This window comes from Streptomyces sp. NPDC040410 (genome assembly GCF_055595715.1).
On the sequence record NZ_JBVIVK010000015.1, the window covers coordinates 127,981 to 212,356 of the forward strand.

76 protein-coding genes and 1 pseudogene are annotated in these 84,376 nt (G+C 70.3%); 29 read left to right on the plus strand and 48 right to left on the minus strand.

Going from position 1 to position 84,376, the window contains the following annotated elements; all coding sequences use genetic code 11:
• Positions 1-306: 306 nt before the first annotated feature.
• The 11 genes from dapD to ACZ562_RS27510 form a co-directional block, all read right to left on the minus strand.
• Positions 307-1,296, minus strand: coding sequence for a 2,3,4,5-tetrahydropyridine-2,6-dicarboxylate N-succinyltransferase (gene dapD / locus ACZ562_RS27460; RefSeq protein ID WP_471184225.1), 990 nt, complete (start codon positions 1,294-1,296; stop codon positions 307-309).
• A 340-nt stretch (positions 1,297-1,636) separates the two neighbouring features.
• A complete protein-coding gene (locus ACZ562_RS27465; protein WP_471184228.1) occupies positions 1,637-2,182 on the minus strand; it encodes a TetR/AcrR family transcriptional regulator in 546 nt (181 codons plus the stop codon).
• Positions 2,182-2,502: a DMT family transporter gene (locus ACZ562_RS27470; protein ID WP_471184231.1), complete on the minus strand. Its 321-nt coding sequence runs from the start codon at positions 2,500-2,502 to the stop codon at positions 2,182-2,184. Before ACZ562_RS27470 ends, ACZ562_RS27465 begins: the two co-directional genes overlap by 1 nt.
• 199 nt (positions 2,503-2,701) lie before the next feature.
• Positions 2,702-3,034, minus strand: coding sequence for a metal-sulfur cluster assembly factor (locus tag ACZ562_RS27475; protein ID WP_131569140.1), 333 nt, complete (start codon positions 3,032-3,034; stop codon positions 2,702-2,704).
• On the minus strand, positions 3,031-3,498 hold the full coding sequence (gene sufU / locus ACZ562_RS27480; RefSeq protein WP_471184234.1) for a Fe-S cluster assembly sulfur transfer protein SufU: 468 nt from the start codon (positions 3,496-3,498) through the stop codon (positions 3,031-3,033). Before sufU ends, ACZ562_RS27475 begins: the two co-directional genes overlap by 4 nt.
• A gap of 19 nt (positions 3,499-3,517) precedes the next feature.
• Positions 3,518-4,774, minus strand: a complete 1,257-nt coding sequence (locus tag ACZ562_RS27485; RefSeq protein WP_471184237.1) for a cysteine desulfurase — start codon at positions 4,772-4,774, stop codon at positions 3,518-3,520.
• Positions 4,771-5,535, minus strand: coding sequence for a Fe-S cluster assembly ATPase SufC (sufC, locus tag ACZ562_RS27490; protein WP_471184239.1), 765 nt, complete (start codon positions 5,533-5,535; stop codon positions 4,771-4,773). Before sufC ends, ACZ562_RS27485 begins: the two co-directional genes overlap by 4 nt.
• Before the next feature lie 7 nt (positions 5,536-5,542).
• Complete coding sequence (locus ACZ562_RS27495; protein WP_471184241.1) at positions 5,543-5,872, minus strand: non-heme iron oxygenase ferredoxin subunit; 330 nt, start codon at positions 5,870-5,872, stop codon at positions 5,543-5,545.
• Positions 5,869-7,053 carry a Fe-S cluster assembly protein SufD gene (gene sufD / locus ACZ562_RS27500; RefSeq protein WP_471184243.1) on the minus strand — a complete coding sequence of 395 codons (1,185 nt, stop codon included), beginning with the start codon at positions 7,051-7,053 and terminating at the stop codon, positions 5,869-5,871. Before sufD ends, ACZ562_RS27495 begins: the two co-directional genes overlap by 4 nt.
• Before the next feature lie 59 nt (positions 7,054-7,112).
• The gene (gene sufB, locus ACZ562_RS27505; protein WP_115908850.1) at positions 7,113-8,534 is read right to left on the minus strand and encodes a Fe-S cluster assembly protein SufB; all 1,422 of its coding nucleotides are present in this window, start codon (positions 8,532-8,534) and stop codon (positions 7,113-7,115) included.
• Positions 8,531-9,298, minus strand: a complete 768-nt coding sequence (locus tag ACZ562_RS27510) for a helix-turn-helix transcriptional regulator (RefSeq protein ID WP_471184245.1) — start codon at positions 9,296-9,298, stop codon at positions 8,531-8,533. The genes sufB and ACZ562_RS27510 overlap by 4 nt, the downstream gene beginning before the upstream one ends.
• Before the next feature lie 286 nt (positions 9,299-9,584).
• Between ACZ562_RS27510 and ACZ562_RS27515 the strand changes: the two genes are divergently transcribed.
• The 3 genes from ACZ562_RS27515 to ACZ562_RS27525 are packed head-to-tail and all read left to right on the plus strand — an operon-like array spanning position 9,585 to position 12,338.
• Positions 9,585-10,508, plus strand: a complete 924-nt coding sequence (locus ACZ562_RS27515; protein ID WP_471184247.1) for an ABC transporter ATP-binding protein — start codon at positions 9,585-9,587, stop codon at positions 10,506-10,508.
• A 56-nt stretch (positions 10,509-10,564) separates the two neighbouring features.
• A complete protein-coding gene (locus ACZ562_RS27520) occupies positions 10,565-11,281 on the plus strand; it encodes an ABC transporter permease (RefSeq protein ID WP_471184401.1) in 717 nt (238 codons plus the stop codon).
• A 46-nt stretch (positions 11,282-11,327) separates the two neighbouring features.
• Positions 11,328-12,338, plus strand: coding sequence for a COX15/CtaA family protein (locus tag ACZ562_RS27525; RefSeq protein WP_471184250.1), 1,011 nt, complete (start codon positions 11,328-11,330; stop codon positions 12,336-12,338).
• Positions 12,339-12,526: 188 nt separating this feature from the next.
• On the opposite strand, the gene ACZ562_RS27530 is transcribed toward ACZ562_RS27525, so the two are convergent.
• The 4 genes from ACZ562_RS27530 to ACZ562_RS27545 all read right to left on the minus strand — a co-directional run bounded on the left by ACZ562_RS27530 (position 12,527) and on the right by ACZ562_RS27545 (position 15,349).
• On the minus strand, positions 12,527-12,700 hold the full coding sequence (locus ACZ562_RS27530; protein ID WP_471184252.1) for a hypothetical protein: 174 nt from the start codon (positions 12,698-12,700) through the stop codon (positions 12,527-12,529).
• Between the two features lies 1 nt (position 12,701).
• Positions 12,702-13,808, minus strand: a complete 1,107-nt coding sequence (locus tag ACZ562_RS27535; RefSeq protein ID WP_471184255.1) for an amidohydrolase family protein — start codon at positions 13,806-13,808, stop codon at positions 12,702-12,704.
• Between the two features lie 155 nt (positions 13,809-13,963).
• Entirely contained in the window at positions 13,964-14,284 is a 321-nt protein-coding gene (locus ACZ562_RS27540; RefSeq protein ID WP_471184257.1) for a hypothetical protein, read from the minus strand.
• Positions 14,285-14,380: 96 nt separating this feature from the next.
• Positions 14,381-15,349 (minus strand): heme o synthase, encoded by a 969-nt coding sequence (locus tag ACZ562_RS27545; protein WP_471184260.1) that lies wholly within the window; start codon positions 15,347-15,349, stop codon positions 14,381-14,383.
• A gap of 341 nt (positions 15,350-15,690) precedes the next feature.
• On the opposite strand from ACZ562_RS27545, the gene tkt reads away from it, so the two are divergent.
• The 5 genes from tkt to pgl are packed head-to-tail and all read left to right on the plus strand — an operon-like array spanning position 15,691 to position 22,373.
• On the plus strand, positions 15,691-17,793 hold the full coding sequence (gene tkt / locus ACZ562_RS27550; protein WP_471184263.1) for a transketolase: 2,103 nt from the start codon (positions 15,691-15,693) through the stop codon (positions 17,791-17,793).
• A gap of 33 nt (positions 17,794-17,826) precedes the next feature.
• Entirely contained in the window at positions 17,827-18,945 is a 1,119-nt protein-coding gene (gene tal, locus ACZ562_RS27555; RefSeq protein ID WP_471184266.1) for a transaldolase, read from the plus strand.
• 4 nt (positions 18,946-18,949) lie between these two features.
• Complete coding sequence (zwf, locus tag ACZ562_RS27560) at positions 18,950-20,488, plus strand: glucose-6-phosphate dehydrogenase (protein ID WP_471184269.1); 1,539 nt, start codon at positions 18,950-18,952, stop codon at positions 20,486-20,488.
• A complete protein-coding gene (opcA, locus tag ACZ562_RS27565; protein ID WP_471184272.1) occupies positions 20,485-21,594 on the plus strand; it encodes a glucose-6-phosphate dehydrogenase assembly protein OpcA in 1,110 nt (369 codons plus the stop codon). The genes zwf and opcA overlap by 4 nt, the downstream gene beginning before the upstream one ends.
• Entirely contained in the window at positions 21,591-22,373 is a 783-nt protein-coding gene (pgl, locus tag ACZ562_RS27570) for a 6-phosphogluconolactonase (RefSeq protein ID WP_471184274.1), read from the plus strand. Before opcA ends, pgl begins: the two co-directional genes overlap by 4 nt.
• Positions 22,374-22,422: 49 nt before the next feature.
• Here the strand turns inward: pgl and ACZ562_RS27575 are convergent, their stop codons facing one another.
• From ACZ562_RS27575 to ACZ562_RS27600, 6 genes are all read right to left on the minus strand, one after another.
• Positions 22,423-23,649 (minus strand): MFS transporter, encoded by a 1,227-nt coding sequence (locus tag ACZ562_RS27575; protein WP_471184276.1) that lies wholly within the window; start codon positions 23,647-23,649, stop codon positions 22,423-22,425.
• A 79-nt stretch (positions 23,650-23,728) separates the two neighbouring features.
• On the minus strand, positions 23,729-24,559 hold the full coding sequence (locus tag ACZ562_RS27580) for a carbohydrate ABC transporter permease (RefSeq protein WP_471184402.1): 831 nt from the start codon (positions 24,557-24,559) through the stop codon (positions 23,729-23,731).
• 86 nt (positions 24,560-24,645) lie between these two features.
• Positions 24,646-26,013, minus strand: coding sequence for an ABC transporter permease (locus ACZ562_RS27585; RefSeq protein ID WP_471184279.1), 1,368 nt, complete (start codon positions 26,011-26,013; stop codon positions 24,646-24,648).
• Between the two features lie 10 nt (positions 26,014-26,023).
• Positions 26,024-27,349, minus strand: coding sequence for an ABC transporter substrate-binding protein (locus tag ACZ562_RS27590; RefSeq protein ID WP_471184281.1), 1,326 nt, complete (start codon positions 27,347-27,349; stop codon positions 26,024-26,026).
• Between the two features lie 169 nt (positions 27,350-27,518).
• Positions 27,519-29,156, minus strand: coding sequence for a glycoside hydrolase family 13 protein (locus ACZ562_RS27595; protein ID WP_471184284.1), 1,638 nt, complete (start codon positions 29,154-29,156; stop codon positions 27,519-27,521).
• 190 nt (positions 29,157-29,346) lie between these two features.
• Entirely contained in the window at positions 29,347-30,618 is a 1,272-nt protein-coding gene (locus ACZ562_RS27600) for an ABC transporter substrate-binding protein (protein ID WP_471184286.1), read from the minus strand.
• 119 nt (positions 30,619-30,737) lie between these two features.
• Between ACZ562_RS27600 and ACZ562_RS27605 the strand changes: the two genes are divergently transcribed.
• Genes ACZ562_RS27605 through ACZ562_RS27615 form a run of 3 tightly spaced genes read left to right on the plus strand, consistent with a single transcriptional unit; the run spans position 30,738 to position 34,335 of the window.
• Complete coding sequence (locus ACZ562_RS27605) at positions 30,738-31,253, plus strand: PadR family transcriptional regulator (protein WP_471184289.1); 516 nt, start codon at positions 30,738-30,740, stop codon at positions 31,251-31,253.
• Complete coding sequence (locus tag ACZ562_RS27610; RefSeq protein WP_471184291.1) at positions 31,250-31,999, plus strand: ABC transporter ATP-binding protein; 750 nt, start codon at positions 31,250-31,252, stop codon at positions 31,997-31,999. The genes ACZ562_RS27605 and ACZ562_RS27610 overlap by 4 nt, the downstream gene beginning before the upstream one ends.
• Positions 32,000-32,052: 53 nt before the next feature.
• On the plus strand, positions 32,053-34,335 hold the full coding sequence (locus ACZ562_RS27615; protein WP_471184294.1) for an ABC transporter permease: 2,283 nt from the start codon (positions 32,053-32,055) through the stop codon (positions 34,333-34,335).
• A 73-nt stretch (positions 34,336-34,408) separates the two neighbouring features.
• Here ACZ562_RS27615 and pgi read toward each other — a convergent pair whose 3' ends face one another.
• The 14 genes from pgi to uvrC all read right to left on the minus strand — a co-directional run bounded on the left by pgi (position 34,409) and on the right by uvrC (position 49,794).
• The gene (gene pgi, locus ACZ562_RS27620) at positions 34,409-36,064 is read right to left on the minus strand and encodes a glucose-6-phosphate isomerase (protein ID WP_471184297.1); all 1,656 of its coding nucleotides are present in this window, start codon (positions 36,062-36,064) and stop codon (positions 34,409-34,411) included.
• A gap of 54 nt (positions 36,065-36,118) precedes the next feature.
• Positions 36,119-36,259, minus strand: a complete 141-nt coding sequence (locus tag ACZ562_RS27625) for a hypothetical protein (protein WP_471184299.1) — start codon at positions 36,257-36,259, stop codon at positions 36,119-36,121.
• Positions 36,256-36,435, minus strand: a complete 180-nt coding sequence (locus ACZ562_RS27630; protein ID WP_471184301.1) for a hypothetical protein — start codon at positions 36,433-36,435, stop codon at positions 36,256-36,258. Before ACZ562_RS27630 ends, ACZ562_RS27625 begins: the two co-directional genes overlap by 4 nt.
• A complete protein-coding gene (locus ACZ562_RS27635) occupies positions 36,416-37,249 on the minus strand; it encodes an MFS transporter (RefSeq protein ID WP_471184304.1) in 834 nt (277 codons plus the stop codon). Before ACZ562_RS27635 ends, ACZ562_RS27630 begins: the two co-directional genes overlap by 20 nt.
• A gap of 131 nt (positions 37,250-37,380) precedes the next feature.
• Positions 37,381-37,668: an RNA polymerase-binding protein RbpA gene (locus tag ACZ562_RS27640; RefSeq protein WP_007448238.1), complete on the minus strand. Its 288-nt coding sequence runs from the start codon at positions 37,666-37,668 to the stop codon at positions 37,381-37,383.
• 279 nt (positions 37,669-37,947) lie between these two features.
• Positions 37,948-38,178, minus strand: a complete 231-nt coding sequence (gene secG, locus ACZ562_RS27645; RefSeq protein ID WP_471184405.1) for a preprotein translocase subunit SecG — start codon at positions 38,176-38,178, stop codon at positions 37,948-37,950.
• A 116-nt stretch (positions 38,179-38,294) separates the two neighbouring features.
• The gene (gene tpiA / locus ACZ562_RS27650; RefSeq protein ID WP_471184307.1) at positions 38,295-39,071 is read right to left on the minus strand and encodes a triose-phosphate isomerase; all 777 of its coding nucleotides are present in this window, start codon (positions 39,069-39,071) and stop codon (positions 38,295-38,297) included.
• Positions 39,072-39,077: 6 nt separating this feature from the next.
• On the minus strand, positions 39,078-40,289 hold the full coding sequence (locus ACZ562_RS27655; RefSeq protein ID WP_471184310.1) for a phosphoglycerate kinase: 1,212 nt from the start codon (positions 40,287-40,289) through the stop codon (positions 39,078-39,080).
• 135 nt (positions 40,290-40,424) lie between these two features.
• On the minus strand, positions 40,425-41,432 hold the full coding sequence (gene gap, locus ACZ562_RS27660) for a type I glyceraldehyde-3-phosphate dehydrogenase (protein WP_471184313.1): 1,008 nt from the start codon (positions 41,430-41,432) through the stop codon (positions 40,425-40,427).
• A 226-nt stretch (positions 41,433-41,658) separates the two neighbouring features.
• Positions 41,659-44,613 (minus strand): M14 family metallopeptidase, encoded by a 2,955-nt coding sequence (locus tag ACZ562_RS27665; protein WP_471184316.1) that lies wholly within the window; start codon positions 44,611-44,613, stop codon positions 41,659-41,661.
• Positions 44,614-44,763: 150 nt separating this feature from the next.
• Positions 44,764-45,753, minus strand: coding sequence for a DNA-binding protein WhiA (gene whiA / locus ACZ562_RS27670; protein WP_471184318.1), 990 nt, complete (start codon positions 45,751-45,753; stop codon positions 44,764-44,766).
• Positions 45,744-46,811 (minus strand): gluconeogenesis factor YvcK family protein, encoded by a 1,068-nt coding sequence (locus ACZ562_RS27675; RefSeq protein WP_471184321.1) that lies wholly within the window; start codon positions 46,809-46,811, stop codon positions 45,744-45,746. Before ACZ562_RS27675 ends, whiA begins: the two co-directional genes overlap by 10 nt.
• Positions 46,808-47,767, minus strand: coding sequence for an RNase adapter RapZ (gene rapZ / locus ACZ562_RS27680; RefSeq protein WP_471184323.1), 960 nt, complete (start codon positions 47,765-47,767; stop codon positions 46,808-46,810). The genes ACZ562_RS27675 and rapZ overlap by 4 nt, the downstream gene beginning before the upstream one ends.
• Positions 47,764-49,794 (minus strand): excinuclease ABC subunit UvrC, encoded by a 2,031-nt coding sequence (gene uvrC, locus ACZ562_RS27685; protein ID WP_471184326.1) that lies wholly within the window; start codon positions 49,792-49,794, stop codon positions 47,764-47,766. Before uvrC ends, rapZ begins: the two co-directional genes overlap by 4 nt.
• A 577-nt stretch (positions 49,795-50,371) precedes the next feature.
• On the opposite strand from uvrC, the gene ACZ562_RS27690 reads away from it, so the two are divergent.
• From ACZ562_RS27690 to ACZ562_RS27700, 3 genes are all read left to right on the plus strand, one after another.
• A complete protein-coding gene (locus tag ACZ562_RS27690) occupies positions 50,372-51,328 on the plus strand; it encodes a hypothetical protein (protein WP_471184327.1) in 957 nt (318 codons plus the stop codon).
• A gap of 316 nt (positions 51,329-51,644) precedes the next feature.
• A complete protein-coding gene (locus tag ACZ562_RS27695) occupies positions 51,645-52,697 on the plus strand; it encodes a LacI family DNA-binding transcriptional regulator (protein ID WP_471184329.1) in 1,053 nt (350 codons plus the stop codon).
• On the plus strand, positions 52,694-53,605 hold the full coding sequence (locus ACZ562_RS27700) for a carbohydrate kinase family protein (protein WP_471184332.1): 912 nt from the start codon (positions 52,694-52,696) through the stop codon (positions 53,603-53,605). The genes ACZ562_RS27695 and ACZ562_RS27700 overlap by 4 nt, the downstream gene beginning before the upstream one ends.
• A gap of 266 nt (positions 53,606-53,871) precedes the next feature.
• Here the strand turns inward: ACZ562_RS27700 and uvrA are convergent, their stop codons facing one another.
• On the minus strand, positions 53,872-56,904 hold the full coding sequence (gene uvrA, locus ACZ562_RS27705) for an excinuclease ABC subunit UvrA (protein WP_471184334.1): 3,033 nt from the start codon (positions 56,902-56,904) through the stop codon (positions 53,872-53,874).
• 224 nt (positions 56,905-57,128) lie between these two features.
• Here uvrA and ACZ562_RS27710 point away from each other — a divergent pair, with 224 nt between their 5' ends.
• The 3 genes from ACZ562_RS27710 to ACZ562_RS27720 all read left to right on the plus strand — a co-directional run bounded on the left by ACZ562_RS27710 (position 57,129) and on the right by ACZ562_RS27720 (position 59,013).
• The gene (locus tag ACZ562_RS27710) at positions 57,129-57,815 is read left to right on the plus strand and encodes a maleylpyruvate isomerase family mycothiol-dependent enzyme (RefSeq protein WP_471184337.1); all 687 of its coding nucleotides are present in this window, start codon (positions 57,129-57,131) and stop codon (positions 57,813-57,815) included.
• Positions 57,816-57,860: 45 nt separating this feature from the next.
• Positions 57,861-58,517, plus strand: a complete 657-nt coding sequence (locus tag ACZ562_RS27715; RefSeq protein WP_471184340.1) for an MBL fold metallo-hydrolase — start codon at positions 57,861-57,863, stop codon at positions 58,515-58,517.
• Between the two features lie 271 nt (positions 58,518-58,788).
• Positions 58,789-59,013, plus strand: a complete 225-nt coding sequence (locus ACZ562_RS27720) for a hypothetical protein (RefSeq protein WP_471184342.1) — start codon at positions 58,789-58,791, stop codon at positions 59,011-59,013.
• 26 nt (positions 59,014-59,039) lie between these two features.
• On the opposite strand, the gene aroQ is transcribed toward ACZ562_RS27720, so the two are convergent.
• On the minus strand, positions 59,040-59,513 hold the full coding sequence (gene aroQ, locus ACZ562_RS27725) for a type II 3-dehydroquinate dehydratase (RefSeq protein WP_471184345.1): 474 nt from the start codon (positions 59,511-59,513) through the stop codon (positions 59,040-59,042).
• Positions 59,514-59,668: 155 nt separating this feature from the next.
• Between aroQ and ACZ562_RS27730 the strand changes: the two genes are divergently transcribed.
• Entirely contained in the window at positions 59,669-60,973 is a 1,305-nt protein-coding gene (locus ACZ562_RS27730) for an MFS transporter (protein WP_471184347.1), read from the plus strand.
• 115 nt (positions 60,974-61,088) lie between these two features.
• Here ACZ562_RS27730 and ACZ562_RS27735 read toward each other — a convergent pair whose 3' ends face one another.
• The 5 genes from ACZ562_RS27735 to ACZ562_RS27755 all read right to left on the minus strand — a co-directional run bounded on the left by ACZ562_RS27735 (position 61,089) and on the right by ACZ562_RS27755 (position 68,243).
• The gene (locus tag ACZ562_RS27735; RefSeq protein ID WP_471184350.1) at positions 61,089-62,090 is read right to left on the minus strand and encodes a TerC family protein; all 1,002 of its coding nucleotides are present in this window, start codon (positions 62,088-62,090) and stop codon (positions 61,089-61,091) included.
• Positions 62,091-62,344: 254 nt separating this feature from the next.
• A complete protein-coding gene (locus ACZ562_RS27740) occupies positions 62,345-64,396 on the minus strand; it encodes a TerD family protein (protein WP_471184353.1) in 2,052 nt (683 codons plus the stop codon).
• Between the two features lie 56 nt (positions 64,397-64,452).
• Positions 64,453-65,031 carry a TerD family protein gene (locus tag ACZ562_RS27745; RefSeq protein WP_329340429.1) on the minus strand — a complete coding sequence of 193 codons (579 nt, stop codon included), beginning with the start codon at positions 65,029-65,031 and terminating at the stop codon, positions 64,453-64,455.
• Positions 65,032-65,200: 169 nt separating this feature from the next.
• On the minus strand, positions 65,201-67,336 hold the full coding sequence (gene uvrB / locus ACZ562_RS27750) for an excinuclease ABC subunit UvrB (protein ID WP_471184356.1): 2,136 nt from the start codon (positions 67,334-67,336) through the stop codon (positions 65,201-65,203).
• Between the two features lie 40 nt (positions 67,337-67,376).
• Positions 67,377-68,243, minus strand: a complete 867-nt coding sequence (locus ACZ562_RS27755; RefSeq protein ID WP_471184359.1) for an MHYT domain-containing protein — start codon at positions 68,241-68,243, stop codon at positions 67,377-67,379.
• 279 nt (positions 68,244-68,522) lie between these two features.
• Between ACZ562_RS27755 and ACZ562_RS27760 the strand changes: the two genes are divergently transcribed.
• On the plus strand, positions 68,523-69,485 hold the full coding sequence (locus ACZ562_RS27760) for a glycerophosphodiester phosphodiesterase (protein ID WP_471184361.1): 963 nt from the start codon (positions 68,523-68,525) through the stop codon (positions 69,483-69,485).
• An 80-nt stretch (positions 69,486-69,565) separates the two neighbouring features.
• Positions 69,566-70,120 (plus strand): methylated-DNA--[protein]-cysteine S-methyltransferase, encoded by a 555-nt coding sequence (locus tag ACZ562_RS27765; protein ID WP_471184364.1) that lies wholly within the window; start codon positions 69,566-69,568, stop codon positions 70,118-70,120.
• Between the two features lie 4 nt (positions 70,121-70,124).
• Here the strand turns inward: ACZ562_RS27765 and ACZ562_RS27770 are convergent, their stop codons facing one another.
• Positions 70,125-70,553: a VOC family protein gene (locus ACZ562_RS27770; RefSeq protein ID WP_471184366.1), complete on the minus strand. Its 429-nt coding sequence runs from the start codon at positions 70,551-70,553 to the stop codon at positions 70,125-70,127.
• Positions 70,554-70,655: 102 nt separating this feature from the next.
• Here ACZ562_RS27770 and ACZ562_RS27775 point away from each other — a divergent pair, with 102 nt between their 5' ends.
• Together ACZ562_RS27775 and ACZ562_RS27780 are read left to right on the plus strand one after the other, a co-directional pair.
• On the plus strand, positions 70,656-71,561 hold the full coding sequence (locus ACZ562_RS27775; protein WP_471184407.1) for a pseudouridine-5'-phosphate glycosidase: 906 nt from the start codon (positions 70,656-70,658) through the stop codon (positions 71,559-71,561).
• Positions 71,558-72,472, plus strand: a complete 915-nt coding sequence (locus ACZ562_RS27780; protein ID WP_471184369.1) for a carbohydrate kinase family protein — start codon at positions 71,558-71,560, stop codon at positions 72,470-72,472. Before ACZ562_RS27775 ends, ACZ562_RS27780 begins: the two co-directional genes overlap by 4 nt.
• A gap of 124 nt (positions 72,473-72,596) precedes the next feature.
• Here the strand turns inward: ACZ562_RS27780 and ACZ562_RS27785 are convergent, their stop codons facing one another.
• Positions 72,597-73,391, minus strand: a complete 795-nt coding sequence (locus ACZ562_RS27785; RefSeq protein ID WP_471184372.1) for a methyltransferase domain-containing protein — start codon at positions 73,389-73,391, stop codon at positions 72,597-72,599.
• Positions 73,392-73,627: 236 nt separating this feature from the next.
• On the opposite strand from ACZ562_RS27785, the gene ACZ562_RS27790 reads away from it, so the two are divergent.
• Positions 73,628-74,755 carry a magnesium and cobalt transport protein CorA gene (locus ACZ562_RS27790; RefSeq protein WP_471184375.1) on the plus strand — a complete coding sequence of 376 codons (1,128 nt, stop codon included), beginning with the start codon at positions 73,628-73,630 and terminating at the stop codon, positions 74,753-74,755.
• A 63-nt stretch (positions 74,756-74,818) separates the two neighbouring features.
• On the opposite strand, the gene ACZ562_RS27795 is transcribed toward ACZ562_RS27790, so the two are convergent.
• Positions 74,819-75,250 (minus strand): CBS domain-containing protein, encoded by a 432-nt coding sequence (locus tag ACZ562_RS27795; protein WP_471184377.1) that lies wholly within the window; start codon positions 75,248-75,250, stop codon positions 74,819-74,821.
• A gap of 399 nt (positions 75,251-75,649) precedes the next feature.
• Positions 75,650-76,274, minus strand: a pseudogene (locus ACZ562_RS27800) (nucleoside/nucleotide kinase family protein).
• A 118-nt stretch (positions 76,275-76,392) separates the two neighbouring features.
• Between ACZ562_RS27800 and ACZ562_RS27805 the strand changes: the two are divergent.
• The 3 genes from ACZ562_RS27805 (at position 76,393) to ACZ562_RS27815 (ending at position 79,516) form a co-directional block, all read left to right on the plus strand.
• A complete protein-coding gene (locus ACZ562_RS27805; protein ID WP_471184380.1) occupies positions 76,393-77,121 on the plus strand; it encodes a DUF2293 domain-containing protein in 729 nt (242 codons plus the stop codon).
• A gap of 150 nt (positions 77,122-77,271) precedes the next feature.
• Positions 77,272-77,751: an anthrone oxygenase family protein gene (locus tag ACZ562_RS27810; RefSeq protein WP_471184416.1), complete on the plus strand. Its 480-nt coding sequence runs from the start codon at positions 77,272-77,274 to the stop codon at positions 77,749-77,751.
• A gap of 277 nt (positions 77,752-78,028) precedes the next feature.
• Positions 78,029-79,516: a glutamate synthase subunit beta gene (locus tag ACZ562_RS27815; protein WP_471184382.1), complete on the plus strand. Its 1,488-nt coding sequence runs from the start codon at positions 78,029-78,031 to the stop codon at positions 79,514-79,516.
• Positions 79,517-79,901: 385 nt separating this feature from the next.
• Here ACZ562_RS27815 and ACZ562_RS27820 read toward each other — a convergent pair whose 3' ends face one another.
• Together ACZ562_RS27820 and ACZ562_RS27825 are read right to left on the minus strand one after the other, a co-directional pair.
• Complete coding sequence (locus ACZ562_RS27820; RefSeq protein WP_150950159.1) at positions 79,902-80,156, minus strand: DUF397 domain-containing protein; 255 nt, start codon at positions 80,154-80,156, stop codon at positions 79,902-79,904.
• Complete coding sequence (locus tag ACZ562_RS27825; RefSeq protein ID WP_471184385.1) at positions 80,157-81,017, minus strand: helix-turn-helix domain-containing protein; 861 nt, start codon at positions 81,015-81,017, stop codon at positions 80,157-80,159.
• 244 nt (positions 81,018-81,261) lie between these two features.
• Here ACZ562_RS27825 and ACZ562_RS27830 point away from each other — a divergent pair, with 244 nt between their 5' ends.
• The 3 genes from ACZ562_RS27830 to ACZ562_RS27840 form a co-directional block, all read left to right on the plus strand.
• Positions 81,262-81,936, plus strand: coding sequence for an ATP-binding protein (locus tag ACZ562_RS27830; protein WP_471184387.1), 675 nt, complete (start codon positions 81,262-81,264; stop codon positions 81,934-81,936).
• Positions 81,933-82,382 carry a hypothetical protein gene (locus ACZ562_RS27835; RefSeq protein WP_471184389.1) on the plus strand — a complete coding sequence of 150 codons (450 nt, stop codon included), beginning with the start codon at positions 81,933-81,935 and terminating at the stop codon, positions 82,380-82,382. Before ACZ562_RS27830 ends, ACZ562_RS27835 begins: the two co-directional genes overlap by 4 nt.
• Positions 82,383-82,726: 344 nt before the next feature.
• A partial coding sequence (locus tag ACZ562_RS27840; RefSeq protein WP_471184420.1) for an ATP-binding cassette domain-containing protein occupies positions 82,727-84,376 on the plus strand: 1,650 nt, incomplete at its 3' end.

Here is an 84,376-nt window from a genome sequence, read left to right on the forward strand (position 1 = left end):
ACGGCAGCGGTGACGGCAACGCCGTTGTATGCCAGCGGACTTGCCCGGCCGTCGGCGGAACGAATGACAGCAGCTCCGGCCGAATGCCAGGGCTATGCCCGCATCTTCTAAGCGCCTGACCAGCCGCCGGGAAGCGAAACCCCCGCCATGGGGGAGGGTCTCCCCCCAACGCACGAGCGCCCTCCCGGGCCGTCCTGGGGCCGTGGAAGGGCGCTCAACGATGACCAACGCCGACAACTGCCGACAGCTCAGCAGCAAGTCAGGGCGTTGATCGGTAAGGCGGCCGCAGGTCGCGGCCGCCGATGATCAGTTGTGGCTGTGCAGGATCTCGTTCAGGCCGCCCCAGACCGCGTTGTTCGGGCGGGCCTCGACCGTGCCGGTGACCGAGTTGCGGCGGAAGAGGATGTTCGAGGCACCGGACAGTTCGCGGGCCTTGACGATCTGGCCGTCGGGCATGGTGACCCGCGTGCCGGCGGTGACGTACAGGCCGGCCTCGACGACGCACTCGTCGCCGAGCGCGATACCGACGCCCGCCTCGGCGCCGACCAGGCAGCGTTCGCCGATGGTGATGCGGACGTTGCCGCCGCCGGACAGGGTGCCCATGGTGGAGGCGCCGCCGCCGATGTCGGAGCCGTCGCCGATCACGACGCCGGCCGAGATACGGCCCTCGATCATCGACGTGCCGAGCGTGCCGGCGTTGAAGTTGACGAAGCCCTCGTGCATGACCGTGGTGCCCGAGGCGAGGTGCGCGCCCAGGCGGACCCGGTCGGCGTCGGCGATGCGGACGCCCTTCGGTGCGACGTAGTCCGTCATGCGCGGGAACTTGTCGACCGAGGTCACCTGGAGGTGCAGACCCTCGGCGCGGGCGTTCAGCCGCACCTTCTCGATGTCGTCGACGGCGACCGGGCCGAGCGAGGTCCAGGCGACGTTGGCAAGGAGGCCGAAGATGCCGTCCAGGCTCTGGCCGTGCGGCTGGACCAGACGGTGTGAGAGCAGGTGAAGGCGCAGATAGGCGTCGTGCGTGTCGATCGGCTTCTCGTCGAGCGAGGAGATGACCGTGCGGACCGCGACCACTTCGACGCCCCGACGGGCGTCCGGCCCGATCGCCGCGGTCGCGCCACCGCCGAGCAGCTCCGCGGCCCGCGTGGCGGAGAGCCGCTCCGTGCCGGAGGGGCCGGGCTCCGCGACCAGTTCGGGCGCGGGGAACCAGGTGTCGAGGACGGTGCCGTCGGCGGCGATCGTGGCGAGCCCGGCGGCAACGGCGCCGGTGGTGCGAGGAGCAGTCGTGTCGGTCATGAGGGCAACCTAACCGGCCGGAGGCCACGGAGGCCAACCGCCGGAGGGGGCGTCTCAGGTGCCGGGCGGTACTTCGCGCACACCCGGCCGTCCGTTGATTGCGGACGAGGCCGTCCGGGCCGGAGCGGGGGTCCGGGAGCGGCAGCTCCCGGCGACGCTCCCAGGGCCGCCGTCCGCCGTCCGCTCACCGCCAGCACCGCAGCCCCCGCCAGGACCCCCAGCCCCGCACACAACGGCCACAAGAGTCCTCGCACCGCCTCGTACAGCGCCCCGCCGAGCCCGCATGTGCAGTATCCGGTCATGGACATCGCGGCGAGTGCCGGGCCGGCGCTCGCCGCGGTCACCGGACTCGCGGAATGACCCGCGCCAGCATCTCCCGCGCGCCCTCCTCGTCGTACGAACCGCCCGTCAGCAGCACCTGCAGGCAGATCCCGTCCATCAGCGCGACCAGTGCCCGCGCCGTGACCGGGTCCGTGCGGCGCGAGAGCCGCTCGGCGAGGTCCTCGGCCCACTCGGCGGCGACGGGCCGCAGGGCGGGGCGGCGCAGGGCGGCGAGGTAGAGCTCGTACTCCAGCTCCACGCCGGTGCGGTCACCCGCGAGCCACTCGCCCATCCAGCCCGCCAGCTCGGCGGCCAGGTCGGCACGCGCGTCCGTCAGGCCCCCGCGGGCCGCGATCACCTTGGCGAAGCCCTCGTTCGCCTGCCGCAGCGCCGCGACCATCAGCTCGTCGAGGGTCTTGAAGTGGTACGTCGTGGAGCCGAGCGGCACATCGGCCTCCGCGGCGACGGAGCGGTGGGTCAGCCCGGCGAGGCCCTTCTTCCCGACGACCCTGATCGCCGCGTCGATGATCCGCTGCCGCCTCTCTGGGTCGTGACGCCGGGGCATCAGTGCGCACCTCCCATGTTCAGCACCACGACCCCGGCGATGATGATCGCGATCCCGAGGGCCTTCGTCACCGTCATGCCCTCGCCGAGGAACACCATCCCGATCGCGGCGATGGCCGCCGTGCCGACACCGGACCAGATCGCGTACGCGGTGCCGACGGACACGGACTTCAGCGTCTGCGCGAGCAGCGCGAAGGAGAGGGCGTAGCCGAGGACGGTCAGCAGCGAGGGCACGACCCTGCTGAAGCCGTCGCTGTACTTCATGGCGGTGGTGGCTCCCACCTCGGCGCCGATGGCAACGGCGAGCAACAGGTATCCCATGTGTACAAGCGTACATAACGGCGGGAGAGATCGTTTTGGACAGGAACTCTGACGGCCTGCCAGGCTCCCCGGCGAAGGGCCGGGCGGACTCGGCGTGCCGGCTGGTGGACGGGCTGGCCTGGGCACACGGGAAACACGACGACCACGGGAAACGGCGACGTCCGCAGGGGACGTCGCCGTTTCTCGAGTCAGTCGGCCGTCAGACGTTGAACCCGAGCGCCCGAAGCTGCTCCCGGCCGTCGTCCGTGATCTTGTCGGGGCCCCACGGCGGCATCCAGACCCAGTTGATGCGGAGCTCGCTCACGAGGCCGTCCGTGGCGGACTTGGCCTGGTCCTCGATGACGTCCGTCAGCGGGCAGGCCGCCGAGGTCAGGGTCATGTCGACGGTCGCGATGTTCGCGTCGTCGACATGGATGCCGTAGATCAGGCCCAGGTTGACGACGTCGATGCCCAGCTCGGGGTCGACGACGTCCATCAGGGCCTCGCGGAGCTCCTCCTCCGAGGCCGGCTTCATCTCCACGGTGTCACTCATGCCGTCTTCCTTTCGGCGTCGGCTCCGCCCAGCGCCTGGGCCGTCGCGTCCTTCCACGCCATCCAGCTCAGGAGGGCGCACTTCACCCGCGCCGGGTACTTGGAGACACCGGCGAACGCGACCGCGTCCTCCAGCACCTCCTCCATCGCGTCGTCGGGCTCGATCCGGCCCTTGGACTGCATCAGCTCCAGGAAGGTCTCCTGGATCTTCTGCGCCTCGGCCAGTTCCTTGCCGACGAGGAGGTCGTTCAGTACGGAGGCCGAGGCCTGGCTGATGGAGCAGCCCTGGCCCTCGTACGAGACGTCGCTGATCGTCGTGCCGTCGTACTTCACGCGCAGCGTGATCTCGTCGCCGCACGTCGGGTTGACGTGGTGCACCTCGGCGTCGCCATCCCTAAGACCACGCCCGTGCGGGTTCTTGTAGTGGTCCAGGATGACTTCCTGGTACATCGAATCCAGCTTCATGCGATCTCTCGCCAACCCCTCAGCCGAAGAAGTTCCGTACGTGCTCCAGGCCGTCCACCAGCGCGTCGATCTCGGCCGGCGTGGAGTACAGATAGAACGACGCCCGCGTGGTCGCAGGAATTCCGTAACGGAGGCAGACCGGCCGCGCGCAGTGGTGGCCGACCCGGACCGCGATGCCCTGCTCGTCGAGGACCTGGCCCACGTCGTGCGGGTGGATGTCACCGAGTGTGAAGGAGATCGCCGCGCCCCGGTCCTCGGCCGTGGTCGGGCCGATGATCCGCAGGTCGGGGACCTCGGCCAGCTTCTTCACCGCGTACTCGGTGAGCGCGTGCTCGTGGGCGAGGATCTTGTCCATGCCGATCGAGTTGAGGTAGTCGATCGCCGCGCCGAGACCGACCGCCTGCGCGATCGGCGGGGTGCCCGCCTCGAACTTGTGCGGCGCCGGGGCGTACGTCGACGAGTGCATCGACACCGTCTCGATCATCTCGCCACCGCCCAGGAACGGGGGCAGGTCCTCCAGGAGCTCCTGACGGCCCCAGAGGACGCCGATGCCCGTCGGCCCGCACATCTTGTGGCCGGTGAAGGCCACGAAGTCGGCCTGCAGGGCCTGCACGTCCAGCGGCATGTGCGGTGCGGCCTGCGAGGCGTCGATGCAGACCAGCGCACCGACCTCCTGCGCGCGGCGCACTATCGCCTCGACCGGGTTGACCGTGCCCAGGATGTTCGAGACGAGCACGAAGGAGACGATCTTCGTCTTCTCCGTGATGATCTCGTCGATGTCGGACAGGTCGAGACGGCCGTCGTCGGTGAGGCCGAACCACTTGAGCTTCGCGCCCGTGCGCTGGGACAGCAGCTGCCACGGCACGATGTTGGAGTGGTGCTCCATCTCCGTGATGACGATCTCGGTCTCGGAGTCCACACGGTAGGGCTCGTCGGCCCAGCCCAGCATGTTCGCCACGAGGTTCAGCGACTCGGAGGCGTTCTTGGTGAAGATCACCTCGTCGCGGCTCGGCGCGTTGACGAACGCGGCGACCTTGTCGCGCGCGCCCTCGTACAGCGCCGTGGCCTCCTCGGCGAGCACATGCACACCGCGGTGGACGTTGGCGTTGTAGCGCTCGTAGTACTCGTTCAGGGCGTCCAGCACCTGGCGCGGCTTCTGCGAGGTCGCCGCGTTGTCCAGGTACACGAGCTTCTTGCCGTCGTGGACGAGTCGGTCCAGAACGGGGAAGTCCTTGCGGATCGCCTCGGTGTCGAGGAGGCCCGGCAGCTGTGTCACGCGGATGCGCCACCCTTCGTGTATGCCTCGTAGCCCTCGTCCTCCAGCTTGTCGGCGAGCTCGGCGCCGCCGGACTCGACGATGCGACCGCCGGAGAAGACGTGGACGTGGTCGGGCTTGATGTAGCGCAGGATGCGCGTGTAGTGCGTGATCAGCAGGGTGCCGACCTCGCCCGTCTCGCGGACGCGGTTGACGCCCTCGGAGACGATGCGCAGCGCGTCGACGTCCAGACCGGAGTCCGTCTCGTCGAGGATCGCGATCTTCGGCTTGAGCAGCTCGAGCTGGAGGATCTCGTGGCGCTTCTTCTCACCGCCGGAGAAGCCCTCGTTGACGTTGCGCTCGGCGAAGGACGGGTCCATGTTGAGGCGCTCCATGGCCCCCTTGACCTCCTTCACCCAGGTGCGCAGCTTGGGCGCCTCGCCGCGGATGGCGGTGGCGGAGGTGCGCAGGAAGTTGGAGACCGAGACGCCGGGGACCTCGACGGGGTACTGCATCGCCAGGAACAGGCCGGCGCGGGCGCGCTCGTCGACGGACATCTCCAGGACGTCCTCGCCGTCGAGCAGGACGGTGCCCTCGGTGATCGTGTACTTCGGGTGACCCGCGAGCGAGTAGGCGAGGGTCGACTTGCCGGAGCCGTTGGGGCCCATGATGGCGTGCGTCTCGCCCTGCTTCACGGTGAGGTCGACGCCCTTGAGGATCTCCTTCGTGGCGTTGTCGGCCTCGACGGTGACGTGCAGGTCTCGGATTTCAAGCGTTGCCATGGGTGCCTCAGGACTCCTGGGTGAGGGAGACGAGCACGTCGTCCCCTTCGATCTTTACGGGGTATACGGGGACGGGGCGCGTCGCGGGCAGGCCGGACGGCTTGCCGGTACGGAGGTCGAAGCTGGAACCGTGCAGCCAGCACTCGATCTGGCAGTCCTCCACCTCGCCCTCGGAGAGCGAGACGTTCGCGTGCGAGCAGATGTCATGGATCGCGAACACCTCCCCCTCGGTCTTCACGACCGAGACCGGCGTGCCGTCGAGTTCCACCCGCTTCGGGGTGTCCTCCTCCAGCTCGCTCAGCCCGCAGGCGCGTAGGAACGTCGACGAGGCAGTCATGCGACCGATGCCTCCAGCTCCTCATCGATCTTGGCGATGAGGCGCTCCTCGATGTCCTCGACGCCGATCTGCTGGACCAGCTCGGCGAAGAAGCCGCGGACCACCAGGCGGCGGGCCTCGTGCTCCGGGATACCGCGGGCCATCAGGTAGAAGAGCTGCTCGTCGTCGAAGCGGCCGGTGGCGCTCGCGTGCCCGGCGCCGACGATCTCGCCCGTCTCGATCTCCAGGTTCGGCACGGAGTCGACCCGGGCGCCGTCGGTCAGCACCAGGTTGCGGTTCATCTCGTACGTGTCCGTGCCCTCGGCCTTGGCCTCGATGAGCACGTCGCCGATCCACACCGCGTGGGCGCTGTCACCCTGGAGCGCGCCCTTGTAGGCGACGTTCGACTTGCAGTGCGGGATGTTGTGGTCGACCAGGAGGCGGTGCTCCTGGTGCTGGCCGGCGTCCGTGAAGTACAGGCCGAAGAGCTCGGCCTCGCCGCCGGTGCCGGCGTACTGGACACGCGGGTGGAGGCGGACGAGGTCACCGCCGAAGGTGACGACGAACGACTTGAAGGTGGCGTCCCGGCCGATCAGCGCGTTGTGCTGGCCGACGTGCACGGCCTTGTCGTCCCAGTCCTGGACCGAGACGACGGTCAGCTTGGCGCCGTCGCCCAGGATGTAGTCGACGTTGGCGGCGAGCACCGCGTCACCGGTGTGGTCGATGACGACGACGGCCTCGGCGAAGGCGCCCAGCTCGATGACCTGGTGGCCGTAGGCGACCCCGCCCTCGCCGTGCACGGCGATGCGGATCGGCTCGGTGAGCACCGCCTCCTTGGGGACGGTGACCACGCCGGCCTTCTCGAAGGCCGAGTACGCCTGGGCGGCGACGCGGTCCACCGGGGTGCCCGCCCTGCCGAGCCGCGCGTCGTCACGGCCGACGGTCTCGACGGTGACGCCCTCGGGGGCCTGGACATCGACCTTCACGCCCTCACCGGTCGCGACGGCGGTGCCGTCGTGCAGGCCGCGCAGCCGCTCCAGCGGGGTGAACCGCCACTCCTCCTCGCGGCCGTGCGGGACCGGGAAGTCCGCCACGTCGAAGGAGGGCGGCGCGCTCATGCGCGTGGCGACGGTCGACTCGGCGGCCACCGCGATCTGGCCCGCGGTGGTGGAGCCCACGGGGATGTTCTGAGCCTCAGCCATGGCTGTCGGTCTGCTCTCTTCCTACGTCAGAAATTGCTGGCTGCTGTCGGGGGCGGGGCTTAGCCGACCGCGCCTTCCATCTGCAGCTCGATCAGCCGGTTGAGCTCAAGGGCGTACTCCATCGGCAGCTCCTTGGCGATGGGCTCGACGAAGCCGCGCACGATCATCGCCATCGCCTCGAACTCGCTCAGACCGCGGCTCATCAGGTAGAAGAGCTGGTCCTCGGAGACCTTGGAGACGGTGGCCTCGTGGCCCATGGACACGTCGTCCTCACGGACGTCCACGTAGGGGTACGTGTCGGAGCGGGAGATGGTGTCGACGAGCAGCGCGTCGCACAGCACGTTCGACTTGGATCCGGCCGCGCCCTCGCCGATCTCGACGAGACCGCGGTAGGACGTGCGGCCGCCACCACGGGCCACGGACTTCGACACGATGTTGGAGGACGTGTTCGGCGCCATGTGGACCATCTTGGAGCCGGCGTCCTGGTGCTGCCCCTCGCCCGCGAAGGCGATGGACAGGGTCTCGCCCTTGGCGTGCTCGCCCATCAGGTAGACGGCCGGGTACTTCATGGTGACCTTGGAACCGATGTTGCCGTCGATCCACTCCATGGTCGCGCCCTCGTACGCCACGGCACGCTTGGTGACCAGGTTGTAGACGTTGTTCGACCAGTTCTGGATCGTCGTGTAGCGGCAGCGGGCGCCCTTCTTCACGATGATCTCGACGACCGCGGAGTGCAGGGAGTCCGACTTGTAGATCGGCGCCGTACAGCCCTCGACGTAGTGGACGTAGGCGTCCTCGTCGACGATGATCAGTGTCCGCTCGAACTGGCCCATGTTCTCCGTGTTGATACGGAAGTAGGCCTGGAGCGGGATCTCCACGTGCACGCCCTTCGGCACGTAGATGAAGGAGCCGCCCGACCACACGGCGGTGTTCAGCGACGCGAACTTGTTGTCGCCGACCGGGATGACGGTCCCGAAGTACTCCTTGAAGAGCTCCGGGTGCTCCTTCAGCGCGGTGTCGGTGTCCAGGAAGATGACGCCCTGCTCCTCCAGGTCCTCGCGGATCTGGTGGTAGACGACCTCCGACTCGTACTGGGCGGCGACACCCGCGACGAGGCGCTGCTTCTCCGCCTCCGGGATGCCGAGCTTGTCGTAGGTGTTCTTGATGTCCTCGGGCAGGTCCTCCCAGGACTCCGCCTGCTTCTCCGTGGAGCGTACGAAGTACTTGATGTTGTCGAAGTCGATGCCCGACAGGTCCGAGCCCCAGTTCGGCATGGGCTTCTTCTCGAACAGGCGCAGGCCCTTGAGGCGGAGCTTGGTCATCCACTCCGGCTCGTTCTTCTTCGCCGAGATGTCCCGGACCACGTCCTCGTTCAGGCCGCGCTTCGCGGAGGCACCGGCCTCGTCGGAGTCGGCCCAGCCGTATTCGTACTTGCCCAGGCCCTCGAGCTCAGGGTGAGCAGTCTCCGTGGGGAGAGTCATGCGGGGTTCCTCCCGGCCGTGCTTGCAGAAGCGTTGTGACTGTGAAGTTGCTTGGAAATCTTTGGGATGAACGTCGTGCAGACGCCGTCGCCGTGCGCGATGGTCGCCAGCCGCTGGACGTGGGTGCCGAGCAGCTGGGAGAAGATCTCGGTCTCCGCCTCGCACAGCTGCGGGAACTTCTCCGCGACGTGGGCCACCGGGCAGTGGTGCTGGCAGAGCTGCTCACCCTTTTGCGGGAGGGGGGCGCTGCGCGCCGTAGCAGCGTACCCGTCCGCGCTCAGGGCCTTGGCCAGGGCTTCGGTGCGCTCCTCGGGGGCGGCGGCCTCGATCGCCCTGCGGTAGGCGGCGGCCTGTTCGGCGATCCGGGCGCGCGCGAAGGCCACGACGGCCTCGTCCCCGCCGAACCGCTGCTGGATCCAGCGCAGGGCGTCCGCGGCGAGCTCGTCGTAGGACTGGTCGAAGGCGTCGCGGCCGCAGTCGGTGAGCGCGAAGACCTTGGCGGGACGTCCGCGCGTCCGCGCGCCGTAGACCCGCTGCTCGCGGGCCTCCACGACGTCGTCGGCGACGAGCGCGTCGAGGTGACGCCGTACGGCTGCCTGGGTCAGGCCCAGCCGCCCGGCGAGCTCGGCGACGGTCGACGGCCCGTGGTCCAGGATGGACCGCGCGACCCGGTTGCGGGTGGAACGATCCGAGCGCAACCCAGCCGCGAACTCCTCCTGAGGGGCCCCCGTGGGGGTCTCCCGAGCCTCGCCGACGTTTTTCACAACGCCATTGTTGCGTAATTCCTCAGAGCCAGGCAAGCCGCAGCGGCGCGACCGGGCGGTGCGCTGCATCACTTAGGCATACCTAATCTGACCTGGGCGAACGATCTTTGATCGATCAATCGGCGGCGCCTCGGAAGCCCTCCCGAAACATGCCCACACCCCTTCCGACCGGCCCTCTTGTCACCCGGGACACGATCGCCGGCCAGCTGGTGTGCTCAGCCCCGGGAGGAGGAGATCCCGTACCCGCCCGTCTGAGGCGGGGAGCGCGTACCTAGACTCTGGACCCATGCGAAGTGAGCCCGTGGTCCAGGTCCAGGCCCTGGTGAAGCGGTACGGCACGAAGACCGCGGTGGACGGCCTCGACCTGGTGGCGACGGCGGGCGTGACCGCCGTACTCGGGCCCAACGGGGCGGGCAAGACGACCACGGTCGAGACCTGCGAGGGGTACCGGAGGCCGGACTCCGGCACGGTGCGCGTCCTGGGCCTCGACCCGGTCGCGCAGTCCGCCGCGCTGCGTCCCCGGGTCGGCGTGATGCTGCAGTCCGGCGGCGTCTACTCGGGCGCCCGGGCGGACGAGATGCTGCGCCACGTCGCCAAGCTGCACGCGCACCCGCTGGACGTGGACGCGCTCATCGAGCGGCTGGGACTGGGCAGCTGCGGCCGGACGGCGTACCGGCGGCTGTCGGGCGGCCAGCAGCAGCGCCTGGCTCTTGCGATGGCCGTGGTCGGCCGCCCTGAGCTGGTGTTCCTGGACGAGCCGACCGCCGGCCTCGACCCGCAGGCCCGACGCGCCACCTGGGACCTCGTACGCGATCTGCGCACCGACGGCGTCTCCCTGATCCTCACGACCCACCACATGGACGAGGCCGAGCACCTCGCCGACGACGTCGCGATCATCGACGCGGGCCGGGTCATCGCCCAGGGCACCCCGGAAGAGCTGTGCCGCGGAGGCGCGGAGAACACGCTCCGCTTCATCGGCCGGCCGGGGCTGGACGTCGGGTCCCTGCTCAAGGCGCTCCCCGCGGACTGCACGGCCGCCGAGCTGACGCCGGGCTCGTACCGCGTCGTCGGCAGGGTCGGCCCCCAGCTGCTCGCCACGGTCACGTCGTGGTGCGCGCAGCACGGGGTGATGCCGGAGAGGATCTCGGTGGAGCGGCACACCCTGGAAGACGTCTTCTTGGAGCTGACCGGCAAGGAGCTGCGTTCGTGACCACTTTCGGTACGGGCACGTACGCGCCGAGGCCCGGCGCCGCGCCCCTCCCCCGCATGATCGCGGCCCAGGCCGCGCTCGAGACCAGGATGCTGCTGCGCAACGGAGAGCAGCTGCTGCTGACGGTCGTGATCCCGACCCTGCTGCTGGTGCTGTTCAGCACGGTGGACATCGTCGACACCGGCGCGGGCGAGACGGTGGACTTCCTGGCCCCCGGCATCCTCGCGCTCGCCGTGATGTCCACGGCGTTCACGGGACAGGCCATCGCGACCGGCTTCGAGCGCCGCTACGGCGTCCTGAAGCGGCTCGCCGCATCCCCGCTCCCCCGCTGGGGCCTGATGGCCGCGAAGACGGCGTCCGTGCTGGTCACGGAGATCTTCCAGGTGATCCTGCTGACGGTGATCGCCTTCACGCTGGGCTGGTCGCCGCACGGCAACCCCTTCGCCGTACTGCTCCTGCTGATCCTGGGCACGGCCGCCTTCTCGGGACTCGGCCTGCTGATGGCGGGCACGCTGAGGGCGGAGGCCACGCTGGCCGCCGCGAACCTGGTCTTCCTGCTGCTCCTCGTCGGCGGCGGGGTCGTCGTCCCGCTGGACAGGTTCCCGGCCGGTGCGCAGGACGTCCTCGGCCTGCTGCCCATCTCCGCGCTGTCGGACGGTCTGCGGGACGTGCTCCGGCACGGGGCCGGGATGCCCTGGGGTGACCTGGGGATTCTGGCGGTGTGGGCGGTCGCGGGCCTGGCTGCCGCGGGCCGGTTCTTCCGCTGGGAGTAGGCCGGCGACCGACCCTCGTGAAAGCGTGCACAAGCGGCGGCCTACGATGGTGCGCGTGCCAAACGTGACCCGCGCCGACGCCGTAGCGGCCGTGCGCAACCCGCTCGCCTTCATCGCCGCACGCTGGACCCCGGATCCTAGGACGGTGCGGCGGGCGGCCCTCGCCGCGCTCGTCATGTCGGTGGTCATCGTGGTCACCGGTGGTGCCGTACGCCTCACCGGCTCCGGCCTCGGCTGCCCGACCTGGCCCAAGTGCACCGACGACTCGCTCACCGCGACCGGCGCGATGGGCTTCCACGGCGCCATCGAGTTCGGCAACCGCATGCTGACGTACGTGCTGTGCGCCGCGGTCGGCTGGGCGATCATCGCGGCGCGCTCCGAGAAGCCGTACCGGCGCGGCCTGACCCGGCTGGGCTGGGCGCAGTTCTGGGTCGTGATGGGCAACGCGATCCTCGGCGGGATCGTCGTGCTCGTGGGCCTGAACCCGTACACGGTCGCCGCGCACTTCCTGCTCTCGTCGGCGCTGATCGCGGTCGCCACCGTGATGTGGCAGCGCACCCGCGAGGGCGACGGTGAGCCCCGCCCGCTGGTCGGCAGGTCCGTGCAGCAGCTGGTGTGGTTCCTGGTCGCGGCCTCCGTGCTGCTGATCGCGGTGGGCACGGTGGTGACCGGCTCGGGCCCGCACGCGGGCGACTCCAGCGAGGTGGAGCGGATGCCGCTCGACTGGGAGACGGTGAGCAAGCTGCACGCGGTGCTCGCCTGGATCGTGGTGACGCTGACGTTCGCCCTGTGGTTCGTCCTCAAGGCGGTCGACGCCCCGAAGGGTCCGCTGGACCGCACCCGCGACCTCTTCCTGGTGCTGCTCGCCCAGGGTGTGATCGGCTACGTCCAGTACTTCACGGACCTCCCCGAGGTCCTGGTGGGCCTGCACATGTTCGGCTCGTGCCTGGTGTGGATCGCCGTCGTGCGTGTCCTGCTGGCGCTGCGCGAGCGCCCGGAGCCGGAGATCGGCCTGCCGGGCCCCTCGGCCGAGGCGGCGGTCGGCACGCGCGCGTGAGCCGCGTGCGTCATCCGTGCACCGCCACGAGTCCGACGATCGCCGGGCCCGGGCAGGTCCGGATCAGCTCGCCCCCGCACGCCGCCCACGCCTTGGTGGGCGGCTCCCGCCGCTCGTAGGCGCGTGCAGGGCCTCCCGCTCGGAGATCAGGTGTCCGTCCCGCAGGGTCACGGTCGCCCGCGCGAAGGTCATCGGCCCCGGTCGACGCAGACGTCCCGCTTGCACATGCGTGCCCTGGCGACCGAGGGCCGCCGGAAGTCCCGCTGATCGCGTACGACGAAACGCGCCGGGTTCCAGTCCGGCACGGACGGACGCGGTTCGGCCGGGTGCCTGCCGTGCAGCACCCGGCCCGAACTGTACATCTCACTCCAGCCCGTACACCCTGCGTGCGTTGTCCGCCGCGACCAGCGCCGCCACCCGCTGCGCGTCCGCCGGCGACCACGCCCCCTCGTCGACCCAGCCGCCGAGCACCCGCCCCAGGGCCTCCCGGAACAGCCGCGCCCCCACCACGTGCAGCTCGGGCAGGCCGTGGGCCCCGCTGGAGAAGAGGATCTTGCCGAAGGGGGCCAGCTCCAGGATCTCCGCGAGGACGGTGGCGGCCCGGGCGCCGGTGCGGGCCAGGGCGGCGCCGGAGTCGGCGTAGACGTGCGGGAAGACGCCGGCGAGGTGGGCGGCGTGCCGGTGGTAGGGGTAGCTGTGCAGCAGCACCAGGTCCGTGCCGAGGCCGGCGGTCGCACGGACGAAGTCCGTCAGCAGGACCGGGTCGGTGCGGTCGATGCGCAGGCCCGGTTCGCCGAGCCCCGCGTGCAGCTGGAGTGGCAGCCCCGAGGCCACCGCGACCCACAGCAGATGCCTGAGCAGCACCGGGTCGCTCAGTTCCCCGCCGACCCGGCGCCCGGCCAGCCAGCGGGCGGCCGCGCCCCGTACCTCGCCCGGCCCCGGCGGCTCGGGCGCGAGCGCGAGGCCGTGCCGTACTCCCGCGACGGAGGTGAAGGCCACGGCGCTCGCGGCGGCGCCGTGCACCGACTCGGCCAGGTTGGCGAGGAAGGACTCGACGGTGCCGGAGGTGTCGGCGACCTGTTCCGCGAGGAGTTCCAGGCGCACGATCTCGCGGGCGTCGGCGACCGCGGCGCAGGCCATCTCGGCCGGGCCGGTCAGGTCGCCGGGCAGCCCGGTGTCGACCAGGTACGTCGTGATACCGCTGCCGCGCAGCAGCCTCCGGCCCGTTTCCAGTACGCCGAGTTCACGGCGCCGGGCGAGATACCGGGCGGGAGGACAGTGCGGCTCCAGGCCGAGCAGCGGGGGGCACCAGCGGCGTACTGCGAATCCCGTCTGGGTGTCGAACAGGGTGGTGCCGGGCGCGGGCGGGCCCTCGGTCCGGGCCAGCTGGGCCTCGAAGGTGCCGAGGCCCAGCTCCGTTCTCAGTACGCCGTGGCAGTACTGGTCCACGAGGGACGGCGTTTCGATCATCCGGACTCCCCACGCGGTGACTACGTCGCTTCTGCGGGGCCTAACGGGTGAACGGGGTCTGAGGTCGCGGTCCCGTCTCGGGAGTAGGGGTGGTTCGGCGGGTGCGGGCCGACTGCGGCTGGTCGCGCGGTTCCCACGCCCCTTGGGCTAGCCGCTCAGCCGCCGATCTGTATGCCCGCCATCCTCTTCCACTCGTACGGGCCCGTCTGAACCTTCGCCGCGAACTCGCCGTCGAAGTCCTCATGAGTGGTGATGCCCGATTTCCGGACCGCCTTCTCGGCGATCTCGTACGAGGGAGCCACCAGGTCGCCCCACGCGCCGTCCTCACCTACGAGGACGATGCGGGCGCCGCGCTCCCCGATGTACGCGACCTGCCCCTCGGCCCCTCCGTGGGCCTTGGAGAAGGTGCTGATCTGCTTGGCGAGCCGGGTCACCTTGCGCTCGACCTTCGCGTCAACCTGCTGCGTGTCTGCCATGGTCAGGATGCTACCGACGGGTAGAACAAACGGCGACGGGCGGGGTGCGTGGCCTTGACCACGCACCCCGCCCGCCAGGACGTCGTATGAGGAGGACTACCGCAGGAACGGGTCCACCGCGACCGCCACGAAGAGGATCGAGACGTACGTGATGGACCAGTGGAACAGGCGCATCTCCTTGAGCTTGGCGCCCGTCACCTCGGCCTTGGCACGGTTCTGCAGCCCGTGCGCCTCCCACAGCCAGAAGCCGCCGGCCACCAGCGCGACCGCCGTGTAGAACCAGCCCGTGTAGCCGAGCGGCGTCAGCAGCAGCGACACCGCGACCATCACCCAGCTGTAGATCACGATCTGCCGGGCGACCACTTTGTTCGAGGCGATGACCGGAAGCATCGGCACGCCCACGCGCGCGTAGTCGTCCCTGACCTTCATGGACAGCGGCCAGTAGTGCGGCGGCGTCCAGAAGAACATGACCAGGAAGAGGATGACCGGCGCCCACGAAAGGGAGTTCGTGACGGACGACCAGCCGATGAGCACCGGGAGGCAGCCGGCGATGCCGCCCCAGACGATGTTCTGGGACGTGCGGCGCTTGAGGATCATCGTGTACACGACGACGTAGAAGAGCAGCGCACCGAGCGACAGCCAGGCCGACAGCCAGTTGACGGCGAGACCGAACAGCAGCGTGGAGACGACGGCCAGGGTGATGCCGAAGACGAGGCACTCGCGCGGGCTGACCATGCCGGTGACCAGCGGGCGCTGCGAGGTGCGGTCCATCAGCGCGTCGATGTCACGGTCGATGTACATGTTGAGGGCGTTGGCGCCGCCCGCCGAGAGGTAGCCGCCGACGCAGGTGAGCAGCACCAGCTTCAGGTCCGGCACGCCCTGCTGGGCGAGGAACATCACCGGAACGGTGGTGATCAGCAGCAGCTCGATGATCCGTGGCTTGGTCAGCGCCACGAACGCCTTGACACGGGCCCCGAACGGCCGGTGGCTCGGGCTCTGGCTCGTCCCGATAATCCCCGCTGGACGGGATTCAACGGCCGTCACGCACACCCCTGACAGAGACATCCCAGCAAGCCTCCCCGTGTGAGGTCGGGGTAAAGGCTCGCGCGTACCACGCCACTGTAGACGTTGCCCAGACCCGGACATTCGCGGGGGTCGACTCGTGTTGGGCGGCGCTCCCGGAAGAGCCTGACGGGACTCGACTGAGCACTCGGACGAGCGGCTCCGTATTCACTTGCCGAACGCGGAACGGCCCAGTCGGGAGGCGGATCCCGGCGAGTCCCGGCAGTCTGGAATGGCTCGAAAAAGCGGACGTTCCTACGGGGGTAGGCTCGACAGCGGCCGGGGCCCCCAGTGCACCGGCATTTTCGACATGTGTGACATGTGGAGAGGAGCCCTGACCCAGGGTGAGCACCAAGCCGACCACCACAGACCTCGAGTGGACCGAGCTGGACCAGCGGGCCGTCGACACCGCCCGCGTCCTGGCCGCCGATGCCGTACAGAAGGTCGGCAACGGCCATCCGGGTACGGCGATGAGCCTGGCGCCTGCCGCCTACACCCTCTTCCAGAAGGTGATGCGGCACGACCCCGCGGACCCGGACTGGGTCGGACGTGACCGCTTCGTCCTGTCCGCCGGCCACTCGTCCCTGACCCTCTACACCCAGCTCTACCTGGCCGGCTTCGGCCTGGAGCTGGACGACCTGAAGGCGTTCCGGACATGGGGTTCGAAGACCCCCGGTCACCCGGAGTACGGTCACACCAAGGGCGTCGAGACGACGACCGGCCCGCTGGGCCAGGGTGTCGCCAACGCGGTGGGCATGGCGATGGCCGCCCGCTACGAGCGCGGTCTGTTCGACCCGGAGGCCGCGCAGGGCGAGTCCCCCTTCGACCACTTCGTGTACGTGATCGCGGGTGACGGCTGTCTCCAGGAGGGCATCTCCGCCGAGGCGTCGTCGCTGGCAGGCCACCAGAAGCTCGGCAACCTGGTGCTGTTGTGGGACGACAACCACATCTCGATCGAGGGCGACACCGAGACGGCCGTCTCCGAGGACACCGTCAAGCGCTACGAGGCGTACGGCTGGCACGTGCAGCGGATCGCCCCGAAGCCGGACGGCGACCTCGACCCGCACGCCATCTACAACGCGATCGAGGAGGCGAAGAAGGTCACGGACAAGCCGTCCTTCATCGCGATGCGCTCGATCATCGCCTGGCCGGCCCCGAACGCGCAGAACACCGAGGCCGCGCACGGCTCGGCGCTCGGCGACGAGGAGGTCGCGGCCACCAAGCGCGTCCTCGGCTTCGACCCGGCCAGGACCTTCGAGGTCGCGGGCGAGGTTCTGGACCACACGCGCCAGGCGCTGGAGCGGGGCCAGGCGGCCCGCGCCCAGTGGGAGAAGTCCTTCCAGGAGTGGCGGGGCAACAACGCGGAGCGCGCCGCCGAGTTCGACCGGATCAGCAAAGGTGAGCTGCCCACCGGCTGGCAGGAGAAGCTCCCGGTCTTCGAGCACGGCAAGGGCATCGCCACCCGTGCCGCGTCCGGCAAGGTGCTGCAGGCGCTCGGCGCGGTGATCCCCGAGCTGTGGGGCGGCTCGGCCGACCTGGCCGGCTCGAACAACACGACGATCGACAAGACGTCGTCGTTCCTGCCCGCGGACAACCCGCTGCCGGAGGCGGACCCGTACGGCCGCACGATCCACTTCGGTATCCGCGAGCACTCCATGGCCGCGGAGATGAACGGCATCGCGCTGCACGGCAACACCCGTATCTACGGCGGCACTTTCCTCGTCTTCTCCGACTACATGCGCAACGCCGTGCGTCTGTCGGCGCTGATGCACCTGCCGGTGACGTACGTGTGGACGCACGACTCCATCGGCCTCGGCGAGGACGGCCCCACCCACCAGCCCATCGAGCACCTCGCCTCGCTGCGCGCGATCCCCGGCCTGAACATCGTGCGCCCCGCGGACGCCAACGAGACCGCGATCGCCTGGCGCGAGATCCTCACGCGCTACACGAAGGAGTTCGGCAAGGGCGCCCCGCACGGTCTGGCGCTGACCCGTCAGGGCGTGCCGACGTACGAGCCCAACGACGATGCCGCCAAGGGCGGTTACGTCCTGTTCGAGGCCGAAGAGCCCGAAGGGCAGAGCTCCGAGCCGCAGGTGATCCTCATCGCGACCGGTTCCGAGGTGCACGTGGCCGTCGAGGCACGCGAGCAGCTCCAGGCCGACGGCGTGCCGACGCGGGTCGTGTCGATGCCGTCCGTGGAGTGGTTCGAGGAGCAGGACCAGGGGTACCGGGACAGCGTTCTGCCGCCGGCCGTCAAGGCGCGGGTGGCGGTCGAGGCCGGTATCGGTCTGACCTGGCACAAGTACGTGGGCGACGCGGGCCGCATCGTTTCCCTGGAGCACTTCGGCGCCTCCGCCGACGGCAAGGTGCTCTTCCGCGAGTTCGGCTTCACTGCCGAGAACGTGGCCGCCAAGGCCCGGGAATCCCTCACCGCCGCCCAGCGCTGACGCTCATATACGACACGTAGGAGATGTAATTCCATGACAGACGCACTCAAGCGCCTCTCCGAGGAAGGCGTGGCGATCTGGCTGGACGACCTGTCGCGCAAGCGGATCACGTCCGGCAACCTCGCCGAGCTGATCGACCAGCAGCACGTCGTGGGCGTCACCACCAACCCGTCGATCTTCCAGAAGGCGATCAGCGGCGGCGACGGCTACGAGCAGCAGGCCGCCGACCTCGCCGCCCGCAAGGTCACCGTCGAAGAGGCCATCCGCATGATCACGACGGCGGACGTCCGGGACGCCGCCGACATCCTGCGCCCGGTCTTCGACGCCACCGACGGCCAGGACGGCCGTGTGTCCATCGAGGTCGACCCGCGCCTGGCGCACAACACCAGGGCGACGATCGCCGAGGCCAAGCAGCTGGCCTGGCTGGTCGACCGCCCCAACACCCTCATCAAGATCCCGGCCACCAAGGCTGGTCTGCCGGCGATCACCGAGGTCATCGGCCTCGGCATCAGCGTCAACGTCACGCTGATCTTCTCGCTGGAGCGCTACCGCGAGGTCATGGACGCCTACATCGCCGGCCTGGAGAAGGCCAGGGAGCGCGGCCTGGACCTGTCCCTGATCCGCTCGGTGGCGTCCTTCTTCGTGTCCCGCGTGGACACCGAGATCGACAAGCGGCTCGACGCGCTCGGCACCCCCGAGGCCAAGGCCGCCCGCGGCAAGGCGGGCGTCGCCAACGCACGTCTGGCCTACCAGGCGTACGAGGAGGTGTTCTCCACCGCTCGCTGGAGCGCGCTGGAGAACGCGGGCGCCAACAAGCAGCGGCCGCTGTGGGCCTCGACCGGCGTGAAGGACCCGGCGTACAAGGACACCCTGTACGTCGACGAGCTGGTCGCGCCGAACACGGTCAACACCATGCCGGAGGCCACCCTGCTGGCCACCGAGGAACACGGCGAGATCCGCGGCGACACCATCGCCGGCACCTACGAGCAGGCCCGCGCCGAACTCGACGCGGTCGAGAAGCTCGGCATTTCGTACGACGACGTGGTCCAGCTCCTGGAGGACGAGGGCGTCGAGAAGTTCGAGGCGTCCTGGGACGACCTGCTCAAGTCGACCGAGGCGGAGCTGCAGCGCCTCGCCCCTTCGGAGGGCTGAAGCCTTGTCGCCTTTCTCCGGTTCCGGAGCGAACCCGCTTCGTGACCCCGCCGACCGACGGCTCCCGCGTATCGCGGGGCCGTCGGGGCTGGTGATCTTCGGCGTCACGGGCGACTTGTCGCGGAAGAAGCTCATGCCCGCCGTGTACGACCTCGCGAACCGGGGTCTGCTGCCGCCGGGCTTCTCGCTGGTCGGTTTCGCCCGGCGCGAGTGGCAGCACGAGGACTTCGCGCAGGAGGTCCACGACGCCGTCAAGGAGCACGCCCGTACGCCGTTCCGCGAGGAGGTCTGGCAGCAGCTCATCCAGGGGATGCGCTTCGTCCAGGGCACCTTCGACGACGACGACGCGTTCGAGCGGCTGCGGGGCACGATCGAGGAGCTGGACAAGGCACAGGGCACGGGCGGCAACTTCGCCTTCTACCTCTCGGTGCCGCCGCGCTCCTTCCCCGTGGTCATCCAGCAGCTGAAGAAGCACGGTCTGGCGGACCAGACCGCCGGCTCCTGGCGCCGCGCGGTCATCGAGAAGCCCTTCGGCCACGACCTGAAGTCGGCCGAGGAGCTCAACAAGGTCGTGCACGAGGTCTTCGCCCCGGACCAGGTCTTCCGCATCGACCACTACCTGGGCAAGGAGACCGTCCAGAACATCCTGGCGCTGCGCTTCGCCAACACGATGTTCGAGCCGATCTGGAACCGGTCCTTCGTGGACCATGTGCAGATCACCATGGCCGAGGACATCGGCATCGGCGGCCGCGCCGGCTACTACGACGGCATCGGCGCCGCCCGTGACGTCATCCAGAACCACCTCCTCCAGCTCATGGCACTGACGGCCATGGAGGAGCCCGCGTCTTTCGACGCGGACGCGCTGGCCGCCGAGAAGACCAAGGTGCTCGGCGCGGTACGGCTGCCGAAGGACCTGGGGCGCGACACCGTGCGCGGTCAGTACGCGGCGGGCTGGCAGGGCGGCGAGAAGGCGGTCGGCTACCTCGAGGAAGACGGCATCGACGCCAAGTCGAAGACCGACACCTACGCGGCCGTCAAGCTGGAGGTCGACAACCGCCGCTGGGCGGGCGTGCCCTTCTACCTGCGCACCGGTAAGCGTCTGGGGCGCCGGGTGACGGAGATCGCCGTGGTCTTCCAGCGGGCGCCCCACTCCCCCTTCGACCACACCGCGACCGAGGAGCTGGGCAAGAACGCGATCGTCATCCGCGTCCAGCCCGACGAGGGCGTCACGGTCCGCTTCGGCTCCAAGGTGCCGGGCACCTCGATGGAGATCCGGGACGTGTCCATGGACTTCGCCTACGGCGAGTCCTTCACGGAGTCGAGCCCGGAGGCGTACGAGCGGCTCATCCTCGACGTCCTGCTCGGTGACTCCAACCTCTTCCCGCGCACCGAGGAGGTCGAGCTGTCCTGGCAGATCCTCGATCCGATCGAGGAGTACTGGGACAAGAACGGCAGGCCGGCGCAGTATCCGGCCGGTACGTGGGGGCCCGTCGAGGCGGACGAAATGCTCGAGCGAGACGGACGGAGCTGGCGCCGGCCATGAAGATAGACCTGACCGACACCACGGCCAGCAAGATCAACAAGGCGCTCGTCCAAGGCCGCCGCGCCATCGGCACACCGGCCGTCGGCATGGTGCTCACGCTCGTCATCGTCACGGACGAGGAGAACGCCTACGACGCCCTGAAGGCAGCGAGCGATGCCGCGCACGAGCACCCTTCGCGCACGCTCGTGGTCATCCGGCGCGTCTCCCGCTCGCCCCGCGACCGTACGAAGTCCCGCCTCGACGCCGAGGTGCGGGTGGGCGCGGACGCGGGCACCGGCGAGACGGTGGTGCTGCGCCTGTACGGCGAGGTGGCCGACCACGCACAGTCCGTGGTCCTGCCCCTGCTGCTGCCGGACGCGCCGGTCGTGGTCTGGTGGCCGGTCAACGCGCCGCTGGACCCGGCGAAGGACCCGCTGGGCGCACTGGCACAGCGCCGGGTCACCGACACCTACGCCTCCGAGCAGCCGGTGCGGGACCTGACCTCGCGCGCCGGCACCTACTCACCCGGCGACACCGACCTCTCCTGGACCCGCATCACGCCCTGGCGCTCGATGCTGGCCGCGGCTCTGGACCAGGTCACCTGCGAGGTCAAGGCCGTCGAGGTGGAGGGCGAGGAGTTCAACCCGAGCTGCGAGCTGCTCGCGATGTGGCTCGCGGACCGGCTGGACGTCCCCGTGAAGCGGTCGCTGTCGGGCGGCCCGGGGCTGACGGCTGTCCGTATGGACACGAACTGCGGACCGATCGTGCTCGACCGCCCGGACGGTTCGCTGGCGACCCTGTCGATCGAGGGCCAGCCGGACCGTGCGGTGGCGCTCAAGCGGCGTGACACGGCCGAGCTGATCGCGGAGGAGCTGCGGCGGCTGGACCCGGACGACACGTACGCGTCCGCGCTGCGGTACGGGGTGGACCGGCTGAACACGGTTTTGGTGCGGGAGGCTGCCGCGGCACCCGGCGGGGAGCCGACCGCACGAACGGCGGACGATGTTCGGGGGCCGGTGGCCAAAGGAGACGCGGCCGCCGTCCCGGCTCCCGTCGAGACTGCCGCGAAAGCACCGGCGCAGGAGGCGGCGGCCCAGGCCCCGGTGAAGAAGGCGGCGGCGAAGTGAGTACCCCGCAGCTGGTCGTGCACCGTGACAAGGAGCTGATGGCGCAGGCCGCCGCGGCCCGGCTGATCACGAAGATCGTGGACGCGCAGGCCTCGACCGGCTCCGCGTCGGTGGTGCTGACCGGTGGCCGCAACGGCAACGGGCTGCTCGCCGCGCTGGCGGCGGCTCCGGCCCGGGACGCCGTCGACTGGGGCCGGCTCGACGTGTGGTGGGGAGACGAGCGCTTCCTGCCCGAGGGCGACCCGGAACGCAACATCACCCAGGCCCGCGAGGCACTGCTGGACTCGGTGCCCCTCGACCCCGGGCGTGTGCACGCGATGCCCGCGTCGGACGGCCCGTACGGCACCGACGTGGACGCGGCGGCGGCCGGTTACGCCGAGGAGCTGGCCCGTGCGGCGGGCCCCGAGAACCACGGCGCGGTGCCGACGTTCGATGTGCTGATGCTGGGCGTCGGCCCGGACACGCACGTGGCGTCCCTGTTTCCCGAACTGCCCGCGGTCCGGGAGACCGAGCGCACGGTGGTCGGCGTCCACGGGGCGCCGAAGCCGCCGCCGACCCGTGTGACCCTCACGCTGCCGGCGATCCGCGCGGCCCGCGAGGTCTGGCTCCTGGCGGCCGGCGAGGACAAGGCGAAGGCCGCGGCGATCGCCCTGTCGGGCGCGGGCGAGGTCCAGGCCCCGGCGGCGGGCGCGTACGGCCGCTCCCGGACCCTGTGGCTGCTGGACTCGGCGGCGGCCTCCCAGCTGCCGCGGTCGCTGTATCCGCCGGCGTCGCCGTGACTCGGGGGCGGTGGGGCTGTACGGCCCACCGCCCCTCCCCCCGTCCCCATCACCCACTCCGGCGAAGTCGCTGCCGAACTGACGTGTCTGCGGTGGTGCCGGAGGCGTCATCCGGTGCTGGGCTCGGGGAGCGCCAGGCGAATCCGCTGATCCGGAGCAGCAGGGGCGCGAGGACGAAGAGCAGGGCGCCAAGGGCTGCCACCGCGGTCATGGCCGCGCGCAGGCCCGCCGCGCCGGCGAACATCCCCACGTAGGCGGGGCCGAGAAGAAAGCCCAGGTACGACACCGCGGTGACCAGGGAGGTCGCACGGCCGCGGTAGGACTCCTCGACATTGCGCAGGACGACACCCACCAGCGTCGGAAACAGCACGGCGCTCCCGGCCCCGGCCAGCACGAGTCCCATGGCCGCCACGCCGAGCCCGGGGGAAGCCGCGATGACCAGGGCACCGACCGCCGCGGCGCATGCCCCGGACAGGATCAGTGTCCGGGCACGGGCAACGCTCAGCCCGCCCACGGCCAGACGCGTGAGGGCGACCGTCGCGGCGAAGAGGGCGGGCGCGACCGTGGTGAGCATCGGCCCGGCGTGCAGTTCCCTTTGAGCGAAGAGCGCGCTCCAGCTCTGGTGGGCGTTCTCGCTCGCGAGGGCGAGTGCTCCCAGTGTCCCGATGAGCAGCAGCGGGACGAGCCGACGCCTGCTGTCCTGCGGCGTGCCCGCCGCCCGGGCTGCGGAGTGGGTGGCGGAGCCGGTGGGCAGCGCTTTGAACATGACGGCGCTCGCCACCAGGCAGAGGGCCGCCACCGCGACGAACGGGACGGCGAGCGGCCGGCCGGCGGAGGACATCACTCCCGTGCCGAGGCCCCCGAGGACGACACAGGCGGAGAAGACGCCGTGGGCACGGGTGATCACCGGCCGGCCGGCCGACGCCTCGGCCCGCCCCGCCACCGCGTTCATGGCCACGTCGGCTGCTCCGCTGGCGGCGCCGGTCACCGCAAGCCCGGCGACAAGGCTCCACAGGTCCACCGCCGTCAGGACCAAGGTCACCCCGACAATCCCCAGGAGGCCCAGGGTGCCGCCACCGGCCTTCAGCCCCCAGCGGTCGAGTGCTCTACCCGTGAGCAGCATGGCGGGCAGAGCACCTGCACCGATGAAGAGCAGGGCCAGACCGAGCTGGCCGTCGCTGACCGCGGCTTGCTCCTGCACGCCCGGCACGGACGCACCCCAGACACCCCAGAAGGAGCCGAAGACCGCGAAGGCGACGAACGTCGCGATGACCATGTGCCCCCCCATGACTCCGGCGCTGTTCTCGCGGCTGCCGGCGGAATCGGCGCCGGCAGCCCTCTGACCCGAGGTGCCTTCACTTGACCGAGCCGGCCATCACCCCCTGTACGAAGTGCCGCTGGAAGGCGAAGAACACGATCAGCGGGACGACGAGGGAGAGGAACGCGCCGGAGGAAATCACGTCGATGTTGCTGCCGAACTGGCGCATCTGGGACTGGAGCGCGACCGTGAGCGGCTGCGAGCCGCTGTCGGAGAAGATGAGCGCCACCAGCATGTCGTTCCAGACCCAGAGGAACTGGAAGATGCTGAGCGAGGCGATGGCCGGCATCCCGAGAGGCAGAACCAGCCGACGGAAGATCCGCCACTCGCCGCAGCCGTCCATGCGCGCGGCCTCCATCATTTCCCGCGGGATCTCGGCGAAGTAGTTGCGCAGAAGGAACACCGCGAAGGGCAGGCCGTAGGCCACGTGGAAGAGGACGACGCCGGGGATCGTGCCGAACAGGCCCAGCACGCCGAACAGTTTCGCGATCGGAATCAGTCCGATCTGCACCGGCACCACCAGGAGGCCGACCACGATCAGGAACAGCCAGTCCCGGCCCGGGAATTCGAGCCAGGCGAAGGCGTACCCGGCGAGGGCGGCGATCAGCACGATCGCCACGGTGGTGGGCACGGTGATCAGGACCGTGTTCCAGAACGACTGGAGCATCCCGTCGTTGTTCAGCAGGGCGCTGTAGTTGTCGAAGGTCAGCTGTGAGGGATCGGTCAGCGCCTTCCACCAGCCGGTGGTGGAACTGAGCTCCCGCGGCCGGAGCGAGGAGAAGAGCAGGCCGAGCGTCGGTGTCAGCCACAGCAGTGCCACGGCGACCAGGACGACCCGGACCAGTCCGCCCCGCGTCAGGGCGACCAGCCGCGTGGCGAGTCGGCTGCGCGGCGCGGTGGTTGGAGCCGGAGGCGGCACGGGGAGGGCGGTCCGTTCGCCGGCCTGTGTGGTCATCATGGCTTGCTCCTGCGGAAGCGTCGGATGTTGAAGGCCATCGCCGGGACGACAAGGAGCAGGAGCAGTACGCCGAGGGCGCTGCCCAGCCCCTGGTCGGTGCCGCCGCCGAAGGACACCAGCCACATCTGCATGGCCAGCACGTTGGCTTCCTCCTGTACAGGCCCGGGGGCGATGACGTAGACGAGGTCGAAGACCTTCATCACGTTGATCACGAGTGTCACGAAGACGACACCCAGCACCGGGGCGAGCAGGGGTACGGTGATGCGCCGGAAGATGACCCACTCGCTCGCGCCGTCCACGCGGGCCGCTTCCATGACGTCTCTGGGCAAGGTCGCCAGCCCGGCACCGATCAGCACCATGGCGAAGCCGGCCCAGATCCAGAGGTAGGCCGCCATGATCGCCGGGGTGACCAGGCTCGGGCCCAGCCAGTCGACGCCGTTGAACGGCTCGGTGAAGTTCTTCTCAGGCAGCCGGACGGTGTACGGCCCCTCGTCCATGCCGGAGAACTTGAACGATCCGTCGTCCGCCGTGGTGGTGGTGCCGACGACCTTGCCGTCGCGGGCCACTTCCACCGTCATGCCGGGCAGGCCCCGTTCGCCGGTGTCGATGGCGCCGGACTTGCCGCCCCCACCGGGGGTGAAGTCGAGGTAGACGGTTCCGGTGAGCGAGCCCGACTGCTCGGTGGGCTCGTGAGCAGGCTTGGCGGCGGCCGGAAGGGACTTGGGGAGAAGGCCGACGAGACCCAGTTCGACCGGCTTCCCCGGGCGCAGGTTCGCTGCCGCGTATGAGCCGTCCTGCTCCTCCTTCAGTGTCTCTCCGTCACGGGGATGGGCCCCGGGGTAGGACGAGGAGGGGGCGAAGGCGTCGTGAAGGGTGACCGCGGCCGCGTTGAGCGCACCCCGCGCCGGGTCCTGCTCGTACACCAGGCGGAAGGTGATGCCTGCTGCCAGGAAGGAGATCGCCATCGGCATGAAGACGACCATCTTGAACGCGGCCGCCCACTTCAGCCGCTCGGTCAGCACCGCCAGGATCAGCCCTATGCCGGTGACCAGAGCCGGGGCGACGAGTACCCAGACGGCGTTGTTGCGCAGCGCGGTGCGGGTGGCCGGATCCTGGAGCATCTCGGTGTAGTTGTCGGTCCCCACGAACCGATCGCCGGAGGCGTCGAAGAGGCTGCGGACCACCGAGTAACCGATGGGATACACCACGAGCGCGCCGAGGATCAGCAGGGCGGGAAACAGGAACAGCACGGCGAATCGGCGCTGCCGCTTCTTCGCCGCGACGCGCCCGGGGGCGGGCGCCGCTGTCCGGCGGCGGGTGCCGCCCGCGGGAGCGGGCGGCACCTGGTGAGTGTTGCTCGACATCCTGTCGGCCTCAGTCCTTGTAGGCGGCGGCCGCTGCGGCTTCGAGCTTCTTCGCGGTGCCCTTCACATCGCCGGGCGAGCCCAGGAAGTCCTGGAGGATCTTCCACTCGCCGTTGTTCGAGGGACCGCCGAAGGCAGCCGGAGCCTGGTCGGACATGTCGAACCTGGCGGTGTCCCCGGCCTTGATCAGGGAGGCCCCGAGGTCACGGCTGATCTCGTCGGGGTAGGCGGAGCTCGGCACCGTCTTGTTCGGCGAGAGGTAGCCGCCACCGCCGGCCCAGATCGAGCCGGCTTCCTTGCCGGCCAGGAACTCGACGAGCTTCATGGCCGCTGCCGGGTTCTTCGCCTTCTTGAAGACGACGGCGGCGTCACCACCTCCGACGAACGGCGCCTTGCCCCCGGCCACGGCCGGGAAGGGGAAGAGCTTGGCGTCCTCACCGACCGTCTTCTTCAGCGTGCCGGTGATCTCGGCTCCGACGAAGTCACCCTCGTAGACCATGCCCGCCTTGGGCTTGTCACCGAAGACATCAGCCACGGACCCCGGGTACGGGGTGCCCAGGGCTCCCTTCGCGCCGCCGGCGATCAGGCCGTCCCCCTTGAACAGCTTGCCGAGACTGGTGAGCGCCTTGACCACCGTGGGGTCGGTCCACTTGATCTCGTGCTTGGCGAGCTTGTCGTAGTTCTCGGCGCCCGCCTGGGAGAGGTAGATGTTCTCGAACCAGTCCGTGAGCGTCCAGCCGTCCTGCCCCGCGACCGAGAAGCCGCTGAGACCCGAGTCGGAGATGGCCTTGCCGGCCTTCAGCATGTCCTCGTACGTGGTGGGCGGCTCCACGCCCGCGTCGGCGAAGGCCTGCGGGTTGTACCAGACGGTCGACTTGTCGTTCACCTTGACGTAGAGGCCGTAGTAGGTGCCGTCGACGGTGCCGTAGTTCTTCCACACCGAGGCGTAGTTGGCGTCGACCGCGTCGCTCACGTTCTTCGACAGCGGCTCCAGCCAGCCCTTCTGCGCGAACTCCTGCACCACGCCGACCTGCGGGGCCATGCCGACGTCCGGCGGGTTGCCGCCCTCGGCCTTGGCGCCCACCACGGTGGGGAACTTGTCTCCGGTCGAGGTGTACTCGACCTTGGCACCGGTCTTGTCCTCGAAGGCCTTCAGAACCTTGCGGAAGTTGGCCTCCTCGGCGCCGGTCCACACGGCCGCGACCGTGACGGTCTGGCCCTTGAGCTCCTGTGCGCCGCTGTTGGAGCCGGCCTTCTTGCCGTCATCGCCGCCACAGCCGGTCGCTGTCACTATCAGGGCTGCCGTCATGATGGCTGCGGCCAGGGTGCGCTTCATTGCGTTCTCCTTGTGTGCGTGGACCCATGAGTCGTTTTGGAGGGAACGGGGGTTCATCCGGTGGCCGGGACGGCCGCCGGTGTCAGGCGGGCGGGGAGGCGACGGAGTTGACGCCGTCCGCCGGGCCTTCTCCGCGGACAAGGGCCCGGGAGTGGGGAGTTGACGGAGATCAGAGGTCTCCGAGCCACCAGGCCGCCGTCGAGCCGGGAAGTACGCCGGCAGGGCAGGGGCCGCTGGACAGCAGTGGTGTGCCGGACACCGGCGCGGGGGTGGGCGCCGTGTTGAAGTTGACGGCGCAGACGAGGCCGTCGCCGCGGACGAAGGCGAGGACACCGGGTGGGGTGTCCAGCCAGCGCATGGTGCCCTCGCCCAGCTGGGGCAGAGCGGCACGCAGTTGGAGGCCGTCTCGGTAGAGGTGCCAGAAGGAGCGGGTGTCGGCGAGGGCGCGGTCGGTGGCGTACTCCGCGAAGTACTCCGGCTGCGGCAGCCACGGCTTGGCGCCCTCGACGCCCGACGTGAAGCCGAACGGGGAGGCCTGCCCCGACCACGGCAGGGGCACGCGGCAGCCGTCACGGATGCGGGCGCGGCTGCCGGTGCGGCGGAAGATCGGGTCGGTGAGCACGTCGTCGGGCAGGTCGACGACCTCGGGCAGGCCCAGTTCCTCGCCCTGGTAGATGTACGCGGCTCCGGGCAGCGCCAGCATCAGCAGCGCGGCCGCGCGTGCGCGGGCGGCGCCGAGTCCGCTGCCCTCGGGGGCCGGTTCGCCGTAGCGGGTGACGGTGCGGACCTGGTCGTGGTTGTTGAGGACCCAGGTGACCGTGGAGCCCGTGCCGGCTATGTCGTCCATGGCCTCGGTGACGACCTTGCGGAACGCGTCGGCGCTCCACGGCGCGCTCAGCAGGTCGAAGAAGAAGGCCTGGTGGAGCTCGTCCGAGCGGACGTACATCGCGTGTTCGCGGGCCGTCGGGACCGAGACCTCGCCGACCAGCAGCCGTTCGTTGCCGTCGCGGGCCGTGTATTCCTCGCACAGCGCCCGCCACTGCCGCCACACGTCGTGCACCTCGGGCTGGTTCCAGGCGAGGGGGTTGACCGAGTCGCGGGTGCGGGCGTCCGCCTCGGGGTCCGGGGAGTCGGGCAGGTCGGGGTGCTTGAAGAGGCCGGCGGCGACGTCGATGCGAAAGCCGTCGACGCCCCGGTCCAGCCAGAAGCGGAGGGTCCGGTCGAACTCCCAGGCCACGTCGGGGTTGCGCCAGTTCCAGTCCGGCTGTTCGGGCGTGAACATGTGCAGGTACCACTGGCCGGGGCGGCCGTCCGCCTCGGTGACGCGGGTCCAGGCCGGGCCGCCGAACATGGCGTGCCAGTTGTTGGGCGGCTCGGCGCCGTCCGGGCCGCGGCCCTCGGCGAAGTGGAAGCGGGCGCGGGCGGCGCTGCCGGGGGCGGAGCCGAGCGCCTCGCGGAACGACGGGTGCTCGCTGGAGCAGTGGTTGGGGACGATGTCCAGGAGCACCTTGATGCCGAGCCTGCGGGCGGCGGCCACCAGCAGGTCGAACTCGGCGAGGTCACCGAAGAGCGGGTCGACGTCGCAGTAGTCGGCGACGTCGTAGCCGTGGTCGTGCTGCGGGGACGGGTAGAACGGGCTCAGCCAGATCCCGTCCACACCGAGCTTCTTCAGGTACGGCAGCCCGGCCCGGACTCCGGCCAGATCGCCGATGCCGTCGCCGGTGCTGTCCAGGAAGCTACGGACGTACACCTGGTAGATCACTGCGTCGCGCCACCAGCGGCGCGCCGTGAGGGTCTTGTCGATCACCCCGTGGGCCTGTCTGTGCGAGCTGAATGTTATGCATGCATGTTAAGTAGGTGTGTCACGAGGGTGTCAATGAACAAGCAGAAGCTACCGCAGGGTTAGCTAATGAATATCCGGACATACCTGGACAGAACAAGCAGAAGAGAGACCGTCGCGTTACCTAACACGTAACTAGGACCGACGGGGAAGGGCGCTAGCGGCCGGGAATGGCCGCGAGCTCCCGGGCCAGCCGTCGCACCGCTGCCTCGGGCGTCTCGCGCCCGGTCATCGCGTCGTGCACGACCGCCTGCACCACCAGGCTGACCTGGTCGTAGCGCGGGCTCTTGGGCCGCGGCGCGGCAGCGAGCACGCTCGCGCGCAGCGTCGGCAGATACGGGAACTCCCGTACCAGCTCCGGATCTTCGTAGAGGGCGGCCCGAACGGGCGGCAGCGCGCCGCGGGTGAGCACCTGCCGCTGGACGGGCTCGCTGGTGAGGTAGGCGATCAGGCGCGCCGCCGAATCGGGGTGCCGCGCGTGTGTGCTGACGGCCAGGTTCGACCCGCCGAGAACGCTGGTGCCGGGCCCGTCCGGTCCCGGCAGCGGTACGGCACCGATCTTCCCGGCGACCGGGGAACCCTTGGCCGACGCCCCGACGTACGCGTACGGCCAGTTGCGCAGGAAGAGCAGCCGGCCGCCCTGGAAGGCCTGCTTGGACTCCTCCTCCTTGTAGGTCAGCGCCTCCCTGGGGATCCAGCCCTCACGCACACCCCGGGCGAGGAACCCGATGCCCTCGCGGGCCGCTCTCGAGTTCACGGTGACCCGCTCGCCCTCGTCGCCGAGGATCGTGCCGCCCGCCGAGTAGACGGCCTCGGCCGCGTTGACGGTGAGGCCCTCGTACGGCAGGAACTGGCCCGCGTAGCCGTCGAGGCCGTACTTCGGGGCGACGGCCTTCGCGTCCCGCTCCAGCTCGGCCCAGGTGCGCGGCGGCGGGATGCCCTCCTTGGCGAGGACGTCCTTGCGGTAGAGGAGCAGGCCGGCGTTGGTGACGTACGGGACGGCGTACAGCTGTCCGTCGTAGGTCGCCGTGTCCACGACCGGCGGCAGGAAGGTCTTCAGAGGGAAGCGGTCGCGGGGCAGTGGGCGGATCCAGCCCGCCGCGGCGAACTCCGAGGTCCAGTTGACGTCGATGTTGAGGACGTCGAAGCGGCTGCGGTCGCGGTCGCGCAGGTCGGTGGCCATCTGCGCATGGGTCTCGTCCGCGGAGTCCGGGAGCTCGACGAGGGTGACCTTCTCACCGGGGTGGGTGCGGTTCCAGCCCTCCAGCAGGGGGCCGAGATAGCCGGTGAGGTCTCCGGCGGTGGCCACGGTGAGCGGCCCGCGGTCGCCCCCCGCACCCTCGTCGGCGTGCGCGCCGGAGGCGACGTAGCCGGTCAGGACCACTACGAGGACGAGAAGGCCCCTACCGGCGGCGTGTGTCCACCGCATAGGTTCCTCCCTGTACACCGGCACCGCGCGCCTTCGCCCGAGTCAGTGCCATGTATACCTGTTAGGTATGGGCGATACTAGGGTTTGGAACACATTACGAGGACAGGAGGACTGCACGAGTGCGCCTGCCTCTCCTGGCTCTCCTCGCCCGCGGCCCGGCCCACGGCTACGAGCTCAAGCAGGACCTTGAGCAACTGCTGGGGTCCGCATACCCTCAGCCGAACGTGGGCCAGATCTACGTCACCCTCAGCCGTCTCGAGAAGACGGGGCTGATCGAGGGCGAAGAGGTCGAACAGTCCAGCCGCCCCAACAAGAAGATCTACCACCTCACCGACGCCGGGCGGGAGGAGCTGCGCGCCTGGTACGAGGAGACGGAGTTCGAGCCGCGGGTGCGGGACGAGTTCTTCATGAAACTGGCCCTCGCCCCGCAGACCGGTCTCGCCGACCGGATCGCCCTCATCAACAAACAGCGGCGCCAGTACCTGAACACCATGCGCAACCTGTCGAAGCTGGCCGCCGCCGAGAACCGCGACAATCGCATCTCCCAACTGCTGATCGAGGGCGCGATGCTGCATCTGCAGGCCGACCTCGACTGGCTGGAGCGGTGTCAGGAAGAGCTGGAGGAGCTGGAGTGAGCGACGGTCCCGCTCCTGTGCTGCGCGCCCAGGGCCTGGTCAAGACGCACTACGGCGAGGGCGCACCGGCGTATGCCGTGCGCGGGGTCGAGCTGTGCCTACGGCAGGGCGAGTTCATGGCGGTCACCGGCCCGTCCGGTGCCGGGAAATCGACGCTGCTGCATCTGCTCGGCGGGCTGCAGCGGCCCGACAGCGGCAGCATCTGGCTGGACGGAGAGTGCACCGACGCCTACAGCGAGGCGCGCTGGGCGGTGGAGCGCAGGAAGCGCATCGGCATCGTCTTCCAGTTCTTCAACCTGGTGTCGAACCTGTCGGTCGCCGACAACGTGGAACTGCCGGCCCTGCTCGCCGGGGTCTCCCCGAGGCGGGCGCGCGCCGAGCGGGAGGAGCTGCTGGCCGAGCTGGGGCTCGCGGGCAAGGAGCGGAGCATGCCGGGCGAGCTCTCCGGCGGTGAGCAGCAGCGGGTCGCGCTGGCCCGGGCCCTGGTCAACCATCCGCCGCTGCTGCTGGCCGACGAGCCCGCGGGCAGCCTGGACAGCAAGGCCACCCGCGAGGTGATGCGGCTGCTGTCCCGCTTCCACCAGCGCGGCCAGACGATCGTGCTGGTCACCCATGACGCGCGACTCGCGAGCGCCGCGGACCGGGTGATCAGCTTCTTCGACGGACGGATAGCCGACGACGCGGAACTGGACGGCACGCCGTCGCGCGGAACCGGCATATCCGGCGTGCTGGAGCTCAAGGACTGACATGCGGGTGTACGACGATCAGCTCGCCCTGCGTGAGCGGAGAGGCTGAGCCGGTGCGAGCCACCCTGCGCTGGGCGCAGTCCGATCTGCGCACGCATCGCGGCGAGGCGCTGTTCCTCGTGCTCGCCACCGCGGGCATCGTCGCCTCACTGCTGCTGGCCACGGCGCTCTTCGGCTACGCGACGAACCCGTGGCAGCGGATCTTCACTCAGGCGCGCGGCGCGCACGTGTGGATCCACGCCGGCCCGTCCGCCGAAGCGGGGAAGCTCACCACGCTGGAGGGCGTCGAGTCCGTCGCGGGCCCCTACCCCTTCGCCTCCGCCACCCTCGCCTCCCGCGGCACCCGCGCCTCCGTCGAACTGCGCGGCACGTCCGAGCGGCCCGCCGTCGGCCGTCCGCTGGTCACCTCAGGCCACTGGCTGGACCCCGCGACCCCCGACGGCGTGGTGCTGGAGAGCCGCCTCGCCCGCGCCCTGCTGGCCGGCCCCGGCGACACCCTCACCCTGCCCGGCACCGCACGGAAACTGACCGTCCTCGGCGTCGCCGACAGCGCCGAACCGCGCTACAGCCCGGGCGGTCAACCCGGGCTCGTGTGGGCGCTTCCGTCCGAAGTGCGCGACCCGGACGGCCAGGTGACCGGACTGCGCCTGACCGATCCCGAGGACACGGACTACGCCGTCCAGCGCGCCGTCACCGTGCTGGGCGCGGGCGCGGTCAGCGAGGTCTCCACCTGGCAGCAGGCGCGCGCCGAGGCCCAGGGCGACAACCGGCTGCTCGGGCAGGTGCTGGGCCTGTTCGGCCTGGGCGCGCTGGTCGCCGCCGGGCTCGCCGTGCACGGGGCGATCGGCACCCGGATCCGTGGCCATCTGCGGGACATCTCGGTGCTGAAGGCGATCGGCTTCACGCCCGGCCAGGTCGTGCGGGTCTTCCTGCTTCAGCACACCGCCTACGCGCTGCTCGGGGCCGTGGCCGCGGCGACGCTCACCCAGGCGCTGGGCAGCCGGATCCCGGGGCGGCTCGGGGACGCGGTCGGCGTGTGGCAGGGGCTGCCCGCACACACCGTGGCGCTGTTCGCGGTGCCGGTGGCGGCGGTGCTGCTCATCGGCGCGACCACCGGGCTGGCGGCCTGGCGCGCGGGACGTGTGCCTCCGGTACCGGTGCCGCGGCCCGCGGCTCCGGCGGGCGGGCGTCTTTCGGGCGCGGCGCGCCGGGCGCTCGGGCTTCGGCTGCCGCCGGCGCTGGTCCTGGGCTGGCACAAGGCGTTCACCAGGCGCCCCCGGTCGCTGGCGACGGTTGCCCGGCTCGCGCTGCCGCTGCTGCTGATCGTCGTCGCGATGAGCGCCTGGACCACCATCGGCCGCTTTGACAGCAGGCCCGAGCAGATAGGCCTGCCGACGGCGCTCACCGTCCACGCGGACGCCGGCCTCACCGACCGGGAGACACACGCGCTGCTGGAGGGCGACCCGCAGGTCGTCACCGCCTACCCGGGCGTGGAGGTGGCGGCCCTGGTCCCGGGCCAGACGGCCACGATCGCGCTGCGCGGCCTCGGCACCCGCCAGGATCCGTACCCGTACACCCTGGCCGAGGGGCGCCCTGCCCGCGGCCGTGACGAGGCGGTGGCAGGGCAGGGCCTGCTCGACCTGCTCGACGTACGCGTCGGCGACTGGGTGCGGATGACCGTGGGCGACCAGCCGCAGATCCTGCACATAGTGGGCCGCAGCATCGAGCCGGAGAACGCCGGCCGGGTCATCTCCACCTCGCTGGACACCCTGCGCGAGAACGACCCCGGGCTCGGCCCGACCCTGTACCAGCTGCGGCTGAGCCCCGGCGCCGACCCGCACGCGGTCGCCGGCCGGCTCGGCGCGGCGGGGCACGGTCACCTGGACGTGCACGCCGCGACGAACCCCGCCGACGGGCTCTCCCCGCTGCGCGGAGTCGTCGTGGGTCTGATCGCCGTCCTGGCCCTCATCGGACTGATCGAACTGCTGACCGCGATCGGCGGCACGGTGCGCGAGAGCGAACGGGACCTGCTGGCGCTCAAGGCCATCGGCCTGTCCCCGCGGCAGATCACCGCGATCAGCGTCTCGGCCACCGCCTGCACCGCCCTGGCCGCGGTCCTGGTCGGTGCGGCACTGGGCGCTCCCCTTGCGCACTGGCTGATCGACGCCCAGGGCAGAGCCAGCGGTATCGGCACCGGCATAGCGGTGGGCCCGTCCCCCGCCCTCCTGCTGCTGTTCGGCGCCGCCGCGGTGCTGGGCGCGGCCGCACTCGCTGCCGTGCCGGCGGCCCGCGCAGCCCGTCGGCGTCTGGCGGACACGCTCAGCGCGGTGGCCTGACCGGCACCGCTCAAGATCGCCGGGGCGCCAGCGGGAGGCGGGCGGCCGCGCGCCGCCGCCTCCCGCAGATCGGTCACTGCCGGCCGCGCAGCTCCCGGTACGTGGCGACCAGCGCCTTCGTGGACGCGTCCAGGCCCGGCACGTCGGCGCCTTCGGTCAGCGCGGGCTCGACACGCTTGGCGAGGACCTTGCCGAGCTCGACGCCCCACTGGTCGAAGGAGTCGATGTTCCAGATGGCGCCCTGCACGAACACCTTGTGCTCGTAGAGGGCGATGAGCTGACCGAGGACCGACGGCGTCAGCTCGCGCGCGAGGATCGTGGTCGTGGGGTGGTTGCCCTGGAACGTCTTGTGCGGCACCAGTTCCTCGGGCACGCCCTCGGCACGCACCTCGTCCGGCGTCTTCCCGAAGGCCAGCGCCTGCGTCTGGGCGAAGAAGTTCGCCATCAGCAGGTCGTGCTGCGCCTTGAGTCCGTCGGCGAGCTCGGCGACCGGCTGCGCGAAGCCGATGAAGTCCGCCGGGATCAGCTTCGTGCCCTGGTGGATGAGCTGGTAGTAGGCGTGCTGCCCGTTGGTGCCAGGAGTACCCCACACCACCGGACCGGTCTGCCAGTCGACCTCGCGTCCGTCCCTGCCGACGTGCTTTCCGTTGGACTCCATGTCCAGCTGCTGCAGATACGCCGTGAACTTGGACAGGTAGTGGCTGTAGGGCAGCACCGCGTGCGACTGGGCGTCGTGGAAGTTGCCGTACCAGATGCCCAACAGGCCCAGCAGCAGCGGCACGTTGGACTCGGCGGGCGCGGTGCGGAAGTGCTCGTCGACCACCCTGAATCCGTCGAGCATCTCCCGGAAACGATCCGGCCCGATGGCGATCATCAGGGACAGGCCGATCGCGGAGTCGTAGGAGTAGCGGCCGCCGACCCAGTCCCAGAACTCGAACATGTTCGCCGTATCGATGCCGAACGCGCCGACCTTCCCGGCGTTGGTGGACAGCGCCACGAAGTGCTTGGCGACGGCCTCCTGACCGGCGCTCAGCTCGGTGAGCAGCCAGTCGCGCGCCGAGGTCGCGTTCGTGATCGTCTCGATGGTGGTGAAGGTCTTGGAGGCGACGATGAACAGCGTCTCGGCCGCGTCCAGGTCACGCGTGGCCTCGTGCAGGTCGGCACCGTCCACGTTCGACACGAAGCGGAGCGTGAGGCCGCGATCGGTGTAGCTGCGCAGCACCTCGTACGCCATCGCCGGGCCGAGGTCGGAGCCGCCGATGCCGATGTTCACCACGTTCTTGATGCGCTTGCCGGTGTGGCCGGTCCAGGCGCCGGAGCGGACGCGCTCGGCGAAGTCGGCCATCTTGTCGAGGACGGCGTGCACGGCCGGCACGACGTTCTCCCCGTCGACCTCGATCACGGCGTCGCGCGGGGCGCGCAGCGCGGTGTGCAGCACCGCCCGGTTCTCGGTCGTGTTGATCTTCTCGCCGCGGAACATGGCGTCCCGGAGGCCGAAGACGTCGGTCGCGGCGGCCAGCTCGCGCAGCAGCCGCAGCGTCTCGTCGGTGACGAGGTGCTTGGAGTAGTCGATGTGCAGGTCCCCGACCTGGAGCGTGTACCCCTGGCCGCGCCCCGGGTCGGCGGCGAACAGCTCCCGCAGCTGCACCTCGCCGAGCCCCTCGCGGTGCTTGGCCAGAGCGGTCCACTCGGGCGTCTGGTTGAGTCTGGTACGGCCGTCTGCGTTCATCTCGGAATTCAGCCTTCTTCCTTGCCTGTGCTGCGCCCCGCTGCCGGTCCCAACCTAGTTGATCAGTGCGGGGCGTGACCCTTCGTCTCGTCGTGGTGCGGCGCAAACAGATACGTCCGCCTTGGGCGCAGGTGTCAGCGCGGTGACCGGCAGGACGAAGAAGGCGGCCGCGAGCAGCGCGCCGACCTGCTTCACGCCGTGCCCGTGAACCCGAAGACCACCAGGGCGGCCACCGGCACGGCCGGACTGCGCGCCGAGCCCATGACGATCAGCGTGCCGATCTGCACCGTTCCGGCGAGCAGCACGGCACGCATCCGCCCGAGCGCGTCCACGGTCCAGCGGTTGACGACTTCACCGGCCAGACCGCCCACGGTGTACGCGGTCGTCGACGCCGCGTATCCGGCGGTGCAGGCGTCGAGCCGGTCGGTCACCAGCAGCATGAGGGTGGCGACGAGCACGCCCATGCCGATGTCGCTCAGGGCCGTGGCGGCACCAGAGTCCCCGCAGGGTTCTGTCCCGCCCCAGTACGCGCCCTTCCGCGATCTCCCTGCGCATCGTGCTGCCCGCCGGTCTCGGCTTCCGCTCGGGCCCGGCGGTCAGCAGCGCGGCCACCGGCGCCGAGGCGACGAGGAAGGTCGCCGCGTCGGCCGCGAAGTGTGCCGCCGCCCCGGCCGTCACCAGCAGCGGCACGGCCGGTGCACCCAGCAGGCCGCTCGCGACCTGCCGGCCGGTCATCAGCCTCACGTTCGCGCTGCCGAGTGCCGCGGGGTCCACCACAGCCGGCAGGAGCGCCGTGGTCGCGTTGCCGAACAACGCGTGGAGCGTGCTCAAGGCGAAGGCCAGTCCGATCAGCAGGGCGATCGAGGCGTGGCCAACGGCGACGGCCCCGGCGAACACCGCGACCAGCAGCCCCCGTAAGGCGTCCACCACCCACATGGCCTCCCGCTGATCCACGCCGTCGGTGACGGCGCCGCCGAGCAGCGCGAAGACGATCCAGGGCAGACAGCCACAGGCGGTGACGGACGCGATGAGCAGCGGCCGGTCCGTCAGCGTCGCGGCGAGCAGGGGCAGCGCTGCCACGCGCAGTGCGGCGCCGAATCCGGACGGCACGGCGGCACTCCACAGCCGCTCGAACCCCCCGCGCCACGCGGGCACGGGCCCGCCCGAAACCTCGACCGTCGCCACAACGCCCCCTCACGATTCGCCGATGGACAAACCGTAGAGGGCAGCACTGACAATCGGTCCGGAGGCGGTCGGCCGCCGGTGAGCAAAACAGGTCCGGCCAGACCCCTCGGTGTCCGGCCGGCTCTCAACTCCTAGATTTCGCCCCGCAGTTTGGCGAGCGCCTCGGCGAGGATCGCCTCGCCGTCCGCGTCGCTGCGCCGCTCCCGCACATACGCGAGGTGCGTCTTGTAGGGCTCGGTGCGCGGCGGGTCCGGCGGGTTGTCCCGGTCCTGACCGGCTGGGAAGCCGCAGCGCGGGCAGTCCCAGGTTTCGGGGACCTGCGCGTCGCTGGCGAAGCTGGGCTGCGTCTCGTGCCCGTTGGAGCACCAGAAGGAGATGCGCAGACGCGGCGCGGACTCGCCGCGCTCGGCCTCACCCATCGGCCCCGCCCCGACCCGGCTTCCTCGGATCGCGTTGCCACTTGCCACGGTGTAACTCCCTGCGTGATGGTGCCGCGAAGCGAGTCGGCGTTTCGCTTCGCCGCGAGCGCCTCAGTCTACGTAAGGCCCAACGCGCGTCCAGTGGTTGGAGTTACAGCCCCACACCCAGACGCCAGCCCCATGATAGGCCGCGCTCAGGTGCGCGCACCGAACATGAGGCCTTACGTGCGGATTGTGCGTGTGTGATGTGCGTGCGTGATGTGCCGTGTCAGCCGCTGATCAGTTGTTCGTCTTCATCAGGATGCCGAGCACGATGATGCACGCGAACCACAGCAGACCGATCACCACGGTGATGCGGTCGAGGTTGCGCTCGGCGACCGAGGAGCCGCCGACGGAGGACTGCATACCGCCACCGAACATGTCGGAGAGACCGCCGCCCTTCCCCTTGTGCATCAGCACCAGCAGCATCAGCAGCCCGCTGAAGACGATCAGGGCGATCGAGAACCCCAAAACCACGGCTGAACCAACTTCCTCGGAACTGGATGGACGACGGGGGCACGGTGGCTCGCCACCATGCCCCCGCAAGGGTACGACGGATCGCCGCTACGGCATACTCACTGGTCTTCTCACTGGTCGCGGAAGCGGACGATCTTGACGAACTCGTCGGCGTCCAGCGAGGCACCGCCGACCAGGGCACCGTCGATGTCGGCCTGCGCCATGATCTCCGCGACGTTTCCGGCCTTGACGGAGCCGCCGTACTGGATGCGGATCTTGTCGGCCAGCTCCTGCGTGTACAGCTCGGCGATCTTGCCTCGGATGGCGGCGCAGACCTCCTGGGCGTCCTCGGCACCGCAGACCTTGCCGGTGCCGATGGCCCAGACGGGCTCGTAGGCGATCACGATGGACTCGGCCTGCTCGGCCGGGAGGTCCTTCAGACCGCCCTCCACCTGGGCGAGGGTGTGCGGCACCGCGTTGCCCGCCTCGCGGACCTCCAGTTCCTCGCCGACGCACATGATCGGGGTCAGGCCGTGCTTGTAGGCGGCCTTGACCTTGGCGTTCACGAGTTCGTCGGTCTCGTTGTGGTACTGACGGCGCTCGGAGTGGCCGATGGCCACGTAGGTGCACTTCAGCTTGGCCAGCATCGAGCCGGAGATCTCGCCGGTGTAGGCACCGGAGTCGTGCGCCGAGACGTCCTGGGCGCCGTACTTGATCTTGAGCTTGTCGCCGTCCACCAGGGTCTGCACGGAGCGCAGGTCGGTGAAGGGCGGCAGGACGGCGACCTCGACGGCCTCGTAGTCCTTGTCGGCCAGGGCGAAGGCGAGCTTCTGGACGTGGGCGATGGCCTCGAGGTGGTTGAGGTTCATCTTCCAGTTGCCCGCCATCAGCGGCGTACGAGTGGTCATGCGGGGTCAGTCCTCCAGTGCGGCGAGGCCGGGGAGCGTCTTGCCCTCGAGGTATTCGAGGGAGGCGCCGCCGCCGGTCGAAATGTGGCCGAATGCCGACTCGTCGAAGCCCAGGATGCGGACGGCAGCGGCGGAGTCGCCACCGCCGACGACCGTGAAGGCCGGGGAGTCGACGAGGGCCTGGGCAACCGCCTTGGTGCCCTCGGCGTAGTCGGGGTGCTCGAAGACGCCCATGGGGCCGTTCCAGCAGACGGTGGCCGCGTCGGCGAGCTTCGAGGCGTACAGCTTGCGGGTTTCCGGGCCGATGTCCAGGCCCATCTGGTCGGCCGGGATCCCGTCCGCGGCGACAGTGGTGGGGTTGTCCGGAGCCTTCGCCTTCAGGTCCGGGAACTCGGGCGCGACCAGCACGTCGACGGGGAGGACCAGCTCGACGCCGGTCTTCTCCGCGCGCTCGATGTACTCGGTGACGGCCGGGATCTGGTCCTCCTGGAGGAGGGAGATGCCGACCTCGTGGCCCTGGGCCTTGAGGAAGGTGTACGCCATGCCGCCGCCGATGAGCAGGCGGTCGGCCTTGCCGAGCAGCTCGTCGATGACGGCGAGCTTGTCGGAGACCTTTGCGCCGCCGAGGGCGACGACGTAGGGACGCTTGACGTCCTCGGTGAGCTTCTTCAGCACGGCGACCTCGGTGGCGATGAGGTAGCCGGCGGCGTGCGGCAGGCGGGCCGGGAGGTCGAAGACCGAGGCGTGCTTGCGGTGCACGGCGCCGAAGCCGTCGCCCACGTACAGGTCGGCGAGCTCGGCGAGCCGGTCGGCGAAGGCGCCGCGCTCGGCGTCGTCCTTGGACGTCTCGCCGGCGTTGAAGCGCAGGTTCTCGATGACGGCGACCTGGCCGTCGACGAGGCCGGCGACGGTGGACCGGGCGGACTCACCGACCGTGTCGGTCGCGAAGACCACGGCGGTACCGAGGAGTTCGCCCAGGCGCGCGGCGGCCGGAGCGAGCGAGAAGGCCGGGTCCGGCGCGCCCTTGGGGCGGCCGAGGTGCGAAGCGACGACCACGCGCGCTCCCGCCTCCGTGAGGGCCTTCACGGTGGGCAGGACGGCGCGGATGCGGCCGTCATCGGTGATCGTGGCGCCGTCGAGCGGCACGTTGAGGTCGGCGCGGACCAAGACCCGCCGGCCTGCGACGCCTTCGGCGAGAAGTTCGTCGATCGTCTTCATTGAGGGAACTCCTGAGGAGGGCTCGTGATGCTCGTGATCTTAAGAGGGCCTGATCTGTACGCGAGTCAGGGCTCGGGCGACGCGTCCCTGCGCTGCCCGAGCCCTGCACTCACATCGAGGTGCCTGCTCCGTTGATCAGAGCTGGTTGCCGACGAAGACCGTGAGGTCGACGAGACGGTTGGAGTAGCCCCACTCGTTGTCGTACCAGCCGAGGATCTTCACCGACTTGCCCTCCTGGACCATGGTCAGGGAGGAGTCGAAGGTGCAGGACGCCGGGTCGCTGACGATGTCGGAGGAGACGATCGGGTCCTCCGTGTAGGACAGGTAGCCCTGCAGCTCGCCCTCGGACGCCTTCTTGAACGCGGCGTTGACCTCGTCCTTGGTGACCTCGCGCTCCAGCTCCACGACCAGGTCGGTGGCCGAGCCCGTCGGGACGGGGACGCGCATGGCGATGCCGTCCAGCTTGCCCTTGAGCTGCGGGAGGACCAGGGCGGTGGCCTTGGCGGCACCGGTCGTGGTCGGGATGATGTTCTCCGCGGCGGCGCGGGCACGGCGCAGGTCGGAGTGCGGGAAGTCCAGGATGCGCTGGTCGTTCGTGTAGGCGTGGACCGTGGTCATCAGGCCCTTGACGATGCCGAAGTTCTCGTCGAGAACCTTGGCCATCGGCGCCACACAGTTGGTGGTGCAGGAGGCGTTCGAGATGACGTGGTGGTTCGCCGCGTCGTACTTGCTCTCGTTGACGCCCATCACGATGGTGATGTCCTCGTCCTTGGCCGGAGCCGAGATGAGGACCTTCTTGGCGCCGCCGGCGAGGTGCTTCTCGGCATCGGCCTTCTTCGTGAAGATGCCGGTCGACTCGATGACGATGTCGACGCCCAGCTCGCCCCACGGGATGTCGGCGGGGTTTCGCTCGGACAGGACCTTGATGGTCTTGCCGTCGACGGTGATCGTGTCGGCGGTGTGGGAGACCTCCTGCTTGAGGCGGCCCAGGATGGTGTCGTACTTCAGCAGGTGGGCGGTGGTCGCGGTGTCACCCAGGTCGTTGACAGCCACGATCTCGATGTCTGCACCCTGCTCCAGCAGCGCGCGGAAGTAGTTACGACCGATGCGGCCAAAGCCGTTGATGCCTACGCGGATCGTCACGAACCGATCTCCTCGTTGGTACGCCGGTTTCGAGACCGGCGAGCTGTAATGGGATGTCCCCGACCGCCTACGACCCTACCTCCCTGAGGGCCCTGAGGGTGACATCCAGATGCCCCATACACGGCAGGGCGGCCCGTACCCGCCAGTAGGGGTACGGACCACCCGGGCCGGAAGGCCCGATCACCCGATTTGACTATGGATTGTCAATACCTTTTGACCAGGCCGGTCACTCTTCCAGAGCTGCCAGAGCCTTCTTGACCAGAGCCGTGCGGTCGGCCGACGCGGTGACGTGCTCAAGGCCGAAACCAAGCAGCACGGTGTCCTCCGTGGTGACCCCTCCGTATGTCTGGAACAGCGTCCCGGTGCGCGCCCAGTCCTTGAGGACGGCCGGGCTGCCGGCGGGCGGTCCGGCCACCTGCCAGACGCCCAGGGACGTCTCGAAGCCCTCGGTCCCGGTGGCCGTGCCGCCCACGACGAGCGAGGCGTCGTCGGCGAGGACGCCGTGGCCGCCGGAGCCCGGGTCGGTGACGTAGCTGATCGAGACCTCGACCGACCTGCCCGCGTACGCGCTCAGGTCGAAGTTCACCTGCTGCCAGCCGCTGGAGGCGCCGGTCAGACTGTTCCACTTGCCGGAGGTGCCGGTCGCGGTGCAGCCGCCCGACGCGACCGTCAGGTAGTGCTTCAGCCAGGGGTGCTCGCCGACGTAGAAGCCGCCCTCGCACTCCGCCGGCACGGCGGTGCCGGTGGCGCCGCCCGCCTCGGGGAGGGTCGTCCAGTCGTCGGCACCGGTGGTGTGGGCCTCGACGATCACATTGTCGTAGCCGGCCTCGGTGTCCCACAGCAGCTGTGTGCGCAGGGTGGGCGCGTCGGACGCGCTCACACCGGTGAGGTCGACGGTGCGGCTGAGCCGCTTGTACGCGTCGTCGGTGTGGACGGCGGCCGCCATGTACGAGCCCGAGTACGGTCCGTACGGGTTGACGGTCCCGGCGAACTGGCCCGCACCCGCGCTGGCGAACTGCGGGTAGCTGGTGACCGGCAGTTCGTCGGAGGTCACGCCGTACGTGCCCGCCCGGTCGAGCGGGTTGCCGGTCGCGGCGCCGAGCGCGCCCGTGAAGCCGCCGAGCCTGCCGGAGCCGGTGAAGCCGGTGGCACCGGGGGTCGACGTACGCGAGTAGGCCCCCAGGTAGTACTGGCTGAAGTCGTTGGACAGGGTGCCGTCGCCGAGGTCGACGCTGCCGCCGGCCAGTTCGCCCGCCTCGAGCAGCTTGCCGCCCTCGTTGAGGAAGGCCCGCAGCTGGAGCTGGGAGGCGATGCCCGGGACGCTCGCGCCCGTGTAGTGGACGACGGTGTCGAAGTGGCCCAGCACGCCGAGGGCGTCTGGCGCGCCCTGCGCGGCGACGTCCCAGACGATCGCCCTGCGGCCGTTGGCCTCCAGCGCGTCGACGTACGTCTGCGCCTGTGTGGCGGCCGCGCCCTCCTCGGCGACCACGAGGGTGTTCGCACGCGGCCGTTCGGCCACGGTGTACGTGAAGTGCTCGCTGGAGACGGCCTTCCCGCGCTTCGTCTCGCCGGTGAACCAGACCTCGACCTTGTCACCCGGCCGGCCGTCCCGGACCTTGGCCCGGTACTCGTCGAAGTAGAGGTTGTCGTCACCGCCGTACGTCTCGCCGCCCTTCCAGGCCCTGAGCACCATGTCCCTGGTGCGGCCGCCGTTGACGCGGTACTTGAGCTCCTTGTCGCGCACCGACTTCCGTACGACGACCGAGACCTTCTGGTCGGCGCCTCGCGAGTACGACGTCGAGAACGTGGCCGGGGTGAAGTCGGCGGCGCCCAGGCGGACCGACGAGGACGGCTCGTCCGGGTGGGCGGCCGTCTCGGCGACGGAGAGCGCGAAGGGGATGTTCTTCGCGAACTCGTCCTGGATCAGCTTCTCGTCGTCCGGGAAGTTGAAGATGGACTGGCAGTCGGCCGCGTTCCAGGCGTCGTTCGGATCGATGTCCGACGCGGTCTGACAGGTCGACATCTCGGGGGTGAACATCGCCATGCCGTTGACGTTGGCCGCGTGGCCGTCCGCCTCGCCGTTGGTCGTGTACAGCTCCGAGGAGACCTGTGGGTGGTAGCCGGGGATCGCGGAGTCGTCGGGCGTGCCGGCGAGCGCCTTGTAGAGGACGTCGTCCGGCGTCGCGGTGGCCACCTGCCAGCCGACCCCGTAGAGGAGGAGTTCGGCGGCGGAGTGGTAGTTGATGCCGTACGCGAAGCCGATCCGTTTCTCGAAGGCGTCGAGCGCCTTGGTCTCGGGCTCGGAGCCGGGGGCCGCGCCGCGGTAGGTCTGGCTGGTGGGATTGGGGGACGAACCCTCGTCGTCATAGCCCCACTTGTAGGCGAAGTTGCGGTTGAGGTCGACGCCGTCGCCGGTGGAGATGGCGCCGTCGCCGTTGACGTCCCGCAGGTTCTTGCGCCACAGGCGGGTGTCGCTGTTCTGGAAGGTGTAGTCGTAGCCGTCGGGGTTGGCCGACAGGACGAACCACAGTTCGGTGGACTCGACGAGCTTCTTGACCCGCTTGTCCGTCTTGTAGTTGTCCAGGTAGTAGTGCATCAGCCGCCGGGTCATCTCCGGCGTGATCCACTCGCGCGCGTGCTGGTTGGACATGTACAGCACGGCCGGCTTGGAGCCGTCCTTGGACTTCTTGGCGCCCTTCGTCAGTTTCAGGGCCAGGATGTCCTGGCCGTTGACGGTCCTTCCGATGGAGACGACTTTGGTGAGACCGGGGTTCGCCTGCCCGGTCGCGACGATCTCCTCTTTCAGGCCACCGCTCGTGCTGTACGGACGGAAGACACCCTCCGCCGCACTCTCGACGCGGGCTGCGGCCCTGGCCGAAATGGTGTGCTCGTCGAGGTCGACGCCCTGCTTCTCGAGCTTCTCGGCCTGCTTGTCGGTGAGGTAGACCTCGACGGTGGCCGTGCCCTTCTCGGGCACCTGTTCGCCGAGTTCGTGGCCGTCCTGTCCGGCGGCCAGCAGCAGGGGTACCTGCTTCTTGGTGACGTCGGCGCGGAAGACCTTGACCTCGTCCGCGTCGGAGTCCTGTGAACTCCCTGGTTGTGCTTGGGCGATGGGTGCGATGCTCGCTCCGCCGATCAGGAGCGCGCCGACAGCGAGGATCGATCTCGCTCTATGTCTCATGAACCCCCCTAGCAGTGGTCCGCCACAGCAGCGAATAGATGCCAGGCTCATGACAGTCCATGATCGAGTCAAGGGTGCGTCAAGGACAGGCAACACGCCGGTTCCGACGCCCATTTGGACGTCGGAACCGGCGTGTTGAACTCTTTCGGATCAGCCGACGAGGTTGTCGGCCATCTCCTCCGTGATGCTGGACTCAGTGCCCGGGATGCCGAGGTCGGAGGCGCGCTTGTCGGCCATCGCGAGCAGCCGGCGGATACGGCCGGCGACGGCGTCCTTGGTCAGCGGCGGGTCGGCGAGCGCGCCCAGCTCCTCCAGAGAGGCCTGCTTGTGCTCCATGCGCAGCCGGCCGGCGGCCGCGAGGTGCTCGGGTACGTCGTCACCGAGGATCTCCAGGGCGCGCTGGACGCGGGCACCGGCGGCGACGGCCGCACGCGCGGAGCGGCGCAGGTTGGCGTCGTCGAAGTTGGCGAGACGGTTCGCCGTGGCACGCACCTCGCGGCGCATCCGGCGCTCCTCCCAGGCGAGCACCGACTCGTGCGCGCCGAGGCGGGTGAGCAGCGCGCCGATCGCGTCGCCGTCGCGGACGACGACCCGGTCCACACCACGGACCTCGCGTGCCTTGGCCCCGATGGACAGCCGGCGGGCGGCGCCGACGAGTGCGAGCGCGGCCTCGGGGCCCGGGCAGGTCACCTCCAGGGAGGAGGAACGGCCGGGCTCCGTGAGCGAGCCGTGTGCCAGGAAGGCCCCGCGCCAGGCCGCCTCCGCGTCACAGGTGGCCCCTGAGACCACCTGCGGGGGCAGCCCCCGGATCGGGCGGCCCCGGCCGTCCACCAGGCCGGTCTGACGGGCCAGCTGGTCACCGCCGGCGACGACACGCACGACATAGCGCGAGCCGCGGCGCAGTCCGCCCGGCGCCATCACGATCAGCTCGGAGCTGTGGCCGAAGATCTCCAGGATGTCCCGCTTGAGGCGGCGGGCCGCCATCGCGGTGTCCAGCTCCGCCTCGATCACGATGCGCCCGCTCACCAGATGGAGGCCGCCGGCGAACCGCAGAATGGCGGAGACCTCCGCCTTCCTGCAGCAGGTCCGGGTGACGGGGAGCCGGGAGACCTCGTCCTTCACCGCTGCCGTCATCGCCATGGGCCGATCCTTCCATGCATCCGAAAAATACGGTCGTACGCGGCGGCGAGGAGCTCCGGGTCATGCCTTGGGCTCCCGTCCCTCCGGGCCACCGGGGCCAGCTCGACCGCGGCGCCGAACCGCTTGGCGGCCTCGGTGAGCACATCGCGGTCGGGCACGGCAGCCTCGTCGGCCAGCACCACGTCCAGGGCGAGTTTAGGGGCGTGTCGTCCCAAAACCTCCAAATGACGCTGCGGGGAGAAGCCTTCGGTTTCTCCCGGCTGCGGGGCGAGGTTCAGGGAGAGTACCCGGCGCGCCTTCGTCTTGCTGAGCGCGTCCAGGAGTTCGGGCACGAGCAGGTGCGGGATGACCGAGGAGAACCAGGACCCCGGGCCGAGGACCACCCAGTCCGCGTCGAGGACGGCCTCGACCGCCTCGGGGACCGCGGGCGGGTCGTGCGGCACGAGGTGCACGGACTGCACCTCGCCGGGCGTGAGAGCGACGGTCGCCTGCCCTCGTACGGTGTCGACGTCGTCGGGCCGGTCCGGGTCGTGCCCCTTGACCAGGGCCTGGAGCTCCAGGGGTACGGCGGACATGGGCAGCACGCGTCCGTGCGCGCCCAGGAGCTTGCCTACCAGGTCGAGGGCCTGGACGTGGTCGCCGAGCTGCTCCCACAGGGCGACGATCAGCAGGTTGCCGACCGCGTGCTCGTGCAGGTCGCCCTTGGACTGGAAGCGGTGCTGGATGACGCGGGCCCACGTCTGGCCCCAGTCGTCGTCGCCGCACAGCGCGGCCAGGGCCTTGCGCAGGTCACCGGGCGGGAGGACGCCCAGTTCGTCGCGCAGTCGTCCGCTGGAGCCTCCGTCGTCGGCGACGGTGACGACGGCGGTGAGGTCGCCGGTGATCCGGCGCAGTGCGGCGAGCGACGCGGACAGGCCCATGCCGCCGCCGAGGGCGACCACCTTGGGCTGGGCGCCGCGGCGGCGCGGGCGGGCACCGCGGGCCTCGACGGGGCGGCCCGCGCGTCCCTCGGACACCGTCCGGCGCAGCCTGCTCAGCCGCGGGGAACGTGCCGTCATTCGCGGCCCATGTCCCGGTGCACGACCACCGTCTCCACACCTTCGGCCGCGAGGCGCGCGGCGAGCTTCTCCGACGTGGCGACCGAGCGGTGCTTGCCGCCCGTACACCCGATGGCGATGGTCACGTACCGCTTGCCCTCGCGCCGGTACCCGGCCGCGATGAGCCTCAGCAGCTCGGCGTACCGGTCGAGGAACTCCTTGGCGCCGGGCTGGTTGAAGACGTACGCGGCCACCTCCTCGTTGAGGCCGGTGAAGGGGCGCAGCTCGGGGACCCAGTGCGGGTTGGGCAGGAAGCGCATGTCCGCGACCAGGTCGGCGTCGACCGGCAGGCCGTACTTGAAGCCGAAGGACATGACGGTGGCCCTCAGCTCGGGCTCCTCATCTCCGGCGAACTGGGCGTCCATCTTGGCGCGCAGCTCGTGCACGTTGAGGCTGGAGGTGTCGATCACCAGGTCGGCGTCACCGCGCAGCTCCCGCAGCAGCTCGCGCTCGGCGGCGATGCCGTCGACGATGCGGCCGTCGCCCTGCAACGGGTGCGGGCGGCGCACCGACTCGAAGCGGCGCACGAGGGCCTCGTCGGAGGACTCCAGGAACACGATCCGCCGGGTGACACCCCGGGTGTCGAGGTCGGCGAGGGACTCGCGGAGGTTGTCGAAGAAGCGCCGGCCGCGGACGTCGACGACGACCGCGATCCGCGCCACGTTGCCCTGCGAGCGTGCGCCGAGCTCCACCATGGTCGGTATGAGCGCGGGCGGGAGGTTGTCGACGACGAACCAGCCGAGGTCCTCCAGACACTTGGCCGCCGTGGAGCGCCCTGCGCCGGACATGCCGGAGATGATCACCAGCTCGGGGATGGCCGTCTCCGGGGCTCCGGCCGCCTCGGCGCTCGTGCCCGTACTCACCTGTGCTCCGTCTCCGTCTTGGCCTTGTCGCCCGTCGTGGCTGTTCGCATTCATGTCTCCTGCCCCCGTCGCTCGTCCGGGGCGCCCGTCGTCACGGGCTCCCCACTGGAACCCATTGTCTCGGGTTCCTCCTCCATGATCTCTCCAGTCGCCGTGTTCACGGCGGGTACGGCCGGCGCCGCCTGGGCGAGGGCCACCGCGATCGTCTCGGCGGTCTTGCGGCCTATGCCCGGAACCTCGCAGATCTGGTCGATCGTGGCGGATCGCAGTTTCTTCAACGAACCGAAGTGTGTGAGCAGTGCCTGCTTGCGGGAATCCCCGAGCCCCGGCACGCCGTCCAGGGGGCTGGCCCGGAAACGCCTGGCGCGCTTGGTGCGCTGGTAGGTGATCGCGAAGCGGTGGGCTTCGTCGCGGACGCGCTGCAGCAGGTAGAGGCCCTCGCTGGTGCGGGGCAGTACCACCGGGTCGCCCTCGTCCGGCAGCCAGACCTCCTCCAGGCGCTTGGCGAGGCCGCACACGGCGATGTCGTCGATGCCGAGCCCGTCGAGCGCCTTCTTGGCGGCCGCGACCTGCGGCTGCCCGCCGTCGACGACGACGAGCTGGGGCGGGTAGGCGAAGCGCTTGGGGCGGCCGTCCTCCTCGGTGAGGGTGTTCTCGCCGTCGGCCCACTCCCCCGTCTTCTCCTTCTCGGCGAGGTAGCGCCTGAAGCGGCGGGTGATCACCTCGTGCATGGAGCGCACGTCGTCCTGGCCTTCGAAGCCCTTGATCTGGAAGCGGCGGTACTCACTCTTGCGCTGCAGACCGTCCTCGAAGACGACCATGGAGGCCACGACGTCGTCGCCCTGGAGGTGCGAGATGTCGTAGCACTCGATCCTGAGCGGGGCGCTGTCCAGGTCGAGGGCCTCGGCGATCTCCTCCAGCGCACGCGAACGCGTGGTCAGGTCGGAGGCGCGCTTGGTCTTGTGCAGCGCGAGCGCCTGCAGGGCGTTGCGCTGCACGGTCTCCATCAGGGCCTTCTTGTCGCCGCGCTGCGGGACGCGCAGCGACACGCCCGCCCCGCGGCGCTCGGCGAGCCACTCCTGGACGGGCTCCACCGGGTCGGGCAGGGCCGGGACGAGTACCTCCTTGGGGACCGAGTCGCCCCGCTCCTCGCCGTAGAGCTGCTGGAGGGCGTGCTCGACGAGGGCGCCGGTGGTGATCTCCTCGACCTTGTCGGTCACCCAGCCGCGCTGGCCGCGCACACGTCCGCCGCGCACGTGGAAGATCTGCACGGCCGCTTCCAGTTCGTCCTCTGCGACCGCGATCAGGTCGGCGTCGGTCGCGTCCGCGAGCACGACCGCGTTCTTCTCCATGGCCTTCTTCAGGGCCTCGACGTCGTCGCGCAGGCGGGCCGCCCGCTCATACTCCATGTCCTCGGCCGCCTCCGCCATCTGCTTCTCCAGGCGGCGGATGTACGTGCCCGTGCGGCCGGCCGTGAAGTCGCAGAACTCCTCGGCGAGTTCGCGGTGCTCCTCCGCTGTCACCCGGCCGACGCAGGGCGCGGAGCACTTGCCGATGTAGCCGAGCAGGCAGGGGCGGCCGGTGCGGGCGGCGTTCTTGAAGACGCCGGCCGAGCAGGTGCGGACCGGGAAGACGCGCAGGAGCAGGTCCACGGTGTCGCGGATGGCCCACGCGTGCCCGTACGGCCCGAAGTAGCGCACACCCTTGCGTTTCTGGCCGCGCATCACCTGCACGCGCGGGAACTCCTCGTTCATCGTCACCGCGAGGTAGGGGTAGCTCTTGTCGTCGCGGTACTTGACGTTGAACCGGGGATCGAATTCCTTGATCCAGGAGTACTCCAGCTGAAGGGCCTCGACCTCCGTGGACACGACGGTCCACTCCACGGACGCGGCCGTGGTGACCATGGTGCGGGTGCGGGGGTGGAGGTTCGCCAGATCCTGGAAGTAGCTCGCCAGGCGCTGCCGCAGGCTCTTCGCCTTTCCGACGTAGATCACCCGGCGGTGCTCGTCGCGGAATCTGTAGACCCCGGGAGTGTCCGGGATCTCTCCCGGCTTGGGGCGGTAGCTGGAGGGGTCGGCCATGTCTCACACCCTACTGGCGGGGGGTGTCAGAGCGCGGGCCTGTGGACGACGCTCCGGCGGGATCAGCGGCACTCCGGGAACGTGAGGACCGCAGGCGCCCGGCGGTGCTCGTCAGTGTCCTCCCGGAGCCGATTCGCCCAGGATGCCGCGGACGTCCTGCGCCCGGTTCAATCAGGCCGCGTGCGCACCGCCCGGTACGTCCGGTGACCGGCCGCGTACTGAAGGTGATCCTCGTCTCGGCCCACGCCCGTGCGGACTTCCGGGCAGTCGTCGCCGTCGGCCCCGTGTGCGGGTTCCTGCACACGTCCGCGCTGCCCGGCGCGCGGTGGAGAGGTGCTGGGCGGCGCGAGGACCGACGCGGCCCCTTGAGGGTGACCGTCCGAACTCGGCCAGGAGCATGCGGTCGTTGGGCATCAGGTGTTGTCGGGACTTGGTCAACACGCTTCAATGCGGTGGAACTCGGGGCCGTGAACGGCGGCGTACGGATGTGAAGACGCCCCGGCGCCGACGGGGGTGGCCCCGGCGACCGCGAACGGTCTGACCAGCCGTTGTGATCATTCACAGAGAGGGCCCCTGCATGCCGCACGCCACACAGCACGCGGACGTCGCCACCGTCGCCACCGCGGAACTGGACACGGCCCTGCGAGGCGGCCCCTTCCACGTCGCGCTGCGCGCCGCCATCGCCGCCCGCGGACTGCCGCTCCAGCGTGTGCAGCACCATCTGTCGCGCTACGGGGTCAAGGTCGGCGTGACCAGCTTGAGTTACTGGCAGCAGGGCGCCCGGCGCCCGCAGCGCCCCGAGTCGCTGCGGGCGGTACGCGCCCTGGAGGAGATACTCCAGCTGCCGGAGGAATCACTGATTCGCCTGCTCGCCGAGAGCGAGGAACCCTCGGCCGCACAGCGGCTCGCGGCACGCTCCTACCGCTCCCTCGTGGCGGCCACGGGCGTCCTGGAACGGCTGCTGGCGGAGCTGGGCTCGCCGCTGGACAGCGGACTGCACGTCCTCGGACACCATGAGCGGGTACGGATCGGCGCACGCCGCGAGCTGCTGGGACGCGAGTCGCACCACATCATGCGCGCCCACCGGGACGGCGTGGACCGCTTCATGGCCGTCCACCACGGCGATCCGGGGTGCGCACCGGGGCGCATGTCGGTGCACGCGCTGGAGAACTGCCGCACGGGACGCGTGCTTCTGCACCACGACACCGGAGTACTCGTCGCCGAGCTGCTCTTCGACACGCGGCTGCGCGCCGGCGACACGTTCCTCTTCCGTTACGCGGTCGAGGACGGTACGGCAGGCGTGTCACGCGAGTACGTCCGCGGATTCGGGTCGGCGGGCGGACAGTACGCCCTGCAGGTGCGGTTCGACCCGCGGGCGCTTCCGGCGCGCTGCCACCGGTTCACCCAGCACTCGGCGGCGGCGCCGCGCAGCGGCCGGCAGGAGCTGGCGCTCAGCGGGCGACACCACTCCGTGCACCTCGTCGAGCCACGGGTGCGGTCGGGGATCGTGGGCATCGGGTGGGACTGGGAGTGAACGTCCGCCCCTAGGACCTGTCCGGCCGATCACGGCGGAGACGCGGGGTGTGGCACGCACATCTGCCGCGTTGTCATCGGTTGCCGACGCTCCGCGTCGACGCCCTCCTCCGCCTTGCATCTGCACGCACCACACCCAGCTCACCGGAACCGACAGGGCCCCGCCGCCTTCCTCCGCCGTGATCGCCCGGACAGGTCCTAGACGGGTCGAGCAGCACGTGTCCAAAGACGCCGTCTAGACGTAAACGATTGCGTAAGCGTTTACGTGCGCCGCTGAATGAGGTACGTTCCCCGCCGGAGGAAGGAAGGGGAACTCGATGCCGACCATGGCCGACGTGGCACGCAGCGCCGGTGTGTCCGTGGCGACCGTGTCGCACGTGCTCAACGACACCCGACCGGTGCTGCCCCACACCCGGCAGGCGGTGCTGGACGCCATCGACGAGCTGGGCTACACGCCCAACACCCTGGCGCGCTCGCTGGTGACCTCACGCACCCGGTCCATCGGGCTCGCGGTGTCCGCGATCAGCAATCCGTACTTCACGGAGATCCTCCAGGGGGTGGAGGCGAGCGCCCTGGAGCAGGGCTACAGCCTGCTCATCGCCGATCCGCACGACGATCCGGAGCACGAGCGCAAGGTCGCCCAGCTCCTGCACGAGCGCCGGGTGGAGGGCATGATCGTCGCGCCGTCGCCGAACCCGCGCGAGCTCCTCGCCTACCTCGGCCGCCACGACGTACCGACCGTGCTCCTCGACCGGGTGGTCGACACCGGCGCGCACGGCGCACCCCGCTTCGACCAGGTCTGCTCCGACAGTGCCGAACCGACGGCCCAGTTGGTCACCCATCTCGCCGGACTCGGCCACCGCCGGATCGCCCTCGTCGCAGGCCTGCCGGGACTCAGCACGACCAGCGAGAGGATCACCGGTTACCGGCACGGCCTCGCCGCGGCCGGGTTCCCTTACGACGAACGCCTCCTGGTGCACGGCTACTCCGAGTCGGCCGGCGCCGAACGAGCCACCGCCGCCCTGCTCTCCCTCGGCGCGCCGCCCACCGCGCTCGTCACCGCCAACAACACGATGACCATCGGGGCCCTGCGCGCCCTGCGCGACCGCGGGCTGTCCGTGCCCGAGGACATCGCCCTGTGCTGCTTCGACGACTTCGCCTGGGCTGACCTGTTCTCGCCCCAGCTCACGGCGATCGCCCAGCCCAGCAGGGACATCGGTGCCCAGGCGGTCCGGGTGCTGCTTGAGCGCCTCGCCTCGCCGGACCGGCCCGTCCGGACCCTGCGGCTCGCCTGCACCTTCGTCCACCGCACGTCGTGCGGATGCACCGCCGGGAAACCCGGGAAACCCAGGAAAGGAACCGCCTCATGATCGTCGTCGCCGGTGAGGCCCTGATCGATCTGGTACCGCAGGGCGCTGGTGCCCTTGCGGGCCTGAAGCCGGCGCTCGGCGGCGGCCCGTACAACACGGCCGTGGCCCTCGGTCGCCTCGGCTCCCCCACGGCCTTCTGCTCCCGCACGTCCTGCGACGCCTTCGGCGAGGCGCTGCTCGACGGGCTGCGGGCGGCGGGCGTGGACGTGTCGGGTGTGCAGCGCGGCCCGGAGCCGACCACTCTCGCGGTCGCCACGATCGACACGCACGGCTCGGCCGCCTACTCCTTCTACGTCGACGGCACCGCCGACCGGCTGTTCAGGGCACCCGACCGGCTCCCCGCCTCGGCGCGAGCCGTGTCCTTCGGTACCTGCTCGCTCGTTCTGGAGCCGGGCGCGAGTGCTTACGAAGAGCTGATGCGGACCGCGGCCGCTCAGGGCGTGTTCACCGCGCTCGACCCGAACATCAGGGCGGGGCTGATCCCTGACGCGGACGCCTACCGGACCCGGTTCCGGAGCTGGCTGCCGTCGGTGTCACTGCTCAAGCTCTCAGAGGAGGACGCTCAGTGGCTGGGCGGCACCCCGCGGGAGTGGCTCGCCGCGGGTCCCTCGGCCATCGTGATCACCCGGGGCGGTGACGGTCTGACGGTGTTCACCCGGGACGGGGCCGAGCACTCCGTGCCGGGCGAGAAGGTCGACGTCGTGGACACGATCGGCGCCGGCGACACGGTGAACGCGGCCTTGCTGCACGGTCTGTCCGCCCAGGACGCCCTGTCTCCGCAGACGCTCTCGGGACTCGGCGCCGACGGCTGGGGACGACTGCTGCGGTTCGCGGCGCGCGCGGCGGCGATCACCTGCTCCCGTGCGGGCGCCGAGCCGCCGTACGCGTCCGAGCTGGGAGAAGTGTAGGGGGCCTGAGGCGGGGGCGGCGTGGTGTCCGGGCGCAGGCCGACGGGCATGGGCCCTGAGATGTTTCCCGTTACCCCGGCGCCGCGGCCGCGCGCGCTGCAACCAGCAGTGCGGCTGTGCCGGTTGCCCGCAGGGCAACCGGCACAGCCGCAGCGACGACGTCCCCGTGTCCGACGTACGCTGCCCCCGCGGGGAGTTCCCGCGGGGGCAGCGCACCTTTCGGATACGTCGGCCCCGTCTGCGCCGAGGCATTTCGACGCGCGGGCTCAGGCCTTGCGGGCCCGGGTTGTCTTCTTCGCGGGCGCGGCCTTCTTCGTGACGCCGGCCGCCTTCTTGGTCGCCGTGCTGTTCGCGGTCCTGGTCGTCCGGGCGGTCGCCGTCTTCTTGGCAGTCGACTTGGCCGCGACCGCCCTGGCCGCGGCCTTGCGCGGAGCGCTCGGGGCGGCGTCGCTGATCCGGTCGGCTCCGAGGATCTCCCGCAGGAACTTGCCGGTGTGGCTGGCCGGAATCGCGGCGACCTGCTCGGGGGTGCCCTCGGCGACCACCAGACCGCCGCCGGCGCCGCCCTCGGGCCCCATGTCGACGACCCAGTCGGCGGTCTTGATCACGTCCAGGTTGTGCTCGATGACGATGACCGTGTTGCCCTTGTCGACCAGGCCGGCGAGGACCGTCAGCAACTTGCTGATGTCCTCGAAGTGCAGACCGGTGGTCGGCTCGTCGAGCACGTACACCGTGCGCCCGGTGGACCGGCGCTGCAGCTCGCTCGCGAGCTTCACGCGCTGGGCCTCACCGCCGGACAGGGTGGTCGCGGACTGGCCGAGGCGGACGTAGCCGAGACCGACGTCGTGCAGCGTCCTGAGGTGGCGGGCGATCGCGGGGACGGCCTCGAAGAAGTCGAAGGCTTCCTCGATCGGCATGTTCAGGACCTCGGCGATGGACTTGCCCTTGTAGTGGACCTCCAGGGTCTCCCGGTTGTAGCGGGCGCCGTGGCAGACCTCGCACGGGACGTACACGTCCGGGAGGAAGTTCATCTCGATCTTGATCGTGCCGTCGCCCGCGCAGTTCTCGCAGCGGCCGCCCTTGACGTTGAAGGAGAAGCGGCCGGGCTGGTAACCGCGGACCTTCGCCTCGGTGGTCTCGGCGAACAGCCTGCGGATGTGGTCGAAGACGCCGGTGTACGTCGCCGGGTTCGACCGGGGCGTGCGGCCGATGGGCGACTGGTCGACGTGCACGACCTTGTCGACGAGGTCGTCGCCGTCCACGCGCGTGTGCCGCCCGGGCACGTTGCGGGCGCCGTTCAGCTCGCGGGCCAGGTGCGTGTACAGGATGTCGTTGACCAGCGTCGACTTGCCGGAGCCGGACACGCCCGTGACCGCGGTGAACACGCTCAGCGGGAAGGACACGTCGATGTCCTGGAGGTTGTTCTCGCGGGCGCCGTGCACGGTGAGCTGCCGGGACGGGTCACGCGGACGCCGGATGTCCGGCAGCGGGATGGACTTCTTGCCGGACAGGTACTGGCCGGTCTGCGACTCGGCGTTGGCGAGCAACTCCTTCAGGGAACCGCTGTGCACGACCTTGCCGCCGTGCTCGCCCGCGCCGGGACCGATGTCGACGACCCAGTCGGCGACCTTGATGGTGTCCTCGTCGTGCTCGACGACGATGAGCGTGTTGCCCATGTCGCGCAGCCGGACCAGGGTCTCGATCAGCCGGTGGTTGTCGCGCTGGTGCAGGCCGATGGACGGCTCGTCCAGGACGTACAGCACGCCGACGAGTCCGGAGCCGATCTGGGTGGCCAGACGGATGCGCTGGGCCTCGCCGCCGGAGAGGGTGCCGGCCGCCCGGTTCAGCGAGAGGTAGTCCAGGCCCACGTCGACCAGGAACCGCAGCCGCTCGTTTACCTCCTTCAGCACCCGCTCGGCGATCTTCTTGTCGCGGGCGCTCAGCTTCAGCTCGCCCAGGAAGTCCGCGCAGTCGCTGATGGACATCGCGGAGACCTCGGCGATCGACTTCTCCATGATCGTGACCGCGAGGACGATCGGCTTGAGGCGAGTGCCCTCACAGGTGGGGCAGGGCACCTCGCGCATGTAGCCCTCGAAGCGCTCGCGGCTGGCGTCGCTCTCGGCCTCGCTGTGCCGGCGCTTGACGAAGGGGACTGCGCCTTCGAAGGGCGTCGTGTACACGCGCTCGCGCCCGTACCGGTTGCGGTAGCGGACCTCGATCTGTGTCTTGTGGCCCTGGAGCAGTGCCTTCTTGGCGCGCTGCGGCAGGCCCGCGAAGGGGATGTCCGTCCGGAATCCCAACGCGTCCGCGAGGGCGCCGATGAGTCGGCCGAAGTAGTCCTTGGTGTGGCCGTGCGACCACGGGTGGATGGCACCCTCGTCGAGCGACTTGTCCTCGTCCGGGACGATCAGTTCGGGGTCGACCTCCATGCGCGTACCGATGCCGGTGCACTCGGGGCAGGCGCCGAAGGGCGAGTTGAAGGAGAACGAGCGGGGCTCCAGCTCCTCGAAGGACAGGTCGTCGTACGGGCAGTACAGGTGCTCCGAGTACATGCGCTCGCGCTCGGGGTCGTCCTCGGGGAGGTCGACGAAGTCGAGTACGACCATGCCGCCGGACAGTCCGAGGGCGGTCTCGACGGAGTCCGTGAGGCGGCGCTTGGCGGAGTCCTTGACCGTGAGGCGGTCGACGACCACCTCGATGGTGTGCTTCTCCTGCTTCTTCAGGGTGGGCGGGTTGGAGAGCTGGATCGTCTCGCCGTCCACGCGCGCGCGGCTGTAACCCTTGGTCTGGAGATCGGCGAAGAGATCGACGAACTCGCCCTTGCGCTCGCGCACCAGCGGCGACAGGACCTGGAAGCGGCTCCCCTCCGGCAGCTCCAGAACCTTGTCGACGATGGCCTGCGGCGACTGGCGCGAGATCGGGCGGCCGCATTCGGGACAGTGCGGCTTGCCGATGCGCGCGAAGAGCAGTCGCAGATAGTCGTAGACCTCGGTGATGGTGCCGACCGTCGAGCGCGGGTTGCGTGAGGTCGACTTCTGGTCGATGGAGACGGCCGGCGAGAGGCCCTCGATGAAGTCGACGTCCGGCTTGTCCATCTGCCCGAGGAACTGGCGGGCGTACGAGGAGAGCGACTCCACGTAGCGCCGCTGGCCCTCGGCGAAGATCGTGTCGAAGGCCAGGGAGGACTTGCCCGACCCGGACAGGCCCGTGAAGACGATGAGCGAGTCGCGTGGCAGGTCGAGCGAGACGTTCTTCAGGTTGTGCTCGCGCGCGCCACGGACGATGAGACGGTCGGCCACGCCGGTCCGCACCTTTCTTGAGAAGAGTGACAGGGGCGGGGCCCCCGTGCTTTCTCAGACTAGGGGGAGCCACTGACAACGCCGGTCGGATTCCCGGAGTGCATAACAAACCCCGGCCATCCAGCATGCCCGACGCCGTCCACGACCATATAGCACGCGCATTCGATTTACGGCACCGCTTCACCACCTTCACCCAAAGGTGTGGAGGGGCTAGGGTCAGTACCATGATTGATCACGCACGTGACCTGGCGTCTGTACGTGACGCGACCGACCGCCTGCTCATCGCAGTCGCCAAGCTGGACAGCGCCGCAGCGGCCGAGCCGTCACGCCTTCCCGGCTGGACCCGCGGCCACGTCCTCGCCCACCTCGCCCGCAACGCCGACGCCCTCGTGAACGTCCTCGAAGGCCGCCCCATGTACGTCTCCGGTGACGCGAGGGACGCGGACATCGAGCGGGACGCCCCGCGCCCTCTCGACGTCCAGCTCGCAGACCTGCGTGAGAGCGCGGCCCGCTTCCAGGAGGCGGGGGCCGCGCCGGCGGACTGGTCACGCACGGTCGAGCTGCGCAACGGAGTCACCGACTCGGCGTCCCGGGTGCCGTTCCGGCGGTGGATCGAGGTGGAGCTGCATCACGTCGACCTCGGCATCGGGTACGAGCTGGAGGACCTCCCGGCGGAGTTCGTGGAGCGGGAGATCGACTTCCTCGCGGAGCGGTTCGGCGGACACCCCGACGTGGCGCAGACGCGCCTCAGGGACGGCACGCACGCGTGGAGCACGGGCCGGGCGGCGAGCACACCCGAGGTCACCGTCACCGGCCCCGCACCCGACCTGCTCGGCTGGCTCGCCGGGCGCCGTGACGGCTCGGCGCTGGCAGTGGGCGGCGGTGCGCTGCCGGCGCTTCCTCCGCTGTAGCGCGGGGGCGGTCCCGGGACCGCCCCCCGCTATAGGCTGGCCGCCATGACGTACAGCGGACAGGTGACGGTCGGCGGACCGGCGGACGTGCACGAGCTCAAGGACCTGATGATCACCAAGATCGCGGTCGGCCCGATGGACAACAACGCCTATCTGCTGCGCTGCCGGGCCACGGACGAGCAGTTGCTGATCGACGCCGCGAACGACGCCGGCACGCTGCTCGGCATGATCGGTGACGACGGCATCGCTGCCGTCGTCACCACGCACCAGCACGGCGACCACTGGCAGGCGCTCGGCGAGGTCGTCGCGGCCACCGGCGCACGCACGTATGCCGGCCGCGACGACGCGGAAGGCATCCCGGTGCCGACCGACGTCCTCGTCGACGACGGGGACGTCATCCGGGTGGGGCGTGTGGAGCTCACCGCGCGCCACCTGGTCGGGCACACGCCCGGTTCGATCGCCCTCGTGTACGACGATCCCCACGGGCATCCCCATGTCTTCACCGGCGACTGCCTCTTCCCGGGCGGCGTGGGCAACACCCGCAAGGATCCTCAGGCGTTCGCCAGCCTGATCCATGACGTCGAGACGAAGATCTTCGGCGTGCTGCCGGACGAGACCTGGGTCTATCCGGGGCACGGCGACGACACCACGCTGGGCGCGGAGCGCCCGCATCTGCCGGAGTGGCACGCGAGGGGGTGGTGAGCACCGGCGTGGGTCAGTGAGCCCCGGCGTGCGCGGAGTGAGCGCGCCGCGCGCACACCGCGCACGCGCCCCGTGTGAACCGTTCACACGCACCGGCTCCGAACACGCGCTCCCGGCGCACGTGGTTGCGCAGTCAACTGGTAGCAGCCCCGCACAGGATGACGGCTCCTGAGCGGTACGGGCCGCCGGTCCTCCGATCCCCGCCCTCGACCGGCGGCCCCGGCGACGTCGTTCTTCCAACGGGCCAAACGCGCGCCACGCGCTCCCCCGAGTGTCCGAACCGGCTGAGCAGCGGTCAGCGGCAGCGGGCACGACCGTCCGCGCCCTCGCCGTACGTTCCCGGCTGCTGCTGTCGACGAGATCACCGCGGCCCTCGACCCGGAGTTCGTGGGCCAGGTCGGCGCGGACCATGCACCAGTGCTCGCGCATGCTCTCACCGTCGTCCTCGCTCACGCAGCGCTTCCTGCGAGGGATCGTGGAGGCCGGACGGCTGTGAACAGCTGCACGCCCGGCCAACGGTCCTTATGTGTCGGCCTGCGTCGCGCCCGCCAGCGCCGCGACCCGCTCCACGCCGAAGACGTACCCCTGCACACCGCATCCAGCGATGACTCCGTCGGCGCGCAGCGAGACGTACGAGTGGTGCCGGAACGTCTCGCGCTGGTGGATGTTGGAGATGTGGACCTCCAACACGGGAAGGCCGTCGCAGGTGTTGAGCGCATCCAGGATCGCGACGGACGTGTGCGAGTAGGCGCCTGGGTTGATCACGATCCCGCAGTGGTTCAGCCGCGCCTCGTGGATCCAGTCCACCAACTCGCCCTCGTGGTTGGACTGGCGGAAGTCCACCGTGCCGCCGTGCGCGGCGGCCGCCTTGGCACACAGGGCCTCGACGTCGGCGAGGGTGTCGGAGCCGTAGATCTCCGGCTGGCGCTGGCCGAGCAGGTTCAGATTGGGGCCGTTGAGGATCATGATCGGGGCGTTGGCCAGGGTGCGGGGCACGGTTCCTCCGGTCCGTTCAGGGGGCGATCCGCTGAGGACCGCTGCTCAGACCCGGTCTATCACGGTGCGCGGGGAGGGTGAGGGGGCGCACTTTCGCGGGGACAGGCACTCCCGCGCCCCCGTAACCCCCGGTCACCGTGGGTGGTTGACGCGGCATGCACGACGTACGCGCCGTAAGGGCTCCTTCCATGCTGCGGCTCGCGGTCGCCTCGCTCGCCGGGACGGCCATCGAGTTCTACGACTTCTTCGTCTACGGGACCGCCGCGGCGCTGGTTCTCGGGCCGCTGTTCTTCCCGACGTTCTCGCCGGTGGCGGGCACGCTGGCCGCGTTCGCGACATTCGGCGTGGGCTTCGTCGCACGGCCGTTGGGGTCGGTGCTGTTCGGGCATGTCGGCGACCGGCACGGACGGCGGCCGGTCCTCGTCGCCTCGCTGCTGCTGACCGGCGCCTCGACGGTCGCGGTCGGCTGCGTACCGACGTACGACACGATCGGCGTGGCCGCCCCCCTGCTGCTCTTGGCGCTGCGTTTCCTGCAGGGGCTCGGGCTCGGCGGGGAGTGGGGCGGGGCCGTGCTGCTCACCGCCGAGCACGCGCCCGCCGAACGGCGCGCCCTGTGGTCGAGCTTCCCGCAGGTCGGACCGGCGGTGGGCTTCGTGCTCGCCAACGGCGTGGTGCTGGTGCTGTCGGCGACGCTGTCCGAGGCGCAGTTCGCCGCGTGGGGATGGCGCGTGCCGTTCTGGGCGGCCGGAGTGCTGGCCGTGGTGGGGCTGTGGCTGCGTTCGTCGCTCGCCGAGAGTCCCCGGTTCCTCGAAATCGACGACCACGCGCGCGTGCCGCTCGCCGAGGTGGCGCGCGACCACTGGCGGCTCGTCCTGCTGACCGCCGGGGCGCTGGCCGTCGGGTACGCGATCTTCTACGCGGTGACGACCTGGTCCCTCGCCTATGCGACGGAGCGCCTCGGGGTGAGCCGTACCGTCATGCTCGCCTGCATCATGGCCGCGGTGGTGGTGAAGGGGTCGCTCACACCGCTGGCCGCCCTGCTCGGCGACCGTTACGGACGGCGGCCGCTGTGTCTGGCCGGCTGTGCGGCAGCCGCTGTGTGGATGTTCCCGATGGTCGCGCTGCTCGCGACGGGTGCGCCACTGCTGATGTTCCTCGGCTTCATGGGCGCGCTGCTCGCCTTCGTCACGATGTTCGCGGTGATCGCCGCGTATCTGCCGGAGTTGTACGAGCCGCGGGTGCGCTGCACGGGCGCCGCGGTCGGCTACAACCTCGGCGGGGTCCTCGGGGGCGCGCTCACTCCGATCGTGGCGACCGCCCTTGCCGAGCGGGGCGGCCGGGTCCCCTGGGGCGTGGGTGCGTATCTGACGGCGATCGCCCTGCTCAGTCTGGGGTGTTTCGCGCTGCTGCCCGAGACCCGTCCGGCGCCGGTGGTGGTGGCGGAGCCGGCCACCGGGTGACGTGGCGCGTACGCGTCCGCGCACGAGAGTGCGGGCCGTCCACGGATTGACGGCGAGCCTCGGCAAATTCGCCGCGCACCGCCCCCGGTGGTGGTCGTTTCTACGTCCGACGTGGTCAGGCCTCGATGCTGTCCTTCGGAGCGCCTTCGGTCCGAGCCTGCGCCGCCTCGGCCGCCGCCTGCTTCCTGGAGGCTCTGAGGCTCGTGATCGTGGTGACGATCAGGACCGCGCAGATCACGCCGAGCGAGACCGGGATGCTGATCTCGGGGACACGGACCCCGGACTCGTGCAGTGCGTGCAGCACCAGCTTGACGCCGATGAAGCCGAGGATGATCGACAGTCCGTAGCTGAGATGCACCAGCTTCTTCAGCAGACCCCCGATGAGGAAGTACAGCTGCCGCAGACCCATCAGCGCGAACGCGTTGGCGGTGAAGACGATGTACGGGTCCTGCGTCAGGCCGAAGATCGCGGGGATGGAGTCGAGCGCGAACAGGACGTCGGTGGTGCCGATCGCGAGCATCACGACCAGCATCGGCGTCATGACCCGCTTGCCGTTCTGCTGGATCCACAGCTTGGTGCCGTGGTAGCGCTCGGCCACGCCGAAGCGACGCTCGGCGGCCTTGAGCAGCTTGTTCTCCTCGTACTCCTCGTCCTCCTCGTCGGCCCGGGCTTCCTGGATGAGCTTCCAGGCGGTCCAGATCAGGAAGGCGCCGAAGAGGAAGAACACCCACGAGAAGCTGGCGAGGATCGCGGCACCTGCGGCGATGAAGAGCGCGCGCAGCACCAGGGCTATGAGCACGCCGACCATCAGCACCCGCTGCTGGTACTGCGAGGGCACGGCGAACTTCGCCATGATCAGGACGAAGACGAAGAGGTTGTCGACGCTCAGCGACTTCTCGGTGATGAAGCCCGCGAAGAACTCGCCGGCGGGCTGGCCGCCTCCGAAGACGAGCAGACCGGCCCCGAAGAGACCGGCCAGGGTGATCCAGACGACGGTCCAGATTCCGGCTTCCTTGATGGACACGTCGTGCGGCTTGCGGCCGATGAAGAAGTCGACCGCGATCAGGGCGGCAAGGCCCACGATGGTCAGGACCCACAGGGTCGCGGAAACATCCACTGCGCCTCCGGCAGTACGTAACGTCAGATGTCAGCGTCGTCGCTGCCGGAGGTCTCTTCCACCCACGATGGGCCGACGCCCCGGGATCTGACTGATCCGTATTGACGGGTACGCCGCAGCAGACGGGGAGTACTCCCCTCCGTGTGGAAAACAGTACCCCATTCACCAAGGAAAGGTAAAGGACTTAGTAAAACAAGAACCAAATTGCCTGGTCAGATGGCTTTACCAGCGCTTGGTGAAGGTGAGGTCGGCGGTCAGCTGTTCCACGATCGGCGGGCCGCGGCGACCTGGGTGAGCACCTGCTGGAGCACCTGGCTGCCGGACGGCACGGGCGAGGGCTCGTACGTCCAGGCGTGCCCCACCCACGGGTCGGCGAGGTGGTCGTCGGGCACCGGTGTGAGCCGCAGCAGCGAACGCCACAGTGGGTCGAGCAACGGGCCGTAGCCGGCGGCCTCCTCGCGGTCCGCGACCATCATCAGGTGGACGCCGACGGCCGGGCCCTCGTCCGCGAGGTAGCGCAACTGGGTCACGGCCCGGTCGTCGAAGCCGTGCGGGAAGTCGTTGACGACGAGCAACTGCTCGGACGTGTCGAAGCCGGGCGGGAGCGAGTCGGCCGCGCCGCCGCGCACCGCCATCTGCACCAGGTCGACGCGCTGGGTGAGCCGGGCCAGGACGTCCGCCACGCCCGCGGCACCGACGGCGGGCGGGGCCGCGAGCACACCGGTCTGCAGCAGTGGGGCGAGCGCCTGCGCACCCGAACCCGCGGGATCTATGACGTGCACGGTGAACTCGCCCGCCGGATAGACGGCGAGCAGCCGGGCCGCGTGCGCCACCGCCGTGTCCATCGCGAGGCGTCGCAGCTCATGAGAGTCGGCGAACGAGCCGTCGAGCGATCCGGCGCGTCCGCTGTCGATCCACAGGCCGCGCTCCAGGGGAAGACGGACCAGCATGGGGATGCGCAACCGGGCCGCCTCGGGCAGATGGAGATCGCCCAGGCGCAGGGCCATGGGGCCCTCCATCGGCACGCGGTAGCCGTGCCAGACGGGGTTGTCCCAGCGCGCGTACGCCGGTGGCAGTGCGGGCTCGACGACTTCGGCCTCGGCGGTGAGCTGGGCGAGGTCCCGGTCGAGGGCAGCCCGGGCCTGCTCGACGAGCTGGGTGTGCTTGGCGCGGGCCGCCTCGCGCGCGGCGTCACCCTGTCCGCCGATCCTGCTGCGCGGGTCGGACAGGACCTGGTCGAGCTCCTTCTCCATGCGCGAGTCGGCGAAGTCCACGGCGCTGCGGTACGCGGCTGTCGTACGGGCCAGGTCCTCGAACATGCCCCACACCTGGTTGTAGAGCCGCTCGTCCATGGACCAGCCGGTGGCGTCGCCGGCAACGGGCTGCGCGGGCTGCCCTGGTGGGGTGGGGGGCGCGGTCGGCGGAGGCGGCGGTGGGGCCGCATTCTGCCGGCGCGGGTGGCTGTAGTTGATCGGGCCGCCGACGGTGGGGGCGGAGGGCTGGGCGCCGGTGGAAGGGTCCGTGGCTCCGCCCTGATACGGCGGCTGCGGTGCGGACGGCCCCGGCACGCCAGGCGCCTGCGACCCGTGCGTGCCCTGCTGTCCGTACGGAGACACCGGCTGCGGCGGTACGGCGTCGGGGGCGCCCTGGGGTGCGGAGCCGCTCTGGTCCGGGCCGAGCGCCGGTGCGGCCGCCTGCCGGGAGCGTTCGGCGTCGGGCGTGCGCGGCGGGGGCGCCGGCACCGAGCGGGCCAGGCCCTGGGCCACCGCCTCGTTGATGCTGCCCGCGAGCTGGTGTGCCTGGGGCAGGCCTTGGTCGGTGAGGAGTTCGGCGAGGCCGCCCGCGTAACCCTGGCCGACGGCGCGCACCTTCCAGGCCGCCTGCCGGCGATAGAGCTCCAGGGCGACGACGGCCGACTCGGCCTCCAGACCGGTGAGGGTGTAGCTCGCGACCTCGGTGCCGTCGAGGCCGGTGACCGCGGCGAAGGGGGCGGTGACGGCGCCGAAGCGGACCGGGCCTCCCCCGCTCCCGACGGGCAGGGCGAGCAGCACGCTGACCCGGTGCACAACCTCCGGCATGGCGTCCAGGTCCACCGCGAGGCGATGGTCCGCGGCCGCCTGCTTGGAGACCTCGAGCCCTGGCAGGGTGGGTGCGCCCGGGTGGGCCACCCACTCGACGCCGTGGACCCTGCCCTGCTCGTCGCCGAGCGTGGCCGCGGCCACGACCGGCGTGCCGGCCGAGACCCGGATCTCCAGACGGGCCTGGGAGAGCGGGTGGTTCTGCCCCCGCACCAGCTCGGCCGTCATCGCGTTGTCCCCCTGTGTCGCCGTGTCCTGTGTCCTGTGCTCCTCGCCCGGCTGCCCTACAGGTGCGGCAGGATCGCCGGCATCAGGTCCTGGAAGGTGCGGCCGTTGGCCGGAGTGCCGAGGGCCGTCATCGTCCAGCCCGGGCCCGTGCGGTGCACCTTCGCCATGATCTGCGCGGTGTAGGCGCCGCCGCCCGCCAGTGTGTAGCGGGCGAGCTCCTGGCCGTTGGTCTCGTCGACCAGGCGGCAGAACGCGTTCTGCACCTCCTGGAAGGTCTGGCCCGTGAAGGAATTGACGGTGAAGACGATCTGGTCGATGTGGACCGGGACGCGCGCCAGGTCGACGAGGATGGCCTCGTCGTCGCCGCCCTGGCCGACACCACCGACGAGGTTGTCGCCGGTGTGGCGCACCGAGCCGTCGTCGCTCACCAGGTGGCGGAAGAAGACGACGTCGACCGGCTGCTTGTCCGCGAACAGGACGGCGGAGGCGTCGAGGTCGATCTCCCGTGTGCGCGAGCCGAACAGGCCGCGCCGGGGAGCGGCCTGCCAGCCGAGACCCATACGCACCGCGGTCAGGCTGCCCCCGTCGTTCTTCTGCAGACTGATGGCCTGACCCTTGGTCATGTTGACGGTCACGCGCTGATTCCCCTCTCGAACTGTCCCCTGTTGCCGCGGAGTCCGCGGATGATGAGAACCCTATGCAGAGCCACTGACAGTGACGCCACCCGGGCCGGACTTTGTGTCGGTCTTGCAACACAGCACGCACGGGGCGGCCCGGCCGGCCGGGCCGCCCCGTGGCCGAAGGTCAGGACAGGCCCGCTTCCTTCATCTGGCGCAGTTCCTTCTTCATCTCGGAGACCTCGTCGCGCAGCCGCGCCGCGATCTCGAACTGGAGATCCGCGGCGGCGGCGCGCATGCGCGCCGTCATCTCCTCGATCTGCTCGGTGAGTTCGGCCGCGGGACGGTCGGTCGGTACCGTCTCCTTGGCCCTGCCGGCGGCCTTGCCGCCCTTGGCGGCCTTGCCGCCGAGCGCGGGCACGGGGGCCTTGGCACCCTTGCCGTCCTTCGTCTTGCGGTAGCCCGATCCGAGCAGCTGCTCCGTGTCGATGTCCTCACGGGCGATCTGCGCGACGATGTCGTTGATCTTCTTGCGGAGCGGCTGGGGATCGATGCCCATTTCCTTGTTGTACGCGACCTGCTTCTCCCGGCGGCGGTTGGTCTCATCGATGGCCTTCTCCATCGCCGGGGTGATCTTGTCGGCGTACATGTGGACCTGGCCGGAGACGTTGCGCGCGGCTCGGCCGATGGTCTGGATCAGGGAGGTGCCGGAGCGCAGGAAGCCTTCCTTGTCGGCGTCGAGGATGGCCACCAGGGAAACCTCGGGCAGGTCGAGTCCCTCACGCAGCAGGTTGATGCCGACCAGGACGTCGAACTCGCCCGAGCGCAGTTCGCGCAGCAGCTCGACGCGGCGCAGCGTGTCGACGTCGCTGTGCAGATAGCGGACCTGGATGCCGAGCTCCAGGAAGTAGTCCGTGAGGTCCTCGGCCATCTTCTTGGTGAGCGTGGTGACCAGGACGCGTTCGTCCTTCTCCGTGCGCCCCCGGATCTCGTGCACCAGGTCGTCGATCTGGCCCTCGGTGGGCTTGACGACGACCTCCGGGTCGACCAGACCGGTGGGGCGGATGATCTGCTCGACGGCGCCGTCGGCGCGCGAGAGCTCGTACTTGCCCGGAGTGGCCGACAGGTAGACGGTCTGGCCGATCCGCTCCTGGAACTCCTCCCACTTCAGGGGACGGTTGTCGAGAGCGGAGGGCAGGCGGAAACCGTGGTCGACGAGGGTGCGCTTGCGGGAGGCGTCGCCCTCGTACATGGCGCCGATCTGCGGCACGGTGACGTGCGACTCGTCGATGACGAGCAGGAAGTCGTCCGGGAAGTAGTCGAGCAGGGTGTTGGGCGGGGAGCCGGGCGAACGGCCGTCGAAGTGCATCGAGTAGTTCTCGACGCCGGAGCAGGAGCCGATCTGGCGGAGCATCTCGATGTCGTACGTGGTGCGCATCCGCAGGCGCTGTGCCTCCAGGAGCTTGCCCTGTTTCTCCAGGTCGGCCAGGCGCTCCCCGAGTTCTTTCTCTATGTCGTTCACGGCCCGTTCCATGCGCTCGGGGCCGGCGACGTAGTGGGAGGCCGGGAAGACGTACAGCTGCTCGTCGTCGCTGATGATCTCGCCGGTGATCGGGTGGAGCGTGGACAGGGCCTCGATCTCGTCGCCGAACATCTCGATGCGGACCGCGAGCTCCTCGTAGACCGGGAAGATCTCGATGGTGTCGCCGCGGACGCGGAAGGTGCCGCGGGTGAAGGCCGTGTCGTTGCGCGTGTACTGGATGTCCACAAAGCGGCGCAGCAGCTGGTCCCGGTCGAATTCCTCCCCGACCTTGAGGGGGACCATGCGGTCCACGTACTCCTGCGGAGTACCGAGGCCGTAGATGCAGGAGACCGAGGCGACCACGACGACGTCGCGGCGGGTGAGAAGCGAGTTGGTCGCGGAGTGGCGCAGGCGCTCGACCTCCTCATTGATCGAGGAGTCCTTCTCGATGTAGGTGTCCGACTGGGGGACGTAGGCCTCGGGCTGGTAGTAGTCGTAGTACGAGACGAAGTACTCGACGGCGTTGTTCGGCAGGAGCTCCCGGAACTCGTTCGCCAGCTGGGCGGCCAGGGTCTTGTTCGGCGCCATCACGAGCGTGGGGCGCTGGAGCTTCTCGATCATCCACGCGGTGGTGGCGGACTTGCCGGTGCCGGTGGCGCCGAGCAGGACGACGTCCCTCTCGCCTGCCTCGATGCGCCGGGCGAGCTCGGCGATGGCCTGGGGCTGGTCGCCGTTGGGCTGGTAGGGGCTGACGACCTCGAAGGGCGCCACCGTGCGTTCGATGCTGGAAACGGGCCGCATGGAATCCACCGTACGACCCTCGACTGACAACGAGGCCGGATCAGCGGTTCTGCGGGGTGCGGGAGCCGCGGTGGCCCTGGTGCCGCCGGAGGCGGGGCGCGGGGTGGTGGCCGGGGTGTGGGGTGGTTCTGCGGACGGGGACGCCCGGCTTGTTCTCGACGGGGGTCCAGTCCGGCTTTCCCATGACCATCAGCGGATCGAACATGACGACGACGCCCGCCAGGAGGAGGAAGGCGAGCGGGCCGATCAGCATGGGCCCGAGCAGGCTGGCCGCCGAGTCACCCGAGCCGGGGCCGGTGGTGCCGTGCAGGTGGACGCTGAGCGCGGCCATCCCGGTGTAGTGCATGCCGCTGACGGCGAACCCCATGACGAGACTCGCGCCCACGCTCCAGAGGAACCCCCTGACCTGGCCGGCGGCCCAGAGCGCCGCGGTGGCCGAGACGACGGCTATGACCACGGAGGCGGCGACCGTGAAGGTGTTGTACTCCAGTTTTCCGTTGAGGCGCATGCCCGCCATGCCCAGGTAATGCATCGAGGCGATGCCCAGGCCGGTGATGGTGCCCCCGGTGAAAAGCGCGGTTCCCTTAGCGCCTTTGTAGCCGACGATGAAGATCCCGACGCCCACCATCAGAATCGCGACGCCCAGGCTCGCGTACGTCGTCGGCTTGTCGTAATGGATCGGCGCCTCCTCGACCGTGAACCCCATCATCGCGATGAAGTGCATGGTCCATATGCCGGAGCCGATCGCCGCCGAGCCGAGGGCGAGCCAGCCGGGGCGCCACGAGCGGGCGACGAGCATCGATCTGGTGGTGCAGCGCAGGCCGAGGGCACCACCGAGGCACGCCATGAGGTAGGCCACCAGCGGTGTGACGAGTCCGTAGCTGAATCCGTCGACCGTGCCCTGCATGCGCGGCCACCTTCCGCCCTGTTGCGTCCTGGAATTCGCTGAAATGCGCCCCCTCCCGGGACCGCCCGGGCGATCAGGGTTGAGGCAGAGAGTATGACTCCCACCGGAATGGTCGAACGATTCTCCGGCAAAGAAACACGCCCTTGCCCCACATGTGCGGCATCAGTGAGCGGACTTGGAGCGACTCCATTCGGTCTGTGGTCATTCTGTACCCATCTACTGTTGACCCTCTGCTGTCAAAGTTGAACTGTCTGTGATCATTCGACGCGAGGAGTACGCATGCACGCGCGCGCAGTTGCCGCCACGACCACCGCGCTCCTGGGGACCGCCGCCCTGTTGTTCCCCACCCCCGGCGCCCTGGCCCGCGTCACCCCCGGTGCCCCGGTCCGCGTCAGCCCCGCCCCCCCGGCCCGCGACACGCCCGCCACCGCGGCCCACGACACTCCCTCGACCACGGCCCGCGAGCGGACCTCGGTCATCGCCCACCGAGGTGCGTCCGCGTACGCACCCGAGAACACCCTGGTCGCCGTCGACGAGGCGGCCAGGCTCGGCATCGAGTGGGTCGAGAACGACGTCCAGCGCACCAAGGACGGGGAACTCGTCGTCATCCACGACGACAGCCTGCGGCGCACCACCGATGTCGAGGAGGTCTTCCCCGGCCGGGCGCCCTGGAAGGTGAAGGACTTCACCGCCGCCGAGATCGCACGCCTCGACGCGGGGAGCTGGTTCGGTCACGCGTACACGGACGCGCGCGTGCCGACACTCGAGCAGTACGTGAACCGCGTCGACCGCAATCACCAGAAGCTGCTCCTGGAGATCAAGAACCCCCAGCTGTACCCGGACATCGAGCGGCAGACCCTCCACGTCCTCGGCAACGAGGGGTGGCTCGACCAGCGGCACCTCACCGGACGGCTGATCGTGCAGAGCTTCAGCGCGGCCAGCATCCGGCTGGTGCACAGCCTGAAGCCCGAGGTCAAGACCGGCTACCTGGGTGCTCCGTCCGTGGCGGACCTGCCAGAGTTCGCGGCGTTCACCGACCAGATCAATCCCTCACACAGTGCCATCTCACGGGGATATGTCTCCGCCGTCCATGTGTTCAAGGGTGCGCACGGCAGGCCCCTGGAGGTCACCGCCTGGACCGTGAACGACGCCGGGACCGCCCGCCAGGTGATCGGGTACGGCGTCGACGGCGTCATCACCAACCGGCCCGACATGGTCCGGGACGCGCTGCGCGGGTGGTGAACCCCGCCCCCCGGGTGCGGCACGGACCGCCGCCGGCCGTTCCCGGGGCGTTGTCAGTGGCGGGTCGTACGGTGGAGCGCATGGACAGCCACGGGCAGTACGAACAGCAGGTCGTGTGGACCGTCGTCGACACCGGCATCGGTCCCCTGCTGCTGGCCGCGACCCGCGAGGGCCTGGTCAACGTCGTCTTCCACGCCACCACTGCGGTGCGCGACAAGACGCTCGACCGGCTCGCGGCCCGGCTCGGCAGCGAGCCCGTCGAGGCACCCGGCTCCCCGCTGCTGGCCGAGGCGATACGCCAGGTCGAGGCGTACTTCGCGGGTCAGCGGCACGACTTCGAGCTGCCACTGGACTGGTCGTTGATCTCGGGCTTCAACCGGCAGGTGCTGCGCGAGCTGGCGTCCGGCGTGCCGTACGGCACGGTCGTCGGCTATGGCGATCTGGCCGGCCGGGCCGGTCAGCCGGGCGCGGCCCAGGCGGTGGGGGTGGCGATGGGATCCAATCCGCTGCCGGTCGTCGTGCCCTGCCACCGGGTGGTCGAGAGTGACGGCGGCATCGGCGGATTCGGTGGCGGCCTGGAGACCAAACGGAAGCTGCTGGCCCTGGAAGGCGTGCTGCCCGAGCCCCTTTTCTGAGGGCTCAGTCGTAGTGCCGGGCCTCGAAGACGTTCCCGTCCGGGTCGCGGAAGTAGAAGCTGCGCCGGGCCTTTCCGCGGGCGCCGTAGGAGTCGTAGGAGAGGTCGGAGACCGGGACGGCGCGTTCCTCCAGGCGGGTGCGCAGCGCGTCGAAGCCGACCGCCTGGAGGGACAGGCAGACGTGGTTGACCGCGTGGCCGGCGCTCTCCGCGGCGCCCGGCACCATGTTCATCCCTTCGGCCAGGCTGAGCGGCGCGAGGTCGAAGATGGTCTCCTCGTTGAGCCGTACAGAGGGGAACGACGCCTTCCCGGCGGCGTACTCCGTGACCTTCAGGGGTTCCAGTCCGACCGCCTTCTCGTAGAAGTCGGCCGAGGCGACCGGGTCGCGCACCCAGAGGACGACGTGGTCGAGGCGTGCGGTGTTGTCCGTCATGTACACCAGGCTGGTGTCGTCCCCCACAGCCCGCAAGGGTTTGACCGGACGCGCCGCCCGCCAGAGATGAGGGAAGAACGACGGACAGGAGGCAGGTGCGTGGTGCTGGTGGTGTCGGAAGAGGTGCGGGCGGCGATCAACGCGCGTCAACCCGTGGTGGCCCTGGAGTCCACGATCATCGCGCACGGGCTGCCGCGCCCGCGCAATCTGCAGGTGGCGCTGGAGCTGGAGGACGTCGTACGGCGGGAGGGGGCCGTGCCCGCAACGATCGCCGTGCTGGACGGGCGACCCCATGTCGGGCTGGACAAGGAGCAGTTGGAGCGGGTCGCGAACGAGGACGGGATCCGCAAGCTGGGCCACCGTGACCTGCCCCTCGCAGTGGCCTCCGGGGCGAGCGGGGCGACCACGGTATCGGCGACGGCGCTGCTGGCGGCGTTGGCGGGCGTACGGGTGTTCGCGACGGGCGGGCTCGGCGGGGTGCACCGGGAGTGGACGGTGACACAGGACGAGTCGGCCGATTTGGGACTGCTGGCGCGTACGCGGATCACGGTGGTGTGCGCGGGGGTGAAGTCGATCCTGGACGTGCCGGCGACCCTGCAGCGGCTGGAGACGCTGGGCGTCGCGGTGGCCGGGTACGGCACGGACCGGTTCCCCGGTTTTTATCTGTCCGACTCGGGGCATGCCGTGGACTGGACGCTGGAGAGCCCGCGGCAGGTGGCGGACGTCATGCGTGCGCAGGACGCTCTCGGCGTACCGGAATCGGCACTGATCGTCGCCAATCCCGTCCCCGAGGCGGAGCAGCTGGATCCCGGGCTGCACGCGCGTGTCCTCGCAGACGCGCTGCACGCGTGCGAGCAGGAGGGCGTGACGGGCCAGGCGGTCACGCCCTTCCTGCTGGACTACCTGGTGCGCCACACCGACGGTGCCTCGCTGAGCGCCAACCTTGCGGCGGTGCGCGGCAACGTGCGGCTCGCGGGACGGATCGCGGCGGCCTGGGCCACGGCGTGACAACGGGGCCGAACGGTGCGCTGCTGGTAGTCGGGGACGTGATCACGGACGTCGTCGCCCGGCGCAGGGGGCCACTCGCGCCGGGCACGGACACGGCCGCCGCGATCCGGACGCTGCCCGGCGGCGCGGGAGCGAATGCGGCCTGCTGGGCGGCCCACTCCGGCTGCGCGGAGGTGCGGCTGCTCGGCCGGGTCGGCGCGGACTCGGCCGCGTGGCACGAACGGGAGCTGGCCGCCTGCGGTGTACGGCCCAGGCTAGTCGTCGATCCGCAGGCGCCGACCGGCACGGTGATCTGCCTCGTCGACACGGATGCCGCGGCCGAGCGGACGTTCCTCACGGACAGCGGCGCCTCGTTGCGCCTCGACCCCGATGACTGGTCCGAGGCGCTGCTCGACGGCGTCGTGCGGCTGCACCTGTCGGGCTACCTCTTGTTCTCCGAGGCAAGCCGCGCGCTGGTGGCGGTGGCTATCGGGTCGGCCCGCGCGCGTGGCGTGCCGGTGAGCCTGGATCCGGCGTCGGCCGGCTTCCTGGAGGAGCTGGGGGTCGACCGTTTTCTGGCACTCGTCGAAGGCGTGGACGTGCTGCTGCCCAGCCGTGACGAGGCGTGCCTGCTGACCGGGCTGCCCGATGCGGCGGACGCGGCGGCCAAGCTGAGCCGCCACATCCCACTGGTGGTGGCCAAGCAAGGGGCGGACGGTGCGCTCGTGGCCCGGTCCGGCGCCGTGAGCGCCCGGGTCCCCGCCGTGCCGGTGACGCCCCGGGACACCACGGGGGCCGGTGACGCCTTCACGGGAGCGTTCCTCGCAGCCCTGCTCGCGGGCGCCGCGCCGGACGCGGCGGCGAGGGAGGGGTGCGGGGCGGGGGCGCTGGCAGTGCAGCGGGTGGGGGGCAGACCGCCGATACCGGGCTGACGCCGGGCGGTGGCCCTGAGCCGGGCTGACCGCCGGACGACCCCTGCACCGGACCGACCGCCGGAGGATGCCTGCACCGGACTGACCGCCGAGGGACATCGCTCCCACCGGCCCGCCTTCCCGTCTAACCTTTGCGCCCCCACGCCGAGATCATCGGGAAGGTCGCCAGATCCATGGCGCCGGACGCGACGTTCGCCAGATGGCGGTCGATCTCCTCGTCCGTGGCCAGGCCCGCGGCCACCAGCCGGGGGCGGATCTGGCGGATGGTGGCGGACTCCAAGTCGCCACAGGCGGGCGAAGCGACGGGGAAGTACGCGTCCGCCTCCACCCGGCGCAGGCCGGCCTCGCGCAGCAGACGCGGAAGCCTGCGGCCGTAGGAGAGGTCGGAACCCCGGTCGGCGAGCAGCTTGCGGAAGCCGTGCCGCAGCCGGTTCGCCAACTGCTGCTCCGGGCCGTACTCCTCGGGGCAGAGCAGGGACTGCAGGGCGGGATCGGCGTCCTCGACCAGAAGCCGCCCGCCAGGACGCAGGGCCTTGACCATCGACCGCAAAGCCCCTTCCCGGTCCGGCACATGAACGAGGACGTGCCGGGCGTGCACCAGATCGAAGCTCTCGCCGGGCGGCTCCTGAGTCCCCACGTCGTGGACGAGTACCTCGACCGGCGGGCGGGAGGCCGAGGCGAGCCGGGAGGTGTCGATGTCGGTCGCGACGACCCGCCCGGTCGGCCCGACCCTCTTGGCCAGCCAGGACACGACGGAGGTGCCGCCGGCGCCGACCTCCCAGCAGCGCCAGCCGGGTCCTGCGCCCAGCGCTTCGAGGTGCCGGAAGGTCGTGGGATCGAACAGGGCGGCGAAGGCGTCGAAATGCCCGCCCGCCTCGGTCTGCCGGTTGTCGAAGAGGTGTCCGTCGATTCGCGTCATGTCTTGATCTTCCCAGTTGCCCGGCTTGTCCGGAGTGGTCGACGCTCGGAGACTGCGAGATCTCCGCCAGAGGGCCTCGGGTCGTGCGGAATACGCTCGACACCCTTCGTCCACAGCCGGGAACCAAGCGGAACGCCTTGTTCCCACAGGCTTCTCCGCCGGTCATGCCGACCTGGCAGACTGGCGCGTCAAGGCGCAGGAATGCGGCGCGAGGAGATCCACGCAAGGAGATCCAGATGTCCATGGCAGGGAATCTGCGGAAGGTCACCAGCCTCGGCAGGGTCGGCGGCCTCCGCACGGTGGCAGGGCTGGCCCGGCGGCGCCCGCGCGTCGACCTGAGCCACCCCGCCCGGTCCCCGCTGGGCTCGTCCGTGGTGAACTGCGTGACGTACCGGGACGGCGTCCGGGTCCCCGGGGGCGCTGATCTGGTCGACGCCGTGGAACAGGTACGCAAACAACGTGACGGCTTCGTCTGGCTGGGCCTGCACGAGCCGACGGACCAGGAGTTCGTGGGCATCGCCGAGCTCTTCGACCTGCATCCGCTGGCAGTCGAGGACGCGGTCGAGGCCCATCAGCGCCCGAAGCTGGAGCGCTACGGCGAGACGCTGTTCGCCGTGTTCAAGACGGTCTGCTACGTGGAGCACGAGGAACTCACGGAGACCAGCGAGGTGGTGAACACCGGCGAGATCATGGTGTTCGCCGGCCAGGACTTCGTGGTCACGGTGCGCCACGGGCGGCACGGATCGCTCGGCCCGCTGCGCGAGGAGCTGGAGTCCGATCCCCAGCAGCTCGCCAAGGGCCCGGCCGCGGTGCTGCACGCGATCGCGGACCACGTGGTCGACGACTATCTGAGCGTCACCGACTCCGTGCACGAGGACATCGACCAGGTCGAGACGGACGTGTTCGCGGAGAACGGCGCACGGGCCGATCCGGGGCGCATCTACCAGCTCAAGCGCGAACTGCTGGAGCTGAAGCGGGCCGTGGTTCCGCTCGGCCGCCCGCTCGAGGACCTCGCCACTCGGCCGATACGAGTGATCGACCCGGAGATACAGGCCTACTTCCGAGACGTCTCCGACCACCTGCTGCGGGCCAAGGAGCAGATCGCCGCCTTCGACGAGCTGCTCAACTCGATCTTGCAGGCGCATCTCGCCCAGGTGACGGTCGCACAGAACGAGGACATGCGGAAGATCACGGCATGGGCCGCGGTGATCGCCGTACCCACGATGGTCTGCGGGGTGTACGGCATGAACTTCGAGCACATGCCGGAGCTGCACTGGCGGTACGGCTACGGGTTCGTCATAGGCGTGATATCCGTCGCGTGTCTGGCGCTGTACCGCGGCTTCCGACGCAACGGCTGGCTCTGACCGGAGCTCCGTCCGGAGCGCGGATCAGGGGCGAGGTCCGGGGCGAAGGTCTGGGGCGAGGGTTCAGGGTCGGGCAGGGGTCCTGGCGTAGACGCTCTCGGCCCACTCGGCGATCTGGTGCTCCGTCAGGTGCCGTGCCAGGTCGGACTCGCTGATCATGCCGACCAGGCGCTTGTTGTCGATGACGGGAAGCCGGCGGATCTGGTGCTCCTGCATCTCGTGGAGCACATCGCTGACATCGGCGCCCGCGTCGATCCAGTGCGGGGTGCCCTGGGCCATCTCGCCCGCCGTGACCTTGGCCGGGTCATGGCCCATGGCCACGCAGCCGATGACGATGTCGCGGTCGGTGAGGATGCCGCAGAGCCGTTCGTTGTCGTCGCCGATGGGCAGGGCTCCGACGTTCAGCTCGCGCATCAACTGTGCGGCGCGGTCCAGGGTCTCGTGGGCGGGGATCCACTGGGCACCACGGTGCATGATGTCTCCGGCTGTGGTCATGGAGTACCTCCCGGTGCCGGACGGCCGGCGCGGCGCGGGTCGCTCCGCTGATACCGGCGCCCTTCATTCTCGCCGCGCCGCCCGGCGTACGCACCCGGACGCCCTCAGACCGGGAAAGCCACGATCTTCTGCGGGACGACGCGGACGATCACACGGACCTCGTCGTCCTTCTCGGCGGGCTCGTACGGGAGCCGTTTGCCCTCGTCCGGAACGATCTCGGCGGTGCCGCGGATCTCGACCGAGGTGTAGGGGTTGGCGAGGTCGAATGGGTTGGCGAGGTCGAAGACCGACAGGCTGATGCGGGGGTCACAGCGAGTTTGCGCGCCTTCTGGCGTCCGTCGGTGGAGGAGAAGAGCAGGGTGTCGCCGTGTCCGGCTGTCCGGCCTGGAGCGTCACGGATCAGCCGCTCCAAGCCGGATGGCGCGGGTCGTCGGCGCGCACGAGGACGTCGGCTATGGCGGCCGGGTCTGTCTCGGCCTCGTAGCGCTCGAAGGCGGGGAGTGTCCAGTGCTCCGCCTCGGGGGTGCGGCGGCGCAGGGCGCCGGGTGAGAGCAGGACGTGGACGGTCAGATCGAAGGGGAACCAGTGGTTCAGCAGGAGAGGGCCGTGGAGCAACAGCATGCTCCCGGGCGGGAGTTGGACGTAGGAGCTGCGTGTGGCGCGATCCGTCCCACAGGTCGGGCAGGACGCGGCCGTAACCGCCGGGTTCGAGCGGACCGAAGACCTCACGCCACAGGGCGCTCGTGTCGAACCAGCCGTTGTAGTAGGCCTCCGGATCCCGGTGGCCGTACTCGAGGCGGAGCGAGGCCGGGCGCAGGAAGCCCTCGGTTCCCACGACGAGCGAAGGGCGGCCTCGTACGCGCAGGGCCTCCGAGACCCGCTCGGCGAGGTCTCCCGGCCGGGCCGCCGGGGCGCCGTCGAACGCGATGCGGGGCCAGGGGCTCCCGTCAGCCGGCTGCAGATCGAGCAGGCGCTCGGCCAGGAGGTCGCCGAGCCGGTACCAGGTGATCGCTTCGAGTCGCACACCGCCCATGATGCGTCAGGGCCCGGTCAGGATGCGTTCCGCTCGTGCGCGCGACCGCAACGGCAACGGCATGATCGAACCGAGTAGGTCCGACCGTGTCAGGGGGAATGAACCGCGTATGGCACGCCTCGCAACTCCCCCGCACCGCACCGGGCTTCTCGTCATCCAGCCCCTCAAGCGACGCCACTGCGCGGAGTGCAGCGGCGGGCCGTTGTCGCTGCTCGTCCTCGAGGACGGTGCACCGCGGTGTCTCGACTGTGCCGACCTCGGGCATCTGGTGTTCCTGCCGCGCGGCGACACGGCCCTGACGCGACGGTCGAGACAGGAGAGTGCGCTGTCGGCGGTGGTCGTGCGGTTCAACCGGCGCAAGGGCCGTTACGAGCGGCAGGGCGTCCTCGTCGAGGAGGCGGGGCTCGCCCGTGCCGAGGAGCGGTGTCTGGCGGACGCGGAGGCGCGGCGGCGGCGCCGGGTGCGCGACGCTCGGCTGCGGGCGGCGCGGGACGTGCGGTTCACGGACGCGTTCGCGGCGGAGATACTACGGCTGTTCCCCGGGTGTCCGGCGGACCGGGCGCAGGACATCGCCGCGCACGCCTCGGTGCGGGGCAGCGGGCGGGTGGGCCGGAGCGCTGCGGGGCGGGCGCTGTCCACGGGGGCGGTGACCTCGGCGGTCGTGGCCTCCGTAAGACATCTGGACACGCCGTACGACCAGCTGCTGATGAGTGGGGTGGCGCGAAACGAGGCGCGGCGGCGTATATCGGCGGTCGTGGAGACGGTGCTCGGGAAGTGGCGGGAGGCGGCGGGTGCGGAGGCGGAGGAGTCGGCGGGTCGTCGGGCGCCGGGCCGGTGAGGACCGGCCCTCGGACGTTCGCGCCTGCCCCCGGGCGGTTCGGCCATGGTCGCCGTGCCCGGGCGGGAATTCGCTTGTGGTGACGGCGGTGACGGTGGTGACGGGTGGTGCCGGGCAGAGTCTCGGCTCGATGCGGGAGTTGATGTCGGCGTGATCGATGGGCCGTACTTCGTACTGACGGTGCTGGGTGTGCTCGGTACCGGCCTGGTGGCCGGCGTCTTCTGCGGGTTCTCGACCTTTGTGGTGAGAGGGCTGGCCTCGTTGCCGCCCGCGCAGGGCGTCGCCGCGATGAACGCGATCAACGTGGCCGCGGTGCGGCCGCCCTTCATGTTCCTGTTCGTCGGCTCCGCGGTGCTGTGCGCGGTGATCGCCGTGGTGACGTTCGTGTTGTGGCCGGACGAGGGGGCGGTCGAGCTGCTGGTGGGTGGCGCGCTGTATCTGTTCGGATCGTTCGCGCTGACTATGGTCGCGAACGTGCCGCGCAACGACGCGTTGCTCGAGCTTGACCCGGGCACCGCGGAAACGGCGGCGTACTGGCCCACGTACGTGCGTGAGTGGACGATGTGGAACCACGTCCGCACCGTCGCCTCGGCCGGAGCGGCGGTGGCATTCGTGCTGGCGCTCACCTGAGAGACAACTGCCGCCCGTCCGAGAGGGCCCCGACCCTAGCCTCCGAAGACCCGGCCGTCGCCTCCGAAGACCGGCCATCGCCTCACGGAGACCCCGGTCGCCTCACGGGGACCCGGGCTCCCGTCCGAGAATGCCTTGGCTCTCACTTGGGAAGATCCACGCAGAAAGCGCTGTCCCCCCCACTCTGCACGGGCGCCCCACGGGACGTATCGTGGCCGAAAGAGTGCCGGCCGATGACGCACGGCCCCGTCGCACGCGTACGCAAGGAAGACGGCCCATGGCCGATCCCAAGGGATTCATGCACACTCCGCGCCAGGAGTGGCCCCGCAGGCCCGTCGAGGAGCGGGTCGGGGACTGGGACGAGGTGTACGTCCCCGGGGCACTGCTGCCCATCATCAACAAACAGGCCGACCGCTGCATGGACTGCGGCGTCCCGTTCTGCCACGAGGCCTGTCCGCTCGGCAATCTGATCCCCGAGTGGAACGACCTGGTCTCCCGGGACGACTGGCGGGCCGCAGCCGACCGGCTGCACGCGACGAACAACTTTCCCGAGTTCACGGGGCGGTTGTGTCCGGCTCCGTGCGAGGCGGGTTGCGTTCTCGCCATCAACCAGCCCGCGGTCACCATCAAGAACGTCGAGGTCGCCATAGCCGACCGGGCCTGGGAGCTCGGTTTCGCGCCGCCGAGGGCGCCGGATCGGCTGTCCGGACGCACCGTCGCGGTGATCGGATCGGGGCCCACCGGCCTGGCCGCGGCACAGCAGCTGACCCGGGCGGGGCACACGGTCGCCGTGTACGAGAAGGACGACCGGCTCGGTGGCCTGATGCGGTACGGCATCCCCGAGTTCAAGATGGAGAAGCACCATCTGGAGCGGCGGCTGGAGCAGATGCGGGCCGAGGGGACCAAGTTCCGTACGTCCACGGCGGTCGGACGGGACGTCGGGGCGGCCGAGTTGCGGGCGCGCTACGACGCCGTGGTGATCGCCACGGGGGCGACAGCCTGGCGTGAACTTCATGTTCAAGGAAGGGAGTTGGCCGGCATCCACCAGGCGATGGAATATCTGCCGTTGGCCAACCGGGTGTGCGAGGGCGACCTGGTGACGTCCCCGATGTCGGCCGCCGGGAAGCACGTCGTCATAGTCGGCGGCGGCGACACCGGGGCCGACTGTCTGGGCACCGCGGTCCGGGAGGGGGCCGCGTCCGTCACCCAGCTGGACATCTACGCCCAGCCGGGCGCCGAGCGCGACGAGGACAGCGACCCCTGGCCGACGTACCCGAAGATCTACCGGCTGTCGGCCGCGCACGAGGAGGCCCGCGACCTGCGCAGCGCACCCGCGGCGGACGCGGACGCGCGGCTGTTCGCGGCGTCGACGCTCCGCTTCACCGGCGACACGGACGGGCGGGTGCGCTCGCTGCACCTGACCGAGGTGGACGAGGAGCGGCGCCCGGTGTCGGGGACCGGCCGGACGCTCCCCGCCGACCTCGTGCTGCTCGCCCTCGGCTTCTCCGGACCCGACCGGGAGGACGGGCTGATCGAGCAACTGGGGCTGGAGCTGGAGCTCCGCGGCACGATAGCGCGGGACGCCGGATTCGCCACCAGCGTGCCCGGAGTGTTCGCCGCGGGGGACGCCGCCCGCGGCCAGTCGCTGATCGTGTGGGCGATCGCGGAGGGGCGGGCGGTGGCGGCGGCCGTCGACCGCCTCCTGACGGGCAGTTCACGGCTGCCGGCGCCGATCGGGCCGTACGACCGCCCGATGAGGGTGTAGCCGCGAAAACAGCGGGCCGGTCCGGGTCCTGTCGTCACATTCCCGCCTGCCCCGCCCTCCGGGCGGACGACGGGAATGTGACGACAGGACCTGGCGCCGATCGTCCGTCCCGGCGATCTTTCCCGTCGACAGCGCAACCCGGTTCCAGGTGTTGATCGTGAGCGGGTGAACTCGTCCCTGGAGCGCAGGGCGAGCGTGGCCTGCTCGTGTCGATCTCGGCAGGGGGCTGCCCGGTTCACGATGGGCTCCACAAGGTCATGCGGCAGTAGGTGATCGGCTCAGTACTCATTCAGCGCTCATTCAGGACGCATTCAGGACGCCACTCAGGTGCTCACAACTCGGCGCAATTTTTAGGGGAATCGGCGGACCATCAAGAAGCGGCGTCTCAGGACAGCAGGAAGTCGGCCACCCCCGCCTTCGCGCCCTCGATGAAGGCCGTCATCTCGTCGGTGGTGTAGATCAGGGCCGGACCGTCCGGGTCCGTGGACTGGCGGACGGCGATCCGGCCGTCGGCGAGCTTCATGGCCTCCAGGCAGTTCCCGCCGTTTCCGCCGCTCCACGGCTTGTGCCAGCCCTCGCTGCCCAGTTCCCGCGCGGGCATGCCGTTGTAGACGGGTTTGCGCGGCTTGATGCGATCCATTCACAACTCCTTGCGGAGATCCCGGAGGATCTCCTTCGTGCGATGCGCTGTAGCGGCCTGCGCCGCCATGCGGTCCATGACCTCCAGGTGGGTCGCCACCTCGGCGCGCGCGTCGAGGTAGACGGCTCCGGTCAGGTACTCGCTGTAGACCATGTCCGGGAGTTCGGGCACGGCGAATCGGAACAGCACGAAGGGCCCGTATGTGCCGGGGTGCGGCCCGTTGTCGAACGGGGCGACCTGGAGCGTCACATTGGGCAGCTTCGTGGCCTCGAGAAGTTTGCCGATCTGGGCACGCATCACCTCCGGGCCGCCGACGGGGCGGCGCAGCACGGTCTCGTCCATCACGACCCAAAGCCTGGGAGCGTCCCGGCGGGTGAGCAGATCCTGGCGTTGCATGCGCAGGGCCACATGGCGCTCGATGTCCTCGGGACTCGTCTGGCCGATGGCACCGGACTCCAGGACGCCACGCGCGTAGTCCTCGGTCTGCAAGAGCCCGGGCACGAAGTGCGGCTCATACTCGCGGATGAGGGACGCGGCGCCCTCCAGGCTGACATGCATGGAGAACCAGCCGGGCAGGACGTCGTGGAACCGCTGCCACCAACCGGGACGGTTGGCTTCTTCGGCCAGCTGGACGAATGCCTCCGCCTCCTCGTCGGAAACTCCATAGGCCTTCAGGAGCAGTTGCAGATAGGGGATTTTGAGCGCGACTTCGGCCATCTCCATACGGCGGACCGTGGCGGGGGCGACGCGGAGGATGCGAGCGGCCTCCTCGCGCTTGAGCCCGGCGCATTCCCGCAGGTCCAGCAGGCGCCGGCCGAGGACGACCTGGCCGACGGTCGGCGCGGACCGCGGTTCGCTCACGCTTCACCTCCACAAAGTCCCCGGCTGGACGGCCACAAGGGAATCAGGCCGCCGAAGAAAGAATGCTGACAGCCCTGCGGCGCCATTCGAAGACCCATTCGAAGATCTGTACGGATCTCCGCCGATCCCAACTGGCGCCGCTCGACGTGCTGTTGCGAGCAGTGTGCCACGGCCCTTCACCGCGTCACACAGCACTCTGCATTTTTCAGAGTGACACTTGCCAAGTGTTCACGACGGGGCGATAGTGGCAAGCGTGATTCCGTCCGCGCCCTTAGGAACAGACGCCGCCGCAGGCCGACCCCAAGGTCTCGGTGCCGCCGCGGGAGTGGGCCCCGAAAGGGCCTCTGCCGAGCGCCGGTTCCGTTTCGAGCTGGCCGCACATCCGGGTTCTCCCGCGCACGCCAGACGCCTGACAAGGGCCCGGCTGACCGGCTGGTCGGTCTGCGAGGACACCTGCGACACGGCGGCCCTGGTGGTCTCCGAGCTGGTCACCAACGCCATAGTGCACACCGCGAGCACCATCGTCGTCTGCGAACTGCACGACGTCGACGACCTGGTGCGCATAGCCGTGCGGGACGAGGGCTGCGCGCCTGGCGAGCCCCATCCGTCCCCGCAGCGGCCCGAGGAGGAGCACGGGAGGGGACTGCTCCTCGTCGACGCGCTGTGCCATGCCTGGGGTGCCCATGAACACGGCCCCGGGCTGTTGGTGTGGGCGGAACTGCCGCGCAAGGCCGACACCCCCCGTGACGACGCCGACGTCCCGCGCAACGACCTGGGCTGGGGGGCCCGGCCGAAGCCCGGCCCGGCCGGCGGCTCGGGCGGCGAGGACGAGGCGGAGGCACACGGGCCGACGGCCGACGGGACGGGGGCCTTGGGCCTCCCCCCGATCGACCGGAGCCATGATTGGTGGAGAGCGTGAGCACTGCGCCCGGCAGTGCCCGGGTGCGGAGCCTGGACACACTGGTCCGCATTCGCCGTAACCAGCCCACGGGAGTAGGCACGTCGGCAACGCCCCGGCGACTGCCCGTCCCCGTCGGTATGACGTCCCCGCTGGGCTGCGACGCGGTGGTGATACCCGCCCGCCTCGGCCCGCCGCTGATGCCCCTGCTGCCGCGCGTGGGATGCGTCTACGCCGACGAGACGCACTGGTGGTGGATCGTGCCGTCCGACTCCGACTACGCACTGGAGTGGCCGGCCCCCGCGCACTACGCCACCGGCGCAGTCCTGCCCGAAGCCCCGGGCGTACCGGGCCTGATCCACAGGCCGGACGGCGCCCTCCCCTACACCCCGCCGATACCGCTCTACCTGGCCCTGTGCCGGCTGACGGGCTTGCTCCCCACGTGGTCGCGGCCGGTCAGCGTGTAGAACACCGGTAATCGGCGCACGTCAGGAACGCCCCACAGCACCGTTCGGACCCGAGCCGTCCCGGCGGTCTCACCGTGCGCCGCGATCGCCCACAGCGCCCGTCAGACACCCGCCACAGCGCAGGTCAGACGCGCCACCGCACCTCACCAGGGCGTACGCCCGCGCGTTCCCGTCTCCCCCGCACGCGCCCTGCCCCGAAGCAGCCCGCCCCGCGATAGTGGCCGTTCGTCCACGATCGGGGGAGGTCGGCGGTGGGCAAGAGACGTGCCGTGGGCAAGGACGGTGGCACACCCGAGGTCTCCGAGTCGGAGCGGCTGCTCTTCGGCGGCCCGCTGCGCTACGACATGGGCTGGAACACACACTCGGACGCGTTCCTGGAGCTGAACTTCCGGGCCATGACGACCCGGCTGCCCGCCCTGCTGGCGTCCAGTTTCCGACTGGCCTGGCAGGCCGACCGGTCGGCCGCCCGCGCCGTGCTGGCCGCCGAGGCGGGCCGGGGCGCGGCCCAGGCGGTGAGTCTGCTCGCGGTCAACAGCGTGCTGGGCCGGCTGATCGGCGGCGGCGCCATCGAGGAACGGCTGCGCGGCGCCCTCCCCGCGCTGACCGTGATGGCCGCCGTGATGCTGGTCGGGGCGCTGCTGCGGGCGACGTCGACGTATGCCACCGGGCGCCTGGAGCCGAAGGTGGAGCGGGTCGCCACCGAGCTGTATCTGGAGCGGGCGGCCGAGGTGGAGCTGGCCGCGATCGAGGACCACGCCTTCCACAAACTGCTGGACACGGCCCAGTACGGCGCCGCCTCCGCCCGCCGCATGATCTCGTTCGCCACACGCGTGATGAACGCGATGATCTCGCTGGTCGCCGCGGCGGGCGTGCTGACCGTGCTGCACCCGGCGCTGCTCCCGCTGCTGGTGACGATGACGCTGCCGAGTGGCTGGAGCGCGCTGACCATCGCCCGTCGGCGCTACGAGTCCTTCCATGCCTGGGTGCAGCACGCGCGCGCGGGACGGCTGCTCGGAGCACTGCTCATCGAGCCGGAGGCCGCCCCGGAGATCCGCGTCCACGGCGTGGGCCCGTTTCTGCTGCGGCACTTCCGCTCGATGTCCGAGACGGCGGAGGCCGAGCAGGCCCGCCTGTCCCGGCTGGCCGCCCGTACGGGCCTGATCGCGGCGGCCTGGACGGGCCTGGCCACGGCGGCGACGTACGCGACGCTGGGCGGGCTGCTGCTGGCGGGCGCGATGGCCCTGTCGGTGGCGGGCACGGCCGTGATCGCCATCCGCGCGGGTTCGCAGAGCCTCGACACGCTGGTCGTGGAGGTCAACGCGCTGCACGAGGAGGCAGTGTTCGTGGGCGATCTGCAGCGGCTCTACGTCGAGGCGGCCGAGCGGGCCATTCCGGCGGGCGGCGCGGCGCTGCCCGAGGAACCGCGCGAGATCCGCTTCGAGCACGTCACCTTCAGCTATCCGGGTGACCCGACCCGACCCGCGTTGGAGGACGTGACGCTCACCGTCCCGCTCGGCAAGATCGTCGCGCTGGTCGGTGAGAACGGTTCCGGCAAGACAACCCTGGTGAAGCTGCTGGCCGGCCTGTACGCCCCCGACAGCGGCCGGATCCTGTGGGACGAGGTGGACGCGGCGACCGCCGACCGGCGCCGCCTCGCCGAACGCGTCGCGATGGTGGCCCAGGACTTCAAGCGGTGGCCGTTCACGGCCCGCGTCAACGTGGCGGTGGGCCGTTCCTCGGCGCCGCTCACCGACGAGCGGGTGACGGAGGCGGTCGCGGAGGCGGGCGCCGAGGAGGTGGTCATGGACCTCCCGCGCGGACTGGACACTCTGCTGGCCCGCAACTTCAGCGGCGGGCACGAACTCTCGGGCGGTCAGTGGCAGCGGCTCGGGATCGCCCGAAGCTGTCTGGAAACAACGCGTTGCTGTGCGGGCCCCGTGATCGTTGATCTTGGGTGGTCATATCCAAGTCGACGTTCCGACAACTTGCCTCTC

Excerpts from the sequence above, each read along its gene's own strand:
- dapD (WP_471184225.1), bottom strand. The coding sequence starts at position 1,296 with ATGACCGACACGACTGCTCCTCGCACCACCGGCGCCGTTGCCGCCGGG.
- ACZ562_RS27465 (WP_471184228.1), bottom strand. The coding sequence starts at position 2,182 with ATGCCCCGGCGTCACGACCCAGAGAGGCGGCAGCGGATCATCGACGCG.
- ACZ562_RS27470 (WP_471184231.1), bottom strand. The coding sequence starts at position 2,502 with ATGGGATACCTGTTGCTCGCCGTTGCCATCGGCGCCGAGGTGGGAGCC.
- ACZ562_RS27475 (WP_131569140.1), bottom strand. The coding sequence starts at position 3,034 with ATGAGTGACACCGTGGAGATGAAGCCGGCCTCGGAGGAGGAGCTCCGC.
- sufU (WP_471184234.1), bottom strand. The coding sequence starts at position 3,498 with ATGAAGCTGGATTCGATGTACCAGGAAGTCATCCTGGACCACTACAAG.
- sufC (WP_471184239.1), bottom strand. The coding sequence starts at position 5,535 with ATGGCAACGCTTGAAATCCGAGACCTGCACGTCACCGTCGAGGCCGAC.
- ACZ562_RS27495 (WP_471184241.1), bottom strand. The coding sequence starts at position 5,872 with ATGACTGCCTCGTCGACGTTCCTACGCGCCTGCGGGCTGAGCGAGCTG.
- sufD (WP_471184243.1), bottom strand. The coding sequence starts at position 7,053 with ATGGCTGAGGCTCAGAACATCCCCGTGGGCTCCACCACCGCGGGCCAG.
- sufB (WP_115908850.1), bottom strand. The coding sequence starts at position 8,534 with ATGACTCTCCCCACGGAGACTGCTCACCCTGAGCTCGAGGGCCTGGGC.
- ACZ562_RS27515 (WP_471184247.1), top strand. The coding sequence starts at position 9,585 with ATGCGAAGTGAGCCCGTGGTCCAGGTCCAGGCCCTGGTGAAGCGGTAC.
- ACZ562_RS27520 (WP_471184401.1), top strand. The coding sequence starts at position 10,565 with ATGATCGCGGCCCAGGCCGCGCTCGAGACCAGGATGCTGCTGCGCAAC.
- ACZ562_RS27525 (WP_471184250.1), top strand. The coding sequence starts at position 11,328 with ATGGTGCGCGTGCCAAACGTGACCCGCGCCGACGCCGTAGCGGCCGTG.
- ACZ562_RS27530 (WP_471184252.1), bottom strand. The coding sequence starts at position 12,700 with ATGTACAGTTCGGGCCGGGTGCTGCACGGCAGGCACCCGGCCGAACCG.
- ACZ562_RS27535 (WP_471184255.1), bottom strand. The coding sequence starts at position 13,808 with ATGATCGAAACGCCGTCCCTCGTGGACCAGTACTGCCACGGCGTACTG.
- ACZ562_RS27540 (WP_471184257.1), bottom strand. The coding sequence starts at position 14,284 with ATGGCAGACACGCAGCAGGTTGACGCGAAGGTCGAGCGCAAGGTGACC.
- ACZ562_RS27545 (WP_471184260.1), bottom strand. The coding sequence starts at position 15,349 with ATGTCTCTGTCAGGGGTGTGCGTGACGGCCGTTGAATCCCGTCCAGCG.
- tal (WP_471184266.1), top strand. The coding sequence starts at position 17,827 with ATGACAGACGCACTCAAGCGCCTCTCCGAGGAAGGCGTGGCGATCTGG.
- opcA (WP_471184272.1), top strand. The coding sequence starts at position 20,485 with ATGAAGATAGACCTGACCGACACCACGGCCAGCAAGATCAACAAGGCG.
- ACZ562_RS27575 (WP_471184276.1), bottom strand. The coding sequence starts at position 23,649 with ATGGTCATCGCGACGTTCGTCGCCTTCGCGGTCTTCGGCTCCTTCTGG.
- ACZ562_RS27585 (WP_471184279.1), bottom strand. The coding sequence starts at position 26,013 with ATGTCGAGCAACACTCACCAGGTGCCGCCCGCTCCCGCGGGCGGCACC.
- ACZ562_RS27590 (WP_471184281.1), bottom strand. The coding sequence starts at position 27,349 with ATGAAGCGCACCCTGGCCGCAGCCATCATGACGGCAGCCCTGATAGTG.
- ACZ562_RS27600 (WP_471184286.1), bottom strand. The coding sequence starts at position 30,618 with ATGCGGTGGACACACGCCGCCGGTAGGGGCCTTCTCGTCCTCGTAGTG.
- pgi (WP_471184297.1), bottom strand. The coding sequence starts at position 36,064 with ATGAACGCAGACGGCCGTACCAGACTCAACCAGACGCCCGAGTGGACC.
- ACZ562_RS27640 (WP_007448238.1), bottom strand. The coding sequence starts at position 37,668 with ATGGGTGAGGCCGAGCGCGGCGAGTCCGCGCCGCGTCTGCGCATCTCC.
- tpiA (WP_471184307.1), bottom strand. The coding sequence starts at position 39,071 with ATGACCACTCGTACGCCGCTGATGGCGGGCAACTGGAAGATGAACCTC.
- ACZ562_RS27655 (WP_471184310.1), bottom strand. The coding sequence starts at position 40,289 with ATGAAGACGATCGACGAACTTCTCGCCGAAGGCGTCGCAGGCCGGCGG.
- ACZ562_RS27665 (WP_471184316.1), bottom strand. The coding sequence starts at position 44,613 with ATGAGACATAGAGCGAGATCGATCCTCGCTGTCGGCGCGCTCCTGATC.
- whiA (WP_471184318.1), bottom strand. The coding sequence starts at position 45,753 with ATGGCGATGACGGCAGCGGTGAAGGACGAGGTCTCCCGGCTCCCCGTC.
- ACZ562_RS27675 (WP_471184321.1), bottom strand. The coding sequence starts at position 46,811 with ATGACGGCACGTTCCCCGCGGCTGAGCAGGCTGCGCCGGACGGTGTCC.
- rapZ (WP_471184323.1), bottom strand. The coding sequence starts at position 47,767 with ATGAATGCGAACAGCCACGACGGGCGACAAGGCCAAGACGGAGACGGA.
- uvrC (WP_471184326.1), bottom strand. The coding sequence starts at position 49,794 with ATGGCCGACCCCTCCAGCTACCGCCCCAAGCCGGGAGAGATCCCGGAC.
- ACZ562_RS27690 (WP_471184327.1), top strand. The coding sequence starts at position 50,372 with ATGCCGCACGCCACACAGCACGCGGACGTCGCCACCGTCGCCACCGCG.
- ACZ562_RS27695 (WP_471184329.1), top strand. The coding sequence starts at position 51,645 with ATGCCGACCATGGCCGACGTGGCACGCAGCGCCGGTGTGTCCGTGGCG.
- ACZ562_RS27700 (WP_471184332.1), top strand. The coding sequence starts at position 52,694 with ATGATCGTCGTCGCCGGTGAGGCCCTGATCGATCTGGTACCGCAGGGC.
- ACZ562_RS27710 (WP_471184337.1), top strand. The coding sequence starts at position 57,129 with ATGATTGATCACGCACGTGACCTGGCGTCTGTACGTGACGCGACCGAC.
- ACZ562_RS27715 (WP_471184340.1), top strand. The coding sequence starts at position 57,861 with ATGACGTACAGCGGACAGGTGACGGTCGGCGGACCGGCGGACGTGCAC.
- ACZ562_RS27730 (WP_471184347.1), top strand. The coding sequence starts at position 59,669 with ATGCACGACGTACGCGCCGTAAGGGCTCCTTCCATGCTGCGGCTCGCG.
- ACZ562_RS27740 (WP_471184353.1), bottom strand. The coding sequence starts at position 64,396 with ATGACGGCCGAGCTGGTGCGGGGGCAGAACCACCCGCTCTCCCAGGCC.
- uvrB (WP_471184356.1), bottom strand. The coding sequence starts at position 67,336 with ATGCGGCCCGTTTCCAGCATCGAACGCACGGTGGCGCCCTTCGAGGTC.
- ACZ562_RS27755 (WP_471184359.1), bottom strand. The coding sequence starts at position 68,243 with ATGCAGGGCACGGTCGACGGATTCAGCTACGGACTCGTCACACCGCTG.
- ACZ562_RS27760 (WP_471184361.1), top strand. The coding sequence starts at position 68,523 with ATGCACGCGCGCGCAGTTGCCGCCACGACCACCGCGCTCCTGGGGACC.
- ACZ562_RS27765 (WP_471184364.1), top strand. The coding sequence starts at position 69,566 with ATGGACAGCCACGGGCAGTACGAACAGCAGGTCGTGTGGACCGTCGTC.
- ACZ562_RS27770 (WP_471184366.1), bottom strand. The coding sequence starts at position 70,553 with ATGACGGACAACACCGCACGCCTCGACCACGTCGTCCTCTGGGTGCGC.
- ACZ562_RS27785 (WP_471184372.1), bottom strand. The coding sequence starts at position 73,391 with ATGACGCGAATCGACGGACACCTCTTCGACAACCGGCAGACCGAGGCG.
- ACZ562_RS27790 (WP_471184375.1), top strand. The coding sequence starts at position 73,628 with ATGTCCATGGCAGGGAATCTGCGGAAGGTCACCAGCCTCGGCAGGGTC.
- ACZ562_RS27795 (WP_471184377.1), bottom strand. The coding sequence starts at position 75,250 with ATGACCACAGCCGGAGACATCATGCACCGTGGTGCCCAGTGGATCCCC.
- ACZ562_RS27805 (WP_471184380.1), top strand. The coding sequence starts at position 76,393 with ATGGCACGCCTCGCAACTCCCCCGCACCGCACCGGGCTTCTCGTCATC.
- ACZ562_RS27815 (WP_471184382.1), top strand. The coding sequence starts at position 78,029 with ATGGCCGATCCCAAGGGATTCATGCACACTCCGCGCCAGGAGTGGCCC.
- ACZ562_RS27820 (WP_150950159.1), bottom strand. The coding sequence starts at position 80,156 with ATGGATCGCATCAAGCCGCGCAAACCCGTCTACAACGGCATGCCCGCG.